Source organism: Microvirga sesbaniae (assembly GCF_025460805.1).
GTDB lineage: Bacteria > Pseudomonadota > Alphaproteobacteria > Rhizobiales > Beijerinckiaceae > Microvirga > Microvirga sesbaniae.
In genome coordinates, this window is sequence record NZ_JAMXFJ010000004.1 from 311990 (window position 1) to 422899 (window position 110910).

Genomic DNA, 110910 nt, shown 5'->3' on the forward strand with positions numbered 1-110910 from the left:
GACGAGTATCTCGCGGTCATGGACCTGACCGCCGAGTTCTACCTGCAAACGGTCGAGACGGTGTTCGTCAATCACGACCTGCCCAAGGGCGAGATGATGCACCGGGGCCAGCCGGTGGACCTGATGGCCATCCGGCGCTGCGCCATCATGGCGGTCGAGGGCGAGCGGGACGACATCTCGGGCGTGGGCCAGACCCTGGCGGCCCTGGACTTGACCCCCAACCTTCCCTCCGACAAGAAGCTCTATCATCTCCAGGCCGGGGTCGGTCACTATGGCGTCTTCAACGGTTCTCGTTTCAGGGCTCAGATCGCTCCTCGAATCGTTGAATTCATTGAGAATCACAGCCGAGAACCAGCCCGGACGAAGCCGTCAAGGGCATGATCCTGTTCTTGATACGTTCTTAGGAGCGGCAAACGGCTGCGCTGACAGAATCAGCCTGACAGGGCAGATTGCGGACATGAAATCCGCCCTGTTCCGCCGCGTTCCTGCGGACCCGCCTCATCTCAAAGTCGTCCACGAAGGCCAGACCTTCAAGGTGGCCCTCAAACGTCGTCCGACCGCCAAGCGGATCACGCTGCGCGTCTCCAACGCGACCGGCGAGGTCGTGCTCAGCATCCCCGAGCGCACCGATGTGGGGCTCGCCCAGAAGTTCGCCGACAGCCACAGCCAGTGGATCGCCACGCGGCTCGCCAAGGTGCCGGAGCGGGTGCTCTTCGAGCCGGGCGCCCTCGTGCCCTTTCGTGGCGTGCCCCACCGGATCGTCCACTGGTCGGCGATTCGCGGGGTGACCCAGGCGGCCCGGAGCGCCACGGGCGAGCCGGTCATCGCGGTCGCCTGCGAGGCCGCCCACGTGGCCCGGCGGGTGCGGGACTTTCTCGAGGCGGAGGCCAGGAAGGACTTCGCCGCCGCCGTGAAGAAGCATACGGCCCAGCTCGGCCAGCCGGCCAAGCGCATCACCGTGCGCGACACCAAGAGCCGCTGGGGCTCGTGCTCGGCCAACGGAGCGCTCAACTTCTCCTGGCGGCTGATCATGGCGCCGCCCTTCGTGCTCGATTATCTCGCCGCCCACGAGGTGGCGCATCTGCGCGAGCTCAACCATTCCAGCCGGTTCTGGAGGCTCACGCACCAGCTCTGCCCGCGCACGGACGAGGCGGAGGAGTGGCTCAAGACCTACGGCAGCGCCCTGCACCGGATCGGGTGAGGACTGCCGAGCCCGTCGATCGACACGAGCCTCTCCGTCATCACCAGCCTTGTGCCGGTGATGTCGAGCGGAAAAGCGTGGCGTTCCACAGGATCGGGATGGCCGGGACGAGCCCGGCCACGACATGCGCAGGATGGCTCCCACGGCGGTTTTGCCCGTCTCCATTGTTTCCATTGGACAATTTATCGGTTTCTTAACTGCTGCCCCGCAGACATGCCGTTAGGGCAATAGACCTGACCTTCGTCGATCCGGCCGCTTCCTTGAGAGCCAGACGCACGGCCGGTCGGCAGGGGCAAGATTCCAATGGCACTGAAAAATTTTTCGATCCCGCAGAAGGTGATCGCGGTCGTCTCCCTCATGGGACTGGTCGCCGCGGTGATCGCGGTCGTGGGCTGGCGCGAAACCTCCCGGCTCAAGGACGCGATGGAGATCGTCGGCCTGCGCGAGGAGGCCGCCCGCGAGGCCATGGACCTGCGCGTCGACATCATCGCCATCAGCCGCATGACCTACCAGGTCGCCCAGCAGCCGGCCAAGGCATCCGACTTCGGCGCCGAAGCCGAGCGCCGCACGAGGGAGATGCTCGACCGGTTCAAGAAGCTCGAGGCGGTGGCTGATTCCCAGGAGAAGCTCCTGCTCGGCCAGATGCGGGGCTCCCTGAACGCCTATTTCGACGTCATCCGGACCATGATCGCGGTGGCGGCCTCCGGCAAAGGCACCGACCCGGCCGTCATGGCCGCCGAGGTGGATAAGGGACTCGCGTCGCAGCGCAGCGTCACCGACACGGTGAAGGCCTACAGCACCTACACGGCCAAGAAGCTCGCCGACATGCGCGCGGCCGCCGAGGACAGCGCCAATGGCGCCGTCCGGCTCCAGATCGGCGTCGCGGCCGCCGGCATCGCGCTCGGCGTGCTGATCAGCCTCCTGATGACGAAGGTCAGCATCGTGGCGCCCCTGCGCAATCTGACCTCGGTCATGCGCCGGCTCGCCGACGACGATCTGGCGGCCGAGCTGCCGTCCGGCAACCGCAGCCGCGACATCGGCCAGATGATCGAGACGGTCCAGGTGTTCAAGGACCGTATGGTCCGCAACAAGGCCCTGGAGCTCGAGGCGATCCAGGCCCGGGAGGCGTCCGAGGTCCAGCGCAAGCGCATGATGACCGAGCTGGCCGAGACCTTCGACGGCGCCATCGGCGAGATCATCGAATCGGTCTCGACGGCGGCTGGCCGCATGCAGGCCACGGCCGAGCAGCTGACCAATTCCGCCCAGGCCACGTCCTCGCGCTCCACGGCCGTGGCGGCCGCCGCCGAGCAGACCTCGGCCAACGTGCTCGCGATGTCGAGCGCCACCGAAGAGCTCGGCGCCTCCGTGGGCGAGATCAGCCGCCAGGTCGAGCAGTCGGCCGTCATGTCCCGCGAGGCCGTGCAGGCCGCGACCCTGACGACCGAGATCGTATCGCAGCTGAGCGCCGCGGCCGACCGGGTCGGGGCCGTGATCGACATGATCTCGGCGATCGCCGGCCAGACCAACCTGCTGGCCTTGAACGCCACCATCGAAGCCGCCCGCGCCGGCGAGGCCGGCCGCGGCTTCGCCGTAGTGGCCACCGAGGTGAAGTCGCTCGCCGACCAGACCTCCAAGGCCACGGCCGACATCTCGAACCAGATCGCCGCGATCCAGACCTCGACCTCCAAGGCCGTGGAAGCGATCAGCGGCATCACCCAGCGCATCCAGGCCATGAGCGATGTGTCCGGCAGCATCGCCATGGCGGTGGACCAGCAGGGCGCCGCCACCCGGGAGATCGTCGCCTCGGTCAACCAGGCCTCGGCGGGAACCGGCGAGGTGACGGCCAATATCAGCCGGGTGGCCCAGGTGGCCGAGGCGACGGAGGTCGCGGCTCATCAGGTGCTGACGTCCTCTTCGGCTCTCGTGGGCCAGGCCGAGCACCTGCGCAACCAGGTCAACGGCTTCCTGGCGACCGTCCGGGCAGCTTAAGAACCGCCAAATCAGATGACAGGCGCGCCGATTTCGGCTTAACCGGGCGTGCCTGTCACCGACGAAACCGTCTCATGCTCAAACCCGACACGCTGGCCCTCACCGTCGTCCTGGCCCTGCTCACCGCGCTGGGTCCCCTGTCGACGGACATGTATCTGCCATCGCTCCCGGCGATCGCCGCGGGCCTGAACGCCACGACCGGGCAGACGCAGCTCACCCTGTCGGCCTTCCTCCTCGGCTTCGCGGCCGGGCAGTTCTTCTACGGGCCGGTATCCGACCGGATCGGACGCAAGCCGGTGCTGCTCTTCGGTCTCGGGCTCTTCACCCTCGCGAGCCTGATCTGCGCGCTCTCGCCCACCATCGAGACCCTGATCGGCGCGCGCTTCCTTCAGGCGCTCGGTGCTTCGGGACCCATCGTGCTCGGGCGCGCCATCGTGCGCGATTTCTACGAGGGGCCGCGCGCCGGGCGCGAATTGTCGCGCATGGGCACGATCATGGGCGTGGTGCCGGCTGCGGCTCCCGTTCTCGGCGGGGTCATCGAGCGCTTCACCGGCTGGCGCGTGACCTTCGGGGCCATGATCGTCTGCGGAATCGCGCTCGCCGCCACGATCCTGTGGCGCATGCCCGAAAGCATCCGCCGGAAATCGGACGTGCCGATCTCGTTTCCGGCGATCCTGCGCGGTTTCGGGCTCCTGCTCGGCCATGCCGGGTACCGGACCTATGTGGGCCTGTCGATGCTCACCTATGGCGGGCTCTTCGCCTTCATTTCGGGCTCGTCCTTCGTGCTGCAGAAGATCTACGGCCTCGACGAATTGTCCTTCGCGTTCTCGTTCACCTTCGTGGTGGCGGGCTTCATGACCGGCACCACCCTGGCGCAGCATCTCGTCGGCCGCTACGGGCTCGACGGCACCATCCGGATCGGCGTGACGTGCCTCGCGCTCGGCGGCCTGACCATGCTGGGCCTGGTGCTGGCGGGGGTGCGGTCCTCGCTCGCCATCAGCGCCCCCATGGCGATCTACGGGGTGGGCGTCGGCCTCACCATGCCGCAATCCATGGCCTCGGCGCTGATGCCCTTTCCAGACCGGGCCGGCGCGGCCTCGTCCCTGCTCGGCATCTGCCAGATGACCTTCGCGGCCGTGGTGGGCATTCTCCTCGGCCGCAATCTCGACGGCTCCGCGCTTCCCCTGCCGGCCACCATCGCGGCCACGGGCGTGCTGGCGCTCGGCCTCTTCCTGGCCACGGGACGGGCCCGTCGGGGAAAGCCCGGCTGATGGCTCTGCCGCGGACGGCGCCTGTCGGGCGCCGCCCGGATCTAGAGCATCGGATGGATCCCAAAAGGGCAAGTCCACTTTTCACGTCCGATGCTTTAGCCGGATCGATGGTCAATCAGACGATGAAGAAGCTGGCATAGGTCAAGGCCGGCTTGGTGCCCGCATTCGTGAAGGTCGCGATGTGGACCTGGCTGGCGCCACCCGTCCCGTCGGCGTCGTAGTAGAGCTCGCCCTTGGCCTGGTCGTAGATGACCCGATCCTCTTTTCCCAGGGCCTTCGTGCCGAGGACGAAGTCGCTCGCCTTCAACCGGCCGAGATCGGAGGTCTTGAACCCCGTGAAGGTGCTCAGGGACAGATAGACGCGGTCGTATTCCGCGACCTTGAAGTCCTGAATCAGGTCAGGGCCGGCCGTGCCCGGCGTGCTGCGCTCGAACAGGAAGATGTCGGCCCCCTTGCCGCCGGAGAGAACGTCCGTCCCGGCGCCGCCGCTCAAGGTGTCGTTCCCGGTCCCGCCCCCGATCGTATCGGCGCCGCTGCCGCCCCTGATCAGGTCGGAGCCGTCGGTCCCGGTCACCGTCTCGGGATTGACGTCCTGGATCTTGATCGTGAAGTCCTTGACCTTCCGGACCGATCCGTCGGACACCGCGACGGTGACCTTGAACGAGGTGAGCTGCTCGTAATCGATCTTGGCGTTGTTCTTGACGCGCAGCTGGTTGTCGACCAGCTCCACGCGCCCGCCGCCGTCGTTGAGCAGGGTGTAAGTGCGCTGGCCCTGGCCCGGAAGGGTCGAGGACAGGGTGCCGATGATCTGGCCGACGGCGCTGTGTTCGGCGACCGCGGTGCCGGACAGCAGGATGTCGAGGGGCGCCGGGTTCGCATCCGTCACCTTGATGGCGATGGTGCTCGAAACCTTGCCGCCATAGCCGTCCGATGCGACGACGCCGTAGCTGAAGGTGGCGTCGCCGGTCACCTGGATCAGGGACGGGTCCCTGACCTGGATGGTGCCGTTGACGATTTCGAAGCGGCCGTCGGCGCTGACGCGCCCGTTCGTTCCGCCGAGCGCGTTCGTGAAGGCAAAGGTGACCGGATCGTTGTCGGCATCGGTCGAGGAGAGCGTGCCGGCGACCGCATGGGCGGCCGACGTCTCGGAGATCGTGCCGCCGGCGAGAAGGGGCGCCGTCGGCCCGTGGTTAACGTCCGCCACATGGATCGCGATCGAGCCCGAGGTGGTACCGCCGTGACCGTCCGTGGCCGTGACCGCGTAGGTGAAGGTCTGGTTGCCCTCGACCTGGACGAGCGACGGATCGTTGACCACCACGATGCCGTTGACGATCTTGAAGCGCCCGTCGGCGCTGACGAGCCCCGACGAAGTGGGCTGCGCCCAGTCGAACGTGATGGTCAGGGCATCGCCGTCCTGATCGGTTGCCGTCAGGGATCCGACGGTCAGGTCCGTTGTCAGCCTGTCGGAGATGTCGCTGTGCGACAGAACCGGCGCAGTCGGCGCATGATTGACATACCCGGTCGCGACGGAATTCACCGTGGCGACGCTGGCCGCCGTGGCCGTCGCGCCGCTCGCATCCGTGACCGTGATCGCGAACGTGGTCGTCTCGATGGAACCGCTCTCCGCCAGGGGACGGTCGGTCGGATTGAACAGGAGCCCGGCAATCGCCGTGCGCACCTGCGCGAGGGTGCCGGTGACCGTGAACGTGCCCGTGGCCGCATCGTAGGCGCCGCCCTGGACCGGGACCAGCGCGCCCTTTCCGGCGTCGTCGAGCCGGATGCTCACGGTCAGCACGTCGCCGGCATTCGGTTCGTTCACCCCGAGAAGGGTGAACGGCGCCACGAGGTCCGTGTTTTCCGTGTCGGCCATCGTGAAGGTCTGCGGCACGAAGGAAATCGTGGGAGCGCGGTTGGCCGTCACGCTCGTCACGGAGACGTTCGCGTTGGGCGTGGCCGAGGCCCCTTCCCCATCGGTGAGCGTGATGGCGAAAGCCGTCGTCAGGGCGTTTCCCGCCGCATCGTTCGGCCGGTCGAAGGGATCGTAGACGAGGCCGCGCAGGGCGTTCTGGACCTGCTCCGCGGTGCCCGTGACCGTGTAGCGTCGCTCCTGGGCATCATAGGTGCCGATGCCGAGATGGGTCAGCGCGCCGTAGCTGTTGTTCAGGCTCACGACGGCCGTGACGCTGGCGCTGTCCGCATCCGTGATGGTGACGGACGTGAAGGGGCTGACGGTCTCGGTGTCGGCGATCGTCAGGTTCACCGGCGACGCGAGCCCGCCGATCTCGGGCGCCGCGTTGGTCCCGGCGATGCTGCCTTCGCCGACGAACTGGATGCGCTCGATATTGGCAAGCTTCGTGCCGTCGTAGTTGCGGACCGAGATGATGACCGTATCGGTGCCGCCCGTCGCGCCGTTGAGTTCGACCGCAAGGTCGCCGAGATCGTCGATGTAGAAGACGTCGTTGCCGTCGCCTCCGATCATGGTGTCGCGGCCGGCGGCGCCGTTCAGGGTGTCGTTGCCGCCTTTCCCCGTCAGGACATTGTTCAGGCCGTTGCCCGTCAACGACACGCTGCTGGAGGTCTGAGCGGTCAGGTTCTCGATGCCCGCCTGGAGCGTGTACGTGGACAGATAGGTTTCGATGGTGTCTGTGCCGCCGGCATCGACGAGCACGTCGTCGCGGTCTCCGGTCACGTAGGTATCGTTGCCGAGGCCGCCGACGAGCGTATCCGTGCAGCCGTCGCTGCCGGCGAGCGTATCGTTGCCGTCGCCGCCGGACAGGGAGTCGCTGCCGCCGAAGCCGACGATGTAATCGTTGCCGCCACCGCCCGAGATGGTGTTGTTCAAGGCGCTGCCGAAGGTCGTGTCGTTCCCGTTCGATCCGATGAGCGAGCCGATCTTGAAGATCGTGTCAGTGGCATTTCTGACGCCGTTGTAATATTCGTCGACCCAGCCATTGCCGAGATCGGCCTTGATGGCTCCCAGGGACGCGCTGAGATCCTCATAGGTGAGCGTTGTCGATCCATTGCCGGTGATTCGGTTCACGCTCGGGGCAGACAAGGTGCCGTTCGCCATCCCGCCATGCACGGTATCGTTGCCCAACGTGGCCACGATCGTGGTCGACGCTCCCACATAGAGGACGTCGTTTCCGAGGCTGCCGTCGATGGTTGAGGCGAACCTGCCGCCGTAGATGGTGTCGTTGCCCTCGCCGCCGATGAGGCGGGTCACGTTGACCAGCGTGTCTTCGCCCTGTCCCGAGGCCCGTCCGGTGGACAGATCGGCATGGATCGTCTCCGTGCCGATATAGATCACCGTACCGTTGACGAGCGTGTCGTTCCCCGCGCCGCCGACCAGCGTATCGTCGTTGCCGCCGCCGGTCAGGGTGTCGTCGCCCTCGTTGCCGTAGATGTACCAGCCTTGCAGGGAATTGCCCGCATAGATCACGTCGCCGGCGGTCGAACCGTAGACCTCCTCGAAATCGAGCAGGGTGTCGAGATCGCCCCACGTGTCCGTGACGGTGAGCGACTCGTAGGTCGTGTCCCCATAGGTCCAGGCCGAATCGCTCAGGTTGAGCACGATGCCCGCACCGCCCGTCTCCTCCCGATAGGAGAGGGTATCCCAGTCGATGCCTCCGTCGAGGGTGTCGTTCCCGGCGCCGCCGATCAGCAGGTCGTTGTCGATGTCGCCGTGGAGCTCGTCGCCGGCCAGACCGCCCCAGAGCGTATCGTAGCCCTCGGCGCCGTTGATCGTGACGGATGTCGGGGTTTCCGGAGTGCCGAGCTCGTTGTCGTCGGCATTGCCCTGAGTCACCGAGGCGGCCGTCAGGGTGCTCGCTGCGTCCGGCACCAGACGGGCTGGCAGGATCCCGGTGACTTGGATGGGTGAGGTCATGATCCGTTCCTCTCGTCGATGGTGCCGTCGATCCGCTTCGCGAAACGCGGATCACGACCGATGCAACGATGGATCATATCTAAACCATCCGATGTGCTAGCTCCTTGGACAAAGAGGGTCGGCCTGGCAAAAACACACGATGGGTTTGCAAGAATGACGGCTCCTTCAATCCCCGCTGACAAACCGCGGGAATTTGGCAACTCCAGCGTGCAGAAGGCCGGTCCCGACCCGGGCGCGAGGACCGGGCCCTGCCGGAAGCCGGCTCAGAGCCCGAACAGCTTCTCGAAGAAGTTCTTCTCGCGGCTGGCGCGCCGCTGCGGCGCGGGCTGGGGCGGGATCCAGGCATTGTCGCCGGTTCCCGCATTGGCATAGCGCGGATCGGGGCCGGCATTGGCCACCGGCACGTCGTCCCGGAACCGCTCGCTGCCCGGAAGCGGCACGGGCTGCTTGTCCTTCAGGGCCACCTTCATGAAATTGTGCCAGATCTCGCTCGGCAGATTGCCGCCGCTGACCCGCTTGGTGAGCGTGCCGTCGTCGTTGCCGAGCCAGACCCCCGCCACGAGATTGCCCGTGAAGCCCACGAACCAGGCGTCCTTGAAGTCGTCGGTGGTGCCGGTCTTGCCTGCCATGGCCCAGCCGGGAACCTGCGCCGACCGCGCCGTGCCGACCACGAAGGTGTTGTGCATCATCTCGTTCATCATCGCGACCGCGTTGGCGTCGATGACGCGGCCCAGGCCGCCGGAGCCCGGGCGCTTGTAGATCAGCTTGCCGTCCGTGGTCTTCACCTGCGAGATCACGTAGGGCACGACCCCCGTGCCGCCGTTGGCGAAGGCCGCGTAGGCGCTCACCAGTTCGAGGGGCGTCACCTCGGAGGTGCCGAGCGCCAGGGAGCCGTTGGCCTGCAGGGGCGACGAGATGCCGAGCCGCTGCGCGGTCTGCACCACGTTCTTCGGCCCGACCTCCATGTTGAGCTTCACCGCGATGGTGTTGAGGGAGAGCGCCAGCGCATCGCGCAGGGCGATCGGCCCGCGATACTTGCGGTCGTAGTTCTTGGGCGCCCAGCCGCCGAAATTGACCGGCCCGTCCTCGAGGACCGTGTCGGGCGTATAGCCCCGCTCCACGGCGGTCAGATAGACGAAGGGCTTGAAGGACGAGCCCGGCTGCCGGCGGGCCGTGGTGGCCCGGTTGAACTGGCTCGTCTCGTAATTGCGGCCGCCCACCAGGGCCTTGACCGCGCCGTCCGGCTGCAGGGCCACGAAGGCGCCCTGGCTCACGCTGAATTTCTGACCCTTGGCGTCGAGCTCCTCCACCAGGACGCGTTCGGCCGTCGTCTGCAGGGAGGGTTCGATGGTGGTCGAGACCACGATGTCGGATTCGACGTTGCCGACGAAGTCGTCGAGCACGTCCATCACGTAATCGGCCGCGTAATTGGCCGAGCCGGCCCCGTTCGCACGCACCGGCTCGGCGGGCGCCCCGAGGGCCGTCTTGGTCATGCCCGGCGTGATGAAGCCGAGCTCGTTCATGGCCGCGATCACCAGCTCCGCGCGGGCCTGAGCGCGCTCGGGATTGCGGTTGGGGGCCAGACGCGACGGCGACTGCACGAGGCCCGCCAGAACGGCCGCCTCCGAGAGCGACACGTTGCGGGCCGACTTGCCGTAATAGCGCTGGGCGGCCGCCTCGACCCCGTAGGCGCCGGCGCCGAAATAGACCCGGTTCAGGTAGAGCTCGAGGATCTGGTCCTTCGAGTAGTTGCGCTCGAGCCAGAGCGCCAGGATGGCTTCCTGGATCTTGCGCGAGGCGGTACGCTCCTGGGTCAGGAACAGGTTCTTGGCAAGCTGCTGCGTGAGGGTCGAGCCGCCCTGCAGGCCGCCCTTGTGGGCCAGGTTGCGGTAGACCGCGCGGGCGATGCCCGTCGGGTCGATGCCGAAATGGTCGTAGAAGCGCCGGTCCTCGATGGCCACGAAGGCCTTGGGCAGGTAGGGCGGCAGCTCCTTGAGCGTGACGGTGCGCCCGCCGGTCTCGCCGCGGTTGGCGAGGAGCGAGCCGTCGCTGGCCATGATGGCGATGTTCGGCGGGCGCTTGGGCACCGTGAGCTGATCGATCGGCGGCAGCTGCGAGGCGTAATAGGCCACCACGCCGCCGACCCCGATGACGCCCCAGAGACACAGCACCAGCCCGGCATAGACTAGCTTGCTGAACAGGGAACGGCCACCCTTGCGCTTGGCTTTTCTGGGCCTCGCGGGACGGCGCGGCCCGTCGCCGCCGTTCGAAGAAGCCCGCCTGCGCGCCATCGTTCCCCCTGCCCGGTCCTCGGGCGAAAGGCGAAAGTCCAGCCCGCCCGCTTCGCCAGCAGGCGCATCGAAGACCGGCTCCCGCCGGTCACGTCCGTTCGCCACCTCTAAAAACCCCGCATCGACATGACCGGTATATCGTCCGGCCTTTCATGCTCTGGAGCACCCTAATTGTGGCAGTTTAAGGGGCGGTTAACGGGGATTAACGCTTCCGCCGCGGAACTGCCGAGTTCGGGCGGCGTTCGCCCGCTGATGAATGCTTATGTCGTCGTGCTGGCGGGGTTCGGCGTGGTGGTGCTGCTCACCGCCTGGCTCCCCATGGTGCTCAAGGAACTGCCTCTGTCCCTTCCGATCTTCTGCGTCGGGCTCGGAGCGCTGATCTTCGCCTTCCCCGAGCTTCCGGGCGTCATGCCGCACCCCGGCGAGGAGCTCGCCATCGTCGAGCATCTCAGCGAATTCGTCGTCATCATCTCGCTCATGGGGGCCGGCCTGAAGATCGACCGGCCGTTCGGATGGAAGCGATGGCGGCTGACCTGGCGGCTGCTCGGCATCGCCATGCCGCTGACCATTCTCGGCCTCGTCTGGATGGGTCAGCAGATGCTGGGCCTGAGCCTCGCCGCTTCCCTGCTGCTGGCCGGCGCGCTGGCGCCCACCGATCCGGTGTTGGCGAGCGACGTGCAGGTCGGCCCGCCCATGGACCGGGAGGAGGACGAGGTACGCTTCACCCTCACGTCCGAAGCCGGTCTCAACGACGGCCTCGCCTTTCCCTTCGTGCTGCTCGCCATCTCCCTCACGCAGGAGGGAGGCGTGACCGGCGTCGCGGAGTGGTTCGTCTACGCGGTGGCGTGGAAGATCGCGGCCGGAATCGGCATGGGATACGGGGTCGGACGGGCGCTCGGCTGGCTCACCTTTCACCTGCCGAATCGGGCCAAGCTCTCGCGGACCGGGGCCGGATTCGTGGCGCTCGGCATCACCTGCATCGCCTATGGTTTGACCGAGATGGTGAGGGGCTACGGGTTTCTCGCGGTGTTCGTGGCCGCGCTGGCTCTGCGCGCTACGGAGCCGGAGCACGAATACCATCAGAAACTGCACGACTTCGCCGAGGAGCTCGAGCGGCTCATGATGATGGTGCTGCTCGTCCTGTTCGGCGGGGCGATCACGGGAGGCGACCTCTTCGACGCCCTCACGTGGCAGGCCGCCGCCTTTGCGTTCCTGGCGATCTTCGTCGTGCGGCCGCTTGCGGGCTGGATCGGGCTGATCGGAACCCATCCGCCCTCCGGCGAAAAGGCGGCCATCGGCTTCTTCGGCATCCGCGGCATCGGCTCGGTCTATTATCTCGCCTATGCCATGGGCCATGCGAAATTCGATGACGGTCATCTTCTGTGGAGCACGACCGGGTTCATCATCCTGGTCTCCATCGTGCTCCACGGCATCACGGTCACGCCGACCATGAGGCGGCTCGATCTGCGGCGCAAGCTCGCCGAACGCACGGCCGCGAGGGCCTAGAGAGAGCCCAGTCCGGCGAGAGCTATTCGGCCGCCAGCGGCAGCTCGCCGGTCTCCAGATCGGCCCGGGCGAGATCGCGGATGCGCCGCAGGTCGTTCAGGAACGCCTCATAGGCCTCCCGCTTCGTCGCCTCGTCGGGGAGGCGCAGCAGGTACGAGGGATGCACGGTGACGTAACCCTCGTAGGGCCCGAGCCGCGCCCGTCCGCGCGAGCGGGTGATCGGGGTCGCCTTGCCGGTGAGCGCCAGCAGGGCGGTGGCGCCGAGCGCCACGACGAGCTTCGGCTTCACCAGCTCCAGCTCCTTCATGAGCCAGGGCCGGTAATGCTTCACCTCGCCGGCCGTGGGCTTGGCGTGGATGCGCCGGTGGCCGCGCTGCTCGAATTTGAAGTGCTTCACCGCGTTGGTGAGGTAGGCCTGCTCGCGGTCGATGCCGGCTTCCTTCATGGCCTTTGTCAGGAGCTTGCCCGCGGGTCCCACGAAGGGACGTCCCTGCAGGTCCTCCTGGTCACCCGGCTGCTCGCCCACGAAGACGATCTCCGCATGAGCGGGCCCTTCGCCGAACACGGCCTGGGTCGCGCCGGGCACGAGCGGTCCTGCCTTGGCGATGATGGCGTTGAGCTCCGCCAGGGTCTTCGGCTCCTGATCCCACATGGCCTCAAGAGCGCGCTCGGGGGTGCGTTTGGTGGGCATCGTCGCCTCCTGTTCGATCATCCGTTCAACGCGCTGCGAGGCGTTTTGGATCAGGCCGGGAATCGCCGCGGTCTCGGGCATGTTGCGCCAGTACTTCTTCGGCATCTCGGCGCGCATGGCGGTCGGGTTCACCCGGGCCGGGTTGAACACGCTCTCGTAATAGCCGCGCCAGCCCTCCTCGAAGCTGTCCTCGGCGGGCGCGTCCTCGCGCTGCCCCGGCGGGCCGAAGGTCAGGGCCGCGCGGTCCCACCGGACGGACCCGATGGGCGTGAGAATGGTCCAGTCCATGGAGCGGAAGCGGTCGACGAAGAAGGGCGCCGCCGCCTCCAGGATGAAGTGCTCGGGTTCGAACCACGCGGCGAAGCGTTCGAGATCCCCGCCGGTCATTCGGCGGAAGCGCACGAAGGCGTGCATCTTGTGCAGGTCGCGCCGCACGGAGCGCGCCATCAGGTCGATCCGGTGGACCAGGGGATCGCTGGCGATCTCCAGCAGGTCGCGCTCGCCGTTCAGCACCCGCCACACGAGCTGGTAGAGCAGGGCGTAGCGTTCCGGGTCGGTGTGGCAGACCACGGGTTCGATGAGCCGCGCCACGCCCTTCGGGATCGAGATCGCGGGCGCGTCGCCCGCGACGTCCCGGCCGAACAGGGCCGGTGCTTCGTCACTCTCGAAGACGACGTGCTGCGGCGCCAGCTCCTCGGCGACGAGCCACCGGACCGACCGGCGGAAGCCGTCGAGGTCGGCGCCGGCCTTGAGGGTGATGCGGTGCAGATTCATCCGAACAGGCTCAGCTGCTCCGGCTTCTCGATCAGCCTCTCGCGCAGGTCGAGAGTATCGAGCCTGGCTTTCGGATGATGATCGGCCGTGATGAGGAACGGCTTGGCGCGCTTGAGGCCCGAGGTGAGGCGCGCGACGTCCTCCAGCCGCAGGCTCGTGTGCCTGCGTGCCACCACGATCTTGTCGACCGCCCGGGCACCGAGGCCCGGCACGCGCAGCAGCATCTCCCGGTCGGTCCGGTTCACGTCGACCGGGAAGCGATGGCGGTTCTTCAGCGCCCAGGCGAGCTTCGGATCCACGTCGAGATCGAGCATGCCCTTCTCGCCCCCGGAGGCGATCTCGTCCACGTCGAAGCCGTAATAGCGCAGCAGCCAATCGGCCTGGTAGAGCCTGCTCTCACGCATGAGCGGGGGCGATTTCAGGGGCAGGATGGCGCTCGAGTCCGGGATCGGGCTGAAGGCGGAATAATAGACGCGCTTCATGTCGTAATGGCCGTAGAGCTTGGCCGAGGTGCGCAGCACGTCCGCGTCCGTGGTCTCGTCCGCGCCGACGATCATCTGGGTGGTCTGGCCCGCCGGCGAGAAATGGCGGCGCTCCTCGCGGGCCTCCTCGATGCGCTCGAACATCTGCGCCATGGCGGTCTCGATGGAGGCACCGTCCTTTTCGGGCGCCAGACGCTCCAGGCTCCTTTCCGTCGGCAGTTCGAGGTTGATGGACAGGCGGTCGGCCCACAGCCCTGCCTCCTCGATGAGCCAGGGGCTCGCCTCGGGGATCGTCTTCAGGTGGATGTAGCCGCGAAACCCGTGGTCGCGCCGCAGCTTCTTGGCCACGAGCAGCATCTGCTCCATGGTGTAGTCCGGCGACCGGATGATGCCCGACGACAGGAACAATCCCTCGATGTAGTTGCGCTTGTAGAACTCGACGGTGAGCGTCACCACCTCGTCGACGGAAAACTTCGCCCGCTTCACGTTGGAAGAACGCCGGTTCACGCAATAGGCGCAGTCGAATAGGCAGTAATTGGTGAGCAGGATCTTGAGCAGCGACACGCAGCGCCCATCCGGCGTATAGGCGTGGCAGATGCCGCTCCCCTCGGTCGAGCCGAGCCCGCCCAAATCCGCCTTGCGCTTGGGCGCCCCGGAGGAGGAGCAGGAGGCGTCGTATTTGGCCGCGTCCGCCAGGATGCGCAGCTTCTTCGAAAGCTTCTCGTCCATGGTCTTCCAGCAGGTTGTTCGTGTTTTGTTCTAGCATGGTCGCGCCAGGAAGGCGAGACCCGGGAGAGGGGGCGGGAGGTCGCATCGCCGGAGGGCCCAGGCGCCGAAATCCTGGCCTGGCGCCGGGTGGATGAGGACGGAGCGCGAGAGGCGCGTCCCGATCATGAACCTGGGAAAACGGATCGTTCAGCGAATGATCTGCGTTGATTGTGTAGGTTGATGAAGCCGGACCGAACGCCTTCAGAATGGGTCCGGCCAGAGGAGGTTACGATGCGCCTGTCCCATTTCGGAGCGCTGGTCGCTCTCGGATCCCTGCTTGCCTCTCCGGTTCTCGCGCAGACGGCCGCCCCCGGGGCCGCCTCGCCGGGCGCGGCCGCGAAGCCGCCGATGACCGCTCCGGCCCCGGCCCCGGCCGCGGGTGCGGCCAAGCCGATGCCCGGCACGACCGCCTCCACGAGCGCCCTGATCGACATCAACACCGCGCCCAAGGATCAGCTCGACAAGCTGCCCCAGATCGGGGAGGCGCGGGCCGAGGCAATCATCAAGGGGCGGCCCTACAAGGCGAAGAACGAGCTCGTGGACAAGAAGATCATCCCGCAGAACGCCTATGATGCGATCAAGGACCGGATCATCGCGCACCAGAAATCGTGAGAGGCCGACAAGAAAGGGGCCCGCCGGGCCCCTTTCTCGTTCGGTGATCCGCCTTAGCGGCTGTACTTGAACTCCGGGGCAGCCTTCAGCTGATCCTTCGTCATGTCCAGCATGGCATGATCGGGAGCCGACCGGTTCACATTGGCATTCGCCGCATTGGCGTTCGACGCGGTCGAACCGGTGGTCGCCGGCGCGGTCGTGGTCGTGCCGGCCGTCGTGCCGGCCGTCGTGCCGGCATTGTTGCCGCTCATGCCGGCCGTTCCGGTCGTGGTGTTCGACGCCGTCGCATTGGCGCGCGGCTCGTTGACGAACTTGATCTGGTCGAAGGGGACGGCCACGTCGTGTTCGCCCATGCCGAGGAACCCGCCGACGCCGATGACGACGGCCTGGATCTTGCCGCTCTGATCCACGAGAACCTCGCTGATGTCGCCGACCTTCTCGTTGTTGTTGTTGTACACGTCCAGGCCCTCGAGCTTGGACGCGCGCCATTGTCCCGGCTGCTCCTGGGTCATCCAGTTGCCCGTGGACATGGACGACGACGCGGCGCTCGGGCTGGCCGACGAGCTGGAGGGCTGAGTCTGGGCAAGAGCCGGGGCCGACGCCAGGGCCGTCCCGAGGAGCGCCAGCACAAGATGCTTCGAAGCCATGTATTCCTCCTGATTGATCCGTGACGCGCGGTCACTTCTCACCTCTCAACGGCGAAGTTGATGATTGGTTCTGTCGGGACGATGGGCACTTTTCGAGGTTCTGCCCAATGCCTGGGCAAGCGGCGGCAAGGAAGCGCTTGCACCCGCCGTGAATGCCCCTAGACTTGGCCAAGCTTCCCTGCCGAACGCCCGAAACGGACTGCATGATCCGCACCTTCCTCGATGGTCTCTACCGCGTCTCAGGCTACCTTGCGGGCCTGTTCCTCCTCGTGATCTTCCTGCTGATGATGGGCCTCTCCCTGGGCCGTGGCATTGGCGTCAACATCCCGGCCGGCGACGATCTCGCCTCCTGGTCCATGGCCGCGATGGCGTTCCTGGGTCTCGCCCACACCTTCCGCTCCGGCGAGATGATCCGGGTCGGCCTGCTCACGGACCGCGTGCGCGGCCGGACCCGCTGGTGGCTCGAGATGTTCTCGCTGGTGATCGGCCTCGGCTTCGTGGGCTTCTTCGCCTGGCACGCGGTCGTGCTCACCTACGACAGCTGGCGCTTCAACGACATGGCGCAAGGCGTGCTGGCGATCCCGCTCTGGATTCCGCAGATCGGCTACGCGGCCGGCCTGGTGATCCTGTTCATCGCCTTCGTCGACGAGTTCGTCCACGTGCTGCGCGGCGGCGATCCGCGCTACGAGAAGCCGCCCGCCACCACGGCCGAAGAGGTGGTGGAGCGCGCGATCCAGAGCGGAGTGTAGGACGTCATGGAACTCATCGAGATCTCGGGGCTGCTGCTCCTGCTGCTTGCCGTGCTCCTCGCCGGCGGCGTCTGGATCGCCATCGCGCTCATGGCCTGCGGCTGGGTCGGCATGCAGTTCGTCGGCGGGGGCATCCCGGCGGGCTCGGTGCTCGCCACCACGATCTGGGGCAATTCCGCCTCCTGGACGCTCGCGGCGCTCCCGCTTTTCATCTGGATGGGCGAGATCCTGTTCCGCACCAGGCTGTCCGAGGAGATGTTCCGCGGCCTCGCGCCCTGGCTCAACTGGCTGCCGGGACGGCTCATGCACGTGAACGTGCTCGCCTGCGGGATCTTCGGGTCGGTCTCCGGCTCGTCCGCCGCCACCTGCGCGACGGTGGCCAAGATCGCCCTGCCGGAGCTGAAGAAGCGCGGCTACGACGACATGGTGAGCCTCGGGAGCCTGGCGGGCGCCGGCACGCTCGGGATCCTCATCCCGCCCTCCATCACCATGGTGGTCTATGCGGTGGCGGCCAACGTGTCGATCATCCAGATCTTCCTCGCGGGCTTCCTGCCCGGGCTGCTCGTGATGGCTCTCTATTCCGGCTACATCGCCGTGTGGTCGCTCGCCAACCCGCAGAAGTCGCCGCCGCCCGAGCCGACGATGAGCTTCCGCGAGAAGCTGAAGGAATCGACCAACCTCATTCCGGTCGCGCTCCTGATCGCGCTCGTCTTCCTGACCCTGCTGCTCGGCTGGGCGACCGCGACGGAATGCGCCGCCTGGGGCGTGCTCGGCTCGCTCGCCATCGCCTGGTGGTCGGGGTCGCTGTCCTGGGACTCGTTCTGGGCCAGCGTCATGGGGACGACGCGCATCACCTGCATGATCATGCTGATCCTGGCCGGCGCCTCCTTCATGTCGACCTCGATGGCCTATACGGGCATTCCCCAGGCGCTCGCCTCCTGGGTCGACAGCCTGCACCTCTCGCCCTATGCGCTCATCGCGGCGCTCACGGTCATGTACATCCTGCTCGGCACGGCCCTCGACGGCATCTCGATGATCGTGCTGACCACCGCGGTGGTGATCCCGATGGTCAAGACGGCGGGCTTCGACCTGATCTGGTTCGGCATCTTCCTGATCCTGGTGGTCGAGATGGCGGAGGTCTCGCCGCCGGTCGGCTTCAACCTGTTCGTGCTGCAGACCATGTCGGGAAAGGATTCGAACACGGTGGCGCTGGCCTCGCTGCCCTTCTTCTTCCTGCTCGTCGCGGCGGTCGCGATCATCACGGTGTTCCCGAGCATCGTGATGGTGCTGCCGCAGATGGCCTTTCCGGATTAGCCTCGTTCATGACAACAAGAGGGAGACGAACGATGAGACACATGACGCGCTTCGGCCTGAGCCTCGCGGGAGCCCTGCTCATGGCAGCGCCCGCGCTGGCGCAGACCAAGTGGAACCTGCCGGCCGCCTATCCGCCGGACAACTTCCACACCGAGAACCTCAACGCCTTCGCCAAGGACGTGGCCGATGCGACCGGCGGCAAGCTGCAGGTCACCGTCCATGCGAACGCCTCGCTCTTCAAGGCGCCCGAGATCAAGCGCGCGGTGCAGACCGGACAGGCCCAGGCCGGCGAGGTCCTGATGTCCCTGCACGAGAACGAGGATCCGGTCTACGGCCTCGACGTGGTGCCGTTCCTCGCCACCTCGTTCGATCAGGCGAAGAAGCTCTGGGACGTGCAGAAGCCGGCCATCGAGAAGAAGTTCGCCAGCCAGGGCCTGATGCTGCTGTTCGCCGTGCCGTGGCCCCCGCAGGGGATCTTCGCCAAGAAGGACATCGCCACCGTCGAGGATCTGAAAGGGGTGAAGTGGCGCTCCTACAATCCCGGCACCGCCCGCATCGCCGAGCTCGTCGGCGCGCAGCCGGTCACGGTCCAGGCGGCGGACCTGCCGCAGGCGCTCGCGACGGGCGTGGTCAACACCTTCATGACCTCGGGCGCCACGGGCTACGATTCGAAGGTGTGGGAATCGCTCTCGCACTTCTACGACACCCAGGCCTGGATCCCGAAGAACCTGACCTTCGTCAACAAGGCGGCCTTCGACGCCCTCGACAAGCCCACCCAGGAGGCCGTTCTGAAGGCCGCCAGGACCGCCGAGGAGCGGGGCTGGAAGACTGCTCAGGACAAGACCAAGTGGTACGTCGACCAGATGACCGCGAAGGGCATGAAGGTGCAGCCCCCGAGCCCCGAGCTCAAGGCGGGCCTCCAGAAGGTCGGCGAGCAGCTGACGCAGGACTGGCTGAAGAAGGCCGGCCCCGACGGGCAGGCCATCATCGACAGCTACAAGAAGGCCGCGATGTAGGGGCCCTCGGCCCTTCGATGTCATGGCCGGCCTCGGGCCGGCCATTTCGATTGCCTGGAACGTGGCGCTTCCCGGATCGGGATCACCGGGACAAGCCCGGCGATGACGTTGAGAGGGTTATGAGGCGGCGACGGCGTCAGGCAGGGCTCACGCCAGCGTGAAGTCCATGGTGATCTCGGCGTTGAGCACCTTGGAGACCGGGCAGTTCTTCTCCGCCGCGCGGGCGAGTTCCTCGAACTTGGCCCGGTCGATGCCCGGCACGTTGGCGGTGAGCGTCAGGGCCGATTTCCGGATCGCGAAGCCGCTGCCCTCCTGCTCGAGGGAGACGACCGCTTCCGTGGCAAGCTCCGTGGGCGTGAAGCCGGCGCCCTGGAGCTGGAAGGCGAGCGCCATGGTGAAGCAGCCGGCATGGGCGGCGGCGATCAGCTCCTCCGGGTTCGTGCCCTTCTCGTTCTCGAATCGGGTCTTGAAGGAATACGGCGTCGAGGACAGCACGCCGGAATCGGACGTGAGATGGCCGCTGCCATCCTTGCCCGTGCCCTGCCAAACGGCTCTTGCCTTGCGGTTCATCACGATCTCCTTTGTGTGGATAGGCTTGGTGATCTAGGACAGGTCGTGTCAGGCTCCAGAGGTCTCGTCCCATTCGGATCGCAGGTGTGTGATGTGGATTCCCATGCAGGCCCGCCTGCGTCCGAGGCTTCTCGGCTCCGCCCTCGCGGCGCTCCTGGTCTTCGCGCTCCTGCCGGCGTCCTGGCCGGTGAATTCCCGGATGCTCGTGGCCTGGGACATCGGCGTGGCCTGCTATCTCGTTCTCGCCTGGACCATGGCCCTGCGCTCCTCCACGACCCAGATGCAGGAGCGGGCGGCCCTGGAGGACGAAAGCGCCGTCGTCGTGCTCGTTCTGACGCTCGCCGCCTCGGTGGCGAGCCTCGCGGCCATCGCGGTCGAACTGACCAACATCCAGGCGACCCCGTCCGATCAGCAGGGATTCCACCTGACCATCGCGGGCCTCACCATTCTGTGCTCGTGGTTCTTCGTGCACACGATCTACGCCATCCATTACGCGCACGAATATTACGGCGACAAGGGTGAGCGGCGGGGCTTGGCTTTTCCCCACGAGGGCCGGCCGGATTACTGTGATTTCCTGTATTTCTCGTTCAACCTGGGTGCGGCGGCGCAGACCTCGGACGTGGTCATCGTGGCCCGGCGCATGCGCCGTCTCGTGCTGGCCCATACGATCCTGTCGTTCCTGTTCAACACGACGATCCTGGCCCTGGCGGTGAATGTGGGGGCCGGCTTGCTGTAAGGGGCCCGCTCACCCTCGGGGCCGGCATCCGAGGCGTTTGGGTCCTTGCAGGACCACGACCGTTATGCAGAGATCGTCGGACGCCGCGCTGCGCTCTGCGGCGCAGGAAAGGTCCCAAACGATCGAACCGATGCGCACAGCCTCTTCAGCCTCCTTGTCCGTCCCGGTTCTCGAGACCGAGCGCCTCGTTCTGCGCGGGCACAGAATCGGCGACTTCGCCGATTGCCTCGCCCTCTGGACCGATCCGGAGATCACGCGCTTCATCGGCGGCAAGCCGTCCACGCAGGAGGAGGTCTGGTCCCGACTGGTGCGCTATGTCGGACATTGGACCCTGTTGGGCTTCGGCTATTGGGCCGTGACCGAGAAGGACGGCGGCCGTTTCGTGGGAGAAGTCGGCTTCTCGGATTTCCGGCGCGTGATCGAACCGCCCCTCGACGGCATTCCGGAGATCGGCTGGGTGATCGCGCCGCACGGCCACGGCAAAGGCTACGCGACCGAGGCCGCACGCGCCGCAATCGCCTGGGGCGAGGGGCATTTCGGCCCCGTGCGCACGGCCTGCATCATTGCACCGGAGAACGAGCCGTCGATCCGGGTGGCGGAGAAATGCGGCTACCGGGAATTTCGCCGCACCACCTACAAGGACAAGCCGACCATCATGTTCGTGCGATAGGGGCGGCGTCCGTCGTCTCACGTTTCGGCCGGTTTGTCCGCGAAGGCCGGGCCCGACAGTCTCTCGGCATGGGCCCGGATATCCTTCGGCCACAGCCGGATCAGGGCCATGAACAGCGTCCGGTCGCCGGCAAAGAGGGCGCGCGAGGCCTCCTCGAAGGCGGCTTCGTTCCCCGCCAGAATCGCCATGAAGCGATAAAGCGCCTCCCGGGCCTGCCGGACGCGGTCCTGGCCTTCGCTGCCCCGCCGCGCCTCCTCGACCAGCTTGCGCAGGGCGACCGACGCGCCGCCCGGCTGCCCGTTGAGCCAGTCCCAGTGCCGCGGCAGCAGCGTCACCTCCCGGGCGACGACCCCGAGCCTGGGCCGGCCCGGCCCGCGGGGCTCGAACGGGCCCGGGCCGGTGTCGGACCGGTCGCTCATCCGGTTGCGCACATCCTCCGGGGTGCCCCGGAAATCCACCTCCACGACGCGGCAGGTCTCATCGTCGAGAACGACCACGGGCTCCGTCTCGCCGCGATCCAGCGCCGTCTTGGCCGCTTCGGCGACCGCCGGGAGCGGGCCCGACCGGATCAGGCGCGGGCCGGCGAAGGCCGTGTAGGTCTTGAGGTTTTCACCCATGTTGTCCTCGTCCGTCGTGGAGCCGAGTTTTATCCGGGTTAAATTCCGCCGTCAATACATCCGGGTAAAATTCCAACGCTACGGCTCGTCGGGCTCGTCACGCTCTCCGTCGACGATGTCGCGCGCCACGTCGAAGCGGAACCCGGCCCGCGCCATGGCGGCCAGATCCTTGTCGCGATAGGGCGCCCGCTCGCCCGGCCGGAATGGCCCGAGCCTGCGGCGGCGGGCGAAGGCGCGGGCCGCCTGCTCCTCGTCGCCCTCCTCGCCCTCGAGCGCCGCCGCGATGGCAGTGCGGTCGACGCCCTTGGCCGAGAGCTTGGCCTGGATCGCCCGGGCCGAGCCGCCCCGGCGGCGCAGGGAGGCGACGCGGGCCTCCGCATAGCGGGTATCGTCGATGAGGCCGCTCCTCAGGCTCTTGGCCACGACCTCGTCGATCATGTCGTGAAACGCGGCCGGATCCTCGCCACGCAGGCGGCAGCGCTTGTCGACCTTGCGCCGCAGCACGCGGCGCAGGTTCTCGGCCGAGGAGGCATAGCGCTCGAGATAGGCGAGCGCCGCCCGCTGCAGATAGGCGGGCGTCACCTTCCGGGGCGGCTTGCGGACCGGTTTGGGATCGTCGGTCATTCCGGCTTGGCATCCGCGGGAGGCGAGGCCTCGCCGGGCTTCTCCACCTGGCCGCGCCGCTGCAGTTGCAGGGCCACGAACCAGCACAGGGACGCCCAGGCGGCGCCCACCGCCCATCCGGCCAGGACGTCGCTCGGCCAGTGCACGCCGAGATAGACGCGGCTCACCCCCACGAGCAGAGTCGTGAGGATGGCCAGGCCCATGATGAACGCGCTGACGCGCCGGCTCCTCTCCACTCGGGCGAGCAGGGCGCCCAAGGTCAGATAGGTGATCGCCGACATCATCGCGTGGCCGCTCGGGAAGCTCGCCGTGTAGACCCGCGTCGCGTGGGGCACCAGATCCGGCCGGGGCCGCTCGAATCCGAGCTTGAGGCCCGTGGAGAGGAGCGTGCCCCCGACGATGGCGGCCAGGACCAGGAGGGCCGCGCCGCGCTTGCCCGCCATGAGCAGATACGTGACCGCCGCCAGGGTAAGGAGCGTCAGGATCGCGTAGCCGCCGAGGCCGGTGATGTCCCGGGCCGATTCCTCCAGCCAGGAGGGTCCGAGGGGATTGGCCGGATTCTGCGGATCCCGCAGGGCCAGCAGGAGCCGGCTGTCGAGGGCGTGGGTTTCCCCTTCCCGCACCTCGTCGGCCAGCGCGATGAAGGCCCAGGCGAAGAACCCGCAGGCCGACATGGACAGCAGAGGACCGACCTCGTTCAGGCGCAGGCGAAGCCACAAGCGCGTGGCGGGAGCAAGAAGCGTGTGCATGGCCTCCTCAGATAGGCCTGCGGCGGGCATCTGGCGAGGGGCCATGGATGCGCCTGACCGGGTCGACGTCCTGCCGAGGCCGGGACGGCCGCCCGTCGCATCGCGGTCGGCGCCCCCGAGGCATCTTTTCGCCACGCCCGGCCTGCTGGCCGTTCCGTCGCCCTCCGCCCGTCCTGGCACCCTCCCGGCGATGGCCGCCCGCCCGTTGGGCCACCTCCGCACGTCATCACCGGCCCCGTCCCGATGATGACCCGGTGGGAAGGCCGGATCGCGCGGCCGTGCATGTCCTGCGAGAATGCCGGTTCGATTGTCCGCCGCTCCGTGATACGAAGCACCTCGACGCCACGACGATCCAGCAACGAGAGAGCGGCATGAACCGACTGTTCGCCAACCTGCCCACCACCGTGTTCGAAGTCATGTCGAGCCTCGCCCGCGAGACCGGGGCGATCAATCTCGGCCAAGGCTTTCCGGACGATCCCGGCCCCGAGGACGTGCGGCGGGCGGCGGCGGAGGCGGTGCTCAACGGCTACAACCAGTACCCCTCCATGATGGGCATTCCGGAGCTGCGCACCGCGATCGCCGCCCATTACAAGCACTGGCAGGGCCTCGACCTCGATGCCGGCACCGAGGTGATGGTGACCTCCGGGGCCACGGAAGCCCTCGCGGGCGCGATCCTGGGCATCGTGGAGCCGGGCGACGAGGTGGTGCTGTTCGAGCCCATGTACGACGCCTATCTGCCCCTCGTGCGGCTCGCCGGGGGGGTGCCGAAATTCGTCACCCTGCAGCCGCCCCATTTCCGCCTGACGGAAGAGGCGCTGGCGAAGGCCTTCTCGCCCAAGACCAAGGCGGTGGTGTTCAACAACCCGCTCAACCCGACCGCCACCGTGTTCACGGCCGAGGATCTGAACCTTCTCGCCGCGTTCTGCCGGAAATTCGACGCCATCGCGATCTCGGACGAGGTCTGGGAGCACGTGGTTTTCGACGGCCGCAAGCACCGCCCGGTGCTGGGGCTCGAGGGCATGCGCGAGCGTTCGGTGAAGATCGGCTCGGCGGGCAAGATCTTCAGCCTCACGGGCTGGAAGGTCGGCTTCGTCTGCGCCGCCCCGCCGATCATGAAGGTGCTGGCGAAGTCGCACCAGTTCCTCGCCTTCACGACGGCTCCGAACCTCCAGGCCGCGGTGGCCTACGGGCTCGGCAAGGACGATTCCTATTTCGGCGGCATGCGGACGAACTTCGCCCGCAGCCGCGACCGCTTCACCGACGGGTTGCGGAGCCTCGGCTTCGACGTGATCCCGAGCCAGGGCACTTATTTCGTCAACATCGACATCGCGGCCCTGGGCGAGAGCGACGACGTCGCCTTCTGCCGCCGCCTGGTCATGGAGCATGGGGTCGCGGCGATCCCGGTCTCGGCCTTCTATGCGGAGGGCGCGGTGAAGACCGTGGTGCGCTTCTGCTTTGCCAAGAAGGACGCGACCCTCGATGCCGGGCTGGAGCGGCTGGCGACGGCGATCAGGCGGGCGGCCTGAGGCCTGCCATCGCGGTTGCGCCTTGGACATTGTTTCTTGGCCCGGAATTTCTTAGCCTGCCCCGTTGTCACCTGTCTTGAGGAGTGCCGCCCCAAAATGTTCCGTCTTCTCGCCTCGGTTGCTCTGACCCTCGGTCTCGTCACCGCCGCCGCCGCCCAGGAGCGCGTGGTCAACGTCTATAACTGGTCCGACTACGTGGACCCGAAGGCGCTCGACGAGTTCACGAAGCAGACCGGCATCAAGGTGGTCTACGACACCTATGACAACAACGAGATCGTCGAGACCAAGCTTCTGGCCGGCAAGTCAGGCTACGACATCGTCGTGCCGTCGGGCCCGTTCGTGCAGCGCCTGATCGGCGCCAAGGTGTTCCAGAAGCTCGACAAGGCCAAGCTGCCGAACCTCGCCAATCAATGGCCCGAGGTGACGCAGCGTCTCGCCGTGTTCGATCCGGGCAACCAATATGCCGTCAACTACATGTGGGGCACCACGGGCATCGGCATCAACGTGAAGAAGGTGAAGGAGATCCTCGGCGACATGCCGCTCAACACCTGGGATCTGGTGATGAAGCCGGAGATCGCCTCCAAGCTGAAGGCCTGCGGCATCTACATGCTCGACAGCCCCGAGGACCTTTTCCCCGGCGTCATGGCCTATCTCGGCCTCAACCCGGATTCGAAGCGCCTGGAGGATCTGAACAAGGCGGGCGACGCCCTGTTCCGCATCCGCGGCAACATCCAGAAGTTCCACTCCTCCGAATACATCAACGCCCTCGCCAACGGCGACATCTGCGTGGCGGTGGGCTATTCGGGCGACATGATCCAGGCCAAGAACCGCGCCGAGGAAGCCAAGAACGGCGTCGAGGTCGGCTACGTCATCCCGCGCGAGGGCGCGCTGATGTGGTTCGACAGCTTCGTGATCCCGGCGGACGCCAAGAACGTCGCGGAGGCGCACGAGTTCATCAACTTCATGATGAAGCCCGAGATCGCCGCCAGGAACGCGAACTTCGTGTCCTACGCGTCGGGCAATCTCGCGGCCAAGCAGTTCATCGACAAGGCGATCCTCGACAATCCCGGCATCTACCCGGACGACGCCACCATGAAGCGCCTGTTCACCAACACGGCCTATGACGAGCGCTCGCAGCGCACCGTCACGCGGCTCTGGACCCGGGTGAAGACCGGGCGTTAATCCGCCGCTCAGGTTCGGTCCGGCATCGTCGCGATGCCCTGAAAGCTCCGCCCATGGGCGGAGCTTGTGTCTTCGAGAAGGACTCTTTCCATGCGCCTTGCCGTTGCCGCTGCCCTCGCAGCTCTGAGCCTCGCCGCCCCGGCGCTCGCTCAAGATCCCGCGCCGCGCCAGCCGACGATCAGCGTGATGGGAACCGGCGAGGCGGAGCTGAAGCCGGATTTCGCCCGCATTCATGTGACGGTCGCCACGCAGGCCGACACGGTGGCGCAGGCGAGCGCCGCCAACAAGACGGCCACCGAGCGGGTGCTCGCCCGCATCCAGGGGCTCGGCGTCAAGCGAGAGGACATCCGGACGGTCAATTTCCAGGTCTTCCAGACGCCTCCGCAGCTCGGCCCGGACGGCAAGGAGGTGAAGACCCCGAAATTCTCCGCCAATCACCAGCTGCGGATCACCACCCGCGACCTCGACGGCGTCGGGCGTCTCGCCGGCGAGATCCTGGCGAGCGGCGACATGACCTTCCAGTCGGTCGCCTTCGGGCTCGACCGGCAGGAAGAGGGCGGCGACCGGGCCCGGGAAGCGGCCGTGCGCGACGCCCGTCGCCAGGCGGAGATCTATGCCGCCGCCGCCGGCGTGTCCCTGGGCCGCCTCCTGGAGATCCGGGACGGTTCCGCCCAGCCCTTCGAGCCGCAGCCGGACATGCGCATGTCCATGGCGATGGCCAAGGGGGCCGAATCGGTTCCGATCGTGCCGCCGGCGACGATCCGCTACACGGCGAACGTGCAGCTCGTCTGGGAGATGGCCGGGAAGCCCTGAGACGCCCCGGCCCGTCGGATCAGGCCGCCCTGACGCTCTGGAGGAACTGGCCGATCTCGGCCCCGAGGCGCTGGGCTTGGCTCTCCAGGGCGACCGAGAGATCCGCCACATTGCGGGCGGCGTCGAGGGACTGGGTCGCGACTCCTTGCGTCGTCTCGATGGCGGAGGTGCCGGCCTGCGCCTCCGTCGAGACCTGGGCCACGGAGCGGGCGATCTCGGACACAGCTGCCGTCTGCTGGCTCACCGTTCCGGCCACCGTGGACACGACCCCGGCCAGATCCTCCACGGAGGCCTGCACCGTGCCGAGCGCCACCAGGGTCTCCCGCGAGGCCGCCTGGACGGCCTCGATCTGACGGGCGATCTCCTCGGTGGCCTTGGCAGTCTGGCCGGCCAGATCCTTCACCTCGGAGGCGACGACCGCGAAGCCCTTGCCGGCCTCGCCGGCCCGGGCCGCCTCGATGGTGGCGTTGAGCGCAAGCAGGTTGGTCTGGGCCGCGATGGTTCGGATGAGGTTCGCCACCTCGCCGATCTGAGAGGTGGCCGTCGAGAGCGTCGACATGCTGCCGGACGCGCCGCGCGCCTCAGCGACCGCGCGCTCGGAGGCCTGCGCCGAGGCCTGGGTCTGGGCCGCGACTTCGGCCAGGGACGCGTCGAGCTCCTCGGCGGCGCTTGCCACCGCCGACATGTTGTGCGCCGTGCGGGTGGAGGCGGCTCCCGCGATCTGGGCCTGCTGGGTGACGTGATGGGCCGACCCCTCCAGCTGCCCGGACGCCTTGGCGAGTTCGCCCGTGACGTCCCGGACCTCTGCGAGGATCTGCTCGACCGAAGCGTCGAAGGCCATGATCGCGTTGGAGATCGCGTGGGCCCGCTGGGCGTCCACGGCCGCCATGCCCTCGCGCTCCTGCGTCAGCCGCTCGCGCTCGCGGGCATTGTCGCGGAACACCAGGACCGTGCGGGCCATGGCGCCGATCTCGTCGGTGTTGCCGGTGAACGGGACCTCGCTCGCCGCATCGCCGTCCGCCAGCCGCCGCATGGCCTGCTGGAGGCGGGTCAGGGGCAGCGAGATCGATCGTCCGACGAGGACGTTGAGCACGAGGCCGAACAGCAGCGTGGCTCCCATGGCCCAGAGGATCAGCGTGAAGGTGCGATGCTGCGAGGCGGTGAGCTGCTCGTCCGTCTCGTGCGCCTCCGCGCGGACCTTGGCGAGCAGCTGGTCGAGGACCGGGACGAGCAGGTCGAACTGCCCCATCAGCTTCTCGCCCTGGCCGGAGACCTGCTGCTCCAGCTCGCTCCAGGCGTGGAACGCCTCCTGGAACGAGACGCTGGCGGAGTCGATCACCGCCTTGTCCTTGGGATCGCCGGAGAACTGGGCCAGCGCCCGGGTGAAGCGTCCCTGCTCGACCTCGAAGGCGCCGAGGATGCTCTCCTCGAGCAGGATGCGGGCGCGGGCCTCCTGGTTGAACATGCCGAGCATGGCCGCCCACAGGCGCCAGGCGATGGTCTCGCCGCTGCCGGTCAGGGGCCGCACGAGCTTTTCGAGATTGGTCTCGGCCTTCAGCAGGCGTCCCTGTGCGCCTTCGTCCGGCTTGCTGCCGACGGCGGCATAGAGCTTGCCGAGGGCGTTGCCCTGGCCGATCAAGGCGGCCGCATGCTGCTTCAGGGCTGCGACCTCGGGGGTGATCAGGGTGGCCCCGGTGGCGGCACCCATCTCGTCGAGCTGGGCGGCCAGAGCCTTGTGCTGATCGACGAAGGCCTGGCCATGGTGGGCGAGGCGGCTTGCCGTCCATTCGCCGGCGGTCACTTTCAGGGCGTCGGCCCGGCTCCGGACTTGGTTGGCCTTCTCGGCCAGGGCGGAATAGGTCTGCTGCACCGACAGCGCCTGTTCGACCTCATGGCGGCCTGTCTGAAATACGGCGCCGATGACCGCGAAGCCGAGCACCATGACGCCGCTCAACGCGGCGACCCGCACCCGCACCGACGGCCGCCTCACACGAGCAAGAGACGACATTCCCCCGAATCCCCCTTTAGGACTTTGCGGCAAGATTGGGGCGAACGTGTTAAGGAGTCATTGACGCTAGGTCAGAGGGCCGTCCGCGATTCGGTCAGGCGGCCTTCGGCAGTTCGGTCATGATGGCGTAAAGGGCTGTGGCGTCCCGGGTGGCCCGAACCCGCTCGATCAGCCCAGGTTCCCGCAGCACCCGGGCGACCCGGGCCAGGGCCTTCAGATGATCGGCGCCGGCTCCTTCGGGTGCGAGCAGAAGGAAGAGCACGTCGACCGGCTGACCATCGAGAGCTTCGAAATCGACCGGTCTGTCGAGCCTCGCGATGAGGCCGAAGATCCGGGTGAGATTCGGCAGTTTGCCGTGAGGAATGGCGATGCCCTCGCCGATTCCGGTCGAGCCGAGGCGCTCGCGCTGCAGGAGAGCCTCGTAGATGGCGCTGTCGGGGAGACCCGTGAGCCGGGCCGCCTGGGAGGCCAGTTCCTGAAGGGCCTGCTTCTTGCCGCTGACGCGCAGGGCGGGCAGAACGGCCCGGGGGTCTAAGAAATCCAGCAAAGGCATCGATCACGCTGCATTTTGATGTGAAGCCTGGAAGGCCTCTCACCGTTCCACGCAAGAACCGGGCCAAGAAGAGGTAGCTCCCCCGTCAAGGCTGTGCGAGCGGCGGATCGACCCAACCGATCGCTCCGTCGCCGCGGCGGTATACGACGTTCACGCGGCCGGTGCTAGCGTGGATGAACACAAGGGCAGGAGCTCCGGTGAGATCGAGCTGCATCACAGCGTCGCTGACCGAGAGCCTGTGGAGGGGCTTGGTGGTCTCGGCGATCACCATCGGATGGTAGGCCTCGTCCTCGCTCGCCTCGTCGCTGGGGGCTTCAAGGACGGAATAGGCCATTTCGAGGCCGCCCGCGCGCCCGTTCCCGGCGCCGGAACGATCCTTCAGCCGTTGCTTGTAGCGGCGCAGGCGGTTCTCGATCCGGCCTGCCGTCTGGTCGAAGCTGGCATAAGCGTCCTGAGCCGCCCCGGAGGCTTCCAGGGTCATGCCCGACGTCAGGTGAAGAACGCAGTCGGTGCGATAGCCGGTGCCGTCGCGGGTGACCGTCACGTGACCCGAATAGCCGCCGTCGAAATATTTCGACAGGGCGCCGGCCATCCGGTCCCGGACCTGAGACCTAAGGGCTTCGCCGATATCGAGATTCTTCCCCGACACCCTCAATGTCATGGTGATCTCCTCCTCTTGCGCCGTCGCTTCGTGGCGATCCTTCGGGGTGGCGCTTGGGGTCGATGATGATCCGAATGAGGCCCAATGCAAGCCTTGAAATGGGCGCGCTTGCCAGGTCAGGGCTTCATCCGGCCCGCGCGGCGGCGGTCCGCTGAAGACGGGATGCGCAGGGACTCCCGGTATTTCGCGACCGTACGCCGGGCGACCCGGATCCCGTCCGCCTTCAATTTCTGGGCAATTGCCTCATCCGAGAGCACAGCAGCGGGAGTCTCGGCCTCGATCAGCTGTCTGATTCGGTGGCGAACGGCCTTGGCCGAGTGCTCGCCCTCCCCGGTGGCGGCGCTGAAGAAGAACTTCATCGGATGCGTGCCGCGCTCGGTGCCGAGCGCCTTGTTCGCCGCGACCCGGGAGACGGTGGATTCGTGCGTTCCGATCGCCTCCGCGACGCTCCTGAGGGTCATGGGGCGCAGGGCGCCCACTCCCTGGCGGAAGAATGCCTCCTGCTGGCGGACGATCTCGGCGGCGACCTTGAGGATCGTCCTGGCGCGCTGGTCCAGGCTGCGGGTCAGCCAGCTTGCGGCCTGCAGGCAGTCGGACAGAAAGCTCTTGTCCTCATCCTTGCGCACCACCTTGGCGACTTGCGCATAATAGGTCCGGTTGAGCAGGATGCGGGGAAGGGTGTCAGGGTTGAGCTCGACAGTCAGGCCGCCATCCGGGGCGGTCCGCACCAGAACGTCGGGCACGAGCACATCGACCGGGACAGGCGTGAAGGCAAGTCCAGGCTTGGGCTCGAGGCGGCGGATCTCGGCCAGCATGTCGGCGAGATCCTCCTCGTCGACGCCGCAGACCTTTCTCAAGGCGGCGAAATCCTGCCGGGCGACGAGAGGGAGATGGGCGAGCAGGGTCTCCATGGCCGGATCGAGCCGGTTGCGCTCGCGCAGCTGGAGGCTCAGGCATTCGGCCAGATTGCGTGCGCCGATCCCGGGCGGCTCGAACCCCTGGATCAGCCTCAAGGCCGCCTCGGCGTCGGCGGGCGCGACCTGGAGGCGGACAGCGAGCTCCGCGAGATCCTCGGTGAGATAGCCGGCCTCGTCGAGATTGTGGATCAGGTGCCGGCCGATCCTGCGCAGAGTCGGGTCCGCGGTGGCGAGCTCGAGCTGCGTCTCGAGATGTTCGCTCAGGCTCGTCACCCGGGCGAGCATGTCCTCCATTTCGGGCCTGAGTTCGCTATGGGCCGCGCCGGCCGCGGGCGCGGACGAGACCGGCAGGGCCTCCCGCCGGGACGGGGGTGGTCCGGGGATCATCCTCGGCCCGGCGGCCTCCGCCTTCTGCTTGGCATGCAGGAAATCGGCAAGGCTCGGCGGGGCCGCGCCGGCCAGGGTGTCGCCCTCCTGCAGGAGGGGATTGCGCTCGAGCTCAGCCTCCACATAGGCCGCGAGCTCAGCATGGGAGAGCTGAAGCAGCTTGATCGATTGAACGAGCTGGGGAGTCATCGTCAGGGACTGGCCCTGGCGCAGCTCCAGCCGCTGCATCGCCGTCATGAACGCACCCGAGGCCGTATGGGCATGCTTCTTGCATGCCTCGACCGTTCTACCCCGGCCCTTCCCCGAAGGTCAAAAGGTCAATCGTCCTAGAGCATCGGACGAACCCAGAGGGCCGCGTCAGCGACCCGAAGGGCCACGCCAGTGACCCGAAGGGCCACGCCAGTGACCCGAAGGGCCGCGCCAGCGAAAAGTGGATCCGGTTTTCGCTGGCGCGGCCCGCTGGGTCCGTTATTAACGATGCACACAATAAAGAAGAAAGCATCGGACGGACGAAAGCGGGCCGCACGATGCGCTAGAGACGGAAGTCCTCGCCCAGATACAGGCGGCGCACCTCCTCGTTCGACACGATCGCATCCGGCGTGCCCTCGGTCAGGACGCGGCCGGAATGGATGATGTAGGCTCGGTCGATGAGGCCGAGGGTTTCACGCACGTTGTGGTCGGTGATGAGCACACCGATGCCGCGCCGGGTCAGGTGGCGCACGAGGTTCTGGATGTCGCCCACCGCGATGGGGTCGATGCCCGCGAAAGGCTCGTCGAGGAGCATGAAGGTCGGCTCGCCGGCGAGCGCCCGGGCGATCTCGCAGCGCCGCCGCTCGCCGCCCGAGAGCGCGATGGAGGGCGACTTGCGCAGGCGCGTGATGTTGAACTCGTCGAGCAGGGCATCGAGCTTGCGCTCGCGCTCCTTGCGGCTCGGCTCGACGATCTCCAGCACGGCGCGGATGTTGTCCTCCACGTTGAGGCCGCGGAAGATCGAGGCCTCCTGCGGGAGGTAGCCGATGCCGAGGCGGGCGCGGCGGTACATGGGCAGGCCCGTGACGTCGTGCCCGTCCAGGCTGATGACGCCGCGGTCGGCGCTCACCAGTCCGGTGATCATGTAGAAGATGGTGGTCTTGCCGGCGCCGTTGGGACCGAGCAGGCCCACGGCCTCGCCGGCGCGCACGTTCAGGCCCGCATCCTGCACCACGGTGCGGCCGCGATAGCTCTTCTGCAGGCCTTTGACCGCCAGGACCCCGGGGCCGCCGAACACGGCGTCGCTCTCGGCGCGGTGGAAGACATGCGGGCCCGTCCCGGCCGAACGGGTTTCCAGGAGGCTCACGTCGGAGGGACCGGTTTGAGAACGGTTGAAAAGCGGTTTCACTGGCTCAATCGTCGATCGTGAAAAGGGAAAAGCGGGAACTGAACGCCCGCTCTAGTTCGTGGCCGGCCGCTGCTGGGGCTTCGGCTTGGAGGCGGGAGAGGCTCCCCCACCGGCTCCGGTCGGAGCCGGCCCGCCCTGGCCGGGCACGAACAGCGCCCTCACCCGACCGCCGGGCGTCGTTTCGATGTTCGCCACGCCGGTGTTGATGTCGTAGAGCACCCGCTCGCCCTTGGTGACGTTGGGACCGTCGCTCAGGGTCGCGTTGCCGGTCAGCATGATCTTGTTGGAGCCCCGGTCGAAGGTGGCGTTCTCGCCGGTCGCCACCTGGGTGCGCGACACGATGGTGACCGGGCCCTTGCAGTCGATCTTCTTGATGGCGCTGTCGTCCGCCGTCTGCGTGGACGGAGCCGCCTGCCCGCCGTTCTGGTCCCGCTGCTCGTAGAACACGGTCATGATCGTGCACTTCATGGTGCTCTCGCCCTGAACCGCCACCACGTCACCGGTGAAGACCGCACGGCCCTCCTTGTCGAAGACGTCGAGCTTGTTGGCGTCGATCTTGATCGGCTCCTTGCTGGAGCCGAAATTGCCGAAGCCGACGGCCCGCTCCTTGCTGGCCTGGGCAAAGGCCACGTCAAGGGGAGCCGGAAAGAGAAGCCCGAGGGCCAGGGCGGCGCGTGTGAAACTCATCATGGACGGATACTTGTCTGTTGGGGTGCGGGCGCCGCGGGGCCTGTGCCGGCGGCTTCCGGGGAGGATGGGGGAGAGCCGGAGGAGGGCTGAATGACGGTGCGGACGCGGCCCTTGAAGCTCATGACCTTGCCATTGTCCGACACGTCGAGGCCTTCGGCCTCGATGGTGCCGCTGCCGAAGGCCACGGTGACCGGATCGTTGGAGACCACCGAGCCGGCCTTGAACCGCACGAACGCCGTCTGGAGCTTGACCTCATGGCCGCCATCCGTGGTGACCACGATGTTGTCGCGCAGCCTCATCTGCTCTTTCTTGGTGTCGAGGACGCCGGAATCGGCCTGGAGCCTTGCGACGCTGCCGCGCTCGTCGGTCACGATGCGGGCCTTGAGGTCCTTGAGCTGCACGAGATCGGGCTTGCGCACGTCCTGGGTGGCGGCGCTGGCCGTCACCTCGTAGGGGCGGTTGTCGTTCTTGAAGCCGTTCAGCTTCGGGCTCTCCATGGTGACATGGGTGCCGCTCACCCCGATGGAGCCGAAGCTCAGGTTCTCGATCTGCCGGAACGGATTGTAATAGGCCACGACGCCGACGCCGGCCATGCCCAGCAGGGAGCCGAGCGGAATGGCAACCTTCGCGAAGCGGACCCAGCGGGAATGGCGACGGGCCTTGGTGAAGGCGCGCGACCGAACGGCCGGCCTCGAGGCCGGGCCGTCCCGCATGGTGGAGCCCTGAATTCCCGCCACTGTCGTCAACCCCTTCCGTCCTGATCCCCGGCGCGTGGCCATCGGCACGGCGCCATGCCGGAGCGGCATGGCGATGTTATGACGGATATGAGGTTTATGCGGGAAAGTTTAAGCGCGCGTCAAGAATGGGCGAAAATATCCGTCTCGGGCCAGCCGAGCAGGTCGAGCTGGGCCCGGGTCGGCAGGAAGCTGAAGCACTGGTGGGCGATGCCGAGCCTGTTCTCGCGCTCCAGCAGACGATCGAGCTTGTCCTTGAGGGCATGCAGGTGCAGGACGTCGGACGCCGCGTAGTCGAGCTGGGCCGGGGTGAGGGTCTCGGCGCCCCAATCGGAGGATTGCTGCTGCTTCGACAGCTCGACCCCGAGCTGCTCGCGCGCCAGCTCCTTGAGGCCGTGGCGGTCGGTATAGGTGCGCACGAGCCGCGAGGCGACCTTGGTGCAGTAGATCGGCCGCGGCATGACGCCGAAGGTGTGAAAGATCACCGCCAGGTCGAAGCGGGCGTAATGGAAGATCTTCAAGACGCTCTCGTCGGACAGGACGCGGATCAGGTTCTCCGGCAAGGGCCCGTCCTTGAGGATCTGCACCACGTCGGCGGTGCCGTCGCCGGTGGAGATCTGCACCACGCAGAGCCGGTCGCGGTGCGGATTGAGACCGAGCGTCTCGGTGTCGATGGCGATCGCCGGGCCCGGCTTGTAGCCGGCGGGCAGGTCGCCGCGATGGAAGCGTACTGTCATGGGACATCCGTAATGCGCAGACCATGCGTCTACCCCGTCTCGGCGGCGGCTTCAACGCAAGTCCTGCGGGCAGCGCCTTGAACCCTGTCAGTCGCGCATCGCAAGCGTGTCCGAGGAGACGACGATCCCGTCGCCGGCGGGGCCGATCAGCCCGCCGAGCACGCCCAGAAGGGTCTCCCGGCTGACGGGCTTTTCGAGCCAGGGCACGTTCCGCAGCTCCGGCGGGCAGTCGGCTTTCGCCGGCAGGCCGGAATAGACCGTGAAGGGCACGCCCCGGCTCTTCAGGGCCCGGGCGATCTCCAGCGAGGTGCCGTCCTTGATCATGATGTCCAGGATGGCGATGTCCGGCGCGTCGCCCTCGAGCCATTTCAGGGCGTCGGCATTGCTCATGAACACCCCGGCCACCGCGAAGCCGGCATCCTCGAGGAAGGCCTCGAGGGACATGCCGATCAACGCTTGGTCTTCGACGATCATGCAGCGGGTCTGGGTCATGGCGTCCCTTGTCCGTTCCGACTGGCAGAGAGCAGGCTTCGAAGAATGCGCGGGCGGCGGAGACAGGCGATGGATGCGCGAGAACGCATTCGTCTCCGTCCGATGTAGGACGGCCTGTGATCCGTTTCATTGATGCATGTGAATCTTGGCTGCAGAACCGGCATTCCAAAGACAAGCTTATACCAAAGAGCCACGGTGAGCCGCCGTGGCTGCGGCGCGCACGGATTCGTGAAGGCCGACCGGACGGGAATATTCTCTCTTGTCCCTCGGCCTCTGCTAAAGCCAAGCTTGGACGCAATCATCACAAAGAGCCACAGGCTTCGCATAGGTTAATGCGGCAGCCCGCCGGGGAGGGTCTTCTTACGGGTCCGAAATTGAGGAGTTGGAAGAGTGTCGGTCGAAAACTCCCTGAAGCAGCAGATGCTCAATGCCACTCCCCATCTGCGGGCCTTCGCGATATCCCTGTCCGGCAGCGTCGACAGGGCCGATGATCTGGTCCAGAGCACGCTTCTCAAGGGCCTGAGCAATCTCGACAAGTTCCAGCCCGGCACCAGCATGCAGGCTTGGCTCTTCACGATCCTGCGCAACGATTTCCTCACTCAGACCCGTCGGAGCAAGCGCGAGGTGGAGGATCCGGAAGGATCCTGGGCCGAGAAGGTCGCCGTCATGCCCGAGCAGGGCGCGCGGCTCGATTTCACCGACATGCTGAAAGCGTTGAGCAAGCTCCCGATCGACCAGCGCGAGGCGCTCCTGCTCGTCGGCGCGGAGGGTCTGTCCTATGAGGAGGCGGCGCGGATCTGCGGCACCAACATCGGAACCATCAAGAGCCGGATCAACCGCGCCCGCAACCGCCTCGCGGAGATGCTGAAGTTCGACGCCGAGGACGATCTCGGCCCCGACGATCTCGTGAAGGCGGCGCTGTTCATGCACGCATCGCCCTGACCCGGGCGACGGATAGGCTCGACGCAACAATGAGGCGTCCGGCCTGTCCGGACGCCCCGGGATCCATGATCAGTGCTTGGTTTCGTCGCCCGCACGGTTGATCGGGATGCGCTTCACCTCCGGCGGGCTCCCGGCCGCCTTGGGCAGGGTGACGGTGAGGACGCCGTTCCTGAAGCTGGCGTCGATCTTGTCCTCCTCCACATCCCAGGCCAGCGGGATGCGGCGCTCGAAAAGGCCGTAGTGCCGCTCGCTGAACGCGCGCTCCTTGTCCTCGATCTCGGACTTCTTCTCGCCCCGGATGGTGAGGACGCCGTCGCCTATCAGGACCTCCACGTCCTTGTCCTCGAGGCCCGGCAGTTCCGCCGAGATGCGGACATCCTTGTCGTTGTCGACGACTTCCACCTGCGGCCATCCCGTCATCCGGCTCATGCCGCCGAGCGGCGCCATGTCGAAGCCGCGGAACACGTCGTCGAAGAGCCGGTTCATCTCGCGATGCAGGGTCATGAAGGGATCGCTGTCCTCGCGGTAGCGGCTCGGGGTCGTCTGCTGGTTGCGACCCCAGGGAATGAGATCGCGCATGTTCATGGTGTCATCCTCCTTTCGCTCAGGCGTTGCGGCAGCGCCGGTGCTGAACCGGCGCTGCGTTCTGGCATGGGCTCCGTTACGCAGCCTTGCCGTGCTCGATCTGCTGCGGCTGCCGTCCGGTCGGTGTCGTCCCGGTGCCGGCATTGATCTCGATCCTGCGCGGTTTGAGCGCTTCGGGCACTTCGCGCTTCAGATCGACCGTGAGCAGACCGTTCTCGAGGCTCGCCTGCGTGACCTTCACGTGGTCGGCGAGGTTGAAGGTCTGCTTGAAGGCGCGGGTCGCGATGCCGCGATGGAGATATTGCCGGCCTTCTTCGGAGCCCTTCTTTTGACCGGCCACCAGGAGCTGGCTCTCCTTCTGGGTGAGTTCGATCTCATCCGGAGCGAAGCCCGCGATGGCCATCGTGATCACATACTGGTCTTCGCCCACCTTCTCGATGTTGTAGGGCGGCCAGTTGGTCAGGGGCTCGATCTGGGCGGATTGATCGAGCATGTCGAACAGGCGGTCGAAGCCGACCGTCGAACGGTACAGGGGGGAGAAGTCGAAAGCTGTTCTCATCACCATATCCTCCAATGAGCAACATGGACGTGAGAGCGCCGGACACCGGCCGGCGCCCGTCATGCCAAGCCTTTGAAAGGCCTCGGCGATATTGATGGTAGGAAGGGCTTTTCCGAATTTCAAGAGGGCCTGGAATGCCCGAACGGCATCGCTCGCGACGTCCCCTGAAACCCGCTGGCCATCGGGGCCGCGTCCCCTTAGCATCGGGTCGCTTCGACCAAGGACAGACAGACCATGCTCCGCATTCTCTCCCTTGCCGTCCTGACCGCCTTCGTCACCCCGTCCCCGGCGGCGGACACCTCCCGCGACGGGACGATCATCGCCCAGCAGCAGCAGGCTCCGCAGCAGACCCCGAAGCGCGATTGCGAGCGGAAACGCGACGAAGGTGTGAGCTCCTAGTGCCTCGTGCGGACCCGGCGGGCCACGCCAGTGACCCGACGGGCCGTCCGATGCTTTAGAGCGGTGATTCCGTCAGCGGTTCGCCGCCCGCGGCGGCGGGCAGGAGATCACGTCCCTGGCCGTGGGGTTTCCGGCGGCGCAGCGCCGCGTTGAGCTCGGCTCCGAAAATGAAGATCGCCGCCGAGATCTGAAGGAAGATCAGCGCGGTCAGGATGCCCGCCAGGCCCGCATAGGTGGCCTTCAGATGGGTCATCGTGGCGAGAAACTCGCCGTAGAGGCTCGCCCCGGCGAGCCACAGGACCAGGGTGGCCGCAACGCCCGGCACCACGTCCCGGGAATGGGGGCGGATGTCGGGCAGCCAGAGATGGGTGGCGGAAAGGCCCGCCACCAGGATGATCGACGCCAGTCCGTAGCGCACCACGTCGTAGGTCGGGCCGAGGCCCCTGAGGTCCGGCATGTAGGACAAGGCCCACCGCCAGATCGACGGCCACAGCACGACCAGAACCGAAGAGGCGACGAGCGCGCCCGCGCCGATGAGGATGAACCCGACCCCGATGAGGCGCGCCTGCCACCACGGCCGGAACCGCTCGACCCCGTAGGCCCGGCACAGGGCGACCCGCAGGCTCTCGACCCCGTTGGTGGCGACGAGCAGGGTCAGGACGATGCTGACCGTCAGGACGTTCCGGCGCGGGATCAGAACCTTGTCGGCCTCGCGGGCCAGGGGGCCGGCGACCCCTTCGGGCCAGAAATCGAAGAGCAGGTGGACGATGTGGGTCGAGATCCGCCCGGCCCCGAGAAAGGCCGCCAGCGCGGCGACGCAGATCAGGAACGGGAACAGGGCAATGACCAGGGAGAGCGCCACGTGGCTCGCCATGGCCAGGCCGTCGTTGCGCGCAAAGCGCGATCCCGCATCGGCCGTGACGGCGAAGGCGGATCGGGCACGGGACGGAAGGTGGATCGGTCGCATCGTCGGCCTGGGGATCGTGGATCGGCGGATCGGGCGGACGAGACTGCGCGATCCCGTCCCTTGATGCGGGTCCGGGCAGGGCATGGCAAGCCCCATGGTGTCTCACCGGTTCGGGCCGAGGATGTCTACGCGACGCGGCTGCGGGCCTCGTTCGCGAGGCGGATGAGCATGGGACGGACTTCGTGGGGGCCCGTCAGGGGCCTTGGGAAGGACAGGCGCAGGATCTCGTCGCCTAGGGCCATCTGGAGTCCCTCGGGGTCGACCCCGATCAGCTGCCAGGCTCCCTCGCGGGCGCCGCAGAGCTGCGTGGCGTAGAGCGCGACCGCATCGCCGTGCTCGGCGTTCATGTGCGCGACCGCCTCGGCTTCGAAGTCGTAGAAATCGAAGAACTCGGCCATGTCGGTGAGCAGATCCTCGGCCGTCATGCGGTAGGCCCGGCCGAAGCCGCCGTTGAGGCTGCCGGACGCGACCTTCAGGCGCCAGAAGCTGAAATCCGGGAAGTCGACGTAGAGTTCGGCCTTCGGATGCTGCAGCAGATAGCGGCGGCGGATGCTTTTCGCCTCGTCGGTCTCCCGGTCGAGACGCTCGGCCCGGGCCTGCAGGGTCAGGCGCGGATGCGCCAGCGGGTCGCCCTTGCCGATGGACGACAGGAGCAGGGAGCACCGGGGATCGGCCTCCATCAGCCTCGTGTGCAGCGACAGCTGCGAGGTGAGGATGACGGGCGCGCCGTCGAGATCCGTTCCCACTTGGACGAGGCTGGCGAACGGCATGCCGCTGTCGGGATCGTTGGTGGCGAGCGCGCCGGAGCGAGCGGTGCGCATGAGCTTCTTGGCGAGAGCGCGGGCCTCGTCGTCGACGGGCAGAATCGGATCCTTCGCCATTCCGCATCCTCCTGGGCTCACCGTTGCCTTCATACCCTAGCGCGTCGGAACCAAAAGTGAACACCAGGCCCGGGAGAAGAGGAACGGTCGGCATGAGGCCGGCCGCGACGGAGAACGAGCCGTTCCAAGTCAGTCCCGTGAAATTGGCGGAACCGAACATCATACCAAGGGCTGAGAGCAGGATGATTGACTTTCCAAAACGTTTTGGAAATCTAGTCGGAAGCCCAAGGAGACCTGAGCCCCGTGTCCAACCTGAAGCTTCTCGCGCAATCGCTCGGCCTGTCGATCACGACGGTGTCGCGAGCCCTCGACGGCTATGCCGACGTGGCGCCGGCGACCCGCGAGCGCGTTCAGGCAGCCGCGCGGGCGATGAACTACCGGCCGAACCCCGCCGCCCGCAGCCTGCGGCGGCGCAAGGCCGAAGCGGTGGCCGTGACCCTGCCGACGGAGCCGGGCCGGTTCGGCCCTCCGATCTTCCTCAACATGCTGGCGGCCTGCGGGCAGCGGCTCGCCGAGGAGGGCCTCGACCTGATGCTGCTGCCGACCGCCGGCCGCGCCGGCGAGATGGACACCTACCGGCGGGTGCTCGACGGCCGGCGCGCGGACGCGGTGATCGTGGTGCGCACGCGGCTCGAGGACGAACGCGTGGCCTTCCTGACGGAGCGCGGCATCCCGTTCGTGACCCATGGCCGCACGGCCCGGCCCGACGAGCATGCCTTCATCGACGGCGACGGCGAGGCGGGGTTTGGGGACGCCGCCCGCGCGCTCGCCGCCCTGGGCCATCGGCGGATCGCCCATATCGCGGCCCCGCAGGACCTGACCTTCGCGCATCTGCGCCGGCAGGGCTGGCTGGCGGCCCTCGCCGACATGGGCTCCCCGGACCGGCTCGAATACACCGCCCCGCCGACGGAGGCCGGGGGCTACGAGGCCGCGCAATGGCTGCTCCGGCAGAGCGCGCCGCCCACGGCCCTCCTGTGCGCCACCGACAGCATGGCGATCGGCGCCCTGAGCGCCCTCAAGGAGCGCGGGCTCGCGGCCGGGCGCGAGATCGCCGTGATCGGGCACGACAATCTGCCCTCCGCGGCCTTCACCGATCCACCGCTCTCGAGCATGGAGATCGCCGCGCCCGACGTGGGCCGGCAGCTGGCCGAGATGCTGCTCGCGCGGCTCGGAGGGCGCGAGGCCCGCGAGCTGCAGACCATTCTGCCGGTTCGGCAGGTTCCGAGGGCCACCCACGGACCGGCGAACTGAGTTTGATGCCCTCGATCTTCCGGGCCCGGATCGAGCGGCACCGACAAGGGACCGATGGAGGAAGGACATGACGCATCCGGTATCGCTTCGCGCCATTGCCGCCGCGGCCGCCCTGTTCGGAGGGCTGACCGTCGCGCAGGCGCAGGAAACCATCTTTTACTCGACCCAGCTTCGTCCCATCGAGGAGGCGACCAAAGTCCGCGAGGTCCTGCTCAAGGGCATTCCCGGCAAGGTCACCTACGTGGTCGACGAGCCGCCGGCCTTCGCGGTGCGCATGAAAGCCGAGACGCAGGCCGGCAAGCGCACGGCGAGCGTCGTCGGGGCGCTGCACGGCGAGTTGCAGCCGCACGTGCCGGCCGATCTCCAGCCCGTCGACGACGTCGCCGCGAAGCTGACCGACCGCGGCATTCCGGCGAGCCTGATGGATCTCGGCAAGCTCGGCACGGGCCAGCAGCAATACATCCCGTGGATGCAGGCCACCTACGTCATGGTGGCCAACAAGCAGGCGCTGCAATACCTGCCGGCGGGCGCGGACGTGAACAGCCTCACCTATGCGCAGCTGCAGCAATGGGGCAAGACCATCGTCGAGAAGACCGGCCAGCGCCGCCTCGGCTTCCCGGCCGGCCCGACGGGCCTGCTGCCGCGCTTCTTCCAGGGCTATTTCTACCCGTCCTTCACGGGCGGCGTGGTCACCACCTTCAAGTCGGCCGAGGCCGAGGCCGGATGGAACGCCCTGAAGGACCTGTGGGCGGTGTCGAACCCCAATTCCACCAACTACAACTTCATGCAGGAGCCGCTGCTCTCCGGCGAGGTGTGGATCGCCTGGGATCACATCGCGCGCGTGAAGGAAGCCCTCACCCTGCAGCCCGACCAGTTCGTCGCCTTCCCGGCGCCGGCCGGTCCGAAGGGACGCGGCTACATGCCGGTGATCGCCGGCCTCGCCATCCCGAAGGACGCGCCGAACCGGGCCGGCGCCGTGGCGGTGATCGAGCACCTGACCAAGCCGCAGACCCAGCTGGCGACGGCCGCCGAAGTCGGTTTCTTCCCGGTCGTGAAGGCGGAACTGCCGGCGGATCTCGCGCCGGGCATCAAGGCGCTCGCCGGTGCGGTCGCGGCGACGCAGAACGCCAAGGATGCGCTCGTGTCGCTCCTGCCCGTCGGCCTCGGCGCCAAGGGCGGCGAGTTCAACAAGGTCTACATGGATTCGTTCCAGCGCATCGTGCTGCGCAACGAGCCGGTCAAGGACGTGCTCGACGCTCAGGCGAAAGTGCTCGACACGCTCATGAAGGAGACCGGCGCACCCTGCTGGGCCCCGGACAAGCCGAGCCAGGGCGCCTGCGCGGTCCAGTAACCCGATCGACCGAGCCCGGCGGAGCACGCTTCGCCGGGACCCTTCTTCTGCCCCGTGGAGCGGCTTCATGCCTGCACGCCCTTCCTGGATCCCCTATGCGCTGATCGCGCCCTCGGTCGTCTTTCTCGCGGCGCTGTTTCTGGTGCCGCTCGTGCAGACGATCTGGCTGTCGGTCTCCGCCGGCGACGGCCTGTCGCTGGAGAACTACCGGCGCATGGCCGGCGACCTGAACTTCGCCCTCGCGGTCAAGAACACCTTCCTGCTCACCCTCGTGGTCGTGCCGCTCCAGGTGGTTCTGGCGCTCGGCATGGCCACCATGGTGACGAAGCTCGACAAGGGCCGCGACCTGGTCCTGTGGGTGCTCACGATTCCACTCGGCATCTCGGACCTCGCGGCGGGCCTTGCCTGGCTCGCCCTGCTCCAGAACACCGGCTACCTGAACTCCGCGCTCTACGCGCTCGGCCTGATCCAGGGGCCGACCGGGTGGCTGTCGCAGGAGACGCCGGTCGCCCTGTTCTTCGCCATCGTGCTGGCCGAGCTCTGGCGCGCCACCGCGATCGTGCTGGTGATCCTGATCGCCGGCCTGCAGCTGATCCCGAAGGAATTCGCGGAAGCGGCCGAGATCTTCGGCGCCAAGCCCTGGACGCGCTTCACCCGGATCACCCTGCCGCTCCTGAAGCCCAGCCTGCAATCGGCCCTGATCCTGCGCACGGTGCTCGCCTTCGAGGTCTTCGCCGTCGTCTACGCGCTCGGCGGGCGCAATTTCCCGGTTCTCGCCGGCGAGGCCTATGTCTGGCAGAACGACAACCAGAATTACGGCGTCGCGGCGGCGTACGCGGTGCTGATCATGGCGATCTCGCTTGCCGCGACCGCCGTCTATCTGCGCGTTTTGAGAACGCGTCCGGAGCAGCTCCCATGACAGCCAGCGCGGTTGCAACGAAACCCGCCGCGACGAACCGCGGCATGGCCCTTCCCTCGGCCCGGCGCCTGCTGCTTTGGACCGGCCTCGCGGTGCTCATCGCCTGGGTGCTGGTGCCGATCTATCTCGTGGCGCTCGGCGCCTTCGGAGGGCGGCTCGGCGTGTTCCGCTGGCCGAAATCGATCTGGCCCTCGGACCTGTCCTTCGCGGCCATGAGCCAGTTCCTCGCCATCGAGGGCGTGTTCAACGCCCTCGTCAACTCGCTCATCGCGGCCGGCCTGACGGTCGTGTTCTCCATCGCGCTCGGCGCGCCTGCCGGCTATGCGCTGGCGCGCTACAGCTTCCGCGGGCAGAACGCCTATCGGCTTCTCGTTCTCCTCACCCGCGCCTTCCCGCTCGCCATCCTGGCGCTGCCGCTCACCGTGTCGTTCATCCGCCTCGGGCTCTACGACACGCCCTTCGGCGTGTCGCTGATTCACACGGTGCTGGCCCTGCCCTTCGCGGCCCTCGTCACGCAGAGCCTGTTCATGGGCATCCCGCGCGAATACGAGGAGGCCGCCTGGGTGTTCGGCTGCACGCGCTTCCAGGCCTTCGTCAAGGTGATCCTGCCGCTCGCCCTGCCGGGCCTCGCCGCCACCGCGATCTTCGCCTTCGTGATCTCGTGGAACGAGGTGTTCGCGGCCTCGATCCTCACCGTGCGCGAGCGGACGCTCACCGCCTATCTGCTGCGGATCCTCGCCGAGAGCCCGCTTCACTACCGCTTCGCCGGCGGCTTCATCCTCATCATCCCCTCCGTGCTCTTCATCTTCGCCGTGAGACGATACCTCTTCGCGGTGTGGGGCATTGCGAGCAAGTAACGGATCCCATTATGGCAGACATCGTCATCGACCGCGTCGTCAAGGAATTCGGCTCCTTCCGCGCCCTGCAGGAGGTCTCGCTCACCGTCAACGACGGCGAGTTCGTGGCGCTCCTCGGCCCCTCGGGCTGCGGCAAGACCACGTTGCTCCGCATCATCGCCGGCCTCGAGACCCAGACCTCCGGCCGCGTCGTCATCGGAGGCCAGGACGTGAGCCATCTCAGCCCCCGCAAGCGCGGACTCGCGATGGTGTTCCAGAACTATGCGGTCTTCCCGCACATGACCGTGTTCGAGAACGTCGCCTTCGGGCTGCGCATGCAGAAGGCCGCGGCGGCGGACGTCAAGCGCAAGGTCGAGCGCGCCGCGGCCCTGCTCCACATCGAGAGCTATCTCGACCGCTATCCGGCCAAACTCTCGGGCGGCCAGCGCCAGCGCGTGGCCGTGGCCCGGGCGCTCGCCGTCGAGCCCGCCGTGCTGCTCATGGACGAGCCGCTCTCCAATCTCGACGCGCTCCTGCGCCTCGAGATGCGCACGGAATTGAAGGCGGTCCTGCGCGAGGCCGGCACCACGACGATCTACGTGACGCACGACCAGACCGAGGCCATGGGCCTCGCCGACCGCATCGCCGTGATGTACGGCGGCAAGATCGACCAGATCGGCTCGCCGCTCGAGATCTACGCCACGCCCGCCACCCGCTTCGTCGGCGGCTTCATCGGCTCGCCGCCCATGAACTTCATCAAGGTCCGATGCAGCCAGGGCACGGCGCGGATCGGCGATGCCGCCCTGCCCTGCCCGGTCACGGCCGAGAGCCTGGAGCTGGGCCTGCGCGGCGAGGATGCGAGCCTGAGCGCCGACGGCTCCGGCCTTCCCTTCGACGTGCGCGTGGTGGAGCCGATGGGCTCGCACCTGCTCCTGACCGGCGCCATCGACGGCCAGCTCGCCCGCATCGTGGCGCCGCCGACGGCCGAAGTGACCGCCGGCGAGCGCGTGGGCCTCACCGTCGATCCGGCCCGGGTGACCTGGATCGACAGCACCACCGGACGCGCCCTCGCCCGGGCCTGACTTTTGAACAAGGACATTTGAGATGAATACGCTTCCCAAGGAAGAGGCGGCGCGCGCCATTCTCGCGCGCAACGATCGCGGCGGCTACACGGTGCCGACCGACCGGCTCTATCCGTTCCAGTGGAACTGGGACTCCGCTTTCGTCGCCATGGGCTTCGCGGTCTTCGACGTGGACCGGGCCTATCGCGAGCTGGAGCGTCTCGTCGAAGGCCAGTGGGACGACGGCATGATCCCGCACATCGTGTTCCATGCGCCGAGCGACACCTATTTCCCCGGTCCAGACGTGTGGGGCACGCGGCACCGCGTCCCGACCTCGGGCATCACGCAGCCGCCGGTCTTCGGCATGGCCCTGCGCCATGTGCACGAGGCCGCTCTCGCGGGCGGCACGGCCGGCGCGGCGCGGCGCACGAAGGCGCTGTTCCAGGCCGCCCTGCGCTCGCACCGCTGGTGGCTCGCCGCGCGCGATCCGGACGGCCTCGGCCTCGTGTCGATCCTGCATCCCTGGGAGAGCGGCAGCGACAACTCGCCGGCCTGGGACATGGCGCTGGCGCGCGTGCCGACCACCACCACGACCGCGATCCGCCGCAAGGACACGGGCCATGTGGACGCCTCCATGCGGCCGCGCGACGAGGACTACCAGCGCTTCATCCACCTGGTCGACACATACCGCGCGTGCGGCTGGGACCCGGCCCGGCAATGGTCGGCCGCTCCCTTCAAGGTGGCGGACGTCCAGATGACCGCCATCCTGGCGCGGGCGACCGCCGACCTGATACATCTCGCCGAGAGCCTTGGAACGGCCGAGGAGAAGGCGGAACTGGCGCGCATGCATGCCCGGCTGCGCGAGGGCCTTGCCCGTCGCTGGCGCCCGGCGCTTTCGCGCTTCGTCAACCTCGACCTGGTCTCGGGGCAGGACATCGACACGCCCACGCAGGCCGCCTTCATCCCGCTCGTGGCCCTGGAGCTCGACGAGGCTCAGCGGGAGGCCGTCACGGCGGAGATCGAGCGCTGGCTCGACGGCATGGTGGTCGGGGTCCCCTCGACGCCGGCCTTCTCGCCCGCCTTTGAGCCCAAGCGCTACTGGCGCGGCCCGGTCTGGGCCGTGGTCAACTGGCTCATCTGCGACGGACTGCGCCTGAACGGGGCCGAGGATCTCGCGCGACGGATCGAGCGCACAACCGTCCGGGTGATCGAGAGCGCCGGCTTCTGCGAGTATTTCGACCCGACGACCGGCGAGGGCCTGGGCGGCGACACCTTCTCGTGGACGGCGGCGGCCTACATGGTGCTCGGCCGGCGCCGCTGAGCCCAGAGACGCGGCGGCACTGCAAAGGCCGCGGGTCGTCCGACGACCCGCGGCCTTCGTGCGCACGGGGGCCGGGACGCAATCCTGGAGAGACGCGGCACGCGGCCGCCTCATTCGACGAGGCGTCGACATTTCAGCCACTTACGGGAGCGCCGCTCGGCCAATAGCATAATAGTGCTACGAAATGCAGGATCGATTTGCATTTATGAGTCTGTTTATGCAATTACTCGCTCATGTCCCGCAACCCGACATCGAGCCCCTTCCTGACAAGCGTTGCCGTTAACGGACGGCGACACCGGATCATCGGCTTGCGGGATGCCGCGTCTGGCCAGCTCGAACGGCTGCCGCACATCCTGCGCATCCTGCTGGAGAACGTGCTGCGCAACGCGGACGAGGACGCTCCGCGGGCCAGGGACGCGATCCTGTCCTGGCTCCGGGCCGGACGCAGCGAGGCGGAGATCCCGTTCCTGCCCGGCCGGGTGATGATGCACGACACCACCTGCGGCCCCGCCCTCGTGGATATCGCCGGCATGCGCGCATCCCTCGCCGAGGCCGGGCACGATCCCGGCCGGCTCAATCCCGTGCTGCCCGTCGACGTGTCGACCGACCATTCGCTCGGCGTCGACGTGTTCGGCTCCCGTGATGCCCTTCAGCGCAACATGGAGCGGGAATACGGGCGCAATGCCGAGCGCTACCGCTTCATGAAATGGGCCACGCGCGCGCTCACCGGCTTCCGCGTCCATCCGCCCGGCACCGGCATCATGCACACGCTCAATCTCGAACGTCTGGCGAGCGTTGTCGCCCCGTCGGAGCGCGACGGCGTGTCCTGGGCCGCGCCGGACACCCTGATCGGAACCGACAGCCACACGCCGATGATCAACGGCATCGGCGTGCTCGGCTGGGGCGTCGGCGGGCTGGAGGCCGAGAGCGTGGTCTTCGGCATGCCGGTGATGATCCGCGTGCCGGACATCGTCGGCGTGCGCCTCACCGGCCGCCTCCGGCAGGGCGTGCTTGCCACCGATCTTGCACTCACCGTGACCGAGCGCCTCAGGCAGATTGATCTGGCGGACCGTTTCGTCGAGTTCTTCGGGCCGGGCGTCTCGACGCTGTCCGCCGGCGACCGCGCGGTCATCGCCAACATGACCCCGGAATTCGGCGCCAATTCCGGCTTCTTCCCCATCGACGATCAGGTTCTGCGCTATCTGCGCGAGACGGGACGCTCCGCCGACCATGTGCGCCTCGTCGAGGCCTATGCCCGGCGACAGGGATTGTGGTTCGATCCCGACGCGTCTCCCCGCTTCACCGACGTGGTCGAGATCGATCTCGACGCGGTCGAGGTCAGCCTCGCCGGCCCGCGCCGCCCGCAGGACCGCATTCCGGCCGGAACGACGGTCGCGGCCCTGGCGCCGATGCTCGCGGACAAGCCCTCGGCCGTGCGACGCGAGCAGCCCGGCCACGGCGCCGTGGCCATCGCGGCGATCACGAGCTGCACCAACACGTCCGATCCGCGCCTTCTCGTCGCCGCCGGCCTCGTCGCCCGCAAGGCGCGTCGCTTCGGCCTTACGCCGCCAGCCTGGGTGAAGACCTCGCTGGCGCCGGGCTCGCCCGCCGCCGAGCGCTATCTGCGCCGGGCCGGGCTGCTGGAGGATCTGGAGGCGATCGGCTTTAGCATCGTCGGCTATGGCTGCACCACCTGCATCGGCAATTCCGGGCCACTGCCCGCCATCATCGAGCAGGCCATGACGGAGCGCGGCATCGTTCCCGTGGCGGTCCTGTCCGGCAACCGGAACTTCCCGGGCCGGGTGCACCCGCAGCTCGAGGCCGGCTTCCTGGCCTCGCCGCCGCTCGTCGTCGCCTTCGCGCTCGCGGGCGACGTCGACCGCGACATTCTCGCCGACCCCATCGGCCGTTCCGCGTCCGGCGCGACCATCGGGCTCGCCGATCTCTGGCCCACCGGTGACGAGATCGACGCGGCCTTGGCTGCGGCCATCGACCCCCGTGACTACGGCCCCGCCTACGAGGCCGCCGAGGCGAGCGACACGTGGCGGGTGCTCGATGCGCCGGCCACGCCCCTGTTCCCGTGGAACGAGGGCTCGACCTATATCCGCCGCCCGCCTTTCGCCGGCTTCGGCACGGGCACGCGGCTGGGCACCTACGCGGCCCATCCGCTGCTCGTGCTCGGCGACGACATCACCACCGACCACATCTCTCCGGCCGGTCAGATCCCGCAGACGGGAGAGGCCGCGGAATATCTCGTCGCGGGCGGCGAGAACCGCCGCGACCTGAACGTCTTCGCCTCGCGCCGCGGCAACTGGGAGGCCATGGTACGCGGCCTGTTCACCAATCGGAACGTGCGCAATCTGCTCGATGAGCAGATCGCTCCGGGCTTCACGATCCACGCGGGATCCGGCGAGCACCTGCCGCTCTACCGGGCGGCCGAACGCTATGCCCACGAGGGCGCCTCCGTCGTGGTGGTGGCCGGCGAGCGCTACGGCATGGGCTCGTCCCGCGATTGGGCCGCGAAGGGCGTGGCGCTGCTCGGCGCCCGCGCGGTGCTGGCCTCGAGCTTCGAGCGCATCCACCGGTCGAACCTGATCGGCATGGGAGTTCTGCCCCTGCGGCTTCCGGAGGACCGGCATCCGGGCGCCCTCCATCTGCGCGCGGGCGACCGGATCCTGATCGAGGCCGATCCCGCGATGCTCAGCCCGCGCGGCTCCGTTCCGGTCACGATCCGGCGCGCGTCGGGCGAGAGCGAAACCTTCGCCACCACAGCCGCCATCGAGACGGGTCTCGAGGTCGAGATCCTGCGCGGCGGCGGCATCATCCCGCTCATCCTGCAGCGGGTCGTCGACGCGGAGGCCACAAGCCGCGGGACGCCCGCCCCCGACTTCACCGGAACCGGTGAAAACACCCGGCGAGAGATTTCGCCGAACCCCGGACGCTGAGCGGCAACGCCGTTTCGCGATCACCCCTCACGCAACCTTAAAGGGAGGAACTCGTGAGCCACTTCACCAAGACGATCCGCGGCGTTGCATTCGCCGCCCTGGCGCTCGTCGCGTCATCGGCCTTCGCCCAGCAGGAACTCAAGATCATGGCCCCGGCCGGACCCGGCGGCGGCTGGGACTCGGCCGCGCGCTCGATCCAGCAGGTGCTCACCCAGACGGGCCTCGCCAAGAGCGTTCAGGTCACCAACGTGACCGGGGCCGGCGGCACCATCGGGCTCGCGCAGTTCGTCAACAACGCCAAGGGCGATCCGACCCAGCTCATGGTCAACGGCATCACCATGATCGGGGCGATCCTGAGCAACAAGGCGCCGGTGAACCTGGACCAGGTCACGCCCATCGCGCGCCTCACCGGCGATCCGCTCGTGATCGTGGTGCCGGCGAGCTCGCCGATCACGTCGGTCAAGGAGCTGGCCGAGGCCGTGAAGGCGGATCCGGCCAAGGTGACCTGGGCGGGCGGATCGGCCGGCGGCGCGGACCATATCCTGGCGGCCCTGTTCACCAAGGCGGCCGGCTCCGAGCCGTCGAAGGTCAACTACATCGCCTTCTCGGGCGGCGGCGAGGCGCTGGCCGCGATGCTCGGCGGGCGCGTGACGGCCGGCGTGTCGGGCTACGGCGAGTTCGAGAGCCAGATCAAGGCCGGCAAGCTGCGGGCGCTCGCGCTCTCGTCCGGCAAGCGGCTCGCCGCCGCCGACGTTCCCACCCTGAAGGAGCAGGGCATGGACGTGGAGGTCGTGAACTGGCGCGCCGTCATGGCGCCTCCTGGCATCACGGCCGACCAGAGGAAGGCTCATGCGGAGACCATCGACAAGCTCGTCAAGTCGAAGGAATGGGCCGAAATCCTGAAAGCTCGCGGCTGGGAGGATTTCTATCTGGCGGGCGCGCCGTTCGAGGCCTTCCTGAAGGACGAGCAGGCACGGGTCGGCGACGTGCTGAAGTCGATCGGTCTCGTGAAGTCGTAAGCACCGAGACCAGGGGAGCCCTGCAGGGCTCCCCTTCCCGGCCGGGGATCGCCCTTCGGCGCACGACGAAGCGATGGTGAGAGTACCGTGACCGCGACACTTCGGGTAAACGAGGGTCGAACCATCGAAACGAGTGCGTCCGAGGATGTAGTCATGAGGGCAGCCGATGAGCGCGCGGTCAACGGAAAGCGCGAATTGACCGAGGGGCTTGCCGCGCAGATCCTCGGCCATATCCGGGACGGCGGACTGGCCGTCGGGACGCATCTCACGGCGCAGGGGCTGGCGGAGCGGTTCAACGTCTCCCGCTTTCCCGTCGGCCAGGCCCTGCAGCTGCTGGCCGCCAAGGGTGTCCTCGTCCACGAACGCAACCGCGGCTATTTCGTCTCGAGCGCCAAGGATGCATCGCCGGAGACCCTTGGCCTGGCGCCCAGGGAGGAGGCCTCTCACGTCTATTTCAGGATCGCCGAGGATCATCTTCACGGCCGCCTGCCCGACCCGGTATCCGAGGCCTATCTCAAGGACGCCTATGGGGCCACGAAGGCGCAGCTGAACGCGGTCTTGAGCCGGATCGCCCGGGAGGGCTGGGCCGAGCGCCGCCCCGGCTACGGCTGGTCCTTCTCGCCGATGCTGACCACGCCGGAGAGCCTGGAGCAGACCTACCGCGTCCGCCTCGCCCTCGAACCCGCCGCGCTGCTCGAGCCGGGCTACCGTCTCGATCCCGAGATCGCAGCCCGCTGCCGCGAGGCGGAGCTGCGGCTTCTCGCCGGCGCCATCGAGACCGACACGGCGGACGCCCTTCACGAGCGTGGCGTGCGGTTCCACGAGGCGATCATCGGAGCCTCCGGCAATCCGTTCTTCCTGGAGGCCGTGCGCCGCATCAACCGCGTCCGCCGCCTGCTCTCCTACCGGTCGATGATCGACCGCAAGCGCTATCGCCGGCAATGCGAGGAGCACCTCGAGATTCTCGACCTCCTGGAGCGCGGCCGGAACCCCGACGCCGCGCAGGCGCTCCGGCGCCACCTGGAGCACACGATCGAGAACCTTCAGGAGATCAGGCCGATCCTGGAACGGTGAACTGGAGTGGAATGATGTGTTCGAAGGAAACGGGCAACCTGCCGGCCCGTCGAACTTGATGATCCTGGAGTGCTTTGCGGATCGAACCCTCGAGAGAGGGATGGTGCCCAGGAGAGGACTCGAACCTCCACGGTGTTACCCGCTGCTACCTGAAAGCAGTGCGTCTACCAATTCCGCCACCTGGGCATGCCTCGTCGGCGAGGCTTCGTTTACGGTGCTTCTGGCGGCACGTCAATCACTGAAAATGCGACCGATGCGCTTTCTTCCCATGCACCTCTTCACAGGGGAGCAGCGTTTGACTAGAGACATTCTGACTTTCACACCCAAGCTCCATGCAAGCCCTTCGCCGGGCAGGAGAGTTTCATGATCGGTGCCCTTCGCACGCCTGAGCAGCAAACCGTCACCGTGTTCGGCGGATCAGGTTTTCTCGGCCGCTACGTGGTGAGCCGTCTGGCCGAGCGCGGCTATCGCGTCCTCGTGCCGACCCGCCAGCCGAACCTCGCGAACTTCCTGCCCCTGGGCAAGGTGGGGCAGATCCATCCGATCCACGCCAACCTGCGCAACGAGGATTCGGTGGCTCACGCGGTGGCGCGGGCGGACCATGTGGTCAATCTGGTGGGCATCCTGCAGGAAACCGGCCGCCAGCGCTTCGATGCGCTCCAGGCCCGGGCGCCCGCCATGATCGCGCGGCTCGCCCGCAAGGCCGTGTCCTTCACCCATGTCTCGGCGATCGGCGCGGATGCCAATTCCGAATCGGCCTATGCCCGCACGAAGGCCGAGGGCGAGGCCGCCCTGCTGGCGGAGCGGCCGGACGCGGTGATCCTGCGCCCCTCGCTGATGTTCGGGCCCGGTGACAGCTCCTTCAACCGCTTCGCCACGCTCGCCCGCATGCTCCCCGTGCTGCCGCTGCCAGGGGCCGAGACCCGCTTCCAGCCGGTCTATGCCGGCGACGTGGCCGAGGCCGTCCTGCGGGCCGTGGACGGCGCCGTGCCCGGCGGTCGCGTCTACGAGCTCGGCGGTCCCGAGATGCGCACCATGCGCCAGATGATGGAATTCGTCTTCGAGGTCACCGAACGCAAGCGCGCCATCGTGCCCCTGCCGAGCAACCTGGCCAGGACCGTGGGCAGCGTCCTCGGGACCCTCGATTGGGCGACCCTCGGCCTGATCCCGAACGAGCTCGTGACCACCCGCGACCAGGCCATCCTCCTCGAGACCGACAACGTGGTCTCGGACAGCGCTCTCCGCGAAGGCCGCACGCTCCAGGGGCTCGGCGTTGCGCCCACCACCATCGAGGCGATCGTGCCGAGCTACCTCCTGCGTTTCCGCAAGACCGGCCAGTTCGATCTCAGGCGCAACGCCCCTCCGGGCAACACGCCCGACCTGCTCGCCCCGCGCTCGGGAGGGCCCGGATCCGACTTCCACCCGGAGCGGGCGACCGGCCCGGCCGTCGGCCAGTCGTCGAGCCGCTAGAGCATCGGACCCAGAAATGGACCCATTTTTGGGTCCGATCCTTCAGGTGTTCTCGATCGACGCAGGGGCCGACCGGCGCACCTGGGCCCGCTGCGCCCGCCCCTGCGTGAGCCTCTTGTGCAGGTGCACCATCAGGGCCGCACCGAAGATCGGCGTGATCAGGTTCACCACCGGCACGAGCACCAGGGCCGCCACGACGGCGCCGGCCGCCAGCACGGTGCCCCGGTGCTCGGCGCGCAGGCGCGCCACGTCCTCGGCCGGCCAGAACCGGCCGGCGGCGAGCTCGAAATATTCCCGGCCCAGCAGATAGGCGTTGGCGATGAAGAACGCCCCGATATTGATGCCCGGGATGAAGAACAGCAGCAGGGCGACGAGGTTCACCAGCAGGGACAGGCCGGCGAAGCGGATGCCGTAGAGAAGGGATGTTCCGAAGGGCAGGGCCCGGCCGGGCGGATCGGCCGGAAAATCCTTGCGCTCCACGATCTCGGCCACGTCGTCGAGGAAATAGCCCGCCACGATGGCCGAGATCGCCGGCAGCAGATAGACCAGGGCGACGAAGAGGCCGAATCCCGCCAGGAAGAACGCGAAGCTGTCGATGATCGGATAGCTGGCGCTCAGCTCGTGGTTCGTGAGGAAGATGTCGAACAGCTTGGTCAGCCCGAGCCAGACCAGAACGAGCAGCGCCACCGTCAACCCAATCGACTTCCAGAGAATGCCACGCAGCGCGGGCGAGAAAACCTCGCGGGCCGCGGCGAAAATCGATTGAATCAGCATCTGTCGTTCGTCTCCTGACGAGGCATCCCTTGATCGGGACAGCGGACCTTACTTATGAACGAGGCCGCCGCAAAGCGAGAGGTGGGTCCATCGTGTCGTCTGAAACGTCGGGGAGCGCGAATGCCGATCTGGATGTGGCGGTCGTCGGCGCGGGCAGCGCCGGGATCGCGGCGGCCCGACGCCTGCTGGCCGCCGGCCTGACGGTCGCGGTCCTGGAGGCCCGGGACCGCCCCGGCGGGCGCACGGTCACGCGCCGCTTCAGGGGCCACCCGGTCGATCTCGGGGCCCATTGGCTCCATGCGGGACCGATCAATCCGCTGGTCCGGCTCGGGCGCCTGCGCGCAGAGCCCCTGCGCCGGGCGCCGGCGGACGGGCATGTCTTCGTGCGCGGCAGGCCGGGCAGCCGGGCCGAGCGCGCGGCTCTCGACCGGGCCTTCGACCGGGCCGACCGGGCCATGACCCAGGCGGCGACGGCTCGCGAGGACCAGGCGGCCGCGAGGTCGCTTCCGCCCCTGGGGCCGCATGGGCAGCGGGTGGCGGCCATCCACGGCCTCGTATCGGGCCGGCCCCTCGAGGAGGTCAGCCTGCACGACTTTCCGAGCATGGAATATGCGGACAACCTGTTCATCGCCGGTGGTCTCGGCGCCTATCTGCGCCGCCTCGGCCAGGGCGTCCCGGTGCGGCTCGGCACCGCCGTCCAGTCCATCGACTGGTCGGGACAGGGGGTGAGACTCGACAGTTCGGCGGGAACGCTCCGGGCCAGGGCGGCCATCGTCACGGCGCCGATGGCCGTGCTCCAGCGGGATGCGATCCGGTTCGCGCCCGCGCTTCCCAGCCGTGTCGGGGAAGCCGTCCACGGCTTCACGCAGGGCGTCTACGAACACGTGGTCCTGCATTGGCCCGACGCCCCCTTTCGCGGTGCGGACCGGCTGGCGAGCCTGACGGGAACCCGCCGTCAGCCGCCAGGCCTCCTCACGCGGATCGACGGCACCCCGTTTCATTTCTTCGAGCTCGATCAGCCCACGGCCGCCGGCTTCGACCGGCGCGATCCCCACGCGCCGTTCCGCTATGCGCGCGAGGTCCTGGCCGAGCATTTCGGCCATCGGGCGGTCCGGAACCTTGCCGCCGTGCATGCGACGGCCTGGCGGCACGATTCCTGGTCGCGCGCCTCCTGGGCCGTGGTGCCGCCGGGGCTCTCTGCCATCCGCGACGTCCTGAAGGCGCCGGTCGGGGACCGGATCTGGTTCGCCGGCGAGGCGCTCTCGCGCGCCCAGTGGGGCACCGCCGGGGGAGCCTGGGAGGAGGGCGAGCGGGCGGCCAGGGAGGTCATCGCGCAGCTGCGCTGAGCCGGGTCAGGGCTCGGGCGATGCCGAATCGAGGCGCGTGCGCACCCAGGTCACGGCTTCGTCGAGAGAGGCCAGGACCGGGGGCGTCACGCTCAGCAGAGCGCTGCAAGGGCCGAAGCCGGCCTCCAGAAACCAGCCTCCGGCCCGCTCCGTCCCGCCGATGGTCTCCTCCGGGGTCACCCAGCTGAAAACCGCCACCAGCTGCCCGTCCGCGAGGACGAGCCGTCCCTCGTGACTGCCGCCATCCGCCATGACGGGCATCGTCTGGAGAGTGATTTGATTCATCGTTCGCACCCCGGTCAGGATGATCGATCTTCGTTCTGGAGGCTGAGATAGGTCGAGGTGAACTCGCCGACCTTCTTCAGCCGGTCCCAATCGAGAATGGTCAACGCGTCGCCCTGGAAGCGGATCAGGCCTTCCTTGCGAAGCTCCTGGAGCACGCGGTTCACATGGACGGTCGAAAGGCCGAGCGTGTCGCCGAGTTCCGCCTGGGTGACGGGGAGCTGGATCGTATCGCCGTCGGCGCGCCCGATGACCTTCAGGCGCAGGTACAGCTCGCAGATCAGATGCGCCATGTGGGCGGTCGCGGAGAGGCGCCCCATGGCGGTCAGCCATTCCCGGTGGATGGCGCCGTCGATCAGCGTATTGAGCCAGAGCAGCCTCGTGAGATGCGGATATTCGTCAGAGATCTTCTCGAGGGTCGCATGCGGAACGAGAGCGATGCGGCAGTTGGTGAGCGCCACGACCCCATGGTCCATGGTCTTCAGAAGGAAGCTGTGCAGGTCGATGAAGTCGCCAGCGACATGGAGCGCCGAAATCTGCCGGCGGCCGTTCGAGACGATCTTGTAGCGGGCCGCGAAGCCTTCCAGGAGCAGCGAGCTTTCCGCCGGGCGATCGCCCTCGCGCAGGACGTCGTCGTCGGCCTCGACCACGCGAATGCGGGCGACGGCGTTCTCGAGGACTTTCTTCTCGTCGTCGGAGAGCCTGTCATAGGTCTCGAGCTTCAGAATGAGGGGATTGGTCATCAAGGCCATGGGGATAGGAACATCCCTGTTCTGGCCAATCTCCTTTCTCAGCCGCACTCACATATGTTTATGCCCGTGATGGATTTTGGTCGCACCGGCCCCGCTCCCGTCATCCGATCCGGACGGGGGCATGGAAGCATCGCCCGGGTCGTGCGGGAAATCCTTCCCGGGCCCCGGACGAGGTCCAGGCGTTCCGACCCGGCACCCGTCAGAGCATGCTGGGCAGGACGCGGTCCGGCGGCTTGTGGCCGTCGACGAAGGCCCGGATGTTGACGATGACCTTCTCGCCCATGGCCACGCGGCCTTCATGGGTGGCGGAGCCCATGTGGGGCAGCACCACCACCTTGCCCTGCTTGGCGAGCCTCACGAGCCGCGGATTGACGGCCGGCTCCTCCTCGAACACGTCGAGACCGGCTCCCGCAAGGGCCCCGGCCTCGATGAGCTTGGTGAGCGCGCCCTCGTCGATGATCTCGCCCCGGGCGGTGTTCACCAGGATGGCGTCGGGCTTCATGAGCTTGAGGCGCCGGGCCGAGAGCAGGTGGTAGGTGGCCGGCGTATGCGGGCAGTTGACCGACACGATGTCCATGCGGGCCAGCATCTGGTCGAGGGATTCCCAGTAGGTCGCCTCGAGTTCGGCCTCGATCCTCGGCGGCACGTGGCGGCGGTTGTGATAGTGGATCGACAGCCCGAACGCCTTGGCCCGCCGGGCCAGAGCCTGGCCGATGCGCCCCATGCCGACGATGCCGAGGCGCTTTCCCGTGATGCGCCGGCCGAGCATCCAGGTGGGCGACCAGCCGGCCCAGTTCCCGTCCGGGATCACCCGGGCCCCTTCCGGGATGCGGCGGGCGACCGCCAGGATCAGCGCCATGGTCATGTCGGCCGTGTCCTCGGTGAGGACGCCGGGCGTGTTGGTGACGGTGACGCCCCGGGCCACGGCGGCCGACACGTCGATGTTGTCGACCCCGTTGCCGAAATTGGCGACGAGCTTCAGGCTGGGGCCCGCCTGCTCCAGCACCGCGGCGTCGATCTCGTCCGTGATGGTCGGCACGAGCACGTCGGCGGTCTTCACCGCGTCGGCGAGCTCTTGCGCCGAGAGGGGCCTGTCCTCCAGGTTGAGGCGCGTGTCGAACAATTCGCGCAGGCGAGTTTCGATCACGTCGGGCAGGCGGCGGGTGACAACGACGACGGGTCTCTTTTTCATCGGCTTCAAGCGTCCCCAGCACTGGTGCCCGATCAGCCGAAGTGTGAGCGGTTCGGCGTCACGATCAGGCACAATTCAATAAGTGAGAGCGCGACCGAACGCAAAACCGGTGGCCACTTTTGCTGATCACGCTCAAAAACCCGCGAAGTTCAAAGAGTTTCACGCTCTCTTAACTCTGCTTCGGCGATCAAAGGTGACGACCCGCCGCGTGGCGGCATCCGTCAAGCTTCTCTACCAGAGCCTCAACCCAAGACAAAGCCACTATCCGGGGGAACCATGCGCAAGATCGTCCTTGCCCTTGCTCTTGTCGGCCTGAGCGCCGCTTCGGCCTTCGGTCAGCAGCCGCCGGGCGGGCGTCTCGGCACGGGCCTGCCGGTGCCGCGCTATGTCAGCCTCAAGACGGACCGGGTGAACCTGCGCGAGGGCCCGTCGAAGGATCACAGGACCGCCTGGGTGTTCCAGCGCGCCGGCCTGCCGGTGGAGATCATCGCCGAGTACGAGACCTGGCGGCGCATCCGCGATTCGGAGGGCACGGAAGGATGGGTCCTCCACTCGCTCCTGTCCGGGCGCCGCACCGCCCTGGTGATGCCGTGGGCGAAGGGCAACCAGCCGCCGATCAGCCTGTTCGACCGGTCCGACGACAAGGGCAACGTGGTGGCTCATCTGCAGCCGAGCGTGATCACCAACATCAAGGGCTGCGACGGCAGGTGGTGCCACGTCACCATCGTGATGGACGGTGCCCGCGACGTGGACGGGTTCATTCAGCAGGAGAAGCTCTGGGGCGTCTATCCCAACGAGACCGTGGAATAGCCCGTTTCCGATTTGGCAAGCTTTTGGGCGCTAGAAGGCAATATCGTTTCCATTCATCCGAAAGCCTGCCTCGATGAGCCTCAACCTGAGCTTCAAACTGCTGCCGATCCTGGCCCTGGTCCTCGGCATCGCGTCGATCGTCGCGCCGCGCTTCCTCAACGTCTTCGTGGCGATCTTCCTGATTGCCTATGCGCTCGTGGGCTTCGGCTTCATCCGCTGACCGCATCGAAGCGGTAGCGGTAGGAATTCGTCTCCCGCTGCTCGAAGCCCAGCCGCCGGTAGAGACGGTTCGCGGCCTCGCGGGCCGGGCGCGACGTGAGGTCGACGGTCTTGGCGTTCAGGCGACGGGCCTGATCCAGCGCCGACCGGACGAGGGCCTCGCCGATGCCCCGGCCCCGATGGTGCTCGTCCACCACCACGTCGTCGATAAAGGCCCGCGCGCCCGTCGGGGCCTGGAACCATCCGAGCGTCAGCATCCCGGCCACGTGCCCATCGCAGCGGGCCAGGATGAGCAGGCACGAGGACGAGGCCAGGATCGCGTCGAGATCCTCCCTGCCCAAGGCCTTCGGCGCCGAGGTCAGCTGGGGGAGCAGCCGGTTGACCGCCTCGACCAGTTCGGCCGACCCGGCGGACGCGATCTCGATCTGCAACACGCTCATTCCCGGACGCTCCTTCTCGATCAAGCCTAGAGCATCGGACCCAAAAGTGGACCCACTTTTGGGTCCGATGCTTCAGTGCGGATGCAGGCGCCGGAGAAGCCTCGCCCCGAAGACGTTCACCGCCAGGCCCAGGACGATCACGGCCCCGCCGAAGGCCTCGATCGGGTGCATGGCTTCTCCGAGAATGAGAGCCGAGCCCAGGATCCCGGCCACCGGGACGAACAGGGCGAAGGGCGTCACCGTGGCGGCCGGGTGGCGGGACAGGAGATAGGCCCAGACGCCGAACGCCAAGATGGTCGTCGGATAGGCGAGATACATCACCGCCGCCAGGGTGCCGCCGTCGATCCGCGCCAGCGCCGCGAGGACCCGGCCGGGCCCGTCGAGCCAGAGCGACAGGCCGACCAGCGGCAGTGGCGCCACGAGGCTCGACCAGACGATGAAGCCCAGCATGTCGACCCGGCCGGCCCGCTTCGACACGATGTTGGCCACGCCCCAGGAGGCGGCCGCGAGCACGGTCATCAGGAACGGGACGGCGCTTCCGCCGGTCATGCGCGGCACGGCGATGAGCGCAAGGCCGAGGCTCGCCACGAGGCCGCCGATCACCTGGTGCGGCCCGGGCCGCTCTCCCATGACGAGAGCCGCGAAGAGGATCGTGAAGAAGACCTGCGCCTGCATGACCACGGAGGCGAGGCTCGCCGGCATGCCGATGGCGAGCGCCGCGAACAGCAGCCCGAACTGGGCGACGCCGAGGAAGAACCCGTAGGCGACGACGTTGCGCCAATCGGTCCTGGGCCGCGGGACGAAGAAGACGGCCGGAAGGGCCGCGAACAGGAATCGCAGCGCCGCCAGCAGCAGCGGCGGCGTGGTGCCGACCCCGAGCTTGATGACGACGAAGCTCAGGCCCCAGAGGGCCGTGACGAAAAGGGCGGCGAGGCTATGGGTGAGCGGCATGTGTCAAGACCGGGAGGCCGCTCGCTCGAAGGCCGGGCTGCGGGACGTCAGGCGCCCTTGCGGCGCAGGCGCACGATCACCTCGACGCCGGCCACTTCCATGCCGTCCGGCGGCTCGGGCAGGTCGGCGACGCTGAGGCCGGAGGACGGCATGTCGACCAGCTCGCCCTCGTCTTCCAGGAAGAAGTGGTGGTGCTCGGTCGGATTGGTGTCGAAATAGGCCTTGGCGCCGTCGACGGCGAGCTGGCGCAGAAGGCCGGCTTCCGTGAACTGGTGCAGGGTGTTGTAGACGGTCGCCAGGGAGACCGGGACGCGGGCGCGGGACGCCTCGTCGAAGAGCATTTCCGCCGTGATGTGCCGATCGCCCTTGCCGAACAGGAGCCAGCCCAGAGAGACGCGCTGCCGGGTCGGACGCAGGCCGACCCGACGCAGCTTGTCCCGCAACTCGGACACGGGGCACCCCTTCCGGGACGCCGGAGTGGTCGTGGACTCGATATAGGCGGACAAAGGATCGGTCATCGGCGGAACTGAATGAGGGATGGGCGCTTCTAACATCACAATCATAAGAAAGCGAGAGGGTGACTGCAAGGCTGCCCTGCGATGACGGCTGACATGCTCCTCGAACACGACGGAAGAATCCCGGCTCGGGTCCCTTGGATGGATGGCCAAGCCTGTGCTACCAGAGCCGGCAATCAGGTCTCGGGAGTCCCCCGGGGCTGCCTTTTGTGACGACGCGATGAAAGGATCGGCATCCGGCATGGCCCGCCAGTCCAGCTTTACCTATGAAGAGCTTCTCGCCTGCGGGCGCGGAGAATTGTTCGGCCCCGGCAACGCGCAGCTGCCGCTTCCGCCCATGCTCATGTTCGACCGGATCACGTCGATCGGCGAGGATGGCGGCGCCTATGGCAAGGGCCATGTGCTGGCGGAACTCGACGTGCGGCCGGACCTCTGGTTCTTCCCCTGCCACTTCGCGGGCGACCCGGTCATGCCGGGCTGCCTGGGGCTCGATGCCCTCTGGCAGATGACGGGCTTCTTCCTGGGCTGGGGCGGCTCCCCCGGCCGCGGCCGGGCGCTGGGCGTCGGCGAGGTGAAGTTCAGCGATCAGGTGCTGCCCACCGTCAAGAAGGTCGTCTACGGGGTCGATCTCAAGCGCGTCTTCCGCTCGAAGCTGGTGCTGGGCATCGCGGATGGCTGGCTGGAGGCCGACGGGCGCCGGATCTACGAGGCCAAGGACATGCGCGTCGGCCTGTTCCAGGCGGAGGCGGCCGCGGGGGGCTAGGCCTTTTGGCGCTCACCGACCGTCAACGGGCGTCCCATCGTATTGACAAAACGCATTCTTTTTTAAAGAACCGGCCCTGCCGTGCCACGGCAGGGCCTTCGAGCCTGGGACCACGCTTTCATCCCATTCGCATGGCTCAGTGTTGAGAATGCGCATCCTCGGCCTTACGTGTGGAATGGTTGAGGCTGGCAGTGAAGATCCTTTGAAGAGGTTAGGCTATGAGGCGGGTCGTCGTCACCGGAATGGGCATCGTGTCGTCCATCGGCAACAACACGCAGGAGGTTCTGGCCTCCCTGCGTGAAGCGAAGTCCGGCATCAGCAAGGCCGAGGACTACACGAAATACGGCTTCCGCTGCCAGGTTCACGGGGCTCCCAGCCTCAACCCCGAGGAGATCGTCGACCGGCGCGCCATGCGCTTCCACGCCCGGGGCACGGCCTGGAACCACGTGGCCATGGACCAGGCGATCCGGGACGCCGGCCTCGAGGAGAGCGACATCTCCAACGAGCGCACCGGCATCATCATGGGCTCGGGCGGTCCGTCCACCCGCATCATCATGGAAGCGGCCGACATCACCCGCGAGAAGGGCCCCAAGCGCATCGGCCCCTTCGCGGTCCCGAAGGCCATGTCGTCCACGGCATCGGCCACGCTGGCGACCTGGTTCAAGATCAAGGGCGTGAACTATTCGATCTCGTCCGCCTGCGCGACGTCCAACCACTGCGTCGGCAACGCCTACGAGATGATCCAGTACGGCAAGCAGGACGTGATGTTCGCCGGCGGCTGCGAGGACCTCGACTGGACCATGTCCAACCTGTTCGACGCCATGGGGGCCATGTCGACCAAGTACAACGATACCCCGTCCCGCGCCTCCCGGGCCTATGACGCCAATCGCGACGGCTTCGTCATCGCCGGCGGGGCGGGCGTGCTGGTGCTGGAGGAGCTGGAGCACGCCAAGGCGCGCGGCGCCCGGATCTACGGCGAGATCGTCGGCTACGGCATGACCTCGGACGGCTACGACATGGTGGCCCCCTCGGGCGAGGGCGCGATCCGCTGCATGCGCATGGCCCTCAAGGAGGTCCACAATCCGGTCGACTACATCAACCCGCACGCCACCTCGACCCCGGTGGGCGACCAGAAGGAGATCGAGGCGATCCGCACGGTCTTCGGCGCCGGCGACAAGTGCCCGCCGATCTCCGCGACGAAATCGCTCACCGGCCACTCGCTCGGCGCCACCGGCGTGCAGGAGGCGATCTACTCGCTTCTCATGATGAACAACGGCTTCATCTGCGAGAGCGCCCATATCGACGAGCTCGATCCGGAATTCGCCGACATGAACATCGTCCGCAAGCGGATCGACGATGCCAGGATCGACACGGTCCTGTCGAACTCCTTCGGCTTCGGCGGCACCAATGCCACACTCGTCTTCAGCCGGTTCAACGGGTAAAGCATCATGCGGACGAAAGCGGGTCACTGACGTGGCCCTTCGGGTCCGCTCGGACGATGTGCTCTTCAAAAGGGGGCATCGGATAAATCCCAAAAGTGGTTTCCACTTTTGGGTCCGATGCTCTACCGTCATAAACCTGAGACAGCTGCATGCGATGCCCCGACGAACCCAAGGGGACCTCGCATGGACACGCTGAATCATACCGACATTCCGGCTCGCGATGCACACTTTCATAACAATTCGCGTCGCACCATGGAGCCGATGCATAGGGGGACCCAAGTGACCGGTCTGATGCAAGGAAAGCGCGGCCTCATCATGGGCGTCGCCAACGACCATTCCATCGCCTGGGGCATCGCTAAGACCCTGGCCCAGCACGGGGCGGAGCTCGCCTTCACCTATCAGGGCGAGGCTCTGGGCAAGCGGGTCGCTCCCCTGGCGCAGTCGCTCGGCTCCAGCTTGGTGATCCCCTGCGATGTGGAGGACATCGCCTCCGTCGATGCGGTGTTCGAGACCCTGGACCGGCAGTGGGAGAACCTCGATTTCGTCGTCCACGCGATCGGCTTCTCCGACAAGTCGCAGCTCAAGGGCTCCTATGTGGACGTCACCACCCGGGAGAACTTCTCGCGCACCATGGTGATCTCCTGCTTCTCCTTCACGGAAATCGCCCAGCGCGCCGCCAAGAGGATGAGGAACGGCGGGTCGCTCCTGACCCTGACCTATGGCGGCTCGACCCGGGTCATGCCCAACTACAACGTGATGGGCGTGGCCAAGGCGGCCCTGGAAGCCTCCATGCGCTACATCGCGTCCGATCTCGGCCCCCAGGGGATCCGCTGCAACGCGATCTCGGCCGGCCCCGTGCGAACGCTGGCCGGCGCGGGCATCTCGGACGCCCGCCTCATGTTCACCTACCAGAAGGCCCATGCCCCCCTGCGCCGGACGGTGACCATCGAGGATATCGGCGGCTCGGCCCTCTACCTGTTGTCGGACCTCTCCAACGGCGTGACCGGCGAGATCCACTACGTGGATTCGGGCTACAACATCATCTCGATGCCGCGCCCCGAGGTGCTCAAGGCCCAGGATGCCGCGGGCGTGACCGGGGAAGAGGGCTGAGGCGGTCGGACGACGGGCGGAAGGGCTCCGGCTGGCCTTCCCGCCTTGGGCGTCCCCGGCCTCGGACGCGCGCTTAACCTTACCTGTAAAGCATCAGTCGAGTTCAGCTCCTCCAGCTCCCTGGAGAGGGCGGATCGCGCCGTTCGCCCTGATGGACAGGACTCACAATATAGGCCAAGAATTTATTCGATATTTGCGGCATCCTGGTTTGCCCTATGCATTGGAATGAGGACGTCGGACTCGCCTCGGCACGTGAGACATCTCGGGAAGATTTGCTCCTGACGCAGAGGATTAATCCGAGCATCGACGATAGTCTGTATCAATATGCGTTCGCCTTGAGCCGGCAGATTCCCTGGCTGGCCGATTCGGACGGGAAGGTGGTTCAGGTCGGGCCCGGCTGGGCCGAGTGGATCGGTCTGCCGCCCGAGCAGCTGGTCGACAACGGTTGGGTGAAGCTGGTCCACCCCGACGACCTGCCCCGGCTGCTCCAGTCCAGACGCGAGAGTCTCGCCAGCGGGTCGCCCTATCAATGCGAATATCGGATCAGGACGGCCGACGGGGCTTTCCGCTGGTGCCGCTCCAGTTCGGCGGCCCGGCGCGACGACACCGGGGCGATCGCCTTCTGGTACGGCACCACGGAAGACATCCACGACCGGAAGGAGGCGGAGCTGACCCTCCAGGGTCAAGCCCGCGTGCTGGAGATGGTTGCCGCCGGCCAGGCGCTCGGGGACATCCTGGCCGCGCTCTGCCGGCTGGCGGAAGCGCAGCTGCCCGGCGCGCGGTGCTCGGTCCTGCTGCACGATCCGGAGCATGGACGGCTCCGGCACGGCGCCGCCCCCGGCCTGCCGGCCGCCTACAATGCCGCGGTCGACGGCTTGAGGACCGGTCCGGTGGCGGGATCCTGCGGGACGGCCGTTCACACCCGCAGCAGCGTCATCGTCACCGATATCGCGTCGGACCCCCTCTGGGCGCCCTGGCGCGAACTCGCCCTGTCCCACCATCTCCGGGCCTGCTGGTCGAAGCCGATCGTCTCCCGGTCCGGCGACGTGCTCGGCACGTTCGCCTCCTATTACGACGAGCCCCGCACCCCGACCTGCGACGAAATGGAGCGCATGGAGGCCGTGCTGCATCTGGCCGCGCTGGCCCTGGAGCGGCAGCGGGACGACGCGGCCCTGCGCGAAAGCGAGGCGCATCACCGCCACTCCGTCGAGCTCAATCCTCAGATTTCGTGGACGGCCGATCCGCAGGGCAATCTCCTCGACGTCTCGTCGCGCTGGTGCGATCGCACCGGCACGGGCATGGACGATGCGCTCGGCTCCGGCTGGACCCGGTCGCTTCATCCGGACGACCTGCCCCTCACCCTGGACCGGTGGTCCCGTTCCCTGGCGACAGGCCAGGAGCTCGACGTGGATTATCGCCTGCGCATGGCGGACGGGACCTATCGCTGGTTCCGCTCCCGGGCGGCGGCCCGGCGCGCCGGGGACGGAACCGTGATCCGCTGGTACGGGACGGTGGAGGACATCCACGACCGCAAGCTCACGGAGGAAACCCTCCGCTGGGCGGCCCACCACGACGATCTCACGGGCCTCGCCAACCGCAGGCTGTTCCGCGAGCGCCTGCAGCAGGCGCTCGACGGAACCTCGGGTCCGTCCCGGGCGACAGGCCTTCTGGTGATGGACCTCGACCACCTCAAGCAGATCAACGACCGGTTCGGTCACGATGCCGGGGACGCTCTCCTGAAGGAGTTCGCCCAGCGCCTGCGCAGCGTCGCAGACTCCGCGGACACGATCGCCCGTCTCGGCGGTGACGAGTTCGCCGTCATCCTGCCGGAGATCGCCGGCGAGGGGGACGTGACCCGGATGGCCGACACCATCCTGGCCCGCATGCAGGAGCCCCTGAAGCGGGACGGCAAGCTGCTGGACTGCCGCACCAGCATCGGGGGTGCGGTTTCGGTCGGCACCGGCATGAGCCCGGAAGAGCTCCAGAAGCAGGCCGATCTGGCGCTCTACCGCAGCAAGACCTCAGGACGCGGCTCGTTCAGGATGTTCGTCGCGACCATGCGCGAGGAGTCGCAACGGACCGCCTCGGCCCTCGACGTGGCGGTGCGGGCGGTGGCATCGGACTGGATCGTGCCGTTCTATCAGCCGAAGGTGATGCTGGCCACGGGCGCGCTGAGCGGGTTCGAAGCGCTCCTGCGCTGGCATCATCCGGACGGCGGAATCCAGTCGCCGGAAAAGATCGCGCCCGCCTTCAACGACACCGAGCTCGGCACCGCCATCGGCGAGCGCATGCGCTCATGCATCTTCCGGGACATCCGCGGCTGGCTCGATGCGGGCCTCGATGTCGGGCGCATCGCGATCAACGTGTCGGCCGCCGAGTTCCGGCGCGACAATTATGCCGAGCGGGTGCTCGACGACCTGAGACGCATGGAGGTGCCGGCCCGCTGCCTCGAGGTGGAGGTCACCGAGAGCGTGTTTCTCGATTCCGGCGCCGAATACGTGGAGCGCGCCCTGCGGGCCCTGTGCGCGGAGGGCGTGACGATCGCCCTCGACGATTTCGGCACCGGCTACGCGTCGCTGTCGCACCTCAAGCGCTTCCCGGTCGACGCGATCAAGATCGACCGGACCTTCGTGGGCGGCCTGGAGACCGATGCGGACGACGCCGCCATCGTCCGGGCGCTCCTGAGCCTGGGCCGCAATCTCGGCATCGAGGTGGTGGCCGAGGGCGTCGAGACCGCCTTCCAGGCGACGCTCCTGCAGCGCATGAGCTGCGATCTCGTGCAGGGCTACCATTTCGGCCGCCCCATGCCGGCCGGGAACGTGCCGCACTTCGTCACCTCGTGGGTGGGCGTGTGAGGATCGTCGCGGGCACCCTGCTTCACGGCGGCGCGAGAAAGCCAACCTTGGCCTTGCCAGCGCCATGATCGGACGGCACGAGAGACTTTCCTTACGTGAGTTCCGCCCATGATCCTGTCCCGCCGCGTCGTTCTCGCCGGCCTCGCCCTGTCCGGCACGAAAGTTCCCGTCCTCGCGCAAGCCGCCCCGGAGCCGCAGCTGATCCCGGTGGAGCTGATCGAGAACGCCCTGAGCCTGCCCTCGGCCGTGCGCCTCGGCCACCCGCATGGCGACGTGATCATGGTGGAGTATTTCGACTACAACTGCCCCTGGTGCAAACGCTCGGCGCAGGCCCTGCCCGAACTGCTCAAGGCCGAGCCCGAGCTCTCCTACGTGCTGGTGAATTTCGCCGTGCTGAGCCCGCAATCGGTCGCCGCCACCCGGGCGGCCCTGGCCTATCTGCAGCTCGCCGGCCCCGGGCGCTACCTGCCGCTGCACCTGGCCCTGTTCTCCTTGCGCGGCACGGTCGACGGAGCCCGGGCCCTGGCGGAGGCCGAGCGCCTCGGCGGCGACATGAAGCGCATGACGGAACTCGCCGACAGCGAGACGACCACCGGCTGGATGAAAGACGCCTTCGCGACCGGCAGCGATCTCGGGCTCGTCGCGACTCCGTCGTTCCTGATCGGCACGCAGGCCTATATCGGCGGCATGAGCCTGGAGCAGAAGCGCGACGCCATCGCCCGGGCCAGAGGGTAGCGAACGCTGCGTCCCCGTTCCCGTCGCCGCCGGGTTCGTCCCGGTGATCTCGATCGTTCGAAGCGCAGCGCCTTCCCGGATCGGGATGGCCGGGACGAGCCCGGCCATGATTAGGGAAGAGTCGCGCCACTCGACCCTGCCCCTCCGTGTCATCACCGGGCCTGTCCCGGTGATCCCGATGGATTGAAGCGCCGACCCTCACCGGATCGGAATGGCCGGCACAGGGCCGGTGATGACGTGCGGAGGGTGTCAGGACGTCGGGACGGGCGGGGGCCATGACGCGGAGGTTCCGTTGGCTGCACCACGCCTTCCCGCGTCGGAGCGGGGAAAGTTGCGGCCGGTCGGTGGACCCGTTAAGCCCCGGGCATGTCGCTCATCCGCTCCTCGCTCCTGGTCGGCCTCGGCTCCGTGGCCTCGCGCGTCCTCGGCTTCGTCCGGGACATGCTGTTCGCCCAGGCCCTGGGCGCGGGGCCCGTGGCGGATGCGTTCCTCGCGGCCTTTCGCCTGCCCAACCTCGTCCGCCGTACCGTGGGCGAGGGCGGGCTCAACGCGGCCCTGATCCCGGCCCTCGGACGCCTGGAGCCGGAGGAGGCCGCCGTCACGGCCGGCGACGTGCTGGGCGTGTTCGGGCTGGCGCTCGTCGGGCTCACGGCCCTCGTGGAGCTCGGCGCGGGGGCGCTCGCCCTGCTGCTCGTGCCGGGGCTGCACGAGGACGGCGGAACCCTGGCCCTGGTGGCGCTCTATACCCGCCTGGCTTTCCCGATCGTGCCCTGTGCGGCCCTCGCGTCCATCGGGGCCGCCATCCTGAACCTGCACGGACGCTTCGTCGCGACGGCCCTCGCGCCGCTCGCCGTCAACGGCGGCCTGATCCTGACGCTCCTGGCCCTGGAGGTCGTCGCGCCCCTCCCGCTCGCGCGGAAGGCCGCTTGGCTCGCGGGGGCGTCGAGCCTCGCGGGGCTGATCCAGCTCGCTCTCGTGGCTGCGGCCCTGCGGAGCGGCCGTGTCCGGCTCGTGCGCCTGCGCAGGCCGCGCCGGTCGCCGCTGCTGAAGAGCCTCCTTCTCGCCGGCTTTCCCGTGCTGGCGGCCAGCGGGGCCGTGCAGCTCTTCCTCCTCGCGGCGACCCAGATCGCCTCGTTCTGGCCTTCGGGCGTGTCCTGGCTCTACTACGCCGAGCGGGTCGTGCAGCTGCCGCTCGGGCTGATGGCGGCTCTCGGGTCGAGCCTGCTCCTGCCGGAACTGGCCCGCCGCCATCGGGCCGGCGAGATGCGGGCCGTCGTGGCCGCGCAGAACCGGGCGATCGAGGTCTCCCTTCTGCTCGCCCTGCCGGCGAGCGCCGCCCTGATCATCCTGGCCGGGCCCATGAGCCGCGTGCTGTTCGAGCGCGGCGCGTTCGGATCCGCCGACGCCGAGGGCACCGCCCTGGTGCTCATGGCCCTGAGCGTCGGCCTGCCCTTCGCCACCGCGGCCAAGGTGCTGAGCCAGACCCTGTTCGCCCGCGGCTCCCTGAAGGCCGCCGTCGCGGCGACGGCCTTCGGGCTCGCCGTCACGGTCGCGGCCGCCCTGGCCCTCGCCTGGCCCTTGGGCCCGGCCGGGATCGCCCTGGGGGTGAGCATCGGCTGCCTGGGCCATGCGGCCGCCGTGGCCGTCGGCCTTCGCCGATACGGCCTCTGGTCGCCCGACCGGGCCCTGGCCGGGCGGGTGGTGCGGATCGCCGCGGCGGCGGCCGCGATGGGCCTCGGACTCGCGGCCGCCACGCGCGTCCTCCCGCAGATCGGCACCCTGTCCCTCGCGGGGCTGTGCCTGGGGGGCCTCGCGGTCTACGGCCTTGCCGCCGTGGCGACCGGCGCCCTGACCCGGGACGATTGGACCGCGCTCACGAAACAATCGTGAGAACCCGAAACAATCGCGAGAACCCGGAAAACATCACGAGAACCCTGAAAACATCACGAGAACCCTTGCATCGTGGCACGGCCCTGTCATAAGGCGCGCCTCGATGGAGCGATCGGACGCGGAAGACCCGCACGTCGCTCCGGGACAAGAAGTCAGACCTATCCGGGGCGGTTGGCGGTTGACCCTGAAACCCGCGCCTGCCCTCTGTCGGAGTTCAACACGATGGCGCAGTTCAAGGAGCTGGTGTTCTCGGGCGTTCAGCCCACCGGCAATCTCCATCTCGGGAATTACCTCGGCGCCATCAAGCGCTTCGTCGCCATGCAGGAGAGCTTCGACTGCATCTATTGCGTCGTCGACATGCACGCGATCACCGTGCCGCAGAACCCGGCCGACCTCACCCGCCAGATCCGCGAGGTGACCGCCGCGTTCCTGGCCGCCGGCATCGATCCCAAGCGCCACATCGTGTTCAACCAGTCCCAGGTGCCGCAGCACGCGGAGCTCGCCTGGGTGTTCAACTGCGTGGCCCGGCTCGGCTGGCTCAACCGCATGACCCAGTTCAAGGACAAGGCGGGCAAGGACCGGGAGAACGCCTCGGTCGGCCTCTACGCCTATCCGGACCTGATGGCGGCCGACATCCTGGTCTACCGGGCCACCCACGTGCCGGTGGGCGAGGACCAGAAGCAGCACCTGGAACTGACCCGCGACATCGCCCAGAAGTTCAACAACGACTGGGCGGAATCGATTGCCGCGAACGGTTTCGGCGATGCCTTCTTCCCGCTGACCGAGCCGATGATCCAGGGCCCCGCCACCCGCGTCATGTCACTGCGCGACGGCTCCAAGAAGATGTCGAAATCGGACCCGTCCGACTACTCGCGCATCAACCTGACCGACGACGCCGACACCATCGCCCAGAAGGTGCGCAAGGCGAAGACCGATCCCGAGCCGCTGCCGAGCGAGGTCGAGGGCCTGAAGGCCCGGCCCGAGGCCGAGAACCTCGTGGCGATCTACGCGGCCCTCATGGACACGACGCCGGACGAGGTGCTGCGCCAGCATGGCGGCTCGCAGTTTTCCGGCTTCAAGGCCGCCCTCGTGGACGTGGCCGTGACGAAGCTCTCCCCCGTGGCCGACGAGATGCGCCGTCTCATGGCCGATCCCGGCCATATCGATGCGGTGCTCGCGGACGGTTCGGCCCGGGCCCGGGCCATTGCGTCGGTGACCATGGACGCCGTCAAGGATATCGTCGGCTTCGTGCGTGCGCGCTGATGGTCGGGCTTGCTCTCGCCATGACGGCAGGGCAGCATCGAGCGCATCGTGCGGAAAAGTGGATCCGGTTTTCCGCGGAAACGATGCGCCAGCGAACAGATGGAGCATCGGATTCGATCCCAAAAGTGCCTTCCACTTTTGGGCCGATGCTCTGGTGATGCAGGAGAGCTGGCTGTGAGCGGCAAACGTCGATCCTACGAATCGGGCCATCGCCCGAAATTCATGGTGGTGGTCGACCAGACGCCGGAATGCGCCCGGGCGGTCCATTTCGCCTCGCGGCGAACGGCCCGCACCGGCGCCAGCATGATCATGCTGGCGGTCGTGGATCCGCCCGACAATTTCGAATGGCTCGGCGTCGGCGAGGCGATGATCGAGGAGGCAAGCGAGGAGGCGCAGAAGCAGCTCGATGCGGCCGCCCGCGAGGCCCGCAGCGCCGCCGGCGTCGATCCCGAGCAGGTGATCCGGGTGGGCGTTCGGGCCGACGAGATCATGAAGCTCATCAACGAGGACGAGGACATCTCCTTCCTGGTGCTGGCCGCGGGCAGCGCCAAGGAAGGACCCGGCCCCCTGGTCTCGACCCTTGCCGGCCGTTCGGCCGCCTCCTTCCCGGTTCCCATCGTGATCGTGCCGGGCAGCCTGACCGATGAAGAGATCGACGCGCTGGCAGGCTGACCTTCGCCGGCTGCCGCACGGCCGGATCCTGCAGCCCCGGCATGCCGCCCGGACACCCATTCTCCCCTTGGAATCCGCCGGCATCCATTCCACATTGGACATGGAACCTGTTAGAACGATTCTAACACCCCTACTCGGCCGGCCTTGAACCGGCGCAGAGGACGAGAGAAGCGATGTTCATCCAGACCGAAGCGACCCCCAATCCCGCCACCTTGAAGTTCCTGCCCGGCCGCGTCGTGATGCCGGAAGGCACGTTCGAGGCGAAGACGCCCGAGCAGGGCGAGATCTCGCCCCTCGCCCAGCGGCTCTTTTCCGTTCCGGGCGTGACCGGCGTGTTCTTCGGCTACGATTTCGTCACCGTCACGAAGGCGGACGGCGAGTGGCAGCACCTGAAGCCGGCCATCCTCGGCGCGATCATGGAGCATTTCATGACCGGCGCGCCGCTCTTCGCCAACGGCTACGGGGCCACGGAGGAGGACGGCGAGGAATTCTTCGACGATGCCGATGCCGCCACGGTCGAGACCATCAAGGAGCTGCTCGAGACCCGCATCCGCCCGGCGGTGGCGGGCGACGGCGGCGACATCACCTTCCGGGGCTTCAAGGAGGGCACCGTTTACCTCGTCATGAAGGGCGCCTGCTCGGGCTGCCCGTCCTCGACGGCGACCCTGCGCCACGGCATCCAGAACCTGCTGCGCCACTTCCTGCCGGACGTGCGCGAGGTGCAGGCCGTCTGATCCAGCCCAAGACATTCAGTTCTCGAAGCACATTCAGTTCTCGAAGCACACTCAGTTCTCGAAGCGCGGCTGCGTCGGCCGCGCTTTTTCTTTGGAGCCTCCCGTTGCCCGCCCTGCCCGATCCCGGAGGAGACCCTGCGCGGTCGCCGATCTTGCGAAGCTCGGCCCGACGAGCGCCAATGCCTCGCCCGGCCGCTTCGTCTTCGTGGTGTCGCGGGAGGCCAAGGAGCGGCTGAGGCCTTATCGCGATGAGGGCAATGTGCGCCAGACCATGAGCGCGCCCGCCACCGTGATCGTCGCCCACGACACGGCGTTCTACGAGAAGCTCCCCGCCCTAGCGCCCAACAGCCCCGAGGCGCGCGGCTGGTTCGCCGGCAAGCCCGAAGCCATCGAACGGGCGGGCTTCCAGGGTTCGTGCCTCCAGGGCGCCTATCTCATCATGGCGGCCCGCGCGCGGGTTCGACCGCCACGGGGTCGACGAGGCGTTCTTCCCGGACGGGAAAGCCAAGTCCAACTTCCTCGTCAAGCTGGGCTACGGCACCCCTGAGAAGCTCCATCCGCGCCAGCCGCGCCTCCCTTTGAGGATTTCTGCGCCATCGCCTGACGGACCATGACGGTCGAGCGGCAAGAAACCGGGTTCCCTCCTCTCCGACTCATGCTCTAAAGAAAGGCGCAGACCTGACGGAGACGAATGTTGCGCGTCCTTGCCATCGATACCGCCCTCGGCGCCTGCTCGGCCTGCATCGTCGAAGCCGGGCAGCCCGTGCCGCTCGCCGCCGAGACCATCCCCATGGACCGCGGCCATGCCGAGGCCCTGATGCCGCTGCTCGACCGGCTCTCGGCCCAGGTCGAGGGCGGCTTCGAGAGCCTGGACCGGGTCGCCGTCACGGTCGGGCCCGGCAGCTATACGGGCCTCCGGGTCGGCATCGCGGCCGCCCGCGGCATCGGCCTGGCGGCCGGCATTCCCGTGGTGGGGGTCGCGACCCTGTCGGCCTTCCTGGCGCCCCTGATGGTGGGCGACCGACGCGGGCTCTTCACCGCGGCCATCGACGCCAAGCACGGCCACATCTACATTCAGGCGATCGCGCCGGGCGGGCGCACGATCATCCCGCCAGGTCTCATGACCTACCGCGATGCGATCCGGCTCCTCGGATCCGGCCCGATCCTCGTCGCCGGATCCGCCTCGGCCATGCTGGCGGCCGAAGCCCGCGCTCAGGGGGTCGAGGCCCACATCAATGACATCGCGGGCTTTCCCGACATCGCCTGGGTGGCCCGCCTCGGCGCGCTGGCCGATCCGAACCAGGCCCTGCCCAAGCCCCTCTACCTGCGCGAGCCCGACGCCAAGCCGCAGGATGGGGGCCGGATCGCCCGGCAATAGCATCCCCGCCAATAGCATCTCCCCATGAGCATTCTCGACCGGTTCATCCATCCGCCGGCCCCGCGCATCGAAGCCGTCGGGACCGAGGCGGCCGCCCGTCTGGCAGCGATCCACGCTTCGGCCTTCGCCCGCCCCTGGAGCACCCTCGACTTCGAGCGCCTGCTCGGCGAGCGCGGCGTTGTGGCCGACGGCCTCTTTCTCGGACGCACGGCGAAACCGGTCGGCTTCACCCTGTCGCGGATCGTGCTCGACGAGGCGGAGATCATCACGGTGGCGATCGCCGCGGAGGCGCGGGGGAAGGGCCATGCCCGCCCGCTGCTCTCCCGCCACCTCGACGCGCTCGCGCGCCGGGGGGTGGCCCGGGTCCACCTGGAGGTCGAGGAAGGCAATGCGCCGGCCCTCGCCGTCTACCGCCGCCTGGGCTTTCGAGACATCGGACGGAGGGACGGCTATTATCGGAAAGCCGATGGAACGACGGTGGCCGCGCTGACCATGGCCCTGGACCTATAGCCCGCCTCGCTTCCCTCGCCTATAAGCCTCCGCAAGGAGTCATTCGAGCCTTGGTCACACGGAACAGCATATCCGCCAAAACGCGCCGGTCGGACGCCATCGAGCGCGCCTGCCGCGACAAGGGCCTGCGCATGACCGGCCAGCGCCGGATCATCGCGCAGGTCCTCGATTCGGCCGAGGACCACCCGGACGTGGTGGAGCTGCACCGGCGCGCCGCCGAGGTGGACGACCGCATCTCCCTGTCCACAGTCTACCGCACGGTGAAACTCTTCGAGACGGAGGGAATCCTCGAGCGGCTCGATTTCCGCGACGGACGCTCGCGCTACGAGCAGGCCGCGCGGGAGCACCACGATCACCTCATCAACCTGGAAACCGGCGCCGTGATCGAGTTCCGGTCCGAGGAGATCGAGGCGCTGCAGAACGAGATCGCCAAGCGGCTCGGCTACAGGGTCGTCTATCATCGGCTCGAGCTCTACGCGGTGCCGCTCGACAAGGACGACGCGTGACGAGACCCGGCGTCGTCTTCCGGCTCCTTCTGCTCGGCCTGTGCAGCCTCGTGCTCGTGCCCTGGCAGATGCTGGCTCTGCGCTTCGGATGGTCGTCCATGCTGCACCGGCTGCCCGTGTGGTTCCACCGGGCGCTGCTGACGATCTTCAACGTGCGCGTGATCGAGCGGGGAACACCGCCGACCGATGCGCCGACCATCGTCCTGTCGAACCACGTCTCCTGGCTCGACATTCCGGTGATCGGCTCCCTCCACCCGCTCTCCTTCATCGCGAAATCCGAGATCGAGGGCTGGCCGGTGGTCGGCCTGTTCGCGCGGCTCCAGCGCTCGGTCTTCATCGACCGCCAGCGCCGCAAGGCCACCGCCGAGGTGAACGATGCGCTCGCCCACCGGCTGGTGAAGGGCGAGGTGATCGTGCTGTTCGCGGAGGGCACCACGAGCGACGGCAACCGCCTCCTGCCCTTCCGCTCGTCCCTGGTGGGTGCGGCCCAGACGGCCCTCATGCATGACGACGTCGAGCGGGTGTTCCTCCAGCCGCTCGCCATCGCGTATACGCGCCGCAACGGTCTGCCCGTGACCCGGCGGGAGCGCCCCTTCATCGCCTGGTACGGCGACATGGATCTCGCGCCCCACCTGAAGCTGTTCGTCCAGGGTGACCCCCTCGACGTGGTGGTCACCTGGGGCGAGCCGATCCCGTTCAACGGCAACCGCAAGCAGGCCACCGCGTCCGCCGAGGCCGAGGTGCGCCGCGCCCTGAAGGCGGCTTGAGGCCGTTCACCCCCGCGTCGCCTCCACGCCGGACGCTTTCGCCTCCTCCATGAGCCAGGCCCGGAAGGCGGCCAGCGCCGGCCGGTCGGCGGTGGCTTCGGGGCAGACCACGTAATACTGGTAGGCCCCCTTCACCTGCTGCGGGAAGGGCTGAACCAGGCGCCCGGCCTGCAGGTAGTCGCCGATCAGCACGTTGGTGGCGAGAGCCACGCCCTGGCCGGATGCGGCGGCCTGCAGGCAGAGATAGGTGTGGGTGAAGCGCGGGCCGCGGGAGGTGTCGACACCCGTGACGCCGAGAGCCGCGAGCCAGCGGTCCCAGGTGGTGTAGTCCGGCACCCCGCCGACGGCTTCGTGGATGAGGGTGTGACGGCGCAGGTCCGCGGGCTCGCGCAGGGGCCGCTCCGGATCGCCCAGCAGGCCCGCGCTGCACACCGCGAAGAAGTATTCGTCCATCAGCAGGTCGGTGCGCAGGCCCGGATAGGCCCCTTGGCCGAAGCGGATCGCGATATCCACGTCCTCCCGGGCGAAATCGGTGAGCTGCATCGAGACCGAAACTCGGACGTCGAAGTCCGGGTGGCGCGCCTGGAAGGACCCGAGCCGCGGGATGAGCCAGTTCGACGCCAGGCTCGGCATGGCGCTGACCGTGATGACATGGGGGGCTTCCGGGCGCAGGGCCTGGGCCGTGGCGTGATCGAGCCGGTCGAGGATGTCCGACAGGGACGCGGCATAGGCCTGCCCCAAGGGCGTCAGCGCCACGCCGCGGCTCGGCTGGCGGACGAAGAGCGGGCGTCCGAGCCAGGCTTCGAGGGCCTTCACCTGCTGGCCCACGGCGCTCGCCGTGACGGCGATCTCGTCGCCCGCCTTCTCGAAGTTCAGGTGGCGGGACGCAGCCTCGAAGGCGCGCAGGGCGTTCAGGGGCGGAAGGCGTCGGCGGGACATGGCAAATCCGGAGCTTTGCCCAAGTTTTGCTTGGGCATCAGGCAAGAACTTCTCGTTTGCTTATAACCTATCACAGGAGCACATTTCCCTTCAATGCAACGCCATCGAAGGAGACCCGCCATGGCGATCGGACATGCCGCAGCAAATCTTGGGTTCCACGGGGTCGGCCGTGAGCGCAAGCGGAGCGTGCTTCAGTTCCTGCTCAGGGTTGAGGCCTGGCTCGACTCGCGCAGGAACTCCAAGGCTCTGTACCAAATGGACGACCGGGAGCTTGCCGATATCGGGTTGTCGCGCGCCGATGTGGAAGGCTTGAATGTGGACACCTGGCAGGATCACCTGCCGCACGCGTTCAGCCGATGACATCCCGAAAGGCACCCCGATGAAGCTCTATTCCGGCCCCGTGAGCCTCTTCTCCCGCAAGGTCGAGATCGCCCTTCACGAGAAGGGGCTCGCGTTCGAGCAGATCCTGGTGCCGTTCACGCAGACGGCCGGCTACAGCCCGAAGAACCCGGACGTGCTCGCCGTCAATCCCAAGGGGCAAGTCCCGGTCCTCGTGGACGGGGACCTGTCTCTCTACGATTCGACGGTCATCCTCGAATACCTGGAAGACGCCTACCCGGATCCGGCGCTCTATCCGAAGTCCCCGGCAGCGCGGGCCCGGTGCCGGCTCTTCGACGTGTTCGGCGACGAGGTCATGCTGGCGCCGCTGCGTTTCCTGATGCACCGGACCGAGCCGAAGCCCGACGATCTCGAGCGCTGGCACGCCAAGGAAGCCAAGGCCCGGGAGGCCGAACCGGTCCTGGCCGGCCATTTCGCCGAGCTCGACCGGGCGCTCCGGAGCAGGGACTATCTCTGCGGCGCGTTCTCGGCCGCCGATATCGCGGTGTTTATGCCCGTCTTCTGGACCCGCCGCCTCGGCGGCCCATCCCTGAGAGGGCACGAGGCCCTGGCCGGTTGGTATGCGCGGCTCGGCGCCCGTCCGGCCTTCGCTCAAGTCGTGTCCGAGATCCTGGCCGCCGACGCCGCGTTGTCGGCCCCGGTCGAGGGTGCCTTCGGGGATTGAGGAAGGCGGCAGGCCTTTGCCCCCTCTCCCCTCGCCGATCAGGCCGCCGGAAGACCTGCCGGCCGCAGCCGTCCGGCACCGGCCAGGACGAGCGCCGCGACCAGGAAGAGAGCCGCCACCCAGCCGAGATCTCCCACGGTCGCGTAGCGCAGCACCAGCCCGCCGATGAACGAGCCGAGCGCCACGCCGAAATAGAGCGCCGAGCCGTTGAGCGAGAGCGCCAGAGGGGCGCTGCCCGGCGCGATTGCCAGGATCCGGCTCGCCTGGGCGGGCGGAAAGGACCACGACATGACGCCCCAGGGGAACAGGGCGCCGAGGAAGGCCGGCCCGGCCCATCCGTCGGGCAGATGCCCGAGGAGCGCGAAGAACAGCATCATGCCCGTATTGAGGACGATCGCGACCGTCACCATGCGCTGCGCGCCCCAACGGTCGGCCATCTGGCCGCCGAGATAGTTTCCCAGGGCGGCGCCGCTGCCATAGACCAGCAGCACGGTCGGCAGCAGGGATCGGCCGAGGCCGGCGGCCTGGAGGGTCATGGGGGCGATATAGGTGAAGATCATGAAGCCCGCCGTCATGTAGAGCAGCGTCGTCGCCAGCGCCGGGCGGATCCCCGGTTGCGCCAGGACCGCGAACCGGCTCCGGAGCGGCATCCTCGTGCCGCGCAGCCCTTCCGGCAGCATGAGGCGGATCGCCAGGGCGGCGATCACGCCCGCGAGGGCGATGCTCGCATAGGTGCCCCGCCAGCCGGCCCAGCCGGCCACGAAGGCCCCGAGGGGCGCCCCGAACGCGACGGCGAGCGACGTTCCGCCGACCACGATGGCGATCGCCCGCGCCCGGTGGTCGGCATGGGAGATCGCGACCGCGGTCGCCTGGGCGGTCGCGGCGTAGAGCCCGGCCGCGCAGGCGATCACGATCCGGGCGACGAGGAGAACCGCGTAGGTGTGGGCGAAGGCGGCGCTCAGCGCGCCGGCAGCGAAGACCAGGGCGCTTGCGGTGAGGATCGTGCGACGGTCCCGTGCGGCGGTGAGCGCCGTCAGGACCGGCGAGGCGGTCGCGTAGACCAGGGCGAAGGCCACCACGAGGTAGCCGGCCTCGATCAGGGTGACGCCGGTATCCTCGGAGATCTGCGGGAGGAGCGACGCGATGACGAAGCCCTCCGCCCCGATGGCGAAGGTGCCGAGAGCCAGCCAGAAGAGACGCTTGTCCATGCTCCACCCGGTTTGTTCAACGATCATTGAACAATTGAACCTCTTATCCTCCGAAGTCAAGGTCTAGTTCAAGAGATGTTGAACTACGCGAGAAACCCCTTATGTTGAGCGGCATGACCTCCCTGCCCCATCCCCATGCCGATCAGATCGAGCTGGCCCATGTCCTGTCAGCCCTCGGCGACGAGACCCGTCTGGCCATCATCGGGCTTCTGGCCCAGGGCGAGCAGGACGCGATGACCTGCAGCCAGTTCCTGCATCTCGGCTCCAAGACGGGTCTGAGCTATCATCTGGCCAAGCTGCGCGAAGCCGGACTGGTCAGGGTCCGGCCCGAGGGCACGAAGCGCATGATCAGCCTGCGCCGGGCCGACCTCGACCGGCGTTTTCCGGGCTTTCTCGATTCGATCATCGCGTGCCAGGCGGCTCGGCCGAAGCCGGGAACCCAGGCGTAACGGAAGCGCCACGCCGGGTGTTGTCTCTGTCACAGAGGCAACTCTCTTCTCTTGCCGGCCCAAAGCGCTTAAAGACAGGGCTTCACCCTTTCACCACAGGCCGACCCCGTGAAAAAAGTCTTCGTCAAATCCTATGGCTGCCAGATGAACGTCTATGACGCCGAGCGCATGGCCGACATGCTGGCGTCGGAGGGCTACAGCGAAACCGCCGCCATGGAGGAGGCGGACCTGGTCATCCTCAACACCTGCCACATCCGCGAGAAGGCTGCCGAGAAGGTCTATTCAGAGCTCGGCCGCGTGCGCGAGATGAAGAAGGAGCGCGAGGCCCTCGGGCAGGACACGAAGGTCGTGGTGGCGGGCTGCGTCGCCCAGGCCGAGGGCAAGGAGATCCTCCGCCGCGCGCCTGCCGTCGACGTGGTGGTGGGCCCGCAGAACTATCACAACCTCCCGCAGCTCCTGAAGAAGCCTCGGTCCGAGCGCGTCGTCGACACCGAATTCCCGATCGAGGACAAGTTCGACCACCTGCCCAAGCCCTCGAGCGCGGCGATCCGGAACCGGGGCGTGTCGGCGTTCCTCACGATCCAGGAGGGCTGCGACAAGTTCTGTACCTTCTGCGTGGTGCCCTATACCCGCGGGGCGGAGGTCTCGCGGCCGGTGGCCAAGATCCTCGACGAGGCCCTGCGGCTGGCCGATGCGGGCGTGCGCGAGCTGACGCTGATCGGGCAGAACGTGAACGCCTATCACGGCGAGGGCCCGGACGGCTCCGTCTGGTCGCTCGGCCGCCTGCTGCACCGGCTGGCCGAGGTACCGGGCATCGCGCGCCTGCGCTACACCACGAGCCATCCGCGCGACATGGACGACGCCCTGATCGCCGCCCATCGCGACATTCCCGCCGTGATGCCGTACCTGCACCTTCCGGTGCAGTCCGGCTCCGACCGCATCCTCGACGCGATGAACCGCAAGCACACGGGCGACGAGTACCGGCGCCTGATCGCGCGCATCCGTGACGCCCAGCCGGCTCTCGCCCTCTCATCCGACTTCATCGTGGGCTTCCCGGGCGAGACGGATGCGGAGTTCGAGGAGACCATGCGGCTCGTGGCCGATGTGGGCTTCGCCAGCTCCTTCTCGTTCAAGTACAGCCCCCGCCCCGGCACGCCGGCCGCCGAGATCGACGCGCAGGTATCCGAAGCCGTGAAGGCCGAGCGTCTGGCCCTGCTGCAGAATCTGCTGGAAATGCAGCGGCAGGCCTTCAACCACGGAACCGTGGGGCAGACCCTCGACGTTCTCTTGGAGAAGCCGGGTCGTCATCCGGGCCAGATGGCGGGCAAGTCGCCCTATCTGCAAGCCGTGCAGATCGACACCGACCGCCACGCGGTCGGGGAGATCGTGACGGTGCGGATCACGCGGGCCGGCTCCAACAGCCTGTTCGGGGAATGGGTCGGGCCCGGCAGTCAGGCCGCTGCCTAGAGCATCGGCCCAAAAAGTGGACCCGCTTTCGGGATCGGATCCGACGCTCACTTCCTTGAGCGGCGCATCGTGCGGGAAACCGGAGCCACTTTTCCGCACGATGCGCTAGTCTCCGGCCCCGCGAGACCCCATATCCGTCGGCCGCACCCGGTGCGGCGACACTTCAGAGGAGAGGCATTTGAGCCCAGCGGACAATGTGACCGCACGAGCCCAAAAGGGGCGGAACGCCAGCAGCTTGCATCCCGGCGTCGTCGAAGAGGCCGAGATCGTCCTCACCTTCGACGACAACCGCCTCGCCAGCCTCGTCTTCGGACAATACGACCAGAACCTCGCCCATCTGGAGCGGCGCCTGAACGTGACCGCCATCGCCAACGGCAACCGGGTCACCGTGAAGGGCACGCCGGAAGCCTCCGAGATGGGCCGCCGAGTCCTGGAAGGCCTCTACGAGCGCGCCCGCCAGGGCGGAGCGCTCGGACCCGGCGACGTGGACGGCGCCATCGAGGAGAGCACCCTGCAGGGCAGCCTCTTTCCGGCCGCCGAGGAGCCGCCGGTCCCGGGGCTCACCGCCTTCGACCAGATCTCCACGCGCCGGCGCGGTCCGGTCCGCGCCCGCAACGCCTCGCAGAACGCCTATATCAAGGCGCTCAAGACGAATGAGCTCGTCTTCGCCGAAGGCCCGGCCGGCACCGGCAAGACCTGGCTGGCTGTCGGCTACGCGGTGTCGCTGCTCGAGGCCGGTCAGGTCGACCGCCTGATCATCTCCCGTCCGGCCGTGGAAGCCGGCGAGCGGCTCGGCTTCCTGCCGGGCGACATGCGCGAGAAGGTCGATCCCTATCTGCGGCCGATCTACGACGCCCTCTACGACTTCATGGAGGCCCGGCACGTGGACCGGGGCCTGCAGACCGGGATGATCGAGATCGCCCCCTTGGCCTTCATGCGCGGGCGCACCCTCACCAACGCCCTGGTGCTGCTCGACGAGGCGCAGAACACCACGTCGATGCAGATGAAGATGTTCCTGACCCGCCTCGGCGAGGGCTCGCGGATGATCATCACGGGCGATCCGACCCAGATCGACCTGCCGCCGGGCCAGAAATCCGGCCTGGTCGAGGCGGTGCGCATCCTGAACGGCGTCGAGGGGATCGCCCGCGTGACCTTCAAGGAGGCCGACGTGGTGCGCCACGACCTCGTGCGCCGCATTGTGACGGCCTACGACAAGGCCGCCCGCGAGGCGCCGCCGGAGCCGCCGCGCCCGGATTACCGGGACCGCCGGCCGTGATCACTCTCGACATCATGATCGAGGCGGGAGACTGGGGCCGCCTCGATGACGCGGAGGCCCTCGCCCAGAAGGCCGCCCAGGCCGCCCTCGCGGTCACCTACGAGGCGGACGGCGCGTTCGAGGCGAGCGTCCTGCTCGCCGACGATGCCCAGATCCGGGAGCTGAACCGCACCTGGCGGGGCAAGGACAAGCCCACCAACGTGCTCTCCTTCCCGGCGCCGGAGCAGCCGGGCGCGACGGGCCCTCGCCATTTGGGCGATATTGCTTTAGCCTATGAGACGCTGGTGCGCGAATCCGAGGAGGAATCCAAGGAGCTCGCGCATCATTTTGCCCATTTGATCGTCCATGGAGTGCTGCATCTCCTCGGCTACGACCACGAGGTCGAGGCGGAGGCGGAGATCATGGAAGGTCTTGAGGTCAAGGCGCTCGCCACCCTCGGCATCGCCGATCCCTATCGCGATATGGCAGCATGAACGGCTGACAACCCAAAGCAATGAACGAAGATCGAAGTCGTAGCGACCGACCTGTCCGAACCCTCACCGAGACAGACGACACACGCGACCACTGGTACGACCGGGTTCTGACCCGTCTCGGCCTGAAACCCCGCGAATCCATCCGCCACGATCTTGAGGACGTCCTCGCGGAAACCGTCGAGGACACGGATTTCTCGCCCCAGGAGCGGGCGATGCTCAAGAACGTGCTCTCCTTCCACCGCATTCGCGTGGAGGACGTGATGGTGCCGCGCGCCGACATCGTGGCGGTGGCGGCCGACACCAACCTCGGCGAGCTGCTCAGCCTGTTCCGCACGGCGGGCCATTCCCGGCTGCCGGTCTATGGCGAGACCCTGGACGACCCCAAGGGCATGGTCCACATCCGCGACTTCCTCGATTTCATCGCCATGCGGGCCGATGGCGGGGCCGTGGCCGGATCCGGCCACGAGGCTCCCCTGCCGAGCCTCGGCCAGATCGACCTGTCGATGGCGCTCTCCTCCGCCAACATCCTGCGGCCGGTCCTGTTCGTGCCGCGCTCCATGCCGGCCATCGACCTGCTGGTGCGCATGCAGGCGACCCGGACCCACATGGCCCTCGTCATCGACGAATACGGCGGCACCGACGGCCTCGTGTCGATCGAGGATCTGGTCGAGATGGTGGTGGGCGACATCGAGGACGAGCACGACGAGGATTCGACCCTCACGATCGTGCCGGCGGCCGACGGCACCTATATCGCCGACGCCCGCGCCAGCCTCGACGAGGTCAAGGAGGTGCTGGGCCTCGACCTCACCGAGGAGGAAGGGGCCGAGGACATCGATACGATCGGCGGCTTCATCGTGACGCTGGCCGGCCGCGTCCCGTCCCGCAGCGAGGTGATCGAGGGGCCGTCGGGCCTGGAATTCGAGGTCCTCGACGCCGATCCGCGGCGCGTGAAGCGCCTGCGCGTCCATCGCCGCACCCCGGCCTCGACCGAGGTGGAGATCAGCGAGGGGCAACCGGTCGCGCCGCGCCCTGAAAGCGCTGCCGCGGAATGAGGCAGCTGGCGAAATGAGTCTCCTGGCGAAGCGCGTCAGCCTCCTGCGGGGCTGGCGCCGCTGGCTCACGGTCTTCGCGGCTGGGGCCGCCGGCGCCCTGGCCATGCCGCCTTTCGGATTCCTGCCCGCCCTCGTCCTTTCCCTGGCGCCGGCAATCTGGCTCCTGGACGGCACCGTCAGGACCGGTCCGTCTCGCCGGGCCGCTGTCCGATCCGCTGCCCTTCTCGGCTGGTTCTGGGGCTTCGGCTATTTCGTCGCCGGATTGTGGTGGCTCGGCGCTGCCTTTCTCGTCGAGGCCGACGAGTTCGCCTGGGCCATGCCGTTCGGCGTGCTGGGCCTGCCCGCCCTGCTCGCCTTCTTTCCCGCCTTCGGCTTTGCCCTGGCGCGCCTGCTCTGGCTCCCGGATGCCGGGCGCATCCTCGCCTTCGCCTTCGGCCTCACGGTCAGCGAATGGCTCAGGGGCCATCTCTTCACCGGCTTCCCCTGGAACAGCCCCGGAATGGCGCTCGGCCAGAACCCGTGGCTGATGCAATCGGCCGCGCTGGTGGGCCTCTACGGCCTCACCTTCCTGAGCCTCCTGATCGGTGCGGCGCCCGCCGTGCTGCTCACCGGCCCGACGGGGCGGGCCCGCTGGACCGCTCCTGCGGCCGCGGCCGGTCTCCTCGCCGGCCTTGCGCTCTTCGGCTTCTGGCGCGTCCCGCCCGAGGCCTGGCCGACCGTCCAGGCCGTGCACCTGCGCATCATGCAGCCCAACCTGCCGCAGGACGCCAAGTTCAACCCGCGCAACCGGGACGCCATCATGCGGCGCTACCTGGGTCTGAGCGCGAGCCCGCGCCGCGATGGCAGTCCGGCGGCGCCGACCCACATCGTCTGGCCGGAATCGGCGTTTCCCTTCCTGCTCCATCGCGACGCCGGCTCGCTCGCGCAGATCGCCACGCTGCTCGGGCCGGGCTCCGTTCTGATCACGGGCGCCGCCCGCATGGACGCACCCCTGCCGGGTGAGGCCGCCGGCAAATTCTACAACGCCATCCAGGTGATCGACGAGAAGGGGACGATCATCGGCACCTACGACAAGGTTCATCTGGTCCCCTTCGGCGAGTACGTGCCGAAAGTTCTCGATGCCTTGATTCGGGCCGTGGGGCTGCGCCAGTTCGTGCACATCCCCGGAGGGTTCGAGCCGAGCGAGACGCGCACCACCTTGTCCATCCCGGGCCTCCCGCCGGTGGCTGCGACGATCTGCTACGAGGCGATCTTCCCGGGCGAGATTCTCGCCGCGGGCACCCGTCCCGACCTGATCCTGAATCTCACCAACGACGCGTGGTTCGGGCAGACGCCAGGGCCCTATCAGCATTTCGCCCAGGCCCGTCTGCGGGCCGTCGAGGAGGGCCTTCCCCTGGTCAGGGCCGCCAACACGGGAATTTCGGCCGTCGTCGATCCTTTCGGCCGTGTCACGGCCGAACTCCAACTGGGAGTTGAGGGAGTTCTGGATGCCGATCTGCCAGTTGCAGGCGCGCCTACTCTTTATAGCAAATGGGGCATGTTTTCTTTGACGGCCACGCTTTCGATCTGCTTAATCTTCCTGATTGCGCGTCGCAGGCACCCACCATTCCCATAAAAACATGCTTCGACGATGCGCCAGTGTCGGCAAGGGGACAGGCCATAATGAAGAAGTCGACGGGCTCGATCGATAAGGAAATCGGAAGCAGAGTGCGGATGCGCCGTGTCTCGATCGGGATGAGCCAGGAGAAGCTTGGCGATATGCTTGGCCTGACCTTTCAGCAGGTTCAGAAATACGAAAAGGGCATGAACCGGATCAGCGTGGCCCGCCTCGTCGAGATTGCCAAGATCCTCAATGTCGAGATCGAGTTCTTCTTCGACGGCGTCAGGCCGGGGAAGGCCGAGGGCGGCTTCGCAGAAAGCGGCTCGCCTCCCTATGTGGCCGACATGATGTCGACCCCGGAAGGCCTGCAACTCGTCCGAACCTTCGCCAGCATCAAGAGCCCCCGGGTCCGCAAGAGCATCGTTCAGCTCGTCAGCTCGCTGGCCTCGCAGGAAGAGATTGAGCGTTCGTCATAAAGAACACGTTCGCTTGACCTTTCCCTCCGCCTGCGGCATGAGCATGTTTCTGAGCCTGACATCTGTTACAGGTTAACCCATTATTCATTGCCTGAAGGAATCCTGTCGTGCGGCGTTCGAGCTATCTTTTCACGAGCGAATCGGTCTCCGAGGGACATCCGGACAAGGTATGCGACCGGATCTCCGATGCCGTTGTCGACGCTTATCTGGCTGCCGAGCCGGAAGCCCGCGTGGCCTGCGAGACGCTGGCCACCACCAACCGGGTCGTCATCGCCGGCGAGGTCCGCGGCCCTGAATCCATCACCAAGGACACGGTGATCGAGCTCGCCCGGGACGCCATCAAGGACATCGGCTACGAGCAGGACGGCTTCCACTGGAAGACCGCCGACGTGTCGGTCTATCTCCATGCCCAGTCGGCTCACATCGCTCAGGGCGTCGACGCCGCCGGCAGCAAGGACGAGGGCGCGGGCGACCAGGGCATCATGTTCGGCTACGCCTGCAACGAGACGCCCGAGCTGATGCCGGCGCCCATCTACTACGCCCACAAGATCCTCGAGAACCTGACCGCGGCCCGCAAGGGCAGGGTCGGTGACGCGGCCAAGCTCGGCCCCGACGCCAAGAGCCAGGTCACGGTGCGCTACGAGAACGGCAAGCCGGTCGCGGCGACCCAGATCGTCCTGTCGACCCAGCACCTCGACGAGAGCCTTTCCTCGGCCGACGTGCGCGCCATCGTCGAACCTTATATCCGCCAGACCCTCCCCGAAGGCTGGATCTCGCCCGACACGATCTGGCACGTGAACCCCACCGGAAAGTTCGTCATCGGCGGTCCCGACGGCGATTGCGGCCTCACCGGCCGCAAGATCATCGTGGACACCTACGGCGGCGCAGCTCCGCACGGCGGCGGCGCCTTCTCCGGCAAGGATCCGACCAAGGTGGACCGTTCGGCCGCCTACGCGGCGCGTTATCTCGCCAAGAACGTGGTCGCCGCGGGTCTCGCCGAGAACTGCACCCTGCAGCTCTCCTACGCCATCGGCGTGGCCAAGCCCCTGTCGATCTATGTGGATCTCCACGGCACTGGCCGGGTGGACGAGAGCAAGCTCGAGGCGATCCTCATGGACGCCATGGACCTGTCGCCGCGCGGCATCCGCACGCATCTCGGCCTCAACAAGCCGATTTATGCCCGTACCTCGGCGTACGGCCATTTCGGCCGCAAGCCCGATGCGGACGGCGGCTTCTCCTGGGAGCGCACGGATCTGGCCGACCGCCTCAAGGCGGCGTTCCGCTAGGATCGCCTCGCGGGCCGAGCCCGCGGCCCCTTAAGCCCCGAAAACGAGCCGGTTCCCCGTCAGGCGAACCGGCTCTCATCGTATCGCCGGCATGGCGGACACAGGTGTTCGAGGCTGATCGTGCCGTTTTCAGGAGCATTTGCCCCATGACCGAAGTCTCCGAACGGGCCGGTGCCTTCTTCGGGCGCCGCAAGGGCAAGAAGCTGCGGGCCGGGCAGGACGAGCTGGTCCAGACCCTGCTGCCTGCGGTCCGGGTGGTGCCGGACAGCCCCCTGGCCGACCAGTTTCCCAACCACCGGCCCCGCGAGACCTGGCTCGAGATCGGCTTCGGCGGGGGCGAACACCTCGCCGCCCAGGCCAGGACCCACCGGGACGTCAACATCGTCGGCTGCGAGCCCTTCGTGAACGGCATGGCGAAGCTTCTGGCCGTGATCGAGCACGAGCGCCTCGACAACGTTCGGGTCTGGGACGACGACGTCACGGATCTCCTGCCCGCCCTGCCCGAGGGCTCGTTCGACCGGGTCTACATCCTCTATCCGGATCCCTGGCCGAAGCGCCGGCAGCGCAAGCGCCGCCTCGTCTCCGACGAGACGCTCGAGGGTCTCGCCCGCGTGATGAGACCCGGCGCCGAACTGCGCTTCGCCAGCGACATCGACGACTATATCGGCTGGGTGCTCGCCCGGGCCCTACGGTCCCGGCATTTCCGCTGGACGGCCACCCGGGCCGACGACTGGCGCCGCCCTTACGAGGGCTGGCCGGGCACCCGCTACGAGGCCAAGGCCATCCGCGAGGGCCGGGTGCCGAGCTACCTGACGTTCGTGAGGGTCTGATCGGCGCCTTTGCGCACTGCGCTTGTATTTTGATCTCGGAATCAGTATATTCGCCTTGTCAGCTCTGGTTGCAGCGTCAAGCTGCTGGTCGAGAGTGGGCCCCCCGGGGTCCGCTCTTTTTTATTGCTTGGACCCCGGGGCGTGCGGAGAGCCATGACAAACGAACGCGACAACCGACTGATCACGGAGAACGGCGTCGCTGCCCGTGTGGCGGCCATCGTCGAGCCGGTGATCGAGGATCTGGGCTTCAATCTCGTGCGGGTGCGGGTCACCGGCCAGAATGGATGCACCGTGCAGATCATGGCCGAGAGGCCCGACGGCACCATGTCGGTGGCCGATTGCGAGACCGTGAGCCGGGGGATTTCGCCGGTCCTCGATCTCGAGGATCCCATCGCCACGGCCTATCACCTGGAGATCTCCTCGCCGGGGATCGACCGGCCGCTCGTGCGCGTCAGCGATTTCGAGCGCTGGAGCGGCTACGAGGCCAAGGTGGAGATGGCCGTGCCGGTCGCCGGCCGCAAGCGCTACCGGGGCCTCCTCCGGGGCGTGGAGGACGGGATGCTCGTGATCGAGCTGCCGGACGTAAAGGAAGGTCTCGATCCCATCGCCCGGGTGCCCCTGACGGATCTCGGCGAGGCTCACCTCGTTCTCACCGACGAGCTGATCCGTGAATCGCTGCGCCGCGGAACGGCGCCGACCACGGACGATCTTGATGAAGACACGGATGTGGTCGACGCGCCCGACGAGACGCCGGACCCGACCGATCAGACGAAACCGAACTAAGGAGCGACCTCGATGGCTATCAGCGCCAACAGGCTTGAACTCTTGCAGATCGCCGATGCGGTCGCACGCGAGAAGGTGATCGACAAGCAGATCGTGCTCGACGCCATGGCGGATGCCATCGCCAAGGCGGCCCGGTCCCGCTACGGGGCCGAGACCGACATCCACGCGGAGATCAACCCGAAGACCGGCGAGCTGCGCCTCGCCCGCCACCTCCTGGTGGTCGACGACGGCGCCGTGGAGAACGATTCCCGCGAGATCACCCTGGCCGAGGCCCGCACCCGCCACAACCCGGCCGCCCAGGTGGGCGACGTGATCGCCGACACCCTGCCGCCCTTCGATTTCGGCCGCATCGCCGCCCAGTCGGCCAAGCAGGTGATCGTGCAGAAGGTCCGCGACGCCGAGCGCGACCGGCAGTACCAGGAATACAAGGACCGCATCGGCGAGGTCGTGAACGGCGCCGTCAAGCGCGTCGAGTACGGCAACGTGATCGTCGATCTCGGCCGCGGCGAGGCGATCATCCGCCGCGACGAGCTCATCCCGCGCGAGACCTTCCGTCCGGGCGACCGGATCCGCGCCTATCTCTTCGACGTTCGCCGCGAAGCCCGCGGGCCCCAGATCTTCCTGTCGCGCACCCACCCGCAGTTCATGGCGAAGCTGTTCGCCTCCGAGGTGCCGGAGATTTACGACGGCATCGTGTCGGTGCAGGCGGTGGCCCGCGATCCCGGCTCCCGGGCCAAGATCGCCGTGACCTCGCGCGACAGCTCCATCGATCCGGTCGGCGCCTGCGTGGGCATGCGCGGCTCCCGCGTCCAGGCGGTGGTCGGCGAGCTGCAGGGCGAGAAGATCGACATCATCCCCTGGTCGCAAGACCAGGCGACCTTCATCGTCAACGCGCTCCAGCCCGCGGAAGTGGTCAAGGTGGTGCTCGACGAGGAGGCCGACCGCATCGAGGTGGTGGTGCCCGACGATCAGCTCTCGCTGGCCATCGGCCGCCGCGGCCAGAACGTGCGCCTCGCCTCGCAGCTCACCGGCTGGGACATCGACATCCTGACCGAAGCCGAGGAATCCGAGCGGCGCCAGAAGGAGTTCGCCGAGCGCACGGAGCTGTTCATGAACGCCCTCGACGTGGACGAGGTCGTCGGCCAGCTGCTGGCCTCCGAGGGCTTCCGCTCCGTTGAGGAAATCGCCTATGTGGATTCCGGCGAGGTGGCCTCGATCGAGGGCTTCGACGAGGACACGGCGTCCGAAATCCAGAGCCGCGCCCAGGAGTACCTCGCCCGGATCGAGGCCGAGAACGAGGCCCGCCGCAAGGAGCTCGGCGTCGACGACGACCTGAAGGAGATCGACGGCGTCACCTCGGCCATGCTGGTGGCCTTCGGCGAGAACGACATCAAGAGCGTCGAGGATCTGGCCGGCTGCGCCACCGACGATCTCGTCGGCTGGACGGAAGGCCGCGGCCCCGAGGCGACCCGCTACAAGGGCGCGCTCGACGGCTTCGACGTCTCCCGTTCGGACGCGGAGAACATGATCATGGCGGCCCGCGTGAAGGCGGGCTGGATCGAGCAGCCGGAAGAGACCGTGGAGACCGAGGGATCGGCCGAAGAGGCCGAGACCGAGGCTCAGCCGTCTTAACCTGGCCATGGTGGGCGCATCGTGCGGAAAAGTGGTCCCGGTTTTCCGCGAAGGACGATGCGCAGGGAAAGAACATGAGCATCGGCTTGATCCCAAAAGCGATTCTCGCTTTTGGGGCCGAGGCTCGAAGCGAGGTCAGCACCCGTGCCGCGGCATGAACCGGAGCGCACCTGCATCATCACCCGCGAGGCGAAAGGCCCCGCGGAGCTGATCCGCTTTGTCCTCGGGCCCGACCATCAGGTCGTTCCGGACCTCCGGCACAAGCTGCCGGGCCGCGGCGTCTGGGTCACGGCCCGGTTCGACATGGTGGAAGCGGCGGCCAAACGTCGCCTCTTCTCCCGCGCCTTCAAGGCCGAGGCCAAGGCCCCGGAGACCCTGGCCCTGGACATCGAGCGCCTGCTCCGGGACGACCTGCGCCAGGGTCTGGCCCTGGCCAACAAGGCCGGGGCGGTGATCACCGGCTTCCACAAGGTCGAGTCGGCGATCACGGATAAGCCCATCGTTGCCCTTATTCATGCCGCAGAGGCGGCCGAAGATGGGCGAAGAAAATTAGCGAACCAGTTGCGAAAACGCCTCGGCGACGCAATATCTCACTTTCCGGTCATCCAAGAATTGTCGATCGACGAATTGGATTTGGCATTAGGCCGGTCACATGTGATACATGCTGCCCTCGTCGCGGGCGCTGGGAGCGACGGCTTTCTGAACCGCTGGCACCGTTACCGCTCCTATCGCGGCACCGATGCCGATCAAACTGGCCTCGAGACCGAGACCGGCGAACCCACGATTTTGAAACCCGCAGGAACTGAGGCGGAATGACTGATACGAAAAACCAGGGCGACAAGACTCTCCACGTGTCGTCCAAGACGCTTTCTCTGAAGCGACCCGTCGAACAGGGCGTGGTGCGCCAAAGCTTCTCCCATGGCCGGTCCAAGTCGGTCGTGGTGGAGACGGTCAAGCGTCGCCCTGCTGTCGGCCCCGGCCCCGGGGTCAAGGAAGACAGGCCCGCGCCCCAACAGGCCGCGGCCCCCGCGAGCGCGCCCAAGCCCGCCGCCCCGGCCCCGAAGCCCGCCGCTCCGGCCCCGAAGCCGGCTGCCCCGGCCCAGGGCGGCCGTCCGCAGCGCAGCGCTCCGAACACCCCCCGGTCCGGCGGCATGGTGCTGCAGACGCTCTCCGAGCAGGAGCGCGACGCCCGCATGAACGCGCTGGCCGATGCCCGCCGTCGCGACGAGGAAGATCGCCGCCGCCAGGCCGAAGAGGCAGCCCGCCGCGCGGAGCGCGAGGCAGCCGAGGCCAAGGAGCGCGAAGCGGCCGAAGCCCGCAAGCGCGAGGAGGACGAGCGCCGCCGTCAGGATGACGAGCGCAAGCGCCGCGCCGAAGACGAGGCCCGCCGTCGCCTGGGTGAAGAGGCTCCGCGCCCGTCGTCCGCACCGGCTCCTGCCGGTCCCGGTCGTGCGCCCGGCTCCGACCGGACCCGGACCGACGGTCCCCGCCCGGCCGGCCGTTTCGACGGCCCGCGCACCGGCGCACCGCGGTCGGATGGTCCCCGCCCCGGCGGCTTCGGCGGTCCGCGCAGCGGTGGCGGCACCATGGGTGGTCGTCCGCCGAGCCTGAACCATATGGCGCGCCCCGCCGCGCCGGTCGCGCCCGATCCGGAGACGGCAAGGCCGAACGTTCGCACGACCCCGCCCGTGGCCGCCCGCGCGCCCGTGGCGGATGACGAGGAAGGCGCCCGCACCATCCGCCGTCCCGGCGTTGCTGCGAAGCCCGCGGCTCTGCCGAAGACGCCCAAGGTCGCTCCCGGGGAGGAAAAGCGCCGCGGCCGCCTGACTCTGGCCAATGCGACCTCGGGCGAGGAGGAGCGGACCCGTTCGCTCGCCGCCTTCCGTCGCCGCAACCAGCGTCTCATGGGCCACCGTCAGGTGGAACAGAAGGAAAAGATCGCCCGCGAGGTGACGATTCCCGAGACGATCACCATCCAGGAACTCGCGAACCGCATGTCGGAGCGTGCCGTGGACGTGATCAAGTTCCTGATGAAGCAGGGACAGATGCACAAGATCACCGACGTGATCGATGCCGATACCGCGCAGCTCGTTGCGGAGGAGCTCGGTCATACGGTGAAGCGCGTCGCGGAATCGGACGTCGAGGAAGGCCTCTTCGACACCCCGGATACGGACGAGAACCTCTCGCCTCGCCCGCCGGTGGTGACCATCATGGGCCACGTCGACCACGGCAAGACCTCGCTGCTCGACGCGATCCGCAAGACCAACGTGGTGTCCGGCGAGGCCGGCGGCATCACGCAGCATATCGGCGCCTACCAGGTGACCTCGCCGCTCGGCGGCAAGATCACCTTCATCGACACGCCCGGCCACGCGGCCTTCACGGCCATGCGCGCCCGCGGCGCCAAGGTGACGGACATCGTCGTCCTGGTGGTGGCGGCGGATGACGGCGTCATGCCGCAGACCGTCGAGGCGATCAACCACGCGCAGGCGGCCGGCGTGCCGCTGATCGTGGCGATCAACAAGGTGGACAAGCCCGATGCCAACCCGCAGCGGGTCCGGACCGAGCTGCTGCAGCACTCGATCGTGGTCGAGTCGATGGGCGGCGAGACCCTCGAGTTCGAGGTTTCGGCCAAGACCGGCCAGGGCCTCGAGACCCTGCTCGAAGGCCTCCAGCTCCAGGCCGAGATCCTCGAGCTCACGGCCAATGCCGAGCGGTCGGCCGAAGGCACGGTCATCGAGGCCAAGCTCGATCGCGGCCGTGGTCCCGTGGCGACCGTTCTGGTCCAGCGCGGCACGCTCCGCACCGGCGACATCGTCGTGGCCGGCGCGGAATGGGGCCGCGTGCGCGCCCTGATCAACGATCTGGGCACCACCGTGAAGGAGGCCGGTCCGTCGGTTCCGGTCGAGGTGCTGGGCTTCAACGGCACGCCCGAGGCCGGCGACCGCGTCGCAGTGGTCGAGTCCGAGGCCCGTGCCCGCGAGGTCACCGAGTACCGCACGCGCCAGAAGCGCGAGCGTCAGGCCGCCCGCATGGGCTCGGCCGGACGGACCCTCGTCGACATGATGCGCGACCTCAAGGCCGGAGCGGGCCGTAAAGAATTCCCGCTCGTGGTCCGGGCGGACGTGCAGGGCTCGGCGGAAGCCATCGTCGGGGCCCTCGAGAAGGTGGGCAACGAGGAAGTGGCCGCCCGCATCGTCCAGGCCGGCGTCGGCGGCATCTCCGAGTCCGACGTCACCCTGGCAGAGGCTTCGGGGGCCATCATCCTGGCCTTCAACGTGCGCGCCCACAAGGAAGCCCGCGAGGCCGCCGAACGCGCCGGCATCGAGATCCGCTACTACAACATCATCTACGACCTCGTGGATGACGTGAAGGCGGCGATGTCCGGCCTGCTGGCCCCGACCTTGCGCGAGGAGCGGCTCGGCGAGGCCCAGGTCCTCGAGGTGTTCAACGTGTCCAAGGTCGGCAAGATCGCCGGCTGCCGCGTCCTCGACGGCGTGGTCCAGCGCGGCGCCCATGTCCGCCTGATCCGCGACAACGTGGTGATCCACGAAGGCCGGCTCTCGCAGCTCAAGCGCTTCAAGGACGACGCCCGCGAGGTCACGTCGGGCCAGGAATGCGGTATGTCCTTCGAGAACTACCAGGACATGCGCGCCGGCGACCTCATCGAGTGCTACCGCGTGGAAGAGGTGAAGCGGACGCTGTAAACGGCTTCCGGCTTCACGCACCACCATCGCCCATCGATCGTCATGGCCGGGTCGCTCCCGGCCATGATCCCTTTTGACCAGTCCGGTCCAATCCCGGAGAAGCGACCATGGCCAAACGTTTCGAACAAACCAGCGGACCCTCGCAGCGCCAGCAGCGCGTCGCCGAGCTGATCCGCCACGCCCTCGCCGAGGTTCTCTCGCGCGGGGACCTGCAGGACGACGTGCTGACGAGGAACGTCATCACCATCCCGGAAGTGCGCATGTCGCCGGACCTGAAGCTCGCGACCGCCTACGTCATGCCGCTCGGCGGCCGGGACGAGGACGCCGTGCTCAAGGCTCTCGAGAAGAACAAGAAGCTGCTGCGCCAGGAGGTGGCGCGCCGGGTGAACCTGAAATTCGCGCCCGATCTGCGCTTCCGCCGCGACGAGAGCTTCGACGAGGCCGCCCGCATCGACGCGCTGCTGCGGTCCGACCGCGTGGCCCGCGACACGGTCAAGCCCGCGCCCGACCCGTCCGACGACGACAGCGAGTAAGAAGCAATGAGCGAAGAACGCCCGCAGCGGAGGCCGCACGGCGACCGCCCGAAGAAGCGTGACGTCAACGGATGGATCATCCTGGACAAGGGCGTCGGCATGACCTCGACCCATGCGGTCGCGGTGGTCAAACGCGGCCTGTCGGCCAAGAAGGCCGGACATGCCGGCACCCTCGACCCCCTCGCCTCGGGCATCCTGCCGATCGCGCTCGGCGAGGCCACCAAGACCGTGCCCTTCGTCATGGACGGGCGCAAATCCTACGTGTTCACCGTGGCCTGGGGGGCGGAGACCACCACGGACGACACCGAGGGCGACGTGGTCGAGCAGACCGACCGGCTGCCGGACCCGGCCATGATCGAAGAATTCCTGCCCAGGTTCACCGGCCAGGTGCAGCAGGTGCCGCCGCGCTTTTCCGCCATCAAGATCCAGGGCGAGCGCGCCTATGATCTCGCCCGCGACGGCGAGACGGTGGAGCTTCAGCCGCGAACGGTGGAGATCGACCGTCTCGCCCTGATCCACCACGCGGGCAACCGCTCGATCATCGAGGCCGACTGCGGCAAGGGCACCTATGTGCGGGCCATCGCGCGCGACCTCGGCCGCGCCCTGGGCTGCCTCGGCCACATCGCGGCCCTCCGGCGCACGCGCGTCGGCCCGTTCACGGAGGACGACGCGGTCACCGTGGACGACATCGCGACCGATCCGGCGGCCCTTCGGCCGGTGGAGATCGCCCTGAGCGAGATCCCCGCGATCCCCGTGAGCCGGGACATGGCCGGCCGCCTCATGCGCGGCCAGTCCATCATCCTGCGCGGCCGCGACGCGCCGCTATCGGGCAAGGTCTACGCCACCTGCAACGGCGTCCTGATCGCGGTGGGCGACGTGGAGCGGGGCGAGTTCGTGCCGCACCGGGTGTTCAACCTGGGCGGCTGAAACCCTTCGCCGTGGGGGCCGAGGGCGGAATCCTGTTCCGTCATCACCGGCCCCGGGCCGGTGATCCCGATCGTTCGAAGCGCAGCGCCTTTCCCGTATCGAGATGGCCGGGACAAGCCCGGCCATGACATGGCCAACGTGTCACCGCTGGCGGCAACAGCCCGGAATGAGCAGGCCTTCTCTTACCGATCCGCCTTCTGACCCTGGGCCGAGCGTGTCAGGAACTTCCGGGTGATCGGCTCGATCATGTCGTAGACGGCCTGGGCGGTCTTTTCCTCTTCGCGCAGGGTCTCCTGGAGGCCCGGGATGAACTTCTGGTTCCCGGAGGCTTCGGCCATGACGATCAGGGACTTGTAGGACGCGATCTCGAAATTCTCGAAGGCGTGGTTGGCGAAGGTGTTCTTCAAGACCTCGTCGGCCATCGGCATGTGGCCCGCGGCGGCCAGGTTGGCCATGAACTGGGTGGCCATGTCCTTCAGGATCGAGCGGTCGGCCCCGAAGGTGTGCAGCATCTCGTCGAGGCGGCGGATCTGACCTTCCGTCTCGGTGATGTGCCGGCGCAGCAGGTCGGACATCTCCGGATAGTTCTCGAACCGCTCGACCTGCCGCTCCATGAGTTGGATGGCCTGCTTCTCGAGGGCATGGGCGTTTTCCAGGCCGGTGATGAAGATGTTCCGGATGTCTTCCGAGGACGTGAGGTCGGCCATGCCGGTCGTACTGGCAGTCATGATGTCAGCTTCCTATATTGGGCGTGTCTGGGTCACCAACCGTGGCCCGGGCCACTTGTTCCGCCAGGAACCGGCTCGAACGGCGCATCCCATTGCTCCGCTTGGGAAAAATGATTTTCCTGGCACTCGGGCGCATTTCGTGTATGGTGCGCCATCTTTTCGGGAGCTTTACCCTCCGAAAGACGCGTCCGCGTTCGGACCGTGCTGGACGACATCCCGGCCCGGCCCCTCCGGACGAACCCGACCATAGGCCCCGAAGGCCCAAGGTCTTTTGACAAACCAACCTGAAAGGACTGACGATGTCGATTACGGCTGAGCGCAAGAACGCGCTTGTCAAGGAATTCGCCCAGAAGGCTGGCGATACCGGCTCCCCGGAGGTGCAGGTCGCCATTCTCACCGAGCGGATCAACAACCTGACCGGTCACTTCAAGAGCCACACGAAGGACAACCACTCCCGTCGTGGACTTCTGAAGATGGTGTCGGCACGCCGTTCGCTTCTCGACTATCTGAAGAAGAAGGACGAGAGCCGCTACCGCACGCTGATCGAGAAGCTCGGCATCCGCCGCTAAGCGTCTTGAAAAAACGTCCGTCCGGAGCCCGGCTCCGGACGGTTTCTCCAACACTGCGAGGCTTCACGTCCCGGTGTTTTCTAAGGAGGCGGCAGACACGATGACCATGGCAGGATCGCAAGAGGCTTGTGAGGCGGGCTACCCCGCCGGAACGAGCCTCTCGCCGTCTTGCTCATGGCATCGAGCCCCCGCCCCGCTGTCATGAAAGACATGCCATGTTCGATATCCAACGCGAAGAACTGATCTGGGCCGGGCGCAAGCTCGTGCTCGAAACGGGCAAGATGGCCCGCCAGGCCGACGGCGCCGTCGTCGCCACCTACGGTGAAACCACCGTTCTCGCCACCGTCGTGTCGGCCAAGGAGCCGAAGGCCGGCGTCGACTTCTTCCCGCTCACGGTGAACTACCAGGAGCGCACATACGCGGCCGGCCGCATCCCGGGCGGGTACTTCAAGCGCGAAGGCCGTCCGACCGAGAAGGAGACCCTGGTCTCCCGCCTCATCGACCGTCCGATCCGCCCCCTCTTCGTCGAGGGCTACAAGAACGACACCCAGGTCGTCGTCACCGTGCTCTCGCACGATCTCGAGAACGATCCCGACATCGTCGCCATGGTGGCGGCCTCCGCGGCCCTGACCCTGTCCGGCGTGCCCTTCATGGGCCCGGTCGGCGCGGCCCGCGTCGGCTATATCGGCGGCCAGTACAAGCTGAACCCGCCGGTCCAGGAGATGGAAACCTCCGCCCTCGATCTCGTGGTGGCCGGCACCTCCGAGGCCGTGCTCATGGTCGAATCCGAGGCCAAGGAGCTGCCCGAGGACGTGATGCTGGGCGCCGTGATGTTCGGCCACAAGCACTTCCAGCCGGTGATCGAGGCGATCATCCGTCTCGCCGAGAAGGCCGCCAAGGAGCCGCGCGACTACCAGCCGGCGGACGTCTCCGACGTGGAGAAGGCCGTTCTGGAGATCGCCGAGGCCGACCTGCGCGAGGCTTACAAGATCACCAAGAAGCAGGACCGCTACGCCGCCGTCGACGCCGTGAAGGCGAAGGTGATGGACGCGCTGGTCCCGGCCGACGGTGAAGCCAAGTTCGACCCCGAGAAGGTCAAGGCCGTCTTCAAGGAGGCACAGGCCAAGGTCGTGCGCTGGAACATCCTCGACACCGGCCACCGCATCGACGGCCGCGACCTCAAGACGGTCCGTCCGATCCTGTCGGAAGTCGGCGTCCTGCCGCGCACCCACGGTTCGGCCGTGTTCACCCGCGGCGAAACCCAGGCGCTGGTCGTGACCACGCTGGGCACCGGCGAGGACGAGCAGTTCATCGACGAGTTGGAGGGCACCCGCAAGGAGACCTTCCTGCTGCACTACAACTTCCCGCCCTATTCGGTCGGTGAGACGGGCCGCATGGGCTCGCCCGGCCGCCGCGAAATCGGCCACGGCAAGCTTGCCTGGCGCGCCATCCACCCGATGCTGCCCCCGTCGCACGAGTTCCCCTACACGATCCGCGTCGTGTCGGAGATCACCGAGTCGAACGGCTCCTCCTCCATGGCGTCGGTCTGCGGCGGCTCCCTGTCGCTGATGGATGCCGGCGTTCCCCTGCGCCGTCCGGTGGCGGGCATCGCCATGGGCCTCATCCTCGAAGGCGAGCGCTTCGCGGTCCTGTCCGACATCCTCGGCGACGAGGATCACCTCGGCGACATGGACTTCAAGGTGGCCGGCACGGACCAGGGCATCACGTCGCTCCAGATGGACATCAAGATCGCCGGCATCACCGAGGAGATCATGCGCGTCGCGCTCGATCAGGCCAAGGACGGCCGCGCGCACATCCTGGCCGAGATGAACAAGGCCCTGACGGCGCCCCGCGCCGAGCTCGGCGAGCATGCCCCGCGCATCGAGACCATGCAGATCCCGGTCGACAAGATCCGCGAGGTCATCGGTTCGGGCGGCAAGGTCATCCGCGAGATCGTGGAGAAGACCGGCGCCAAGATCGACATCAACGACGACGGTCTCATCAAGATCGCGTCCGCGGACGGCAAGTCGATCAAGGCCGCCTACAACTGGATCCGCTCCATCGTGGCCGAGCCCGAGGTCAACGTGATCTATGACGGCACGGTCGTGAAGGTGATGGAATTCGGCGCCTTCGTGAACTTCTTCGGCTCCCGCGACGGCCTCGTGCACATCTCGGAGCTTGCCAAGAACCGGGTCGGCAAGGTCACCGACGTGGTCAAGGAAGGCGACAAGGTGAAGGTGAAGTTCCTCGGCATGGACGAGCGCGGCAAGGTGCGTCTGTCCATGAAGGTCGTCAACCAGGAGACCGGCGAGGACATCACCGAGCAGCTCAAGGCCGAGCGTGATGCGGAACGCGCCCAGCGCGACCAGCAGAAGCAGGCCGGCGAGTAAGACTCAAGGCTCCAATCGAAGAGAAAAGCGCGGTGAAAGCCGCGCTTTTTTATTGCCTGTTTGGGGTCGGCGCGCCCAAGACACGATGGGTGAAACCGCCTCGCACGAAAAGGCTCGTTTCGGCGGAAGACAGGTCTTCGTGCCCCTTCAAACAAATTTGCTCGTCTCCGTCACCGTCCCCATTCCATCCACCTCCGGGATGATCCAGCTGCCCAGGGGCGCTGCCCGTCCCCTGATCTGGACGATCCGCCTGTCGCGGTCGGAAAGATCGAGGCCGGCCCGGGTGGCGAGGTCCTCGGAGATCACCAGCTCCACGTCGAGCTCCTTGGCGAGGCCTTCCAGGCGGCTGGCCGCATTGATGGTGTCGCCGACGGCCGTGAGGCTGGTCGCCTGGCCATAGCCCATCTGCCCGACGATCGCAGGACCCGCATGGAGCCCCATGGCGATCCTCAGGGGATGCTCGAATTCGCTCGCATATTCCTCGTTGAGGTGCACGAGCGCGGCCTTGATCCGCAGCGCCGCGTCGAGCGCCTGCCGGGCCGCCTGCTGGGGCGAGGCCTTGAGGCCGAAGAGGGCCAGCACCCCGTCGCCGATGAACTTGTCGATATAGCCGCCCGCATCCTCCACGGCCTGGCCCACCGACTCGAAATAGCGGTTGAGGATGAACACCGTGTCGAAGGGCAGGCGCCGCTCGGCCAGGCTCGTGAAGCCGCGCAGATCGCAGAACAGCACGGCGATGTCCTGCTCCTGACCCTGGGCCCGGCCGCCGCGCACCAGCGCGGTCACCCCGTTGCGGCCGGTGGACAGGATCGGCACCACCGACACGTCGTGGGTGGGTCGGAACTGGCAGGCGAGCCGCACGTTCGGACCGGCCTTGATGCGGGCGAGCGTGCCGCGCTCCTGGGGCGTGGGCGGCGGCTGGCGCTGGTGACCGTCGAGCACCCGCACCCGGCAGGTGGAGCAGCGCCCGCGCCCGCCGCAGACGGAGAGGTGCGGAATGCCCGCGCTGCGGCTCGCCTCCAGGACGCTGAAGCCGAGCGGCACGGTGGCCACCTGATCGTTGGGATAATAGACCCGCACCCGCCGCGACCACAGGGGAACGCTGCGGATGAAGCGGGCGGCGAGCATCGCCGCGATGAGCCCGCCGAAGGCCGCGTAAAGAACGGGGCCGGCCGCCGGCAGGATGTCGGACGAGGGGGGAGCGGGCGTCCCAAACCGCGCCGGCGCCTCGGCGATCTCCCGTCCGGCTTCCGCAAAGCCGAGCAGCGCCAGGACCGGGACGAGAACGGCGCCCGTATAGAGAAGCAGCGCCGCGCGCGGGAACCAGCTTTTCGGACGCAGCCAGAAATAGACCCCGAGGCAACCGTGCAGCCAGGCGATCACGAGAGCGACGGCTTGGCGGGCCCCGATCCCGGGATTGAGGACCCAGAGGTTGCGGACCACTTCGGGATAGCCGGAATCGTGCCCGGTCAGGGCCCATTCGATCCGGGTTCCGACCACGTGGCCGATGAGGAGGAACGGCAGACTCAGGCCCAGGATCAGCTGCGCGGCCTCGCGCCAGGGCATCCGCAGGGTCCGGCGCCGGTAGAGCGCCAGCAGCGCAAGCAGGAAATGCGCCAGGACGGACCCGTAGAGCAGCACCGTGCCGGCGGGGTTGCGCCACAGGCGGTTGAACCAGGCGCGGCCCGCCTCCATGGCCTCGACCGAGACCAGGCCGAGGGCATGATTGGAAAAATGCGTCAGGAGAAAGGCCCCGAGCACGAGCCCCGTGAACAGGCGGATCTCCCGGGTCTGGAGATGGATCTCGGAGCCCCCTGGATCGGGGGCCGGTTTGCCTCGAACACTGGTCATGCGCGTCTTTCAGATCGGCCCGGCCGCCTTTCGTCTTCAGGCTTGCCTGCCGCCATGCAGTTGCACCAAGGTGCCGGTTGTCAAATCACGATCCCTGCACCGGCTCCCTGCACCATGTCCCACATCATCACCAGCGTTACGGAACTCGAAGCCCTCTATGGCGAGGTCAACAGGGGCTCGCTCCTCAAGGAGACGGATCGGGTCGTGCCCGAATACCGGGCCTTCATCGCGGCGGCTCCCTTCGCGGCCCTGGCCACCCGCGGCCCGGAGGGTCTCGACTGCTCGCCCCGCGGGGACGGGCCGGGCTTCGTGCGGGTGCAGGACGACAAGACCCTGCTCCTGCCGGACCGGCGCGGCAACAACCGCATCGATTCGCTGAAGAACATCGTGCGCGATCCCGCGGTCGCCTTGCTGTTCCTGATCCCCGGGATCGGCGAGACCCTCCGGGTCAACGGCCGCGCGGCCATTTCGGTCGAGCCGGCCCTGCTCGACAGCTTCACGGTCGACGGCAAGACGCCGAAATCCGTGATCGCGATCAGCGTCGAGGCGGTTTATTTCCAGTGCGCCCGCGCGATCCTGCGCTCGGAGCTGTGGAACCCGGCAAAGCACGTGGCGCGCGCCTCGCTGCCGAGCGCCGGCCAGATCCTCGCAGCCCTTTCGGCCAATGAAGTCGGCGGCGAGGCCTACGACAAGGCCCTGCCGGAGAGGCAGCGGTCGACCCTCTATTGAAACGGATGCTCTTGACCTGACGCCCCCTGCCCCCGAAAAGGCAAATCCCCTGTTCTGGAAAAGGCACAAGGACATTCCATGACGATCCAACGCATCAAGCCCGGCCCGCGCATGAGCGGCGCCGTCGTCCACGGCAACACGGTCTATCTCGCCGGCCAGGTCGCCAATCAGACCGCCGGGCAAAGCGTCGCCGAGCAGACGAAGGAAATCCTCTCGATCATCGACGGCCTTCTCAGCGAGGCCGGCACCGACAAGTCGAAGATCCTGATGGCTAATATCTGGCTCACCGACATGGGCACGTTCCAGGAGATGAACGCCGTGTGGGATGCCTGGGTGTCGGCCGGCAACACCCCGGCCCGCGCCACCGTCGAGGCGAAGCTCGCGGCTCCGGCCTTCAAGGTCGAGATCGCCGTCATCGCGGCGAAGTAAGGTTCCTCAAAAAAGAAGCGGGCCCTCAGGCCCGCTTCGTCCCGTCTCGCGCCGTGATGCTTACGGGCACGGATGGCGCAGTCCGTCGTAGCCCAGATAGGTGCCCGAGGCCGGGTCGTAGGACTTGAAGCGCTGGGCGCAATAGGCCGAGCCGCCGCCGGGGGCGACATAGGTCGGAGCGGCCTGAGCCTGCGACTGCGCGATGGCGCCGCCGATGATGGCGCCGGTGGCGAGGCCGATGGCGCCGGCAGCCGCCGCCGAGCCGTAATCGCGGCGGTAATAGCGCGGACCGTAATAGCCATAGCGCGGGCCGTAATAGCCACGGCGCCCACCGTAATAGCGGCGCTCCGCGTAGCGCGGGCCACCGCCGTAATAGCGGCGATACTGCACGTAGTCGGACTGGACCTCGCCCTTCTTCAGAGCGGCAACGAGCTCGTTCACCGGTGCCGCCCGCGTCTCGGCCGCGGAGGCCGGAGCGGCGAGACCAAAGGCACCCAGGACAGCCGTCGCAGCGGCCGCCAAGACAAACTTACGCATGAGCTAACTCCTCTAATCGTGGGGAGCGAACGCGAAGAACCCGCCGGTCGTTCCGCTTTCGAGGAATTTCGGTCTATCTCTCGCGGGAACGTGAGGATGAATGATCCTGCACGACCCCGTCAGGTTTGGCGGCAACGACCCGCCTGCCCTCCACCCGCCCCTGCCCGGTCGGACAAAGGTCGAGAATCGCGCAGCGCCCGCAGGCCGGGCTCTTGAAGAAGCAGCAGCGCTGGCCGTGCAGCATCATGACCTCGTGGTGATCGTAGACCTGCTGGGCATCCCAGTCCTCGGGGAGCAAGGATGCCAGGGCTGCATGGGACGGGCCGACCGCAACCGATTGGGGAATGAGCCCGGTGCGCTGCGCCACCCGGTGGTGATGGCTGTCGACGGGAAGCGCGGCCTTGCGCAGCACCGAGAACGACAGCACCGCCGCGCTGGTCTTGGGGCCGATTCCCGGAATGCTCTCGAGCCACGCCCTCGCCTCCGCGACCGGCATGGCACCCAGGAAATCGAGCGACAGGCTGCCGTGGCGCTCCTCGACGGCGCGCAGGACCGCCTGCAGGCGCGGCGCCTTCTGCTCCGGCCAGGTGACGCCCTGGATCGTCGCCTCCACCTCCTCGGCGGGTGCGTTCATCATCGCGCGCCAGTCGGCGTAGCGGGCCCTGAGCGCCTTGAAGGCGCGGCCCGAATCCGCGTTGCGGGTGCGATGGGAGAGCAGCGACGAGATCAGCTCGCTCAGGGGATCGAGGGAATGGAAGTAGGCGATCGGGCAGCCATAAACCCGGCACAGGCGCTCGTGGATGGCGAGCGCCTTCGCCTTGAGGTCCTGCAGGTCCGGATTCATCCCGAGGCAAGTCGCGAATCGGGAGGCTGGTTCCATTCACGCGTCATCACCGGCTTGTCCCGGTGATCCCGATGCGAGACGCGCCGCGCTCACGACAATCGAGATGGCCGGGACAGGCCCGGCCATGACGCCATGGTCGTCGATCCTACAGAATGAACCGGCTCAGATCGGTGTTCTTGGCCAGGGTCTCCACCTCGCCGCGCACGTAGGACGCGTCGATGGTGACGGTTTCGCCCGAGCGGTCGGGCGCCGTGAACGAGACGTCGTCGAGCACCCGCTCGAGCACCGTCTGCAGCCGGCGGGCGCCGATGTTCTCGACGGAATTGTTCACGTCGACGGCCACCTGGGCGAGCGCATCGATGGCATCGTCCGTGAAGACGAGGCTGACGCCCTCGGTCTGCATCAGCGCCACCGATTGCTTGATGAGGCTCGCTTCGGTCTCGGTGAGGATGCGCCTGAAATCGTCCACCGTCAGCGGGGCGAGCTCGACGCGGATCGGCAGGCGCCCCTGCAGTTCGGGCAGCAGGTCCGACGGCTTCGACACGTGGAAGGCCCCGGAGGCGATGAACAGGATGTGGTCGGTCTTCACGGGCCCGTATTTCGTCGACACGGTGGTGCCTTCGATCAGCGGCAGCAGATCGCGCTGCACGCCCTCGCGGGAGACATCCGCGCCGGTGCGGCCCTCGCGGCCGGCGATCTTGTCGATCTCGTCGAGGAACACGATGCCGTTGTTCTCCACCTGGTGCAGGGCCTCCTGCACGATGGCGTCCTGGTCGATCAGCTTGTCGGCCTCCTCCGTCACGAGCGGCTCATAGGCCTCGCGCACGGTGGTGCGGCGGGTTTTCGCGCGTCCGCCGCCGAAAGCCTTGCCGAACATGTCGGAGAGGTTGATCGCGCCCACCGATGCCCCCGGCATGCCCGGGATGTCGAACATCGGCATCCCCTGCCCCCCGGTCGATTGCAGCTCGACTTCGATCTCCTTGTCGTCGAGCTCATTGGCGCGCAGCTTGCGGCGGAAGGAATCGCGGGTGGCGGCGCTGGACGTGGCACCCACGAGGGCGTCGAGCACGCGCTCTTCGGCCGCCACATGAGCCTTGGCCTGGACCTGGCGGCGGCGCTCCTCCTTGACGAGGCCGATTCCGATCTCCACCAGATCGCGCACGATCTGCTCCACGTCGCGGCCCACATAGCCCACTTCCGTGAACTTGGTCGCCTCAATCTTGATGAAGGGCGCCCCCGCGAGCTTGGCGAGACGGCGCGAGATCTCGGTCTTGCCGCAGCCGGTAGGGCCGATCATAAGGATGTTCTTGGGCGCCACCTCCTCGCGCAGGGAGCCCTCCAGCTGCTGCCGGCGCCAGCGGTTGCGCAACGCGATGGCGACCGCCCGCTTGGCGTCGTTCTGGCCGACGATGTAGCGGTCGAGTTCGGAAACGATTTCGCGGGGAGAGAACGTGGTCATGAGATGTCTTGGCTCAAAGGATTATGGTTCGACGACGGCCGTGGCCATCAGGCTTCATCGAGCGTTTCGATGACAATGTTCGCGTTGGTATAAACGCAGATCTCGGCGGCGATCGCCAGCGAACGGCGCACGATGGCTTCCGCGTCCATGCCGGAATCGGCGAGCGCCCGGGCGGCGGCGAGCGCGTAATTGCCGCCGGACCCGATGGCCATGATGCCGTTTTCCGGCTCCAGTACGTCGCCGGCGCCGGAGAGCAGCAGGCCGACCTCCTTGTCGGCCACCAGCATCATGGCCTCAAGGCGTCGCAGGTACCGGTCGGTGCGCCAGTCCTTGGTGAGCTCCACGCAGGCGCGGGTGAGCTGGCCGGGATATTGCTCGAGCTTGGCCTCGAGGCGCTCGAACAAGGTGAAGGCATCGGCCGTGGATCCGGCGAAGCCGCCGATCACCCCACCCTTGGCAAGGCGGCGAACTTTCCGCGCATTGCCCTTCACCACCGTCTGGCCGAGGCTCACCTGCCCGTCGCCCCCGATGACGACGCGGCCGCCCTTGCGGACCATGAGGATCGTGGTGGCATGCATGCGGGGGGTGGCGTCTTCGGACACGGGGTCAAGCTCCGGCAGTCGGGAATGGAAAAACCGTTCGGAGCCTCACTTAATCATTCGTGATGCGAAAACAACGCGGGTGGTTCGTGACGCTCTCTGCCGTTCTCGCCCGCCTCGGGCCGGTGATCCCGATGCGAGAGGCGCAGCGTTCCACCCGTCGGGATGGCCGGGACAAGCCCAGCCATGACGGCGCGGTGTCACGCGATCGCGGAAGCTTACCCCTTCCCCTTGCCCCCTTCCCCTTGCCTCCTTCCCCTCGCCTCTTGCCCTCGTCCCTTGCCCTCGCTGGAGGGAGCGTTTTCCGAACGACACCGTCCGGGTGGCGTTTCTCGCCGCGGCTTGCTAGAGCATCGGACCCAAAAATGGACTTGCACTTTTGGGATCCATCCGGCGCTCCTCTTTGGTGAGCACAAGGTCCGGTCCAGACCCGAAGGGCCACGTCGGTGAAAACCGGATCCACTTTTCCGGGCGATGTGCTAGAAGGCGCCTGTCTCCTGTTCCGCAAAGGATTTTGATGATGCGCTCCGCGAGCGTCAGCCGTCGCACCGCCGAGACCGATGTCAACCTGTCGATCGCCCTCGACGGGACCGGCAAGGCCGAGATCGCCACGGGGGTCGGCTTCCTCGACCACATGCTCGAACTGTTCGCCCGGCACGGTCTCTTCGACCTGACCGTGAAGGTGACCGGCGACCTGCACGTGGACCAGCATCATACAACCGAGGACACCGGGATCGCGCTGGGCCAGGCCATCCTGCAGGCGCTTGGCGATAAAAAGGGCATCTCGCGCTATGCCGACATCCATCTGCCGATGGACGAGACCTTGACGCGCGTCGCCCTCGACATATCGGGTCGGCCCTTCCTGGTGTTCAAGACCACCTTCCCGACGGAGAAGATCGGCGTTTTCGACACCGAACTGGTGCGCGAGTTCCATCAGGCGTTCGCCATCAATGCGGGCCTGACGCTCCACGTGGAGACGCTCTACGGCGAGAACAGCCACCATATCGCCGAGAGCTGCTTCAAGGGCTTGGCACGGGCCTTGCGTCAGGCCGTGGCACTGGACCCGAGGGAGGAGGGCCGCGTTCCCTCCACCAAGGGAACGCTCTAAATCCGATCAAGAGCCTCTTGCCTGGCGGGATCGTCGTCACCTCGTCGGGCACGGCCTGAGGAAACGTCATGACCACCTATACCCTGCACCTCCCGCGCGACGCGCGGCCGGGCGACCCGACCGCTCTCGACGAGTCGGAGCTCGTGAAGGATGCCTTTTCCTGGGGGGCGTTCTTCTTCACCTTCCTGTGGTTCTTCTATCATCGCCTCTGGCTCGCCGGGCTCGGGGTCCTGGTCGTCGTCTTCGCGTTCGGGGGCCTCATGGCCCTGCTCGACGTGCATCCCCTGGCCGGCTCCCTCGCGCAGCTCCTGCTGCAGGGTCTGATCGGGCTCGAGGCCAACAGCCTGCGGCGCTGGACCCTGGCCCGCCACGGCCTGCCGGTGGCCGACGTGGTGACGGCCGAGGACCAGGACGAAGCGGAGGCCAAGGCCTTCGCCCGCTGGCTCGCGGCCAGATCGTCCCTGCCGCCGTCCCTGCCCCGCGGCCCGGCACCGGCCGCCGTCCTGTCCACCCCCCGGAGGTCCGAGCCGGTGATCGGCCTCTTCCCCGATGCGGAGCGTCCCCGGTGAGCGTCGTCATTATCGATTACGGGTCCGGCAACCTGCACTCCGCCGCCAAGGCCTTCGAACGGGCGGCCCGGGAGGCGGAGCTCGACCTCTCCATCGCCGTCTCGTCCGACCCGGCCCTCGTCGCCCGGGCCGACCGGATCGTGCTGCCGGGCGTCGGCGCCTTCGCCGATTGCCGCCGCGGCCTCGATTCCGTCCCCGGTATGGTGGAGGCGCTGCAGCGGCGCGTCCATGAGGACAAGCGGCCCTTCCTGGGCATCTGCGTCGGCATGCAGCTCATGGCCACCCGCGGCCTCGAGCACACGGTGAGCTACGGCCTCGACTGGATCCATGGCGACGTGAAGCCGATCCAGCCGGGCGACCCGTCGCTCAAGATCCCCCATATGGGCTGGAACACCCTGGCCCTGGCGAAGCCGCATCCCCTGCTCGACGGCATCCCGACCGGACCGGACGGGCTCCATGCCTATTTCGTGCATTCCTACGCGCTGACGCCGGAAAACCCCGACGACGTGGTCGCCACCGCCGATTACGGCGGCCCGGTCACGGCCGTGGTCGGGCGCGACAACCTCGTCGGCACGCAGTTTCATCCCGAGAAGAGCCAGGCGCTCGGCCTCAAGCTCATCGCCAATTTTCTGAGGTGGCGCCCGTGATCCTTTATCCTGCCATCGATCTCAAAGAGGGTCGCTGCGTCCGCCTCGTCCAGGGCGATATGGACCAGGCCACCGTGTTCAACGACGATCCGGCCGACCAGGCCGCCACCTTCGAGGCCCAGGGCTTCGAATGGCTGCACGTGGTCGATCTCGACGGCGCCTTCGCGGGCAAGCCGATGAACGCGGCCGCGGTCGAGACCATTCTGAACCGCGTGCGCATCCCCGTGCAGCTCGGCGGCGGCATCCGCGACATGAAGACCGTGGAGGGCTGGCTCGGGAAGGGCGTGTCCCGCGTCATCATCGGCACGGCCGCCGTGCGCGATCCGGCCTTCGTGCGCGAGGCCGCCCGGCTCCACCCGGGCAAGATCGCGGTCGGAATCGACGCCAAGGACGGGCTGGTGGCGGTCGAGGGCTGGGCCCAGACCTCGACCCTGTCGGCCGAGGAGCTCGGCCGGCGGTTCGAGGATGCGGGGGTTTCCGCCATCATCTACACGGACATCGCCCGCGACGGCATCCTCAAGGGCCTCAACTTCCCCATGACCCTGGGGCTGGCCCGCGCGGTCTCGATTCCGGTCATCGCCTCGGGCGGCCTCGCCTCCATGGCCGATATCGAGCGCCTGACTCAGCCCGACTGCGCGGTCCTCGACGGGGCCATCTCCGGCCGCGCCCTCTATGACGGACGCATCGACCCGCAGACAGCTTTGGCGCTGCTGCGCTCCGTGCGCAAGGAGCCCGCCTGATGCTCAAGGTTCGTCTCATCCCGTGTTTGGACGTCAAGGACGGTCGCGTCGTGAAGGGCGTGCAGTTCGTCGACCTGGTCGATGCGGGCGACCCGGTCGAAGCCGCCAAGGCCTATGACGCGGCCGGCGCCGACGAGCTGTGCTTCCTCGACATCACGGCGAGCCACGAGGCGAGGGGGATCCTCCTCGACGTGGTGCGGCGCACGGCCGAAGCCTGTTTCATGCCGCTCACCGTGGGCGGAGGCGTGCGGACCGTCGAGGACATCCGCCGGCTGCTGCTCGCCGGGGCCGACAAGGTCTCGATCAATACGGCCGCGGTGAAGAACCCGGATTTCGTGCGCGAGGCGTCGGAGAAATTCGGCAACCAGTGCATCGTCGTGGCCATCGACGCCAAGAAGGTGTCGGGCGCCGGCGAGGAGCCACGCTGGGAGATCTTCACCCATGGCGGGCGCAACCCCACCGGAATCGACGCCATCGCGTTCGCCAGGCAGGTGGCGGAGCGCGGGGCAGGGGAGCTTCTGGTCACCTCCATGGACCGGGACGGCACCAAGGGCGGCTACGACCTCGCCCTCGTGCGTGCCATCGCGGATGCGGTCTCGGTGCCGGTCATCGCGTCCGGCGGCGTCGGCAATCTCGACCATCTGGTGGACGGGGTCGAGAGGGGCCATGCCAGCGCGGTGCTCGCGGCCTCGATCTTCCACTTCGGCACGCATACGATCGGCGAGGCCAAGGGCTACATGGCCGGGAAGGGATTGAAGATGCGGCTGGACGAGCCGGCACGAAGTGCAGCGGGTGGGCCTTGAGCGCGGCCTTCACGACACGCGCATCCGACCATGACCCTCATGGAAAGGGATTCAACGAATGACGGTCTCCAACGAGGACGATCTGACCAAGCTCCAGGACATCGGCCGGATCGTCGCCAACACCCTCGAGGCGATGGCCGCGGCCCTCGAGCCGGGCATGACCACGGCGGAGCTCGACCTGATCGGCCGCCGGCTTCTCGAGACGGCCGGCGCCCGTTCCGGCCCTGAAGTGGTCTACGATTTTCCCGGCGCGACCTGCATCAGCGTGAACGAGGAGGTCGCCCATGGCATTCCCGGGTCCCGTCGCATCGCAGCGGGCGATCTCGTCAACATCGACATTTCGGCGGAAAAGAACGGCGTTTTCGCCGATACCGGTGCGTCCTTCGCGGTTCCGCCGGTCACGAACGCCACCAAGCGGCTCTGCCGGGACGGCCGTCGCGCCATGTGGGTCGGCTTGCGCCAGGTCGGTGCGAACAGGCCGATGGCCGGCATCGGACAGGCGATCGGGCAATTCGCCGAGAAGAACGGCTACACCCTGGTGCGCAACCTGGCGAGCCATGGCATCGGCCGCTCCCTGCACGAGGAGCCGAAGGAGATCGCCACCTGGCCGGACCGGTCCGAGCGTCGGATCATGACCGAGGGCCTGGTCTTCACCGTGGAGCCCTTTCTGTCCCTGGGGGCGGAATGGGCCCAGGACGGCGACGATCCCTGGACCCTGTTCAGCGAGCCCTGCGCCCCGACGGTCCAGTACGAGCATACGGTCGTCGCCACCCGTAACGGTCCTCTCGTCGTCACCTTGCCGGGCTAGTTTCATCATGACCACCTTCACCCTCGACGACCTCGCCCGCATCGTGGCCGAGCGCGCGGCCGCGCCGGCGACCGAATCCTATACGGCCAAGCTCATTGCCGGCGGGCCGGCCAAAGCGGCCAAGAAGCTGGGCGAGGAGGCGGTGGAGGCGGCCATCGCGGCCGTCGAGCGCGACCGGCAGAACCTGACGGCGGAGGCCGCGGACGTGCTGTATCATCTTTTGGTCGTGTTGCAGGGCGCAAACATTCCTCTAAGTGACGTCATGGCCGAACTGGAACGCCGCACGGCGCAGTCGGGTCTTGCCGAGAAGGCCGCGCGCAAGACCTAAAACCTGGAAAAGAGGTGGTTCGCATGGACCAGCCCAACCTGATGTCCGCCGACGAGGACGATGACGGCCTCTCGCCCTACCGCACCTTCTCGCGCGACGAATGGGCGAAGCTGCGTGCGGATGCGCCCATGACGCTCACGGCCGACGAGGTGGTGCAGCTGCAATCCCTCAACGACCCGATCTCCCTCGACGAGGTCGCGGCGATCTACCTGCCGCTCTCGCGCCTGCTCTCCCTCTACGTCGCGGCGACGCAGGGCCTGTTCAAGGCAACCCAGCGGTTCCTCCTGGCCGAGCAGCAGGAGAAGGTGCCCTACATCATCGGCGTGGCCGGCTCGGTGGCGGTCGGCAAGTCCACCACGGCCCGCGTGCTCAAGGCGCTGCTCGCGCGCTGGCCCAACACCCCGAAGGTCGACCTCGTCACCACGGACGGGTTCCTCCTGCCGAACGCCGAGCTGACACGGCTCAACCTCATGGAACGCAAGGGTTTTCCCGAGAGCTACGACACGGGCAAGCTCCTGCACTTCCTGGCCGACATCAAGGCGGGCAAGCGCAACGTGAAGGCGCCGCTCTACTCCCACCTCGTCTACGACGTGGTGCCCGGCGAGGAGACCACCGTCGACCGGCCCGACATCCTGATCGTCGAGGGCCTCAACGTGCTCCAGCCCGCGCGCATGCCCAAGGACGGCACGGCCATTCCCTTCGTGTCCGACTTCTTCGACTTCTCGGTCTATATCGACGCCGACGAGGAGGACCTGCACCGCTGGTACGTGAACCGCTTCCTGCGCCTGCGCCACACGGCCTTCCGGGATCCCCTGTCCTATTTCCGGCGCTATGCGGAACTGGCGGAGTCGGAAGCCATCACCATCGCGGATGGCCTGTGGAGCCGCATCAACCTGGTGAACCTGCAGGAGAACATCGTGCCGACCCGCCAGCGCGCGAGCCTGATCCTGAAGAAGGGCCCGAGCCACCGGATCGAGACGGTGGCCCTGAGACGGCTTTGACGGGGCCAACCATTTCGCAACCGTGAGCGTTGTGCCTCCGGATGAACGGAGGGTGCATGACGACGCAACCGGTGGACGAAAAGCTCAAGCGCAGCGCCGAGCACGCCAAGGCGGCGGCGGAGCAGAGTCAGGAGGCCGCCGAGCAGACCCAGGAGGCGGCCGAGCACACGCAGGCGGCGGCCAGGACGACCGCCACGGCCAGCGTGCAGATGAAGGACAGCGCCGACCGGCGCACGGAGCTGGCCGCCAACCGCACGGTCTTCGCGGCCGAGCGCACCTACGCGGCCTGGGTGCGTACGGGTCTCGCCGCGCTGGCCTCCGGGATCGGGGCGAAAAAGCTCCTGGA

110 protein-coding genes and 1 tRNA gene (2 of these 111 only partly in view) are annotated in these 110910 nt (G+C 67.6%); 73 read left to right on the top strand and 38 right to left on the bottom strand.

Annotated elements, in window-relative coordinates; all coding sequences use genetic code 11:
* The 4 genes from OCW50_RS08925 to OCW50_RS08940 all read left to right on the top strand — a co-directional run.
* Window positions 1–381 carry the end of a polyhydroxyalkanoate depolymerase gene (locus OCW50_RS08925; protein WP_262269026.1) on the top strand. It extends 882 nt beyond the left edge of the window, so the window shows 381 of its 1263 coding nt (coding positions 883–1263); the start codon falls outside the window, past its left edge; the stop codon is at window positions 379–381.
* A 76-nt stretch (window positions 382–457) separates the two neighbouring features.
* Window positions 458–1201, top strand: coding sequence for a M48 family metallopeptidase (locus OCW50_RS08930; protein ID WP_262269025.1), 744 nt, complete (start codon window positions 458–460; stop codon window positions 1199–1201).
* Between the two features lie 303 nt (window positions 1202–1504).
* Window positions 1505–3190 carry a methyl-accepting chemotaxis protein gene (locus OCW50_RS08935; protein ID WP_262297220.1) on the top strand — a complete coding sequence of 562 codons (1686 nt, stop codon included), beginning with the start codon at window positions 1505–1507 and terminating at the stop codon, window positions 3188–3190.
* 74 nt (window positions 3191–3264) lie between these two features.
* On the top strand, window positions 3265–4461 hold the full coding sequence (locus OCW50_RS08940; protein WP_262297221.1) for a multidrug effflux MFS transporter: 1197 nt from the start codon (window positions 3265–3267) through the stop codon (window positions 4459–4461).
* Window positions 4462–4576: 115 nt separating this feature from the next.
* On the opposite strand, the gene OCW50_RS08945 is transcribed toward OCW50_RS08940, so the two are convergent.
* The gene (locus OCW50_RS08945) at window positions 4577–8347 is read right to left on the bottom strand and encodes a beta strand repeat-containing protein (protein WP_262297222.1); all 3771 of its coding nucleotides are present in this window, start codon (window positions 8345–8347) and stop codon (window positions 4577–4579) included.
* A gap of 263 nt (window positions 8348–8610) precedes the next feature.
* Window positions 8611–10743: a transglycosylase domain-containing protein gene (locus tag OCW50_RS08950; RefSeq protein WP_262297223.1), complete on the bottom strand. Its 2133-nt coding sequence runs from the start codon at window positions 10741–10743 to the stop codon at window positions 8611–8613.
* Between the two features lie 147 nt (window positions 10744–10890).
* Here OCW50_RS08950 and OCW50_RS08955 point away from each other — a divergent pair, with 147 nt between their 5' ends.
* Window positions 10891–12144, top strand: a complete 1254-nt coding sequence (locus tag OCW50_RS08955) for a cation:proton antiporter (protein ID WP_262297224.1) — start codon at window positions 10891–10893, stop codon at window positions 12142–12144.
* Window positions 12145–12166: 22 nt separating this feature from the next.
* Here OCW50_RS08955 and OCW50_RS08960 read toward each other — a convergent pair whose 3' ends face one another.
* Both OCW50_RS08960 and OCW50_RS08965 read right to left on the bottom strand, forming a co-directional pair.
* Window positions 12167–13609: a UdgX family uracil-DNA binding protein gene (locus OCW50_RS08960; RefSeq protein ID WP_262297225.1), complete on the bottom strand. Its 1443-nt coding sequence runs from the start codon at window positions 13607–13609 to the stop codon at window positions 12167–12169.
* The gene (locus OCW50_RS08965) at window positions 13606–14820 is read right to left on the bottom strand and encodes a putative DNA modification/repair radical SAM protein (RefSeq protein ID WP_262297226.1); all 1215 of its coding nucleotides are present in this window, start codon (window positions 14818–14820) and stop codon (window positions 13606–13608) included. The genes OCW50_RS08960 and OCW50_RS08965 overlap by 4 nt, the downstream gene beginning before the upstream one ends.
* A gap of 270 nt (window positions 14821–15090) precedes the next feature.
* On the opposite strand from OCW50_RS08965, the gene OCW50_RS08970 reads away from it, so the two are divergent.
* Entirely contained in the window at window positions 15091–15471 is a 381-nt protein-coding gene (locus OCW50_RS08970) for a ComEA family DNA-binding protein (RefSeq protein ID WP_262297227.1), read from the top strand.
* A 53-nt stretch (window positions 15472–15524) separates the two neighbouring features.
* On the opposite strand, the gene OCW50_RS08975 is transcribed toward OCW50_RS08970, so the two are convergent.
* On the bottom strand, window positions 15525–16118 hold the full coding sequence (locus OCW50_RS08975) for a PRC-barrel domain-containing protein (RefSeq protein WP_262297228.1): 594 nt from the start codon (window positions 16116–16118) through the stop codon (window positions 15525–15527).
* 203 nt (window positions 16119–16321) lie between these two features.
* On the opposite strand from OCW50_RS08975, the gene OCW50_RS08980 reads away from it, so the two are divergent.
* Genes OCW50_RS08980 through OCW50_RS08990 form a run of 3 tightly spaced genes read left to right on the top strand, consistent with a single transcriptional unit; the run spans window position 16322 to window position 19197 of the window.
* Complete coding sequence (locus OCW50_RS08980; protein WP_262269016.1) at window positions 16322–16867, top strand: TRAP transporter small permease; 546 nt, start codon at window positions 16322–16324, stop codon at window positions 16865–16867.
* Between the two features lie 6 nt (window positions 16868–16873).
* Window positions 16874–18181, top strand: coding sequence for a TRAP transporter large permease (locus OCW50_RS08985; protein ID WP_262269015.1), 1308 nt, complete (start codon window positions 16874–16876; stop codon window positions 18179–18181).
* A gap of 32 nt (window positions 18182–18213) precedes the next feature.
* On the top strand, window positions 18214–19197 hold the full coding sequence (locus OCW50_RS08990; RefSeq protein ID WP_262297229.1) for a TRAP transporter substrate-binding protein: 984 nt from the start codon (window positions 18214–18216) through the stop codon (window positions 19195–19197).
* 147 nt (window positions 19198–19344) lie between these two features.
* On the opposite strand, the gene OCW50_RS08995 is transcribed toward OCW50_RS08990, so the two are convergent.
* Window positions 19345–19767, bottom strand: a complete 423-nt coding sequence (locus OCW50_RS08995) for an OsmC family protein (protein WP_262269013.1) — start codon at window positions 19765–19767, stop codon at window positions 19345–19347.
* A 91-nt stretch (window positions 19768–19858) separates the two neighbouring features.
* Between OCW50_RS08995 and OCW50_RS09000 the strand changes: the two genes are divergently transcribed.
* Both OCW50_RS09000 and OCW50_RS09005 read left to right on the top strand, forming a co-directional pair.
* Window positions 19859–20503 (top strand): DUF1345 domain-containing protein, encoded by a 645-nt coding sequence (locus tag OCW50_RS09000; RefSeq protein WP_262297230.1) that lies wholly within the window; start codon window positions 19859–19861, stop codon window positions 20501–20503.
* Window positions 20504–20633: 130 nt separating this feature from the next.
* A complete protein-coding gene (locus tag OCW50_RS09005) occupies window positions 20634–21173 on the top strand; it encodes a GNAT family N-acetyltransferase (protein ID WP_262297231.1) in 540 nt (179 codons plus the stop codon).
* A gap of 17 nt (window positions 21174–21190) precedes the next feature.
* Here OCW50_RS09005 and OCW50_RS09010 read toward each other — a convergent pair whose 3' ends face one another.
* From OCW50_RS09010 to OCW50_RS09020, 3 genes are all read right to left on the bottom strand, one after another.
* Window positions 21191–21790, bottom strand: a complete 600-nt coding sequence (locus tag OCW50_RS09010; protein ID WP_262297232.1) for a DUF2239 family protein — start codon at window positions 21788–21790, stop codon at window positions 21191–21193.
* Window positions 21791–21868: 78 nt separating this feature from the next.
* Window positions 21869–22414, bottom strand: coding sequence for a regulatory protein RecX (locus tag OCW50_RS09015; RefSeq protein ID WP_262297233.1), 546 nt, complete (start codon window positions 22412–22414; stop codon window positions 21869–21871).
* Window positions 22411–23193: a phosphatase PAP2 family protein gene (locus OCW50_RS09020; RefSeq protein WP_373371352.1), complete on the bottom strand. Its 783-nt coding sequence runs from the start codon at window positions 23191–23193 to the stop codon at window positions 22411–22413. The genes OCW50_RS09015 and OCW50_RS09020 overlap by 4 nt, the downstream gene beginning before the upstream one ends.
* Window positions 23194–23534: 341 nt before the next feature.
* Here OCW50_RS09020 and OCW50_RS09025 point away from each other — a divergent pair, with 341 nt between their 5' ends.
* The 3 genes from OCW50_RS09025 to OCW50_RS09035 all read left to right on the top strand — a co-directional run bounded on the left by OCW50_RS09025 (window position 23535) and on the right by OCW50_RS09035 (window position 26684).
* Complete coding sequence (locus OCW50_RS09025; protein WP_262297235.1) at window positions 23535–24689, top strand: aminotransferase; 1155 nt, start codon at window positions 23535–23537, stop codon at window positions 24687–24689.
* 96 nt (window positions 24690–24785) lie between these two features.
* Complete coding sequence (locus OCW50_RS09030; protein WP_262297236.1) at window positions 24786–25871, top strand: polyamine ABC transporter substrate-binding protein; 1086 nt, start codon at window positions 24786–24788, stop codon at window positions 25869–25871.
* Between the two features lie 90 nt (window positions 25872–25961).
* Window positions 25962–26684: an SIMPL domain-containing protein gene (locus OCW50_RS09035; RefSeq protein ID WP_262297237.1), complete on the top strand. Its 723-nt coding sequence runs from the start codon at window positions 25962–25964 to the stop codon at window positions 26682–26684.
* A 19-nt stretch (window positions 26685–26703) separates the two neighbouring features.
* Here the strand turns inward: OCW50_RS09035 and OCW50_RS09040 are convergent, their stop codons facing one another.
* The 9 genes from OCW50_RS09040 to OCW50_RS09080 all read right to left on the bottom strand — a co-directional run bounded on the left by OCW50_RS09040 (window position 26704) and on the right by OCW50_RS09080 (window position 35241).
* The gene (locus OCW50_RS09040; protein WP_262297238.1) at window positions 26704–28692 is read right to left on the bottom strand and encodes a methyl-accepting chemotaxis protein; all 1989 of its coding nucleotides are present in this window, start codon (window positions 28690–28692) and stop codon (window positions 26704–26706) included.
* A gap of 94 nt (window positions 28693–28786) precedes the next feature.
* Window positions 28787–29245: a PTS IIA-like nitrogen regulatory protein PtsN gene (gene ptsN, locus OCW50_RS09045; RefSeq protein ID WP_262269003.1), complete on the bottom strand. Its 459-nt coding sequence runs from the start codon at window positions 29243–29245 to the stop codon at window positions 28787–28789.
* Window positions 29246–29330: 85 nt separating this feature from the next.
* Entirely contained in the window at window positions 29331–29906 is a 576-nt protein-coding gene (hpf, locus tag OCW50_RS09050; RefSeq protein WP_173947047.1) for a ribosome hibernation-promoting factor, HPF/YfiA family, read from the bottom strand.
* A 116-nt stretch (window positions 29907–30022) separates the two neighbouring features.
* Window positions 30023–31447: an RNA polymerase factor sigma-54 gene (gene rpoN, locus OCW50_RS09055; RefSeq protein ID WP_262297239.1), complete on the bottom strand. Its 1425-nt coding sequence runs from the start codon at window positions 31445–31447 to the stop codon at window positions 30023–30025.
* Window positions 31448–31742: 295 nt separating this feature from the next.
* Entirely contained in the window at window positions 31743–32537 is a 795-nt protein-coding gene (gene lptB / locus OCW50_RS09060; RefSeq protein ID WP_373371353.1) for an LPS export ABC transporter ATP-binding protein, read from the bottom strand.
* 102 nt (window positions 32538–32639) lie between these two features.
* Entirely contained in the window at window positions 32640–33278 is a 639-nt protein-coding gene (locus OCW50_RS09065; protein WP_262269000.1) for an LptA/OstA family protein, read from the bottom strand.
* Window positions 33275–34015, bottom strand: coding sequence for an LPS export ABC transporter periplasmic protein LptC (gene lptC, locus OCW50_RS09070; RefSeq protein ID WP_262269073.1), 741 nt, complete (start codon window positions 34013–34015; stop codon window positions 33275–33277). The genes OCW50_RS09065 and lptC overlap by 4 nt, the downstream gene beginning before the upstream one ends.
* 119 nt (window positions 34016–34134) lie before the next feature.
* Window positions 34135–34749, bottom strand: a complete 615-nt coding sequence (locus tag OCW50_RS09075; RefSeq protein ID WP_262297241.1) for a ribonuclease D — start codon at window positions 34747–34749, stop codon at window positions 34135–34137.
* Between the two features lie 87 nt (window positions 34750–34836).
* A complete protein-coding gene (locus OCW50_RS09080) occupies window positions 34837–35241 on the bottom strand; it encodes a response regulator (RefSeq protein WP_262297242.1) in 405 nt (134 codons plus the stop codon).
* 390 nt (window positions 35242–35631) lie between these two features.
* Between OCW50_RS09080 and OCW50_RS09085 the strand changes: the two genes are divergently transcribed.
* A complete protein-coding gene (locus OCW50_RS09085) occupies window positions 35632–36183 on the top strand; it encodes a sigma-70 family RNA polymerase sigma factor (RefSeq protein ID WP_262297243.1) in 552 nt (183 codons plus the stop codon).
* A 69-nt stretch (window positions 36184–36252) separates the two neighbouring features.
* Here the strand turns inward: OCW50_RS09085 and OCW50_RS09090 are convergent, their stop codons facing one another.
* Together OCW50_RS09090 and OCW50_RS09095 are read right to left on the bottom strand one after the other, a co-directional pair.
* Window positions 36253–36768: an Hsp20/alpha crystallin family protein gene (locus OCW50_RS09090; RefSeq protein ID WP_262297244.1), complete on the bottom strand. Its 516-nt coding sequence runs from the start codon at window positions 36766–36768 to the stop codon at window positions 36253–36255.
* Between the two features lie 76 nt (window positions 36769–36844).
* Window positions 36845–37327, bottom strand: a complete 483-nt coding sequence (locus OCW50_RS09095) for an Hsp20 family protein (protein WP_262297245.1) — start codon at window positions 37325–37327, stop codon at window positions 36845–36847.
* Between the two features lie 234 nt (window positions 37328–37561).
* On the opposite strand from OCW50_RS09095, the gene OCW50_RS09100 reads away from it, so the two are divergent.
* Window positions 37562–37726, top strand: a complete 165-nt coding sequence (locus OCW50_RS09100) for a hypothetical protein (protein WP_262297246.1) — start codon at window positions 37562–37564, stop codon at window positions 37724–37726.
* Between the two features lie 55 nt (window positions 37727–37781).
* On the opposite strand, the gene OCW50_RS09105 is transcribed toward OCW50_RS09100, so the two are convergent.
* Together OCW50_RS09105 and OCW50_RS09110 are read right to left on the bottom strand one after the other, a co-directional pair.
* On the bottom strand, window positions 37782–38693 hold the full coding sequence (locus OCW50_RS09105; protein ID WP_262272391.1) for a YihY/virulence factor BrkB family protein: 912 nt from the start codon (window positions 38691–38693) through the stop codon (window positions 37782–37784).
* A 125-nt stretch (window positions 38694–38818) separates the two neighbouring features.
* Window positions 38819–39574, bottom strand: coding sequence for a HugZ family pyridoxamine 5'-phosphate oxidase (locus OCW50_RS09110; RefSeq protein WP_262297247.1), 756 nt, complete (start codon window positions 39572–39574; stop codon window positions 38819–38821).
* A 243-nt stretch (window positions 39575–39817) separates the two neighbouring features.
* On the opposite strand from OCW50_RS09110, the gene OCW50_RS09115 reads away from it, so the two are divergent.
* The 9 genes from OCW50_RS09115 (at window position 39818) to OCW50_RS09155 (ending at window position 51351) form a co-directional block, all read left to right on the top strand.
* Window positions 39818–40825 (top strand): LacI family DNA-binding transcriptional regulator, encoded by a 1008-nt coding sequence (locus tag OCW50_RS09115; protein WP_262272393.1) that lies wholly within the window; start codon window positions 39818–39820, stop codon window positions 40823–40825.
* 67 nt (window positions 40826–40892) lie between these two features.
* Window positions 40893–42176, top strand: coding sequence for an ABC transporter substrate-binding protein (locus tag OCW50_RS09120; protein WP_262272394.1), 1284 nt, complete (start codon window positions 40893–40895; stop codon window positions 42174–42176).
* A 67-nt stretch (window positions 42177–42243) separates the two neighbouring features.
* Window positions 42244–43095: a carbohydrate ABC transporter permease gene (locus tag OCW50_RS09125; protein ID WP_262297248.1), complete on the top strand. Its 852-nt coding sequence runs from the start codon at window positions 42244–42246 to the stop codon at window positions 43093–43095.
* 44 nt (window positions 43096–43139) lie between these two features.
* Window positions 43140–43952, top strand: coding sequence for a carbohydrate ABC transporter permease (locus OCW50_RS09130; RefSeq protein ID WP_373371354.1), 813 nt, complete (start codon window positions 43140–43142; stop codon window positions 43950–43952).
* 11 nt (window positions 43953–43963) lie between these two features.
* Window positions 43964–45013: an ABC transporter ATP-binding protein gene (locus OCW50_RS09135; protein ID WP_262297249.1), complete on the top strand. Its 1050-nt coding sequence runs from the start codon at window positions 43964–43966 to the stop codon at window positions 45011–45013.
* A 22-nt stretch (window positions 45014–45035) separates the two neighbouring features.
* Entirely contained in the window at window positions 45036–46313 is a 1278-nt protein-coding gene (locus tag OCW50_RS09140; protein WP_262297250.1) for an MGH1-like glycoside hydrolase domain-containing protein, read from the top strand.
* A gap of 233 nt (window positions 46314–46546) precedes the next feature.
* Entirely contained in the window at window positions 46547–49258 is a 2712-nt protein-coding gene (gene acnA, locus OCW50_RS09145; RefSeq protein WP_262297251.1) for an aconitate hydratase AcnA, read from the top strand.
* Window positions 49259–49311: 53 nt separating this feature from the next.
* Window positions 49312–50277: a Bug family tripartite tricarboxylate transporter substrate binding protein gene (locus OCW50_RS09150; RefSeq protein ID WP_262297252.1), complete on the top strand. Its 966-nt coding sequence runs from the start codon at window positions 49312–49314 to the stop codon at window positions 50275–50277.
* A gap of 153 nt (window positions 50278–50430) precedes the next feature.
* Window positions 50431–51351, top strand: a complete 921-nt coding sequence (locus tag OCW50_RS09155) for a GntR family transcriptional regulator (RefSeq protein WP_262297253.1) — start codon at window positions 50431–50433, stop codon at window positions 51349–51351.
* Between the two features lie 101 nt (window positions 51352–51452).
* On the opposite strand, the gene OCW50_RS09160 is transcribed toward OCW50_RS09155, so the two are convergent.
* Window positions 51453–51537 (bottom strand) — tRNA-Leu (locus OCW50_RS09160).
* 177 nt (window positions 51538–51714) lie between these two features.
* On the opposite strand from OCW50_RS09160, the gene OCW50_RS09165 reads away from it, so the two are divergent.
* Window positions 51715–52821, top strand: a complete 1107-nt coding sequence (locus tag OCW50_RS09165; RefSeq protein ID WP_262297254.1) for a complex I NDUFA9 subunit family protein — start codon at window positions 51715–51717, stop codon at window positions 52819–52821.
* A gap of 42 nt (window positions 52822–52863) precedes the next feature.
* Here OCW50_RS09165 and OCW50_RS09170 read toward each other — a convergent pair whose 3' ends face one another.
* A complete protein-coding gene (locus tag OCW50_RS09170; protein ID WP_262297255.1) occupies window positions 52864–53595 on the bottom strand; it encodes a sulfate transporter family protein in 732 nt (243 codons plus the stop codon).
* A 92-nt stretch (window positions 53596–53687) separates the two neighbouring features.
* On the opposite strand from OCW50_RS09170, the gene OCW50_RS09175 reads away from it, so the two are divergent.
* Complete coding sequence (locus tag OCW50_RS09175; RefSeq protein WP_262297256.1) at window positions 53688–54941, top strand: flavin monoamine oxidase family protein; 1254 nt, start codon at window positions 53688–53690, stop codon at window positions 54939–54941.
* Between the two features lie 6 nt (window positions 54942–54947).
* Here OCW50_RS09175 and OCW50_RS09180 read toward each other — a convergent pair whose 3' ends face one another.
* The 3 genes from OCW50_RS09180 to OCW50_RS09190 form a co-directional block, all read right to left on the bottom strand.
* Window positions 54948–55226, bottom strand: coding sequence for a hypothetical protein (locus tag OCW50_RS09180; protein ID WP_262297257.1), 279 nt, complete (start codon window positions 55224–55226; stop codon window positions 54948–54950).
* Window positions 55227–55240: 14 nt separating this feature from the next.
* Window positions 55241–55966, bottom strand: a complete 726-nt coding sequence (locus tag OCW50_RS09185; protein ID WP_262297330.1) for a Crp/Fnr family transcriptional regulator — start codon at window positions 55964–55966, stop codon at window positions 55241–55243.
* 208 nt (window positions 55967–56174) lie between these two features.
* Window positions 56175–57167, bottom strand: coding sequence for a 2-hydroxyacid dehydrogenase (locus OCW50_RS09190; RefSeq protein ID WP_262297258.1), 993 nt, complete (start codon window positions 57165–57167; stop codon window positions 56175–56177).
* 276 nt (window positions 57168–57443) lie between these two features.
* Between OCW50_RS09190 and OCW50_RS09195 the strand changes: the two genes are divergently transcribed.
* Both OCW50_RS09195 and OCW50_RS09200 read left to right on the top strand, forming a co-directional pair.
* On the top strand, window positions 57444–57977 hold the full coding sequence (locus tag OCW50_RS09195; RefSeq protein WP_262270493.1) for an SH3 domain-containing protein: 534 nt from the start codon (window positions 57444–57446) through the stop codon (window positions 57975–57977).
* Window positions 57978–58050: 73 nt separating this feature from the next.
* A complete protein-coding gene (locus tag OCW50_RS09200) occupies window positions 58051–58197 on the top strand; it encodes a DUF3096 domain-containing protein (RefSeq protein WP_173948792.1) in 147 nt (48 codons plus the stop codon).
* On the opposite strand, the gene OCW50_RS09205 is transcribed toward OCW50_RS09200, so the two are convergent.
* The 3 genes from OCW50_RS09205 to irr all read right to left on the bottom strand — a co-directional run bounded on the left by OCW50_RS09205 (window position 58187) and on the right by irr (window position 60105).
* Complete coding sequence (locus OCW50_RS09205; protein ID WP_262297259.1) at window positions 58187–58636, bottom strand: GNAT family N-acetyltransferase; 450 nt, start codon at window positions 58634–58636, stop codon at window positions 58187–58189. The two genes, OCW50_RS09200 and OCW50_RS09205, sit on opposite strands and share 11 nt — an antisense overlap.
* A 72-nt stretch (window positions 58637–58708) precedes the next feature.
* Complete coding sequence (locus OCW50_RS09210; protein WP_262297260.1) at window positions 58709–59587, bottom strand: EamA family transporter; 879 nt, start codon at window positions 59585–59587, stop codon at window positions 58709–58711.
* 47 nt (window positions 59588–59634) lie between these two features.
* The gene (gene irr / locus OCW50_RS09215; RefSeq protein WP_262297261.1) at window positions 59635–60105 is read right to left on the bottom strand and encodes a Fur family transcriptional regulator Irr; all 471 of its coding nucleotides are present in this window, start codon (window positions 60103–60105) and stop codon (window positions 59635–59637) included.
* A gap of 238 nt (window positions 60106–60343) precedes the next feature.
* On the opposite strand from irr, the gene fabA reads away from it, so the two are divergent.
* The 14 genes from fabA (at window position 60344) to olsA (ending at window position 74727) form a co-directional block, all read left to right on the top strand.
* A complete protein-coding gene (gene fabA, locus OCW50_RS09220) occupies window positions 60344–60865 on the top strand; it encodes a 3-hydroxyacyl-[acyl-carrier-protein] dehydratase FabA (RefSeq protein WP_262270497.1) in 522 nt (173 codons plus the stop codon).
* Between the two features lie 218 nt (window positions 60866–61083).
* Window positions 61084–62307 (top strand): beta-ketoacyl-ACP synthase I, encoded by a 1224-nt coding sequence (gene fabB / locus OCW50_RS09225; RefSeq protein ID WP_262270498.1) that lies wholly within the window; start codon window positions 61084–61086, stop codon window positions 62305–62307.
* Window positions 62308–62586: 279 nt separating this feature from the next.
* Window positions 62587–63417, top strand: coding sequence for an enoyl-ACP reductase FabI (gene fabI / locus OCW50_RS09230; protein WP_315974411.1), 831 nt, complete (start codon window positions 62587–62589; stop codon window positions 63415–63417).
* Window positions 63418–63632: 215 nt separating this feature from the next.
* Entirely contained in the window at window positions 63633–66272 is a 2640-nt protein-coding gene (locus OCW50_RS09235; protein WP_262297262.1) for a bifunctional diguanylate cyclase/phosphodiesterase, read from the top strand.
* Between the two features lie 108 nt (window positions 66273–66380).
* Window positions 66381–67007 (top strand): thioredoxin domain-containing protein, encoded by a 627-nt coding sequence (locus tag OCW50_RS09240; protein WP_262297263.1) that lies wholly within the window; start codon window positions 66381–66383, stop codon window positions 67005–67007.
* Window positions 67008–67373: 366 nt separating this feature from the next.
* On the top strand, window positions 67374–68897 hold the full coding sequence (murJ, locus tag OCW50_RS09245; RefSeq protein ID WP_262297264.1) for a murein biosynthesis integral membrane protein MurJ: 1524 nt from the start codon (window positions 67374–67376) through the stop codon (window positions 68895–68897).
* Window positions 68898–69119: 222 nt separating this feature from the next.
* Entirely contained in the window at window positions 69120–70160 is a 1041-nt protein-coding gene (trpS, locus tag OCW50_RS09250; RefSeq protein ID WP_262270502.1) for a tryptophan--tRNA ligase, read from the top strand.
* Between the two features lie 174 nt (window positions 70161–70334).
* On the top strand, window positions 70335–70832 hold the full coding sequence (locus tag OCW50_RS09255) for a universal stress protein (protein WP_262270503.1): 498 nt from the start codon (window positions 70335–70337) through the stop codon (window positions 70830–70832).
* A 173-nt stretch (window positions 70833–71005) separates the two neighbouring features.
* Complete coding sequence (locus tag OCW50_RS09260; protein ID WP_262297265.1) at window positions 71006–71566, top strand: NifU family protein; 561 nt, start codon at window positions 71006–71008, stop codon at window positions 71564–71566.
* Window positions 71567–71657: 91 nt separating this feature from the next.
* Entirely contained in the window at window positions 71658–72113 is a 456-nt protein-coding gene (locus OCW50_RS09265) for a nitroreductase family protein (RefSeq protein ID WP_262297266.1), read from the top strand.
* Between the two features lie 147 nt (window positions 72114–72260).
* The gene (gene tsaB, locus OCW50_RS09270; RefSeq protein ID WP_262297331.1) at window positions 72261–72944 is read left to right on the top strand and encodes a tRNA (adenosine(37)-N6)-threonylcarbamoyltransferase complex dimerization subunit type 1 TsaB; all 684 of its coding nucleotides are present in this window, start codon (window positions 72261–72263) and stop codon (window positions 72942–72944) included.
* Window positions 72945–72968: 24 nt separating this feature from the next.
* Window positions 72969–73454, top strand: a complete 486-nt coding sequence (locus tag OCW50_RS09275) for a GNAT family N-acetyltransferase (protein WP_262297267.1) — start codon at window positions 72969–72971, stop codon at window positions 73452–73454.
* 131 nt (window positions 73455–73585) lie between these two features.
* The gene (locus OCW50_RS09280) at window positions 73586–73960 is read left to right on the top strand and encodes a Fur family transcriptional regulator (RefSeq protein WP_373371355.1); all 375 of its coding nucleotides are present in this window, start codon (window positions 73586–73588) and stop codon (window positions 73958–73960) included.
* Window positions 73957–74727, top strand: coding sequence for a lyso-ornithine lipid O-acyltransferase (gene olsA / locus OCW50_RS09285; RefSeq protein ID WP_262297268.1), 771 nt, complete (start codon window positions 73957–73959; stop codon window positions 74725–74727). Before OCW50_RS09280 ends, olsA begins: the two co-directional genes overlap by 4 nt.
* 6 nt (window positions 74728–74733) lie before the next feature.
* Here the strand turns inward: olsA and gcvA are convergent, their stop codons facing one another.
* Window positions 74734–75666, bottom strand: coding sequence for a transcriptional regulator GcvA (gcvA, locus tag OCW50_RS09290; protein ID WP_262297269.1), 933 nt, complete (start codon window positions 75664–75666; stop codon window positions 74734–74736).
* Between the two features lie 120 nt (window positions 75667–75786).
* Between gcvA and OCW50_RS09295 the strand changes: the two genes are divergently transcribed.
* Both OCW50_RS09295 and OCW50_RS09300 read left to right on the top strand, forming a co-directional pair.
* Entirely contained in the window at window positions 75787–76026 is a 240-nt protein-coding gene (locus tag OCW50_RS09295; protein ID WP_262270509.1) for a DUF1127 domain-containing protein, read from the top strand.
* A gap of 19 nt (window positions 76027–76045) precedes the next feature.
* Window positions 76046–76729 carry a glutathione S-transferase family protein gene (locus tag OCW50_RS09300; protein ID WP_262297270.1) on the top strand — a complete coding sequence of 228 codons (684 nt, stop codon included), beginning with the start codon at window positions 76046–76048 and terminating at the stop codon, window positions 76727–76729.
* A gap of 38 nt (window positions 76730–76767) precedes the next feature.
* Here the strand turns inward: OCW50_RS09300 and OCW50_RS09305 are convergent, their stop codons facing one another.
* Complete coding sequence (locus OCW50_RS09305) at window positions 76768–77937, bottom strand: MFS transporter (RefSeq protein ID WP_262297271.1); 1170 nt, start codon at window positions 77935–77937, stop codon at window positions 76768–76770.
* A 113-nt stretch (window positions 77938–78050) separates the two neighbouring features.
* On the opposite strand from OCW50_RS09305, the gene OCW50_RS09310 reads away from it, so the two are divergent.
* The 15 genes from OCW50_RS09310 (at window position 78051) to truB (ending at window position 94425) form a co-directional block, all read left to right on the top strand.
* The gene (locus OCW50_RS09310) at window positions 78051–78386 is read left to right on the top strand and encodes an ArsR/SmtB family transcription factor (protein ID WP_262297272.1); all 336 of its coding nucleotides are present in this window, start codon (window positions 78051–78053) and stop codon (window positions 78384–78386) included.
* Window positions 78387–78494: 108 nt separating this feature from the next.
* Entirely contained in the window at window positions 78495–79853 is a 1359-nt protein-coding gene (gene miaB, locus OCW50_RS09315; RefSeq protein ID WP_262297273.1) for a tRNA (N6-isopentenyl adenosine(37)-C2)-methylthiotransferase MiaB, read from the top strand.
* A 178-nt stretch (window positions 79854–80031) separates the two neighbouring features.
* Window positions 80032–81129 (top strand): PhoH family protein, encoded by a 1098-nt coding sequence (locus OCW50_RS09320; RefSeq protein ID WP_373371348.1) that lies wholly within the window; start codon window positions 80032–80034, stop codon window positions 81127–81129.
* Between the two features lie 14 nt (window positions 81130–81143).
* Window positions 81144–81602, top strand: a complete 459-nt coding sequence (ybeY, locus tag OCW50_RS09325; protein ID WP_262297333.1) for an rRNA maturation RNase YbeY — start codon at window positions 81144–81146, stop codon at window positions 81600–81602.
* Between the two features lie 20 nt (window positions 81603–81622).
* Window positions 81623–82654: a hemolysin family protein gene (locus tag OCW50_RS09330; protein WP_262272081.1), complete on the top strand. Its 1032-nt coding sequence runs from the start codon at window positions 81623–81625 to the stop codon at window positions 82652–82654.
* A 13-nt stretch (window positions 82655–82667) separates the two neighbouring features.
* On the top strand, window positions 82668–84269 hold the full coding sequence (gene lnt / locus OCW50_RS09335) for an apolipoprotein N-acyltransferase (protein ID WP_262297274.1): 1602 nt from the start codon (window positions 82668–82670) through the stop codon (window positions 84267–84269).
* 47 nt (window positions 84270–84316) lie between these two features.
* Entirely contained in the window at window positions 84317–84730 is a 414-nt protein-coding gene (locus OCW50_RS09340) for a helix-turn-helix domain-containing protein (RefSeq protein WP_262272083.1), read from the top strand.
* A gap of 107 nt (window positions 84731–84837) precedes the next feature.
* Window positions 84838–86016 (top strand): methionine adenosyltransferase, encoded by a 1179-nt coding sequence (gene metK / locus OCW50_RS09345; protein ID WP_262297275.1) that lies wholly within the window; start codon window positions 84838–84840, stop codon window positions 86014–86016.
* A gap of 146 nt (window positions 86017–86162) precedes the next feature.
* Window positions 86163–86846, top strand: coding sequence for a tRNA (guanine(46)-N(7))-methyltransferase TrmB (gene trmB / locus OCW50_RS09350; RefSeq protein WP_262297276.1), 684 nt, complete (start codon window positions 86163–86165; stop codon window positions 86844–86846).
* 153 nt (window positions 86847–86999) lie between these two features.
* A complete protein-coding gene (gene rimP / locus OCW50_RS09355) occupies window positions 87000–87629 on the top strand; it encodes a ribosome maturation factor RimP (protein ID WP_315974412.1) in 630 nt (209 codons plus the stop codon).
* A 12-nt stretch (window positions 87630–87641) separates the two neighbouring features.
* Window positions 87642–89261, top strand: coding sequence for a transcription termination factor NusA (gene nusA, locus OCW50_RS09360; protein ID WP_262297277.1), 1620 nt, complete (start codon window positions 87642–87644; stop codon window positions 89259–89261).
* 144 nt (window positions 89262–89405) lie between these two features.
* Window positions 89406–90077: an RNA-binding protein gene (locus tag OCW50_RS09365; protein ID WP_262297278.1), complete on the top strand. Its 672-nt coding sequence runs from the start codon at window positions 89406–89408 to the stop codon at window positions 90075–90077.
* Window positions 90074–92965 (top strand): translation initiation factor IF-2, encoded by a 2892-nt coding sequence (gene infB / locus OCW50_RS09370; protein WP_262297279.1) that lies wholly within the window; start codon window positions 90074–90076, stop codon window positions 92963–92965. The genes OCW50_RS09365 and infB overlap by 4 nt, the downstream gene beginning before the upstream one ends.
* Before the next feature lie 107 nt (window positions 92966–93072).
* Complete coding sequence (gene rbfA, locus OCW50_RS09375; RefSeq protein ID WP_262297280.1) at window positions 93073–93498, top strand: 30S ribosome-binding factor RbfA; 426 nt, start codon at window positions 93073–93075, stop codon at window positions 93496–93498.
* Between the two features lie 6 nt (window positions 93499–93504).
* Window positions 93505–94425: a tRNA pseudouridine(55) synthase TruB gene (truB, locus tag OCW50_RS09380; RefSeq protein ID WP_262297281.1), complete on the top strand. Its 921-nt coding sequence runs from the start codon at window positions 93505–93507 to the stop codon at window positions 94423–94425.
* 182 nt (window positions 94426–94607) lie between these two features.
* Here truB and OCW50_RS09385 read toward each other — a convergent pair whose 3' ends face one another.
* Entirely contained in the window at window positions 94608–95153 is a 546-nt protein-coding gene (locus OCW50_RS09385; protein WP_262297282.1) for a ferritin-like domain-containing protein, read from the bottom strand.
* 299 nt (window positions 95154–95452) lie between these two features.
* On the opposite strand from OCW50_RS09385, the gene rpsO reads away from it, so the two are divergent.
* Both rpsO and pnp read left to right on the top strand, forming a co-directional pair.
* Window positions 95453–95722, top strand: coding sequence for a 30S ribosomal protein S15 (rpsO, locus tag OCW50_RS09390; protein WP_173948757.1), 270 nt, complete (start codon window positions 95453–95455; stop codon window positions 95720–95722).
* Between the two features lie 215 nt (window positions 95723–95937).
* Window positions 95938–98112: a polyribonucleotide nucleotidyltransferase gene (gene pnp, locus OCW50_RS09395; protein ID WP_262272092.1), complete on the top strand. Its 2175-nt coding sequence runs from the start codon at window positions 95938–95940 to the stop codon at window positions 98110–98112.
* Window positions 98113–98259: 147 nt separating this feature from the next.
* Here pnp and OCW50_RS09400 read toward each other — a convergent pair whose 3' ends face one another.
* A complete protein-coding gene (locus tag OCW50_RS09400; protein WP_262297283.1) occupies window positions 98260–99963 on the bottom strand; it encodes an adenylate/guanylate cyclase domain-containing protein in 1704 nt (567 codons plus the stop codon).
* A gap of 114 nt (window positions 99964–100077) precedes the next feature.
* On the opposite strand from OCW50_RS09400, the gene OCW50_RS09405 reads away from it, so the two are divergent.
* Both OCW50_RS09405 and OCW50_RS09410 read left to right on the top strand, forming a co-directional pair.
* Complete coding sequence (locus OCW50_RS09405) at window positions 100078–100692, top strand: pyridoxamine 5'-phosphate oxidase family protein (RefSeq protein ID WP_262272094.1); 615 nt, start codon at window positions 100078–100080, stop codon at window positions 100690–100692.
* Window positions 100693–100770: 78 nt separating this feature from the next.
* Window positions 100771–101121, top strand: a complete 351-nt coding sequence (locus OCW50_RS09410) for a RidA family protein (RefSeq protein WP_262272095.1) — start codon at window positions 100771–100773, stop codon at window positions 101119–101121.
* A 60-nt stretch (window positions 101122–101181) separates the two neighbouring features.
* Here the strand turns inward: OCW50_RS09410 and OCW50_RS09415 are convergent, their stop codons facing one another.
* The 4 genes from OCW50_RS09415 to hslV form a co-directional block, all read right to left on the bottom strand.
* A complete protein-coding gene (locus OCW50_RS09415) occupies window positions 101182–101658 on the bottom strand; it encodes a BA14K family protein (protein ID WP_262297284.1) in 477 nt (158 codons plus the stop codon).
* Window positions 101659–101731: 73 nt separating this feature from the next.
* Window positions 101732–102502 (bottom strand): endonuclease III domain-containing protein, encoded by a 771-nt coding sequence (locus tag OCW50_RS09420; RefSeq protein WP_262297334.1) that lies wholly within the window; start codon window positions 102500–102502, stop codon window positions 101732–101734.
* Window positions 102503–102647: 145 nt separating this feature from the next.
* Window positions 102648–103961 carry an ATP-dependent protease ATPase subunit HslU gene (gene hslU, locus OCW50_RS09425; protein WP_262297285.1) on the bottom strand — a complete coding sequence of 438 codons (1314 nt, stop codon included), beginning with the start codon at window positions 103959–103961 and terminating at the stop codon, window positions 102648–102650.
* 47 nt (window positions 103962–104008) lie between these two features.
* A complete protein-coding gene (gene hslV / locus OCW50_RS09430) occupies window positions 104009–104539 on the bottom strand; it encodes an ATP-dependent protease subunit HslV (RefSeq protein WP_262297335.1) in 531 nt (176 codons plus the stop codon).
* Window positions 104540–105080: 541 nt separating this feature from the next.
* Here hslV and hisB point away from each other — a divergent pair.
* The 9 genes from hisB to OCW50_RS09475 all read left to right on the top strand — a co-directional run.
* Window positions 105081–105668 carry an imidazoleglycerol-phosphate dehydratase HisB gene (gene hisB / locus OCW50_RS09435; RefSeq protein WP_262297286.1) on the top strand — a complete coding sequence of 196 codons (588 nt, stop codon included), beginning with the start codon at window positions 105081–105083 and terminating at the stop codon, window positions 105666–105668.
* A 68-nt stretch (window positions 105669–105736) separates the two neighbouring features.
* Entirely contained in the window at window positions 105737–106237 is a 501-nt protein-coding gene (locus OCW50_RS09440) for a DUF2628 domain-containing protein (protein ID WP_262297287.1), read from the top strand.
* Window positions 106234–106884 carry an imidazole glycerol phosphate synthase subunit HisH gene (gene hisH / locus OCW50_RS09445; RefSeq protein WP_262297288.1) on the top strand — a complete coding sequence of 217 codons (651 nt, stop codon included), beginning with the start codon at window positions 106234–106236 and terminating at the stop codon, window positions 106882–106884. The genes OCW50_RS09440 and hisH overlap by 4 nt, the downstream gene beginning before the upstream one ends.
* Entirely contained in the window at window positions 106872–107624 is a 753-nt protein-coding gene (hisA, locus tag OCW50_RS09450) for a 1-(5-phosphoribosyl)-5-[(5-phosphoribosylamino)methylideneamino]imidazole-4-carboxamide isomerase (RefSeq protein ID WP_262297289.1), read from the top strand. The genes hisH and hisA overlap by 13 nt, the downstream gene beginning before the upstream one ends.
* On the top strand, window positions 107624–108427 hold the full coding sequence (gene hisF / locus OCW50_RS09455) for an imidazole glycerol phosphate synthase subunit HisF (RefSeq protein WP_262271328.1): 804 nt from the start codon (window positions 107624–107626) through the stop codon (window positions 108425–108427). Before hisA ends, hisF begins: the two co-directional genes overlap by 1 nt.
* 58 nt (window positions 108428–108485) lie before the next feature.
* Window positions 108486–109235 carry a type I methionyl aminopeptidase gene (map, locus tag OCW50_RS09460; protein ID WP_262297290.1) on the top strand — a complete coding sequence of 250 codons (750 nt, stop codon included), beginning with the start codon at window positions 108486–108488 and terminating at the stop codon, window positions 109233–109235.
* 7 nt (window positions 109236–109242) lie between these two features.
* Window positions 109243–109563, top strand: a complete 321-nt coding sequence (locus OCW50_RS09465) for a phosphoribosyl-ATP diphosphatase (RefSeq protein WP_262271330.1) — start codon at window positions 109243–109245, stop codon at window positions 109561–109563.
* Window positions 109564–109586: 23 nt separating this feature from the next.
* Window positions 109587–110564 carry a type I pantothenate kinase gene (coaA, locus tag OCW50_RS09470; protein WP_262271331.1) on the top strand — a complete coding sequence of 326 codons (978 nt, stop codon included), beginning with the start codon at window positions 109587–109589 and terminating at the stop codon, window positions 110562–110564.
* 56 nt (window positions 110565–110620) lie between these two features.
* Window positions 110621–110910, top strand: partial view of a YidH family protein gene (locus OCW50_RS09475; protein ID WP_262271332.1) — the 5' portion only. The gene runs 229 nt beyond the window's last position; the window shows 290 of its 519 coding nt (coding positions 1–290); the start codon lies at window positions 110621–110623; the stop codon falls past the right edge of the window.

What these genes read in the sequence shown, in the direction of transcription:
- OCW50_RS09065 (WP_262269000.1), bottom strand. Translation starts at nt 33,278, where the DNA reads ATGATGAGTTTCACACGCGCCGCCCTGGCCCTCGGGCTTCTCTTTCCG.
- OCW50_RS09140 (WP_262297250.1), top strand. Translation starts at nt 45,036, where the DNA reads ATGAATACGCTTCCCAAGGAAGAGGCGGCGCGCGCCATTCTCGCGCGC.
- OCW50_RS09415 (WP_262297284.1), bottom strand. Translation starts at nt 101,658, where the DNA reads ATGCGTAAGTTTGTCTTGGCGGCCGCTGCGACGGCTGTCCTGGGTGCC.
- OCW50_RS09165 (WP_262297254.1), top strand. Translation starts at nt 51,715, where the DNA reads ATGATCGGTGCCCTTCGCACGCCTGAGCAGCAAACCGTCACCGTGTTC.
- OCW50_RS09260 (WP_262297265.1), top strand. Translation starts at nt 71,006, where the DNA reads ATGTTCATCCAGACCGAAGCGACCCCCAATCCCGCCACCTTGAAGTTC.
- OCW50_RS09185 (WP_262297330.1), bottom strand. Translation starts at nt 55,966, where the DNA reads ATGACCAATCCCCTCATTCTGAAGCTCGAGACCTATGACAGGCTCTCC.
- lnt (WP_262297274.1), top strand. Translation starts at nt 82,668, where the DNA reads ATGAGTCTCCTGGCGAAGCGCGTCAGCCTCCTGCGGGGCTGGCGCCGC.
- map (WP_262297290.1), top strand. Translation starts at nt 108,486, where the DNA reads ATGACGGTCTCCAACGAGGACGATCTGACCAAGCTCCAGGACATCGGC.
- fabB (WP_262270498.1), top strand. Translation starts at nt 61,084, where the DNA reads ATGAGGCGGGTCGTCGTCACCGGAATGGGCATCGTGTCGTCCATCGGC.
- ybeY (WP_262297333.1), top strand. Translation starts at nt 81,144, where the DNA reads ATGATCGAGGCGGGAGACTGGGGCCGCCTCGATGACGCGGAGGCCCTC.
- OCW50_RS08995 (WP_262269013.1), bottom strand. Translation starts at nt 19,767, where the DNA reads ATGAACCGCAAGGCAAGAGCCGTTTGGCAGGGCACGGGCAAGGATGGC.
- hslV (WP_262297335.1), bottom strand. Translation starts at nt 104,539, where the DNA reads ATGCATGCCACCACGATCCTCATGGTCCGCAAGGGCGGCCGCGTCGTC.
- OCW50_RS08980 (WP_262269016.1), top strand. Translation starts at nt 16,322, where the DNA reads ATGATCCGCACCTTCCTCGATGGTCTCTACCGCGTCTCAGGCTACCTT.
- OCW50_RS09040 (WP_262297238.1), bottom strand. Translation starts at nt 28,692, where the DNA reads ATGTCGTCTCTTGCTCGTGTGAGGCGGCCGTCGGTGCGGGTGCGGGTC.
- OCW50_RS09125 (WP_262297248.1), top strand. Translation starts at nt 42,244, where the DNA reads ATGCCTGCACGCCCTTCCTGGATCCCCTATGCGCTGATCGCGCCCTCG.
- OCW50_RS09090 (WP_262297244.1), bottom strand. Translation starts at nt 36,768, where the DNA reads ATGAACATGCGCGATCTCATTCCCTGGGGTCGCAACCAGCAGACGACC.
- OCW50_RS09195 (WP_262270493.1), top strand. Translation starts at nt 57,444, where the DNA reads ATGCGCAAGATCGTCCTTGCCCTTGCTCTTGTCGGCCTGAGCGCCGCT.
- OCW50_RS09200 (WP_173948792.1), top strand. Translation starts at nt 58,051, where the DNA reads ATGAGCCTCAACCTGAGCTTCAAACTGCTGCCGATCCTGGCCCTGGTC.
- OCW50_RS09155 (WP_262297253.1), top strand. Translation starts at nt 50,431, where the DNA reads ATGAGGGCAGCCGATGAGCGCGCGGTCAACGGAAAGCGCGAATTGACC.
- acnA (WP_262297251.1), top strand. Translation starts at nt 46,547, where the DNA reads ATGTCCCGCAACCCGACATCGAGCCCCTTCCTGACAAGCGTTGCCGTT.
- OCW50_RS09280 (WP_373371355.1), top strand. Translation starts at nt 73,586, where the DNA reads ATGACCGGCCAGCGCCGGATCATCGCGCAGGTCCTCGATTCGGCCGAG.
- OCW50_RS09015 (WP_262297233.1), bottom strand. Translation starts at nt 22,414, where the DNA reads ATGACCGACGATCCCAAACCGGTCCGCAAGCCGCCCCGGAAGGTGACG.
- OCW50_RS09205 (WP_262297259.1), bottom strand. Translation starts at nt 58,636, where the DNA reads ATGAGCGTGTTGCAGATCGAGATCGCGTCCGCCGGGTCGGCCGAACTG.
- OCW50_RS09110 (WP_262297247.1), bottom strand. Translation starts at nt 39,574, where the DNA reads ATGGCGAAGGATCCGATTCTGCCCGTCGACGACGAGGCCCGCGCTCTC.
- OCW50_RS09100 (WP_262297246.1), top strand. Translation starts at nt 37,562, where the DNA reads ATGCTCCGCATTCTCTCCCTTGCCGTCCTGACCGCCTTCGTCACCCCG.
- trmB (WP_262297276.1), top strand. Translation starts at nt 86,163, where the DNA reads ATGACCGAAGTCTCCGAACGGGCCGGTGCCTTCTTCGGGCGCCGCAAG.
- OCW50_RS09095 (WP_262297245.1), bottom strand. Translation starts at nt 37,327, where the DNA reads ATGAGAACAGCTTTCGACTTCTCCCCCCTGTACCGTTCGACGGTCGGC.
- OCW50_RS09030 (WP_262297236.1), top strand. Translation starts at nt 24,786, where the DNA reads ATGTTCCGTCTTCTCGCCTCGGTTGCTCTGACCCTCGGTCTCGTCACC.
- OCW50_RS09020 (WP_373371352.1), bottom strand. Translation starts at nt 23,193, where the DNA reads ATGCCCGCCGCAGGCCTATCTGAGGAGGCCATGCACACGCTTCTTGCT.
- OCW50_RS09400 (WP_262297283.1), bottom strand. Translation starts at nt 99,963, where the DNA reads ATGACCAGTGTTCGAGGCAAACCGGCCCCCGATCCAGGGGGCTCCGAG.
- OCW50_RS09005 (WP_262297231.1), top strand. Translation starts at nt 20,634, where the DNA reads ATGCGCACAGCCTCTTCAGCCTCCTTGTCCGTCCCGGTTCTCGAGACC.
- OCW50_RS08930 (WP_262269025.1), top strand. Translation starts at nt 458, where the DNA reads ATGAAATCCGCCCTGTTCCGCCGCGTTCCTGCGGACCCGCCTCATCTC.
- OCW50_RS08990 (WP_262297229.1), top strand. Translation starts at nt 18,214, where the DNA reads ATGAGACACATGACGCGCTTCGGCCTGAGCCTCGCGGGAGCCCTGCTC.
- OCW50_RS09120 (WP_262272394.1), top strand. Translation starts at nt 40,893, where the DNA reads ATGACGCATCCGGTATCGCTTCGCGCCATTGCCGCCGCGGCCGCCCTG.
- OCW50_RS09465 (WP_262271330.1), top strand. Translation starts at nt 109,243, where the DNA reads ATGACCACCTTCACCCTCGACGACCTCGCCCGCATCGTGGCCGAGCGC.
- nusA (WP_262297277.1), top strand. Translation starts at nt 87,642, where the DNA reads ATGGCTATCAGCGCCAACAGGCTTGAACTCTTGCAGATCGCCGATGCG.
- rimP (WP_315974412.1), top strand. Translation starts at nt 87,000, where the DNA reads ATGACAAACGAACGCGACAACCGACTGATCACGGAGAACGGCGTCGCT.
- OCW50_RS09035 (WP_262297237.1), top strand. Translation starts at nt 25,962, where the DNA reads ATGCGCCTTGCCGTTGCCGCTGCCCTCGCAGCTCTGAGCCTCGCCGCC.
- OCW50_RS09170 (WP_262297255.1), bottom strand. Translation starts at nt 53,595, where the DNA reads ATGCTGATTCAATCGATTTTCGCCGCGGCCCGCGAGGTTTTCTCGCCC.
- OCW50_RS09190 (WP_262297258.1), bottom strand. Translation starts at nt 57,167, where the DNA reads ATGAAAAAGAGACCCGTCGTCGTTGTCACCCGCCGCCTGCCCGACGTG.
- OCW50_RS09235 (WP_262297262.1), top strand. Translation starts at nt 63,633, where the DNA reads ATGCATTGGAATGAGGACGTCGGACTCGCCTCGGCACGTGAGACATCT.
- hslU (WP_262297285.1), bottom strand. Translation starts at nt 103,961, where the DNA reads ATGACCACGTTCTCTCCCCGCGAAATCGTTTCCGAACTCGACCGCTAC.
- OCW50_RS09210 (WP_262297260.1), bottom strand. Translation starts at nt 59,587, where the DNA reads ATGCCGCTCACCCATAGCCTCGCCGCCCTTTTCGTCACGGCCCTCTGG.
- infB (WP_262297279.1), top strand. Translation starts at nt 90,074, where the DNA reads ATGACTGATACGAAAAACCAGGGCGACAAGACTCTCCACGTGTCGTCC.
- OCW50_RS09180 (WP_262297257.1), bottom strand. Translation starts at nt 55,226, where the DNA reads ATGAATCAAATCACTCTCCAGACGATGCCCGTCATGGCGGATGGCGGC.
- OCW50_RS09130 (WP_373371354.1), top strand. Translation starts at nt 43,140, where the DNA reads ATGGCCCTTCCCTCGGCCCGGCGCCTGCTGCTTTGGACCGGCCTCGCG.
- OCW50_RS08985 (WP_262269015.1), top strand. Translation starts at nt 16,874, where the DNA reads ATGGAACTCATCGAGATCTCGGGGCTGCTGCTCCTGCTGCTTGCCGTG.
- OCW50_RS09340 (WP_262272083.1), top strand. Translation starts at nt 84,317, where the DNA reads ATGAAGAAGTCGACGGGCTCGATCGATAAGGAAATCGGAAGCAGAGTG.
- OCW50_RS08970 (WP_262297227.1), top strand. Translation starts at nt 15,091, where the DNA reads ATGCGCCTGTCCCATTTCGGAGCGCTGGTCGCTCTCGGATCCCTGCTT.
- OCW50_RS08935 (WP_262297220.1), top strand. Translation starts at nt 1,505, where the DNA reads ATGGCACTGAAAAATTTTTCGATCCCGCAGAAGGTGATCGCGGTCGTC.
- pnp (WP_262272092.1), top strand. Translation starts at nt 95,938, where the DNA reads ATGTTCGATATCCAACGCGAAGAACTGATCTGGGCCGGGCGCAAGCTC.
- OCW50_RS09305 (WP_262297271.1), bottom strand. Translation starts at nt 77,937, where the DNA reads ATGGACAAGCGTCTCTTCTGGCTGGCTCTCGGCACCTTCGCCATCGGG.
- OCW50_RS08975 (WP_262297228.1), bottom strand. Translation starts at nt 16,118, where the DNA reads ATGGCTTCGAAGCATCTTGTGCTGGCGCTCCTCGGGACGGCCCTGGCG.
- rpoN (WP_262297239.1), bottom strand. Translation starts at nt 31,447, where the DNA reads ATGACGGCGATGCAGCGGCTGGAGCTGCGCCAGGGCCAGTCCCTGACG.
- OCW50_RS09295 (WP_262270509.1), top strand. Translation starts at nt 75,787, where the DNA reads ATGGCGATCGGACATGCCGCAGCAAATCTTGGGTTCCACGGGGTCGGC.
- fabA (WP_262270497.1), top strand. Translation starts at nt 60,344, where the DNA reads ATGGCCCGCCAGTCCAGCTTTACCTATGAAGAGCTTCTCGCCTGCGGG.
- hisB (WP_262297286.1), top strand. Translation starts at nt 105,081, where the DNA reads ATGCGCTCCGCGAGCGTCAGCCGTCGCACCGCCGAGACCGATGTCAAC.
- OCW50_RS09300 (WP_262297270.1), top strand. Translation starts at nt 76,046, where the DNA reads ATGAAGCTCTATTCCGGCCCCGTGAGCCTCTTCTCCCGCAAGGTCGAG.
- hisF (WP_262271328.1), top strand. Translation starts at nt 107,624, where the DNA reads ATGCTCAAGGTTCGTCTCATCCCGTGTTTGGACGTCAAGGACGGTCGC.
- OCW50_RS09410 (WP_262272095.1), top strand. Translation starts at nt 100,771, where the DNA reads ATGACGATCCAACGCATCAAGCCCGGCCCGCGCATGAGCGGCGCCGTC.
- OCW50_RS09000 (WP_262297230.1), top strand. Translation starts at nt 19,859, where the DNA reads ATGTGGATTCCCATGCAGGCCCGCCTGCGTCCGAGGCTTCTCGGCTCC.
- OCW50_RS09440 (WP_262297287.1), top strand. Translation starts at nt 105,737, where the DNA reads ATGACCACCTATACCCTGCACCTCCCGCGCGACGCGCGGCCGGGCGAC.
- ptsN (WP_262269003.1), bottom strand. Translation starts at nt 29,245, where the DNA reads ATGCCTTTGCTGGATTTCTTAGACCCCCGGGCCGTTCTGCCCGCCCTG.
- coaA (WP_262271331.1), top strand. Translation starts at nt 109,587, where the DNA reads ATGGACCAGCCCAACCTGATGTCCGCCGACGAGGACGATGACGGCCTC.
- OCW50_RS09105 (WP_262272391.1), bottom strand. Translation starts at nt 38,693, where the DNA reads ATGCGACCGATCCACCTTCCGTCCCGTGCCCGATCCGCCTTCGCCGTC.
- rbfA (WP_262297280.1), top strand. Translation starts at nt 93,073, where the DNA reads ATGGCCAAACGTTTCGAACAAACCAGCGGACCCTCGCAGCGCCAGCAG.
- OCW50_RS08955 (WP_262297224.1), top strand. Translation starts at nt 10,891, where the DNA reads ATGAATGCTTATGTCGTCGTGCTGGCGGGGTTCGGCGTGGTGGTGCTG.
- OCW50_RS09075 (WP_262297241.1), bottom strand. Translation starts at nt 34,749, where the DNA reads ATGACAGTACGCTTCCATCGCGGCGACCTGCCCGCCGGCTACAAGCCG.
- OCW50_RS09405 (WP_262272094.1), top strand. Translation starts at nt 100,078, where the DNA reads ATGTCCCACATCATCACCAGCGTTACGGAACTCGAAGCCCTCTATGGC.
- rpsO (WP_173948757.1), top strand. Translation starts at nt 95,453, where the DNA reads ATGTCGATTACGGCTGAGCGCAAGAACGCGCTTGTCAAGGAATTCGCC.
- OCW50_RS08945 (WP_262297222.1), bottom strand. Translation starts at nt 8,347, where the DNA reads ATGACCTCACCCATCCAAGTCACCGGGATCCTGCCAGCCCGTCTGGTG.
- truB (WP_262297281.1), top strand. Translation starts at nt 93,505, where the DNA reads ATGAGCGAAGAACGCCCGCAGCGGAGGCCGCACGGCGACCGCCCGAAG.
- OCW50_RS09275 (WP_262297267.1), top strand. Translation starts at nt 72,969, where the DNA reads ATGAGCATTCTCGACCGGTTCATCCATCCGCCGGCCCCGCGCATCGAA.
- OCW50_RS09240 (WP_262297263.1), top strand. Translation starts at nt 66,381, where the DNA reads ATGATCCTGTCCCGCCGCGTCGTTCTCGCCGGCCTCGCCCTGTCCGGC.
- murJ (WP_262297264.1), top strand. Translation starts at nt 67,374, where the DNA reads ATGTCGCTCATCCGCTCCTCGCTCCTGGTCGGCCTCGGCTCCGTGGCC.
- OCW50_RS08940 (WP_262297221.1), top strand. Translation starts at nt 3,265, where the DNA reads ATGCTCAAACCCGACACGCTGGCCCTCACCGTCGTCCTGGCCCTGCTC.
- OCW50_RS09025 (WP_262297235.1), top strand. Translation starts at nt 23,535, where the DNA reads ATGAACCGACTGTTCGCCAACCTGCCCACCACCGTGTTCGAAGTCATG.
- OCW50_RS08965 (WP_262297226.1), bottom strand. Translation starts at nt 14,820, where the DNA reads ATGGACGAGAAGCTTTCGAAGAAGCTGCGCATCCTGGCGGACGCGGCC.
- hpf (WP_173947047.1), bottom strand. Translation starts at nt 29,906, where the DNA reads ATGACATTGAGGGTGTCGGGGAAGAATCTCGATATCGGCGAAGCCCTT.
- OCW50_RS09135 (WP_262297249.1), top strand. Translation starts at nt 43,964, where the DNA reads ATGGCAGACATCGTCATCGACCGCGTCGTCAAGGAATTCGGCTCCTTC.
- OCW50_RS09310 (WP_262297272.1), top strand. Translation starts at nt 78,051, where the DNA reads ATGACCTCCCTGCCCCATCCCCATGCCGATCAGATCGAGCTGGCCCAT.
- OCW50_RS09385 (WP_262297282.1), bottom strand. Translation starts at nt 95,153, where the DNA reads ATGACTGCCAGTACGACCGGCATGGCCGACCTCACGTCCTCGGAAGAC.
- trpS (WP_262270502.1), top strand. Translation starts at nt 69,120, where the DNA reads ATGGCGCAGTTCAAGGAGCTGGTGTTCTCGGGCGTTCAGCCCACCGGC.
- OCW50_RS09420 (WP_262297334.1), bottom strand. Translation starts at nt 102,502, where the DNA reads ATGAATCCGGACCTGCAGGACCTCAAGGCGAAGGCGCTCGCCATCCAC.
- OCW50_RS09330 (WP_262272081.1), top strand. Translation starts at nt 81,623, where the DNA reads ATGAACGAAGATCGAAGTCGTAGCGACCGACCTGTCCGAACCCTCACC.
- gcvA (WP_262297269.1), bottom strand. Translation starts at nt 75,666, where the DNA reads ATGTCCCGCCGACGCCTTCCGCCCCTGAACGCCCTGCGCGCCTTCGAG.
- irr (WP_262297261.1), bottom strand. Translation starts at nt 60,105, where the DNA reads ATGACCGATCCTTTGTCCGCCTATATCGAGTCCACGACCACTCCGGCG.
- OCW50_RS09080 (WP_262297242.1), bottom strand. Translation starts at nt 35,241, where the DNA reads ATGACCCAGACCCGCTGCATGATCGTCGAAGACCAAGCGTTGATCGGC.
- OCW50_RS09010 (WP_262297232.1), bottom strand. Translation starts at nt 21,790, where the DNA reads ATGGGTGAAAACCTCAAGACCTACACGGCCTTCGCCGGCCCGCGCCTG.
- OCW50_RS08960 (WP_262297225.1), bottom strand. Translation starts at nt 13,609, where the DNA reads ATGAATCTGCACCGCATCACCCTCAAGGCCGGCGCCGACCTCGACGGC.